The 115343-nt window shown below is 46.0% G+C and carries 115 protein-coding genes (2 of these 115 running past the window's edge); 45 read left to right on the top strand and 70 right to left on the bottom strand.

Features of this window, described 5'->3' with window-relative positions; genetic code table 11:
• Nucleotides 1–39, bottom strand: partial view of an oxygen-insensitive NADPH nitroreductase gene (gene nfsA / locus MKX80_RS20590; RefSeq protein ID WP_154998703.1) — the 5' portion only. 711 nt of this gene lie to the left of the window's left edge; only the first 39 of its 750 coding nucleotides appear in the window; its start codon is at nt 37–39; its stop codon lies beyond the left edge, outside the window.
• A 144-nt stretch (nt 40–183) separates the two neighbouring features.
• On the opposite strand from nfsA, the gene MKX80_RS20595 reads away from it, so the two are divergent.
• Entirely contained in the window at nt 184–1359 is a 1176-nt protein-coding gene (locus MKX80_RS20595) for a M20 family metallopeptidase (protein WP_326086165.1), read from the top strand.
• Nucleotides 1360–1385: 26 nt separating this feature from the next.
• Here MKX80_RS20595 and MKX80_RS20600 read toward each other — a convergent pair whose 3' ends face one another.
• Both MKX80_RS20600 and MKX80_RS20605 read right to left on the bottom strand, forming a co-directional pair.
• Complete coding sequence (locus tag MKX80_RS20600) at nt 1386–2555, bottom strand: FtsW/RodA/SpoVE family cell cycle protein (RefSeq protein WP_234112384.1); 1170 nt, start codon at nt 2553–2555, stop codon at nt 1386–1388.
• A 111-nt stretch (nt 2556–2666) separates the two neighbouring features.
• The gene (locus MKX80_RS20605; protein WP_182069889.1) at nt 2667–3851 is read right to left on the bottom strand and encodes an FtsW/RodA/SpoVE family cell cycle protein; all 1185 of its coding nucleotides are present in this window, start codon (nt 3849–3851) and stop codon (nt 2667–2669) included.
• A gap of 278 nt (nt 3852–4129) precedes the next feature.
• Between MKX80_RS20605 and MKX80_RS20610 the strand changes: the two genes are divergently transcribed.
• On the top strand, nt 4130–5485 hold the full coding sequence (locus MKX80_RS20610; protein ID WP_268293743.1) for a YjiH family protein: 1356 nt from the start codon (nt 4130–4132) through the stop codon (nt 5483–5485).
• A 420-nt stretch (nt 5486–5905) separates the two neighbouring features.
• Nucleotides 5906–6166: a spore morphogenesis/germination protein YwcE gene (gene ywcE / locus MKX80_RS20615; RefSeq protein WP_020453353.1), complete on the top strand. Its 261-nt coding sequence runs from the start codon at nt 5906–5908 to the stop codon at nt 6164–6166.
• 50 nt (nt 6167–6216) lie between these two features.
• On the opposite strand, the gene MKX80_RS20620 is transcribed toward ywcE, so the two are convergent.
• From MKX80_RS20620 to galE, 13 genes are all read right to left on the bottom strand, one after another.
• Nucleotides 6217–7416 carry a clostripain-related cysteine peptidase gene (locus MKX80_RS20620; protein WP_182069887.1) on the bottom strand — a complete coding sequence of 400 codons (1200 nt, stop codon included), beginning with the start codon at nt 7414–7416 and terminating at the stop codon, nt 6217–6219.
• 17 nt (nt 7417–7433) lie between these two features.
• The gene (locus MKX80_RS20625) at nt 7434–7889 is read right to left on the bottom strand and encodes a GNAT family N-acetyltransferase (RefSeq protein WP_154998691.1); all 456 of its coding nucleotides are present in this window, start codon (nt 7887–7889) and stop codon (nt 7434–7436) included.
• 11 nt (nt 7890–7900) lie between these two features.
• Nucleotides 7901–9709: an ABC transporter ATP-binding protein gene (locus MKX80_RS20630; RefSeq protein WP_268342610.1), complete on the bottom strand. Its 1809-nt coding sequence runs from the start codon at nt 9707–9709 to the stop codon at nt 7901–7903.
• Nucleotides 9703–11628 (bottom strand): ABC transporter ATP-binding protein, encoded by a 1926-nt coding sequence (locus tag MKX80_RS20635; protein WP_268298745.1) that lies wholly within the window; start codon nt 11626–11628, stop codon nt 9703–9705. The genes MKX80_RS20630 and MKX80_RS20635 overlap by 7 nt, the downstream gene beginning before the upstream one ends.
• A gap of 42 nt (nt 11629–11670) precedes the next feature.
• A complete protein-coding gene (locus MKX80_RS20640) occupies nt 11671–13671 on the bottom strand; it encodes an asparagine synthetase B family protein (RefSeq protein WP_268342609.1) in 2001 nt (666 codons plus the stop codon).
• Entirely contained in the window at nt 13668–14132 is a 465-nt protein-coding gene (locus tag MKX80_RS20645) for a lasso peptide biosynthesis B2 protein (RefSeq protein WP_154998684.1), read from the bottom strand. Before MKX80_RS20645 ends, MKX80_RS20640 begins: the two co-directional genes overlap by 4 nt.
• Nucleotides 14132–14404, bottom strand: a complete 273-nt coding sequence (locus MKX80_RS20650; protein ID WP_003186189.1) for a hypothetical protein — start codon at nt 14402–14404, stop codon at nt 14132–14134. Before MKX80_RS20650 ends, MKX80_RS20645 begins: the two co-directional genes overlap by 1 nt.
• 359 nt (nt 14405–14763) lie before the next feature.
• A complete protein-coding gene (locus MKX80_RS20655) occupies nt 14764–15396 on the bottom strand; it encodes a response regulator transcription factor (protein WP_020453360.1) in 633 nt (210 codons plus the stop codon).
• Between the two features lie 386 nt (nt 15397–15782).
• Nucleotides 15783–16148, bottom strand: a complete 366-nt coding sequence (gene qoxD / locus MKX80_RS20660; protein ID WP_059230872.1) for a cytochrome aa3 quinol oxidase subunit IV — start codon at nt 16146–16148, stop codon at nt 15783–15785.
• A complete protein-coding gene (qoxC, locus tag MKX80_RS20665) occupies nt 16148–16762 on the bottom strand; it encodes a cytochrome aa3 quinol oxidase subunit III (protein WP_216929955.1) in 615 nt (204 codons plus the stop codon). The genes qoxD and qoxC overlap by 1 nt, the downstream gene beginning before the upstream one ends.
• 14 nt (nt 16763–16776) lie before the next feature.
• Complete coding sequence (qoxB, locus tag MKX80_RS20670) at nt 16777–18726, bottom strand: cytochrome aa3 quinol oxidase subunit I (protein ID WP_154998677.1); 1950 nt, start codon at nt 18724–18726, stop codon at nt 16777–16779.
• 17 nt (nt 18727–18743) lie between these two features.
• Nucleotides 18744–19712 (bottom strand): cytochrome aa3 quinol oxidase subunit II, encoded by a 969-nt coding sequence (gene qoxA / locus MKX80_RS20675; protein ID WP_154998719.1) that lies wholly within the window; start codon nt 19710–19712, stop codon nt 18744–18746.
• Nucleotides 19713–20183: 471 nt separating this feature from the next.
• Entirely contained in the window at nt 20184–21173 is a 990-nt protein-coding gene (gene galE / locus MKX80_RS20680; protein WP_154998675.1) for a UDP-glucose 4-epimerase GalE, read from the bottom strand.
• A 799-nt stretch (nt 21174–21972) separates the two neighbouring features.
• On the opposite strand from galE, the gene MKX80_RS20685 reads away from it, so the two are divergent.
• From MKX80_RS20685 to MKX80_RS20700, 4 genes are all read left to right on the top strand, one after another.
• A complete protein-coding gene (locus MKX80_RS20685) occupies nt 21973–22122 on the top strand; it encodes an anti-repressor SinI family protein (protein ID WP_003186207.1) in 150 nt (49 codons plus the stop codon).
• A 541-nt stretch (nt 22123–22663) separates the two neighbouring features.
• The gene (locus MKX80_RS20690; protein ID WP_154998674.1) at nt 22664–23227 is read left to right on the top strand and encodes a flavodoxin family protein; all 564 of its coding nucleotides are present in this window, start codon (nt 22664–22666) and stop codon (nt 23225–23227) included.
• A 175-nt stretch (nt 23228–23402) separates the two neighbouring features.
• Complete coding sequence (locus MKX80_RS20695) at nt 23403–23717, top strand: DUF485 domain-containing protein (RefSeq protein WP_154998672.1); 315 nt, start codon at nt 23403–23405, stop codon at nt 23715–23717.
• Nucleotides 23714–25252, top strand: a complete 1539-nt coding sequence (locus MKX80_RS20700; protein WP_154998670.1) for a cation acetate symporter — start codon at nt 23714–23716, stop codon at nt 25250–25252. The genes MKX80_RS20695 and MKX80_RS20700 overlap by 4 nt, the downstream gene beginning before the upstream one ends.
• Before the next feature lie 53 nt (nt 25253–25305).
• On the opposite strand, the gene xylB is transcribed toward MKX80_RS20700, so the two are convergent.
• Together xylB and xylA are read right to left on the bottom strand one after the other, a co-directional pair.
• Nucleotides 25306–26805 carry a xylulokinase gene (xylB, locus tag MKX80_RS20705; protein WP_182069875.1) on the bottom strand — a complete coding sequence of 500 codons (1500 nt, stop codon included), beginning with the start codon at nt 26803–26805 and terminating at the stop codon, nt 25306–25308.
• Nucleotides 26805–28151, bottom strand: a complete 1347-nt coding sequence (xylA, locus tag MKX80_RS20710) for a xylose isomerase (RefSeq protein WP_182069873.1) — start codon at nt 28149–28151, stop codon at nt 26805–26807. Before xylA ends, xylB begins: the two co-directional genes overlap by 1 nt.
• 197 nt (nt 28152–28348) lie before the next feature.
• Between xylA and MKX80_RS20715 the strand changes: the two genes are divergently transcribed.
• Nucleotides 28349–29512, top strand: a complete 1164-nt coding sequence (locus MKX80_RS20715) for an ROK family transcriptional regulator (RefSeq protein WP_154998664.1) — start codon at nt 28349–28351, stop codon at nt 29510–29512.
• Nucleotides 29513–29540: 28 nt separating this feature from the next.
• On the opposite strand, the gene thiE is transcribed toward MKX80_RS20715, so the two are convergent.
• The 5 genes from thiE to MKX80_RS20740 all read right to left on the bottom strand — a co-directional run bounded on the left by thiE (nt 29541) and on the right by MKX80_RS20740 (nt 32764).
• Entirely contained in the window at nt 29541–30215 is a 675-nt protein-coding gene (gene thiE / locus MKX80_RS20720; RefSeq protein ID WP_182069871.1) for a thiamine phosphate synthase, read from the bottom strand.
• Between the two features lies 1 nt (nt 30216).
• A complete protein-coding gene (gene thiM, locus MKX80_RS20725; RefSeq protein ID WP_154998660.1) occupies nt 30217–31026 on the bottom strand; it encodes a hydroxyethylthiazole kinase in 810 nt (269 codons plus the stop codon).
• Nucleotides 31023–31940, bottom strand: coding sequence for a LysR family transcriptional regulator (locus MKX80_RS20730; protein ID WP_154998658.1), 918 nt, complete (start codon nt 31938–31940; stop codon nt 31023–31025). Before MKX80_RS20730 ends, thiM begins: the two co-directional genes overlap by 4 nt.
• A gap of 129 nt (nt 31941–32069) precedes the next feature.
• Nucleotides 32070–32339, bottom strand: coding sequence for a YwqI/YxiC family protein (locus tag MKX80_RS20735; protein ID WP_065644440.1), 270 nt, complete (start codon nt 32337–32339; stop codon nt 32070–32072).
• A complete protein-coding gene (locus tag MKX80_RS20740; RefSeq protein WP_154998656.1) occupies nt 32336–32764 on the bottom strand; it encodes a DUF5082 family protein in 429 nt (142 codons plus the stop codon). Before MKX80_RS20740 ends, MKX80_RS20735 begins: the two co-directional genes overlap by 4 nt.
• Before the next feature lie 472 nt (nt 32765–33236).
• On the opposite strand from MKX80_RS20740, the gene MKX80_RS20745 reads away from it, so the two are divergent.
• Both MKX80_RS20745 and MKX80_RS20750 read left to right on the top strand, forming a co-directional pair.
• Nucleotides 33237–33623, top strand: coding sequence for a CidA/LrgA family holin-like protein (locus MKX80_RS20745; RefSeq protein WP_003186233.1), 387 nt, complete (start codon nt 33237–33239; stop codon nt 33621–33623).
• The gene (locus MKX80_RS20750; RefSeq protein ID WP_154998654.1) at nt 33605–34288 is read left to right on the top strand and encodes a CidB/LrgB family autolysis modulator; all 684 of its coding nucleotides are present in this window, start codon (nt 33605–33607) and stop codon (nt 34286–34288) included. The genes MKX80_RS20745 and MKX80_RS20750 overlap by 19 nt, the downstream gene beginning before the upstream one ends.
• A gap of 353 nt (nt 34289–34641) precedes the next feature.
• Here the strand turns inward: MKX80_RS20750 and putP are convergent, their stop codons facing one another.
• Nucleotides 34642–36108, bottom strand: coding sequence for a sodium/proline symporter PutP (gene putP / locus MKX80_RS20755; RefSeq protein ID WP_268293747.1), 1467 nt, complete (start codon nt 36106–36108; stop codon nt 34642–34644).
• Nucleotides 36109–36220: 112 nt separating this feature from the next.
• Nucleotides 36221–37411 carry a class I SAM-dependent rRNA methyltransferase gene (locus MKX80_RS20760; protein WP_268293749.1) on the bottom strand — a complete coding sequence of 397 codons (1191 nt, stop codon included), beginning with the start codon at nt 37409–37411 and terminating at the stop codon, nt 36221–36223.
• Between the two features lie 141 nt (nt 37412–37552).
• Here MKX80_RS20760 and MKX80_RS20765 point away from each other — a divergent pair, with 141 nt between their 5' ends.
• Nucleotides 37553–37933, top strand: a complete 381-nt coding sequence (locus MKX80_RS20765) for a VOC family protein (protein WP_339227543.1) — start codon at nt 37553–37555, stop codon at nt 37931–37933.
• Between the two features lie 30 nt (nt 37934–37963).
• Here MKX80_RS20765 and MKX80_RS20770 read toward each other — a convergent pair whose 3' ends face one another.
• The 4 genes from MKX80_RS20770 to MKX80_RS20785 all read right to left on the bottom strand — a co-directional run bounded on the left by MKX80_RS20770 (nt 37964) and on the right by MKX80_RS20785 (nt 40381).
• Nucleotides 37964–38911: a phosphoglycerate dehydrogenase gene (locus tag MKX80_RS20770; RefSeq protein ID WP_326090016.1), complete on the bottom strand. Its 948-nt coding sequence runs from the start codon at nt 38909–38911 to the stop codon at nt 37964–37966.
• A 144-nt stretch (nt 38912–39055) separates the two neighbouring features.
• The gene (locus tag MKX80_RS20775; protein WP_154994794.1) at nt 39056–39919 is read right to left on the bottom strand and encodes a glycosyltransferase family 8 protein; all 864 of its coding nucleotides are present in this window, start codon (nt 39917–39919) and stop codon (nt 39056–39058) included.
• A gap of 121 nt (nt 39920–40040) precedes the next feature.
• On the bottom strand, nt 40041–40217 hold the full coding sequence (locus MKX80_RS20780; protein ID WP_085959885.1) for a hypothetical protein: 177 nt from the start codon (nt 40215–40217) through the stop codon (nt 40041–40043).
• A complete protein-coding gene (locus tag MKX80_RS20785; protein WP_234112392.1) occupies nt 40214–40381 on the bottom strand; it encodes a hypothetical protein in 168 nt (55 codons plus the stop codon). Before MKX80_RS20785 ends, MKX80_RS20780 begins: the two co-directional genes overlap by 4 nt.
• A 270-nt stretch (nt 40382–40651) precedes the next feature.
• Between MKX80_RS20785 and MKX80_RS20790 the strand changes: the two genes are divergently transcribed.
• From MKX80_RS20790 to MKX80_RS20800, 3 genes are all read left to right on the top strand, one after another.
• Nucleotides 40652–41875, top strand: coding sequence for a sensor histidine kinase (locus MKX80_RS20790; RefSeq protein WP_182069866.1), 1224 nt, complete (start codon nt 40652–40654; stop codon nt 41873–41875).
• A complete protein-coding gene (gene ydfI / locus MKX80_RS20795; protein ID WP_006639539.1) occupies nt 41868–42506 on the top strand; it encodes a two-component system response regulator YdfI in 639 nt (212 codons plus the stop codon). The genes MKX80_RS20790 and ydfI overlap by 8 nt, the downstream gene beginning before the upstream one ends.
• 117 nt (nt 42507–42623) lie before the next feature.
• Nucleotides 42624–44798, top strand: a complete 2175-nt coding sequence (locus MKX80_RS20800; protein WP_268315650.1) for an MMPL family transporter — start codon at nt 42624–42626, stop codon at nt 44796–44798.
• Nucleotides 44799–44894: 96 nt separating this feature from the next.
• On the opposite strand, the gene MKX80_RS20805 is transcribed toward MKX80_RS20800, so the two are convergent.
• The 6 genes from MKX80_RS20805 to MKX80_RS20830 form a co-directional block, all read right to left on the bottom strand.
• Nucleotides 44895–45635, bottom strand: a complete 741-nt coding sequence (locus MKX80_RS20805; RefSeq protein ID WP_154997571.1) for a TIGR02206 family membrane protein — start codon at nt 45633–45635, stop codon at nt 44895–44897.
• A gap of 107 nt (nt 45636–45742) precedes the next feature.
• Entirely contained in the window at nt 45743–47074 is a 1332-nt protein-coding gene (locus MKX80_RS20810) for an MFS transporter (protein WP_216929980.1), read from the bottom strand.
• A 61-nt stretch (nt 47075–47135) separates the two neighbouring features.
• A complete protein-coding gene (dgoD, locus tag MKX80_RS20815; RefSeq protein WP_154997567.1) occupies nt 47136–48284 on the bottom strand; it encodes a galactonate dehydratase in 1149 nt (382 codons plus the stop codon).
• A 17-nt stretch (nt 48285–48301) separates the two neighbouring features.
• Nucleotides 48302–48928, bottom strand: coding sequence for a bifunctional 4-hydroxy-2-oxoglutarate aldolase/2-dehydro-3-deoxy-phosphogluconate aldolase (locus MKX80_RS20820; protein WP_154997565.1), 627 nt, complete (start codon nt 48926–48928; stop codon nt 48302–48304).
• A 27-nt stretch (nt 48929–48955) separates the two neighbouring features.
• Nucleotides 48956–49909 carry a sugar kinase gene (locus MKX80_RS20825; RefSeq protein WP_154997563.1) on the bottom strand — a complete coding sequence of 318 codons (954 nt, stop codon included), beginning with the start codon at nt 49907–49909 and terminating at the stop codon, nt 48956–48958.
• Nucleotides 49910–49927: 18 nt separating this feature from the next.
• On the bottom strand, nt 49928–50686 hold the full coding sequence (locus MKX80_RS20830; protein WP_154997561.1) for an IclR family transcriptional regulator: 759 nt from the start codon (nt 50684–50686) through the stop codon (nt 49928–49930).
• A gap of 230 nt (nt 50687–50916) precedes the next feature.
• Between MKX80_RS20830 and MKX80_RS20835 the strand changes: the two genes are divergently transcribed.
• Nucleotides 50917–52266 carry a M28 family peptidase gene (locus MKX80_RS20835; protein WP_182069855.1) on the top strand — a complete coding sequence of 450 codons (1350 nt, stop codon included), beginning with the start codon at nt 50917–50919 and terminating at the stop codon, nt 52264–52266.
• 865 nt (nt 52267–53131) lie between these two features.
• On the opposite strand, the gene MKX80_RS20840 is transcribed toward MKX80_RS20835, so the two are convergent.
• Both MKX80_RS20840 and MKX80_RS20845 read right to left on the bottom strand, forming a co-directional pair.
• A complete protein-coding gene (locus MKX80_RS20840; protein WP_268315649.1) occupies nt 53132–54493 on the bottom strand; it encodes an MFS transporter in 1362 nt (453 codons plus the stop codon).
• Between the two features lie 4 nt (nt 54494–54497).
• Nucleotides 54498–54674 (bottom strand): hypothetical protein, encoded by a 177-nt coding sequence (locus MKX80_RS20845; RefSeq protein ID WP_182069851.1) that lies wholly within the window; start codon nt 54672–54674, stop codon nt 54498–54500.
• 328 nt (nt 54675–55002) lie between these two features.
• On the opposite strand from MKX80_RS20845, the gene MKX80_RS20850 reads away from it, so the two are divergent.
• Complete coding sequence (locus MKX80_RS20850; RefSeq protein WP_326171549.1) at nt 55003–55257, top strand: Ger(x)C family spore germination C-terminal domain-containing protein; 255 nt, start codon at nt 55003–55005, stop codon at nt 55255–55257.
• Here the strand turns inward: MKX80_RS20850 and MKX80_RS20855 are convergent.
• Nucleotides 55172–55810 carry a GTP pyrophosphokinase family protein gene (locus MKX80_RS20855; RefSeq protein WP_031314764.1) on the bottom strand — a complete coding sequence of 213 codons (639 nt, stop codon included), beginning with the start codon at nt 55808–55810 and terminating at the stop codon, nt 55172–55174. The two genes, MKX80_RS20850 and MKX80_RS20855, sit on opposite strands and share 86 nt — an antisense overlap.
• 212 nt (nt 55811–56022) lie before the next feature.
• Between MKX80_RS20855 and MKX80_RS20860 the strand changes: the two genes are divergently transcribed.
• The 8 genes from MKX80_RS20860 to MKX80_RS20895 all read left to right on the top strand — a co-directional run bounded on the left by MKX80_RS20860 (nt 56023) and on the right by MKX80_RS20895 (nt 63373).
• Nucleotides 56023–56106 (top strand): YjcZ family sporulation protein, encoded by an 84-nt coding sequence (locus tag MKX80_RS20860; RefSeq protein WP_016885663.1) that lies wholly within the window; start codon nt 56023–56025, stop codon nt 56104–56106.
• Between the two features lie 261 nt (nt 56107–56367).
• Nucleotides 56368–56517 (top strand): teichoic acid D-Ala incorporation-associated protein DltX, encoded by a 150-nt coding sequence (locus MKX80_RS20865; RefSeq protein ID WP_023856959.1) that lies wholly within the window; start codon nt 56368–56370, stop codon nt 56515–56517.
• Nucleotides 56518–56531: 14 nt separating this feature from the next.
• Nucleotides 56532–58040, top strand: a complete 1509-nt coding sequence (gene dltA, locus MKX80_RS20870; protein ID WP_154997553.1) for a D-alanine--poly(phosphoribitol) ligase subunit DltA — start codon at nt 56532–56534, stop codon at nt 58038–58040.
• Nucleotides 58037–59194: a D-alanyl-lipoteichoic acid biosynthesis protein DltB gene (gene dltB / locus MKX80_RS20875; protein ID WP_154997550.1), complete on the top strand. Its 1158-nt coding sequence runs from the start codon at nt 58037–58039 to the stop codon at nt 59192–59194. The genes dltA and dltB overlap by 4 nt, the downstream gene beginning before the upstream one ends.
• Nucleotides 59195–59209: 15 nt before the next feature.
• Nucleotides 59210–59446, top strand: coding sequence for a D-alanine--poly(phosphoribitol) ligase subunit 2 (dltC, locus tag MKX80_RS20880; RefSeq protein ID WP_003186284.1), 237 nt, complete (start codon nt 59210–59212; stop codon nt 59444–59446).
• Nucleotides 59446–60615: a D-alanyl-lipoteichoic acid biosynthesis protein DltD gene (dltD, locus tag MKX80_RS20885; RefSeq protein WP_154997547.1), complete on the top strand. Its 1170-nt coding sequence runs from the start codon at nt 59446–59448 to the stop codon at nt 60613–60615. The genes dltC and dltD overlap by 1 nt, the downstream gene beginning before the upstream one ends.
• Nucleotides 60616–60785: 170 nt before the next feature.
• Complete coding sequence (locus MKX80_RS20890; RefSeq protein WP_176276833.1) at nt 60786–61877, top strand: branched-chain amino acid aminotransferase; 1092 nt, start codon at nt 60786–60788, stop codon at nt 61875–61877.
• Between the two features lie 233 nt (nt 61878–62110).
• A complete protein-coding gene (locus MKX80_RS20895; protein WP_182069850.1) occupies nt 62111–63373 on the top strand; it encodes an MFS transporter in 1263 nt (420 codons plus the stop codon).
• Nucleotides 63374–63475: 102 nt separating this feature from the next.
• Here MKX80_RS20895 and licH read toward each other — a convergent pair whose 3' ends face one another.
• The 7 genes from licH to MKX80_RS20930 all read right to left on the bottom strand — a co-directional run bounded on the left by licH (nt 63476) and on the right by MKX80_RS20930 (nt 69811).
• Nucleotides 63476–64804: a 6-phospho-beta-glucosidase LicH gene (gene licH / locus MKX80_RS20900; RefSeq protein ID WP_154996666.1), complete on the bottom strand. Its 1329-nt coding sequence runs from the start codon at nt 64802–64804 to the stop codon at nt 63476–63478.
• Nucleotides 64804–65133, bottom strand: coding sequence for a PTS lactose/cellobiose transporter subunit IIA (locus MKX80_RS20905; RefSeq protein ID WP_020453402.1), 330 nt, complete (start codon nt 65131–65133; stop codon nt 64804–64806). The genes licH and MKX80_RS20905 overlap by 1 nt, the downstream gene beginning before the upstream one ends.
• A 15-nt stretch (nt 65134–65148) precedes the next feature.
• On the bottom strand, nt 65149–66501 hold the full coding sequence (gene celB, locus MKX80_RS20910) for a PTS cellobiose transporter subunit IIC (protein ID WP_268310556.1): 1353 nt from the start codon (nt 66499–66501) through the stop codon (nt 65149–65151).
• A 14-nt stretch (nt 66502–66515) separates the two neighbouring features.
• On the bottom strand, nt 66516–66821 hold the full coding sequence (gene licB / locus MKX80_RS20915) for a PTS lichenan transporter subunit IIB (protein WP_003186297.1): 306 nt from the start codon (nt 66819–66821) through the stop codon (nt 66516–66518).
• Between the two features lie 126 nt (nt 66822–66947).
• Nucleotides 66948–68894: a BglG family transcription antiterminator gene (locus MKX80_RS20920; RefSeq protein ID WP_234112403.1), complete on the bottom strand. Its 1947-nt coding sequence runs from the start codon at nt 68892–68894 to the stop codon at nt 66948–66950.
• Between the two features lie 157 nt (nt 68895–69051).
• Nucleotides 69052–69159 carry a hypothetical protein gene (locus MKX80_RS20925; RefSeq protein WP_234112404.1) on the bottom strand — a complete coding sequence of 36 codons (108 nt, stop codon included), beginning with the start codon at nt 69157–69159 and terminating at the stop codon, nt 69052–69054.
• Nucleotides 69160–69220: 61 nt separating this feature from the next.
• Nucleotides 69221–69811: a DNA-3-methyladenine glycosylase gene (locus tag MKX80_RS20930; RefSeq protein WP_154996672.1), complete on the bottom strand. Its 591-nt coding sequence runs from the start codon at nt 69809–69811 to the stop codon at nt 69221–69223.
• A gap of 221 nt (nt 69812–70032) precedes the next feature.
• On the opposite strand from MKX80_RS20930, the gene MKX80_RS20935 reads away from it, so the two are divergent.
• From MKX80_RS20935 to prpB, 4 genes are all read left to right on the top strand, one after another.
• A complete protein-coding gene (locus MKX80_RS20935) occupies nt 70033–70704 on the top strand; it encodes a GntR family transcriptional regulator (protein WP_003186304.1) in 672 nt (223 codons plus the stop codon).
• 75 nt (nt 70705–70779) lie between these two features.
• Nucleotides 70780–71895 (top strand): citrate synthase, encoded by a 1116-nt coding sequence (gene mmgD / locus MKX80_RS20940; RefSeq protein WP_182069842.1) that lies wholly within the window; start codon nt 70780–70782, stop codon nt 71893–71895.
• A 35-nt stretch (nt 71896–71930) separates the two neighbouring features.
• Nucleotides 71931–73370: a bifunctional 2-methylcitrate dehydratase/aconitate hydratase gene (locus tag MKX80_RS20945; protein ID WP_182069840.1), complete on the top strand. Its 1440-nt coding sequence runs from the start codon at nt 71931–71933 to the stop codon at nt 73368–73370.
• A 12-nt stretch (nt 73371–73382) separates the two neighbouring features.
• The gene (gene prpB / locus MKX80_RS20950; protein WP_154996678.1) at nt 73383–74300 is read left to right on the top strand and encodes a methylisocitrate lyase; all 918 of its coding nucleotides are present in this window, start codon (nt 73383–73385) and stop codon (nt 74298–74300) included.
• Between the two features lie 43 nt (nt 74301–74343).
• Here prpB and MKX80_RS20955 read toward each other — a convergent pair whose 3' ends face one another.
• From MKX80_RS20955 to MKX80_RS20970, 4 genes are all read right to left on the bottom strand, one after another.
• Complete coding sequence (locus MKX80_RS20955) at nt 74344–75537, bottom strand: chromate transporter (RefSeq protein WP_186807199.1); 1194 nt, start codon at nt 75535–75537, stop codon at nt 74344–74346.
• 12 nt (nt 75538–75549) lie between these two features.
• Nucleotides 75550–75858 carry a PadR family transcriptional regulator gene (locus MKX80_RS20960; RefSeq protein ID WP_020453412.1) on the bottom strand — a complete coding sequence of 103 codons (309 nt, stop codon included), beginning with the start codon at nt 75856–75858 and terminating at the stop codon, nt 75550–75552.
• Between the two features lie 151 nt (nt 75859–76009).
• Nucleotides 76010–77722 carry an ABC transporter ATP-binding protein gene (locus MKX80_RS20965; RefSeq protein ID WP_182069838.1) on the bottom strand — a complete coding sequence of 571 codons (1713 nt, stop codon included), beginning with the start codon at nt 77720–77722 and terminating at the stop codon, nt 76010–76012.
• A gap of 114 nt (nt 77723–77836) precedes the next feature.
• The gene (locus tag MKX80_RS20970; RefSeq protein WP_182069836.1) at nt 77837–78499 is read right to left on the bottom strand and encodes a rhamnogalacturonan acetylesterase; all 663 of its coding nucleotides are present in this window, start codon (nt 78497–78499) and stop codon (nt 77837–77839) included.
• 311 nt (nt 78500–78810) lie between these two features.
• Here MKX80_RS20970 and bslB (MKX80_RS20975) point away from each other — a divergent pair, with 311 nt between their 5' ends.
• Together bslB (MKX80_RS20975) and bslB (MKX80_RS20980) are read left to right on the top strand one after the other, a co-directional pair.
• Nucleotides 78811–79395, top strand: a complete 585-nt coding sequence (bslB, locus tag MKX80_RS20975; protein WP_154998743.1) for a biofilm surface layer hydrophobin BslB — start codon at nt 78811–78813, stop codon at nt 79393–79395.
• A 228-nt stretch (nt 79396–79623) separates the two neighbouring features.
• Nucleotides 79624–80097, top strand: a complete 474-nt coding sequence (bslB, locus tag MKX80_RS20980) for a biofilm surface layer hydrophobin BslB (RefSeq protein ID WP_154998741.1) — start codon at nt 79624–79626, stop codon at nt 80095–80097.
• A gap of 42 nt (nt 80098–80139) precedes the next feature.
• Here the strand turns inward: bslB (MKX80_RS20980) and MKX80_RS20985 are convergent, their stop codons facing one another.
• From MKX80_RS20985 to sigY, 7 genes are all read right to left on the bottom strand, one after another.
• The gene (locus MKX80_RS20985; protein WP_182069834.1) at nt 80140–81369 is read right to left on the bottom strand and encodes a multidrug effflux MFS transporter; all 1230 of its coding nucleotides are present in this window, start codon (nt 81367–81369) and stop codon (nt 80140–80142) included.
• Nucleotides 81370–81478: 109 nt separating this feature from the next.
• Complete coding sequence (locus MKX80_RS20990) at nt 81479–82255, bottom strand: ABC transporter permease subunit (RefSeq protein ID WP_154998736.1); 777 nt, start codon at nt 82253–82255, stop codon at nt 81479–81481.
• A complete protein-coding gene (locus tag MKX80_RS20995) occupies nt 82252–83139 on the bottom strand; it encodes an ABC transporter ATP-binding protein (RefSeq protein ID WP_182069830.1) in 888 nt (295 codons plus the stop codon). The genes MKX80_RS20990 and MKX80_RS20995 overlap by 4 nt, the downstream gene beginning before the upstream one ends.
• On the bottom strand, nt 83139–83351 hold the full coding sequence (locus MKX80_RS21000) for a PLD nuclease N-terminal domain-containing protein (RefSeq protein WP_154998732.1): 213 nt from the start codon (nt 83349–83351) through the stop codon (nt 83139–83141). Before MKX80_RS21000 ends, MKX80_RS20995 begins: the two co-directional genes overlap by 1 nt.
• On the bottom strand, nt 83348–83566 hold the full coding sequence (locus MKX80_RS21005) for a hypothetical protein (protein ID WP_025810585.1): 219 nt from the start codon (nt 83564–83566) through the stop codon (nt 83348–83350). The genes MKX80_RS21000 and MKX80_RS21005 overlap by 4 nt, the downstream gene beginning before the upstream one ends.
• On the bottom strand, nt 83567–83890 hold the full coding sequence (locus MKX80_RS21010) for a YxlC family protein (protein WP_154998729.1): 324 nt from the start codon (nt 83888–83890) through the stop codon (nt 83567–83569).
• Nucleotides 83887–84420 carry an RNA polymerase sigma factor SigY gene (gene sigY / locus MKX80_RS21015; RefSeq protein ID WP_154998727.1) on the bottom strand — a complete coding sequence of 178 codons (534 nt, stop codon included), beginning with the start codon at nt 84418–84420 and terminating at the stop codon, nt 83887–83889. Before sigY ends, MKX80_RS21010 begins: the two co-directional genes overlap by 4 nt.
• A 153-nt stretch (nt 84421–84573) precedes the next feature.
• On the opposite strand from sigY, the gene MKX80_RS21020 reads away from it, so the two are divergent.
• On the top strand, nt 84574–85785 hold the full coding sequence (locus MKX80_RS21020) for an MFS transporter (RefSeq protein ID WP_234112407.1): 1212 nt from the start codon (nt 84574–84576) through the stop codon (nt 85783–85785).
• Between the two features lie 19 nt (nt 85786–85804).
• Here MKX80_RS21020 and MKX80_RS21025 read toward each other — a convergent pair whose 3' ends face one another.
• Both MKX80_RS21025 and MKX80_RS21030 read right to left on the bottom strand, forming a co-directional pair.
• Nucleotides 85805–86236 (bottom strand): enoyl-CoA hydratase, encoded by a 432-nt coding sequence (locus MKX80_RS21025; protein ID WP_154998723.1) that lies wholly within the window; start codon nt 86234–86236, stop codon nt 85805–85807.
• Between the two features lie 323 nt (nt 86237–86559).
• Nucleotides 86560–88158 carry a catalase gene (locus MKX80_RS21030; RefSeq protein ID WP_268342606.1) on the bottom strand — a complete coding sequence of 533 codons (1599 nt, stop codon included), beginning with the start codon at nt 88156–88158 and terminating at the stop codon, nt 86560–86562.
• A gap of 185 nt (nt 88159–88343) precedes the next feature.
• On the opposite strand from MKX80_RS21030, the gene katA reads away from it, so the two are divergent.
• The 4 genes from katA (at nt 88344) to MKX80_RS21050 (ending at nt 92657) form a co-directional block, all read left to right on the top strand.
• Complete coding sequence (gene katA, locus MKX80_RS21035; RefSeq protein ID WP_216929998.1) at nt 88344–89801, top strand: catalase KatA; 1458 nt, start codon at nt 88344–88346, stop codon at nt 89799–89801.
• Nucleotides 89802–89918: 117 nt separating this feature from the next.
• Entirely contained in the window at nt 89919–90335 is a 417-nt protein-coding gene (locus MKX80_RS21040; RefSeq protein WP_268342605.1) for a Fur family transcriptional regulator, read from the top strand.
• Nucleotides 90336–90341: 6 nt separating this feature from the next.
• Entirely contained in the window at nt 90342–91295 is a 954-nt protein-coding gene (gene hemH, locus MKX80_RS21045) for a ferrochelatase (protein WP_234112410.1), read from the top strand.
• A 336-nt stretch (nt 91296–91631) separates the two neighbouring features.
• Complete coding sequence (locus tag MKX80_RS21050) at nt 91632–92657, top strand: pectate lyase (RefSeq protein ID WP_182069822.1); 1026 nt, start codon at nt 91632–91634, stop codon at nt 92655–92657.
• A gap of 36 nt (nt 92658–92693) precedes the next feature.
• On the opposite strand, the gene MKX80_RS21055 is transcribed toward MKX80_RS21050, so the two are convergent.
• From MKX80_RS21055 to MKX80_RS21080, 6 genes are all read right to left on the bottom strand, one after another.
• A complete protein-coding gene (locus MKX80_RS21055) occupies nt 92694–93545 on the bottom strand; it encodes an NAD(P)H-hydrate dehydratase (protein ID WP_234112411.1) in 852 nt (283 codons plus the stop codon).
• Nucleotides 93546–93719: 174 nt separating this feature from the next.
• Nucleotides 93720–95471 carry a thiol reductant ABC exporter subunit CydC gene (gene cydC / locus MKX80_RS21060; RefSeq protein ID WP_268342604.1) on the bottom strand — a complete coding sequence of 584 codons (1752 nt, stop codon included), beginning with the start codon at nt 95469–95471 and terminating at the stop codon, nt 93720–93722.
• Entirely contained in the window at nt 95468–97192 is a 1725-nt protein-coding gene (cydD, locus tag MKX80_RS21065; RefSeq protein ID WP_154997219.1) for a thiol reductant ABC exporter subunit CydD, read from the bottom strand. Before cydD ends, cydC begins: the two co-directional genes overlap by 4 nt.
• Complete coding sequence (gene cydB / locus MKX80_RS21070; protein ID WP_043926870.1) at nt 97192–98208, bottom strand: cytochrome d ubiquinol oxidase subunit II; 1017 nt, start codon at nt 98206–98208, stop codon at nt 97192–97194. Before cydB ends, cydD begins: the two co-directional genes overlap by 1 nt.
• Entirely contained in the window at nt 98195–99601 is a 1407-nt protein-coding gene (locus MKX80_RS21075) for a cytochrome ubiquinol oxidase subunit I (RefSeq protein ID WP_154997221.1), read from the bottom strand. Before MKX80_RS21075 ends, cydB begins: the two co-directional genes overlap by 14 nt.
• A gap of 253 nt (nt 99602–99854) precedes the next feature.
• Nucleotides 99855–100229, bottom strand: coding sequence for a hypothetical protein (locus MKX80_RS21080; RefSeq protein WP_154997223.1), 375 nt, complete (start codon nt 100227–100229; stop codon nt 99855–99857).
• 210 nt (nt 100230–100439) lie between these two features.
• Between MKX80_RS21080 and MKX80_RS21085 the strand changes: the two genes are divergently transcribed.
• Together MKX80_RS21085 and MKX80_RS21090 are read left to right on the top strand one after the other, a co-directional pair.
• Nucleotides 100440–101228 carry a formate/nitrite transporter family protein gene (locus MKX80_RS21085; protein ID WP_154997225.1) on the top strand — a complete coding sequence of 263 codons (789 nt, stop codon included), beginning with the start codon at nt 100440–100442 and terminating at the stop codon, nt 101226–101228.
• Nucleotides 101229–101312: 84 nt separating this feature from the next.
• The gene (locus tag MKX80_RS21090) at nt 101313–101702 is read left to right on the top strand and encodes a DUF1259 domain-containing protein (protein ID WP_182069820.1); all 390 of its coding nucleotides are present in this window, start codon (nt 101313–101315) and stop codon (nt 101700–101702) included.
• Between the two features lie 25 nt (nt 101703–101727).
• Here MKX80_RS21090 and MKX80_RS21095 read toward each other — a convergent pair whose 3' ends face one another.
• The 4 genes from MKX80_RS21095 to MKX80_RS21110 all read right to left on the bottom strand — a co-directional run bounded on the left by MKX80_RS21095 (nt 101728) and on the right by MKX80_RS21110 (nt 107165).
• Complete coding sequence (locus MKX80_RS21095) at nt 101728–103050, bottom strand: NAD-dependent malic enzyme (protein WP_182069818.1); 1323 nt, start codon at nt 103048–103050, stop codon at nt 101728–101730.
• 34 nt (nt 103051–103084) lie between these two features.
• The gene (gene nhaC, locus MKX80_RS21100; protein WP_234112414.1) at nt 103085–104482 is read right to left on the bottom strand and encodes a Na+/H+ antiporter NhaC; all 1398 of its coding nucleotides are present in this window, start codon (nt 104480–104482) and stop codon (nt 103085–103087) included.
• Between the two features lie 243 nt (nt 104483–104725).
• Entirely contained in the window at nt 104726–106153 is a 1428-nt protein-coding gene (gene aspA / locus MKX80_RS21105) for an aspartate ammonia-lyase (protein ID WP_043926861.1), read from the bottom strand.
• 22 nt (nt 106154–106175) lie between these two features.
• Nucleotides 106176–107165 (bottom strand): asparaginase, encoded by a 990-nt coding sequence (locus MKX80_RS21110; protein WP_154997233.1) that lies wholly within the window; start codon nt 107163–107165, stop codon nt 106176–106178.
• A gap of 215 nt (nt 107166–107380) precedes the next feature.
• Between MKX80_RS21110 and MKX80_RS21115 the strand changes: the two genes are divergently transcribed.
• Nucleotides 107381–107728, top strand: a complete 348-nt coding sequence (locus tag MKX80_RS21115) for a helix-turn-helix transcriptional regulator (RefSeq protein WP_043926859.1) — start codon at nt 107381–107383, stop codon at nt 107726–107728.
• Nucleotides 107729–107814: 86 nt separating this feature from the next.
• Here MKX80_RS21115 and MKX80_RS21120 read toward each other — a convergent pair whose 3' ends face one another.
• On the bottom strand, nt 107815–108861 hold the full coding sequence (locus MKX80_RS21120; RefSeq protein ID WP_268310571.1) for a lactonase family protein: 1047 nt from the start codon (nt 108859–108861) through the stop codon (nt 107815–107817).
• Between the two features lie 205 nt (nt 108862–109066).
• Here MKX80_RS21120 and MKX80_RS21125 point away from each other — a divergent pair, with 205 nt between their 5' ends.
• The 7 genes from MKX80_RS21125 to MKX80_RS21155 all read left to right on the top strand — a co-directional run bounded on the left by MKX80_RS21125 (nt 109067) and on the right by MKX80_RS21155 (nt 115021).
• The gene (locus MKX80_RS21125; RefSeq protein WP_182069814.1) at nt 109067–109756 is read left to right on the top strand and encodes a response regulator transcription factor; all 690 of its coding nucleotides are present in this window, start codon (nt 109067–109069) and stop codon (nt 109754–109756) included.
• Complete coding sequence (locus MKX80_RS21130) at nt 109753–110733, top strand: ATP-binding protein (protein WP_154996129.1); 981 nt, start codon at nt 109753–109755, stop codon at nt 110731–110733. Before MKX80_RS21125 ends, MKX80_RS21130 begins: the two co-directional genes overlap by 4 nt.
• A gap of 450 nt (nt 110734–111183) precedes the next feature.
• Entirely contained in the window at nt 111184–111957 is a 774-nt protein-coding gene (locus MKX80_RS21135; RefSeq protein WP_154996131.1) for an ABC transporter ATP-binding protein, read from the top strand.
• Entirely contained in the window at nt 111932–113809 is a 1878-nt protein-coding gene (locus MKX80_RS21140) for an ABC transporter permease (protein ID WP_234112416.1), read from the top strand. The genes MKX80_RS21135 and MKX80_RS21140 overlap by 26 nt, the downstream gene beginning before the upstream one ends.
• Nucleotides 113810–113815: 6 nt before the next feature.
• Nucleotides 113816–114166 carry a YxeA family protein gene (locus tag MKX80_RS21145; protein ID WP_268342923.1) on the top strand — a complete coding sequence of 117 codons (351 nt, stop codon included), beginning with the start codon at nt 113816–113818 and terminating at the stop codon, nt 114164–114166.
• A gap of 114 nt (nt 114167–114280) precedes the next feature.
• Nucleotides 114281–114460 (top strand): hypothetical protein, encoded by a 180-nt coding sequence (locus tag MKX80_RS21150; RefSeq protein ID WP_182069808.1) that lies wholly within the window; start codon nt 114281–114283, stop codon nt 114458–114460.
• Between the two features lie 309 nt (nt 114461–114769).
• A complete protein-coding gene (locus MKX80_RS21155) occupies nt 114770–115021 on the top strand; it encodes a hypothetical protein (protein WP_154996138.1) in 252 nt (83 codons plus the stop codon).
• 32 nt (nt 115022–115053) lie between these two features.
• On the opposite strand, the gene MKX80_RS21160 is transcribed toward MKX80_RS21155, so the two are convergent.
• Nucleotides 115054–115343: the final stretch of a polysaccharide deacetylase family protein gene (locus tag MKX80_RS21160; RefSeq protein ID WP_186807190.1), read on the bottom strand. The gene runs 529 nt beyond the window's last position; only the last 290 of its 819 coding nucleotides appear in the window; its start codon lies beyond the right edge, outside the window; the stop codon is at nt 115054–115056.

Raw genomic sequence — 115343 nt, forward strand, 5'->3', positions numbered from 1 at the left:
CGAACGGTGATTTAAAATAGTTTCAATCGTTTTATTCATCCTTTTACCTCCTCAACCTTTATCATATCCAATATATGCTTTTCTCTAAAGCAAAACGGTTTGGCGGACTGCAAAAGGATTCAATTTCATATGGTAAAATGAAAGAATCGTCTTACTATTTTTGAAGCGGAAAGGGAGATGACGGTGAAGTCCGTAATTGAAGAATTAGATGCATTATATCCGGAAATGATCGAACTCAGGAGACATTTTCACCAATATCCGGAGCTTTCCCATCGCGAGGTCAATACACCGCGCACCATTGCAAATTACTTGGAAAACCTCGGGATTGGCGTGAGAACGAATGTCGGCGGCCAAGGGGTCGTCGGTCACATTAAAGGCGGCCGCCCCGGCAAGACGGTCGCCTTGAGAGCCGATTTCGACGCTTTGCCATTACAGGATCAAAAAAATGTTCCGTACCGGTCGACTGTCCCCGGCGTCATGCACGCTTGCGGACACGATGCCCACACGTCGGCTCTCCTCACAGCCGCAAAAGCCCTGGTAAAGCATCAAAAAGACTTGAAAGGAAATGTCGTGCTGATCCATCAATTCGGTGAAGAGGTCACACCAGGAGGCGCCAAGCCGATGATTGAAGCGGGCTGTCTCGAAGGCGTGGATGCCATTTTCGGGACCCACATCTGGGCTCCGATGCCCGTCGGTCAAGTCGGTGTTACATCAGGCCCGATGATGGCAGCCGCTGATAAATTTAAAGTCACGATATCCGGGCGGGGCGGACACGGAGGCGCGCCTCACCTAACGACAGACGCTTTAATAACAGGAGCCTCAGTCGTCAACCATCTCCAGCAAATCGTCAGCCGCAGAATCGATCCGACAGAAGCAGCCGTCTTGTCGATCGGAACGTTTCATTCAGGTCAGGCATTTAACGTCATCGCTGAAGAAGCGGTCATCGAAGGAACGGTCCGCACCTTTTCAAAGCATGTCCAGGAAACGATCATCGCCGAGATGGAACGCGTCATCAAGGGCGTCTGCGACAGCAATGGCGCTTCGTTTTCACTCGACTATGAAAAAGGCTACCCGCCTGTCGTCAACCATGAAAAAGAAACGGACATCGTCCGCCAATGTGCCAAACGAATCGTCGGCCCTGAAGCCGTCATCGAACTCGAACCGAATATGATCGGCGAAGATTTCTCTTATTATCTTGAACATGTCCCTGGATCATTCTTTTTTACCGGCGCGGGCAATCCGCAGACTGGAGCCGTTTACCCGCACCATCACCCGATGTTTGACATCGATGAAAAAGGCATGCTGAACGCGGCGAAAATTCTTGTGTCGGCGGCTCTAACATTTTTAAACCAAGACTAAAGACAGCCTGATTTGGCTGTCTTTTTTTATTTAAACATATAGCCTTTATATTTTGTCAGCTGGCAGCTGGCGTTATAAACGATCGCATAGCCGATCAAAGCGGACAACACAGAGCTCCCTCCGTAGCTGATGAACAGAAGGGGAACGCCCGTAACCGGCATCAGTCCGACGTTCATTCCGATATTTTGGAATGTGTGGATGACAATCAACGCCGTATATCCAACACAGAAAAACGAAGCAAACTTGTTGTACGGGTGTATTTTATCGATCAGCACAACAAGCCGGTAAATGAAAAGGAAAAACATGATGACGACAATTGTACAGCCAATAAAGCCGAAACTTTCCCCGATGACGGCAAAGATGAAATCGGTTTGGCCTTCAGGAACGTATACTTTCAAATTGTTCATGCCCATCCCGAAGATTTCTCCAGAGCCGATCGCCGTAACGGCCTTTTCGGTCTGATACGTATCGTTCGCGTCCTGCTGGCTCGAATCGACCCATGTCATCACCCGGTTGATCTGATATTGCTGGATATGCAGCGTATCCTTTGAAAACTCCGGAAAATTGATCACCAAAAACAGAACGAGCAGTACGAGGGTGATTCCTGAGCCAGCCACTATGGAAATCAGCTTCCAGTTTACACCTGATAAAAATACCATAACGGCGACAAAGAACATGCAAATACCGGCCGTACCGGCGTCCTGCATTAAAATCAAACCGACCGGAACCACCGATACCCCTGCGATTTTCAGCAACAGGCGAACATCCTCCTGCATCGAGCGCGAGCCTTTCGGACTTGCTTTAGAAATCACCGAAGCCAGCATCATAATCAGGCCGATTTTCATAAATTCCGACGGCTGCAGCGTGATCGTACCAAATTGAAACCAGCTTTTCGCTCCTTTGATAACCGGGGCGATTGACGGTGGACTGAACTTTAAGACGATCAATGACAAGATACCGAATAAATATATGTAAATGCTTAACTTTTCAAGCTGCTCCAGATCAAAATAGAGAAAGCCGACGATCACCGACATGCCGAGCAGATAAAAGAACAATTGCTTTGCCGGATAACCCTTCGGTGAAAAAGACGGCTCTGCAGCGTAAACAGCGATCACACTGATCAAAAAGAACATGGCTAATATAAAAATCAAATCTCCCTGATAATAGGGACTTGTCGTATTTTTCTTCTGGCTCATTATACCCCGCCTTATTTCTTCATCAAAAGCACTAACTTTCATTATAGCATGAACAATCGTTCACATTGTGAAAAAGGGTGAATAAAATAACAGCCTGTATTCATCAGGCTGTTATTTGAACATATAGCTTTGATACTTTGTTAACTGGCAGCTTGAATTGTAGACAACCGCGAAGCCGATCAAGGTTGCTACGACTGAACTGCCTCCGTAGCTGACCAAAAGAAGAGGAACGCCGGTCACGGGCATAATGCCGATATTCATACCGATATTTTGAAAGGTATGAATGACAATTAAAGCGGTAAAGCCTGCACAGAAAAATGAGGCAAACCTGCTGAACGGATGTATTCGGTCGATGAGCACGACAAGCCGGTAGATTAAGAAGAAAAACATAATGACAACAAAAGTGCATCCGACAAACCCGAAACTCTCGCCGATGACGGCAAAAATAAAATCTGTTTGCGCTTCAGGAACATAGACTTGAAGATCGCTTACACCATTTCCGAATACTTTTCCCGAACCGATCGCCAGCTGCGCCCTTTCGACCTGCATTTTATCGTCGGCATTCTGTTCGCTCGGATTGACCCAGGTCATGACGCGGTTGATTTGGTATTGTTCAACCCCGAGTGCTCCAGCAACATCGGGAAATTTGATGATGACATATAAAATCAAAACAACGGCTGCAAGACCCGTTCCGAAGATAAGTGAAATCAATTTCCAGTTCACGCCCGACAGGAATACCATTACAAGAATCACAAACGCGACGATTCCGGCTGTACCCGTATCCTGTTCTAAAATCAAGCCGAACGGAACAATGATAATACCGGCGATTTTCAGCAGAAAGATACAGTCTTCTTTCAACGTACGCTTGCCGACAGGCCCGTTTTTCGACATGAAGGAAGCCAGGTACATAATCAGCCCGATTTTCATAAATTCCGAGGGCTGCAGCGTAAACCCGGGAAGCATAAACCAGCTTTTGGCACCGTTGATGACCGGCGCAAACCTGTATGATCCGATATATGCCGGACTGAACTTTAACACGATCAGCATCAAAATGCCGAGCAGATAGAAATAAAAGCTGAGCTTTTCAAGCTGCTCCAAATCAAAATAAAGAAACACGATGATGATAAAGGCCCCCAGTAAATAGTAAAGGGACTGTTTCATCGCAAAAGGTTCATTATATTGATTAAACTGCTGAGCGGCATACACAGCCACAACGCTTATGATAAAAAAGACAATATAGACAAAAATCAAATCCCCCTGATAAAAGGGATTTGTAATATTCTTTTTCTGACTCATTCGAAATCCCGCCCTTATAATATGACACGATGAAATAATCCAGGAAGACGCATCCGCTTCCTCACAAATGATATGACGTACAAAAGAACAAAATGTTTCGATTTTATTGCGAACAAATTCCTATTCTATTTTAAAGGATTTTTCCAACTATTGTCGAATGTGATAAATTCATTGATTTTTGATTAATTTGTATTAAAATGAGTAATGTTGCATAAAATTAAACTTTTGCCTCCGGCAGAAGTGGTACAGAATCACCAATTCATAAGGAGTTTTTCATTTTGGATAAAGCACTTCAAAAGCGTAAACGGCTTGATCTCATAAAATTTTTGGTCCCTTCGCTTATCGGAATTATTCTGTTTATGATTCCTGTTAAAATTGAAGGAAATTTAACGATTCCGATTGCTGTTTTTTCGAATGCATTGCAGAAGCTGCTTCAGCAGCAATTGCCGTTAATCATGACGGTCATCGTAACCGCAACATTTATCTTAACCTTTATCACCAAAACCTTTCATCCGGCTTTCATTAAAAAAAGCGAGTTCTTCTATAACCTGCTGAATGTATCTTTATTTTGGTATATCGTCCGCCTGTTCGGCATGATTTTCGCAGTGATGGCGTACTTAAAGATCGGACCTGAAGCGGTTTATGCCAAGAGTACCGGCGGAACATTATTATTCAGCCTGCTTCCCGTTCTTTTCTCCGTCTTTTTGTTTGCAGGCCTGTTTCTGCCGTTTCTGTTGAACTTCGGCTTGCTCGAACTGTGCGGCGCTTTGATGAAAAAGCTGATGAGGCCAGTCTTTAAGCTGCCGGGAAGGTCATCGATCGATTGTATGGCTTCATGGCTCGGCGACGGCACGATCGGCGTGCTCCTGACAAGCAAACAGTATGAAGAAGGGTTCTACACGAAGCGTGAGGCTGCCGTCATCGGCACGACTTTCTCAGTCGTCTCCATCACGTTTTGCCTCGTGATTATTTCACAGGTTAACCTTGCTCATATGTTCGTTCCATTTTATTTGACGATATTGCTGGCTGGTGCCGCAGCTGCGGTGATCAGCCCGCGGATTCCTCCTTTATCAAGAAAGGCTGATACTTATATTACAGATCAAGCGGATCATGATCAAGAGAAGATTCCCGAAGGATACACTCCGTTTCAATGGGGACTCAGCCAGGCTGTCGCAAAAGCAAAACAGAATACAAGCGTCAAAGATTTCTTGCAGGACGGAGCCAAAAACGTGCTCGATATGTGGATGGGCGTCGCTCCCGTCGTCATGGCCCTCGGCACAGCCGCACTGATTGTCGCTGAATATACACCGGTTTTCAAATGGCTCGGACTGCCGTTCATCCCACTTCTCGAACTGCTGCAGGTCCCTGAAGCCGCTGAGGCCTCACAAACGCTTGTCGTCGGGTTTGCCGACATGTTCCTGCCGTCTGTGCTCGGAAGCGGGATTGAAAGCGAAATGACCAGGTTCATCATCGCCTGTGTATCGGTTACACAATTAATCTACATGTCCGAAGTCGGCGGTCTTTTGCTCGGTTCCAAAATCCCGGTGACTTTCCTTGACCTCGTCTTGATTTTTCTCGTTCGGACGCTTATTACGCTGCCTGTCATCGTACTGTGTGCCCACTTTATTTTTTAGACAAATAAAAGGCTCCCGGCGCCAACGCCGAGGGCCTTTTTTGTTTAGAAAAAATCGTTGATCCAAGGGGTCTGCGGCCTTATCGTACGATCCGCCTGTCCGCTTCTTCGCTTCCCTAAGCCTGCCGGCCTCCGTATAGGAAACGCGCGGTTCTTGGCTAACTTTCGCATGATCAATCTCCTCCACACATGTTCCCTATTCACTTCTTCTCCCCTTCACCCTTTATGTCCTACTGAAACAACGTAAAAATTGAGCCGATAGTTGGAGCGGAAAATGCTTTCCAGTATGTATCATTTTTCGAAGAACGTGGTATAATAAATGTAACAGAATGTTCACAAAATATTCTCCAATTAGACACAATTGATGTTTCATTCCGCTTTTTTTGACAGCGCTATCATTATCGAAAGGGGCTGAAAACGCATGGATATGTTTTTCGCTTACTTGCTGATTGCAAGCGCCACTCCTTTATTTTTATGGCTGGACAACAAAAAGGTCGCAATTTCTTCTATTCCGCCGATCATTTTAATGTGGGTATTCTTCTTTTTCTATATGACCAGCAGCCTTTCTCCTACAGGACACTCTCTCATGATCGTACTCTTTATTCTCAACGTTGTCATCGCCCATGTCGCCGCTTTCATCATTTACGGACTTCCATTGATTCGAAAGCACATGAGCCGATAAAAAAAGTGCCGGTTTTTCCGCCGGCGCTTTTTTTGCTGTAAAAGATACAGTTATCGATCAAAGTTAAATGTTGAATGTGAGTAATCTTTGATGAATGTTTGATACCGGCCGCTGAAGTCAAGGAGGTGGTATATGTTTGATTTTTCCGCAAACCGCTTTTGGTTGTCTCTGGCCGGATAATAAACGGACATACCGCTTCCTCTCGGGTGCTCCGGAGACTTGATGTTCATGATGACCGCCTTCTTGACGGATTTTACGACCTCTTTTGCTTCTTTTTCAGCTCCGATCTGCTGACCGATCAAGCTTGACAAATCCGCCAAATCAACCATATCCGATTCATCTGCATAATCTTCAGCAGCGAGACGTGCATAGTGAAGCATGCGCTTTCCATCCGGCTCTTTCAATGCCCGATTCATGCTTATGCTCAATCTGTCGAGGGCATCAACAGCGGCTTTGACGCGGTTCAATTGAATGAAAGACTGCTGCAGGTCTTCTGTTTCACCGTTTTCTTTTGACTGCTGTATGTAGCCTGCGGCGATTTCCCTGCCAAGTTCTTTCGGATCGATGGAAGGGTCTTCTTGTACAGACTGCAGCGCCCTTTTGTAATCCCAGCCGTTTTGATTCGTATAGTCGACTGAAGCCAGCATGTACTTTCCATAATCCTTTAAGGCATATGCCGTTTCAATCCCGGCCATTTTGCAGTTGTCAAAACCTATTAAATCAAACTTTTGCTTCGTATGTTCATAGGCTTTTTTGATTCCCGACTGGAGCTCGCTTACTTTCATTTTCTTATTGCCGAAGTTTTCGTCTCCCCCGTAGCCGTCAACGGAGCCAAGCCCATGCCCCCAGAAGATCAATACATATTTTTTAGCCGGGTATGTTTTGACTCCCCACGTGATAAAATCTGTGACGGAGCTGGGACTGTCCATATTTTTCTTCCCGATATTTTCGAGGGACACCAGCTTCTGATGTTCGACTTTCCATCTCTGATTCACCTTGTGACTGATCGACGGGATTGCCCATTTTTTTGCTCCCCCTGTCTGAAGAACGACATTGACGTTTGAAGATGAACCGGCATCCATCATTTCCTGAATATCATCGCTTGCCATATGAAAATCGCTTTCCATGTCAGATCCAATCATATATACAAGAATGGTATAGTCATCCTTTTCTTTTAATAGAGCGGCTGAGGCCGGCTGAAAAAAGGCGACTGAAATAACGGAAAAAACAATCCATTTGATCAAGTTCATCGTCTTATGCTCCTTAATTAAGATTCCGGGAAATAAATAAGAGAATAGTAGCCGTCCTCATCCGGCTGATCGTGTTCCAATGAATATCCGACTGATCTGAAGCACGCTAAGCACCTCTTGTTATCCTCTTCAATTCCGGCAAACCACTTGTTGATCCTGTTCAATTCCGGCAATGCCATCGTCCTTTTGATGAGCGCTTTTCCGTATCCCCCTCCGCGCAAAAACGGATCGACTAAAAGTGCAATGTTCCCGGTCGAATCTTCCTCAACTTCAACCATGACAACGCCGACTGGCTTGCCTTCCTTTAAAGCCGCCCATACCCGGTAGTTTTCATTCCCACCTGCAAAATTGAACCACTCGTCAAGTGGCATCATCCCTTCCAGCCGCCTTTTCACTTCTGCATCCTCAAACCAGGTCTGCAGCCATTCAATATCTTCTTTTCGAAACAGACGAAGTTCTTCTATATTGCTCATTGCTTTCTCCTTTACTGCTCGTATTTTTCAGCTTGCAGGCGATACAGCTCTGCATACTGTGCCTGATTTTTCATCAACTGTTGATGGGTTCCGGCTTCCGCCACCCTTCCTTTTTCTAAAAATACGATGTGGTCGGCAAAACGGGCCGTGCTTAACCGGTGCGAGACAATAATGACTGTTTTTCCTTGCGTCAGCTTTTGCAGCTTATCAAATATCTCTTCCTCAATAAATACATCCAGCGCAGAGGAAGGTTCATCAAATATCAAAATGTCGGCAGACTCATCACGCATAAATGCGCGAGATATCGCGACCCGCTGCCATTCTCCTCCCGACAAATTCCTGCCGCCGAACAGTCTGCCAAGCTCTGTTTCATAGCCGTCTTCAAGCTTATGCAAAAACTGATCCACTCCGCCGAAGGCCGAAGCACTTTTTATTTTAGCCAAGTTGGAGCAAGAAGAAATGTCGCCCAGGCCAATATTGTATTTCAATGTCATTTCGTACCGCAAAAAATCCTGAAACACAGCCGCGGCATTTGACCGGTAATGTTCAATATCATACTTATAAAGCGGTAAACCATTATACGAGATCGTGCCTTGATTGGGATCAAAATAACGCAGGAGCAATTTAACGAGTGTGCTTTTGCCTGATCCGTTTTCTCCCACGAGAACGGTCGTCTTATTCAATGGAATATCGAGCTTACGAATATCAAGAACCGTTTTGGTTCCAGCATAAGAAAATTCCACTTGATCACATGTAAATCCTTTTTGCTTTTGAGCAGCTGGCGCGGTTTCCCCATTTTCCATGGAATTGTTGCTGTTTAAAAAAGAATGCACATTTCCCAGGTGCCTTGTTTCTCTTGCTCCGATCGCAAACGCAGCGAACATTTCATTGATTCCTTCATTGAACTGAACCGCGGCTCCGATAAACAGCATCACATCCCCGATGGATAACACTCCATGAAAAGCCTGGTGCACGATGTAAATCAGGACAGCACCTGCGGCCAAAGATTGTAATACCGACCAGAACAACTGATAAAGCGCCAGTTTTTTTTGATCGTTGGACAGCGTATGGAGGAGCTCCATCGAAGTGTTTTTATAAAAAGATTTAAAGAAAGGAACAAGATTGTATATCTTGACCTCGCCGGCTGTTTCAGACATGAGAGGGACACCTGCATAATATTCCGCGCGCCGCCTCAGTTCCTGAACCTCTTTCCGTCCTTCAAAGGTCGCGTTGTTTAACTTCGCCTCCCAGTACAGTTTGGGGACGGCCAATATGAGAAACAACAGCGGCACCCACGGTGCAGACATGCCAATCAATAAACTGCTGGCTGCAATCATCACCATTCCGCCGAAGGTTTGAGACACGATGGATACCCACATCGTGACAAAATATTCATTATAGCGGATGATTTGTGTATTGGTATGAAAAGATGCGTCTTCAAAAGCCGCGATATCAGGAATGGAAATTGCCTTTTTCATAAGCATTTCATCAAGATAAGCTTCGAGCTTGGCGGTAAGGAGCCTTTTCTGCATTTCAGCCACAGGCTGAAGGGCATCTACGATCAGCGTAAAAGCAATGTATGCAAAGGACGCCCAAACCAGTGTATTCCAAGAAGACAGCTCAAACGGCGCCCGTGCAATCTCATCGATAACCTCTGCGCTCAGCCAGACTAGGAGCGGTCCGAGCATAGCGCCAAGCAAGGTGATCAAAAACAGAACCGCCGATTTAAAAGGATCGCAGCGCCAAAACAACGTTAAACCGTAAAATATGATGGAAGCGGTTTGAGACAGCTTTTTGAAAAATGAATGAAACTTCAGCAATATACCTCATCCCTCCCCTGAAACGATTTGGCCTGCATGCGGAACATTCTGCTGTATTCCCCGTTTTTGTCCATGAGTTCCTGATGGCTTCCCTCTTCCGCGATTCTTCCGTTTTTCAAAACCAGTATGCGGTCAGCCATTTTTACCGTACTGAACCGATGGGAAATCATGATCACCGTTTTTCCCTCTGTGAAGCTGTGAAACTGCCGGAAAATATCATACTCAGCCCGAATATCCAAAGATGCGGCCGGCTCGTCCAATATGACAAGTCCGGCATCTTTCATAAACGATCTGGCTAAAGCGATCCTTTGCCATTGACCTCCCGAAAAATCGGTTCCGCCCCATTCAGGGCCGATCATCGTTTCCAGCCCTTCAGGCAACTCTTCGATGATCGGTTCCAGCTTGGCAGCCCGGGCGGCGGCGCGAAGTTTTTCCTCATCACCTAAAGCTTCCGTGCGGCCTATCGCGATATTGTGTCGGAGTGACAATTCGTACTTGCCAAACTCCTGAAACACGACCGCCATCCTGTTTCTCAACTCATGAAGATCGACCTGGCGGATGTCTTTCCCGTTCACTTTAATCTCACCCTCATCATATTCATAAAAGCGGCAGAGCAGTTTGATGAGCGTTGTTTTCCCAGATCCATTCGCCCCAACAATGGCAATTCTTTCTCCCGGTGATACAGAAAAGCTGATTCGATTCAGAACATCGCCTGTGTGCATGGCATCTGATTGAGGCTGCTCGTCGTGTTCCCTCATCTCTTCATCCTCAAGTTCATTGAGCATATCCAAATCTTCCTCATCCGCATCAGCTTCATTTACCCGGGAGCCGGCAGCCGCTTCTCTGAAAGGATAGCGGAAGGTTACATTTTTGAATTCGACTGCCAGCGGTCCTTCGCCCTCGAGAGATTCGCCATTGGAGGGAAGCCTGATATCCTTTTCTGCGTTCATAAAAAGAAAAAAGTCTCTTCCCATTCTCCATATATCCAACGTATCTGCACCTTCTTTGGCGATATCCCGAAGAGCCGTTGATAATTGAAACACAGCCCCTAAGTACAGCGATATATCCCCCACAGAGAAACTGCTTGAATGGGATTGGGACAGAATCCAAAAGTACCCCAAACCCGTTCCGGCCCCCGATAAGAAACCGGTTAAAACCGACCAGCGCGCGCTTCTGACTTGAATATTCCGCAGCACAGAATATAAGCCTTTAAAAGCAGATTGATATAAATCAAGAAAGAAAGACCCCAGGCCAAACAGGCGTACTTCTTTTGCCGATCGTCTCCCGAGCAGAATGTGGCGCGCATATGCAGCCCTCCTTCTGACAGGGGCGTAATCCTTGTGATATTCCCATTCCATTTCATTATAATGATTATGGACAAAAGCAAATGGAGCGGTCGACAAAATAAGGATGAAAGCAAGGACGGGCGACAGATAGGCGATGATCAAAACGACGCCCGCCAAAGACATAATGGCGGTCACCAAGTTCGAACTAATATTAATGAATTGGGAAGGTAGCCATGTCGAACGATCCCGCAGTGTTTCCAGCCGGTCCCTGTACTTTGGATCCTCAAAAAAGCGCATCCCCGGAATGCGGTCAAAAGCGTCGATTAACAAGCTGTTGACTGTGATCATCGACCTCTCAGAAAGCATTGCCTTTACCCATTTTTCCAATGATTTAACGACACTGATCATGACCAAGCTTCCCGCATAAATGACAGCCCATATTTCCGCATGGATGACGGCTTCCTGCTCGACAATGCCGTCGATCATTTCCTTTGAAGCGTACAATTGGATTAAAGGTGCCCCGGCTTCGATCAGCATGAAGAAAACCATGCAAATCATCAGCCACGGGCCGGATTTCCAGACCATTTTCCCAAGCAGGCCCGCCGTTTGCAGCGGCTCTTGGATATGCTTCATCTTCCACACATGCTTCACCTTCATTTTCTATACCTATTGTGGTCATTGATACGAGTATATTTTGGCTTTCTCCGGCGTATTGACGGTTTCGATATCAGCCATGATCCTTGGTTTTCCCGGACGGCTCCGTTCGAGAAGATGCTCCTTCCCCTTCGATGCTTCCCTGAGCCATATTTCCAAGTCAATGACAGATCTCATATACTGATAGCCCATGCCCAGATCATTATTTGGATCTTCAGAGCGGATAGCCATAGCCAGCAAGTGTTTCCACCATATATCGCGCTTAATGATGCCGAGTTCTTCAACAAAGACGCGCTCTCCCGGTTCAAATAGCTGAAGGATGTGTCTGCGGTCATTCATAAAGCTTTTCCTGGCCATATGGGCATATGTTGTTTTCGTTGATCTGTTATATACATAGGCAGGCAGGATATCGGTGAAAGATTTGCGAAGAAGCATTTTAGAGCCTGCATAATGTTCTTCAAGCCCTTTTAAAACATCAAAATGCTGTTCAGGCGGTACAGAAAATGAAAATTCGATCAGCCGCCGATCCAAAAACGGATGGTACGTAGGCAATGTCACACCAACGGCATCCATGTACCTCGCTCTCGGCCACAAAAAGTCAAAATGAAACCTCTTGCCCCACACTGAGAGCTCCCGGCTTTTTCGATAGCGAAGATGATCTTCCTTATTGATCTCCCGTTCTCTCTTTCGGTGTTCTTCAGTAAAATATTCAGGCAGCTCATATTCCGTATCTGACCACAGCAAGTCATAATAGAGCTTTTCGCCGATATAAGGCATGAAAGGGGCGATTCCGTATTGAAATCCGAGTTTCAGCATCTCTTTCACGCTGCCGCCTGACCATTCGCGAAGCAATTTGTAGATTTCAGAAAAACGTCTCTGCCGAAGCAGAGAATCGATCACTGACACTTCACCGCTAAAAATGAAATCCCCGCCCTCACCTGTAAGGACAGACGAAGCACCATACTCCTCAGCGATCACTGTAAAAGTCTCATTAACCAGTGAATTGGCTCTCGGATCAGGACCGTCTACAAACCAAAGCGGATCACGCCCGATTTCCGCGTTTGGAATTTTGGCTGTAGCGTCTCCAAGAATGATCAGGCCGGGGATGTCCATATCTCGCATCATATTTTTTACAAGGTCCTTATCATGGCTTAATATCATGTCAGGTTCGGCAAATGATATGTTGACGGCCAGCAGCTGTTCCTTGCATCCACCTGCCACTGCTGCGGCGGTTACAGCAGCTGAATCCAGTCCGCCGCTTAATTCGACAATATGCTTTTGATCTTTTAAACGATCTGCTGTCACTTCCTGAAAAAGCTCCCGGAACCGCGGAACAGCGTCTCCGGCAAGATCTTTCACGTTTAACAGCTGCGGAAGTCCCCAATAGCTGTGCACGTGAACCTCATGATCCCGGCCGAGAACAGCGTAGGACGCCGCAGGCACTTTGCGTATTCCTTTAAAAAACGTCCGATCTTCAAAGCCGTTTTCTCCTACAGCAAAGCCTGAAGTAGGAAACATTCTGCACACATCTTGATCGATGGCAAAAGGAATGTCATGAATAAGCAAAAGGATGCGCAAGTCATTCGCTGCAAACCATTCTCCTTTCGGACTGACCCAGTAGTAAACCGGACGGGTTGCGTATATATCAGTCGCCAAAACAAGGCTATGCAGACTGTCATCCCACCACATCATTGTAAACTCGCCATGCGAGTGAGAAAGCATGGCAGCTTTGTCCTGCTTCAATGACGCGTATAGCTTGTCATCATGTTCAATTTTTCGGGTGCCATCCGACTTTGCGTTAAGACCGCCGCTGATCCAGCCGTCTAAGATGACGGGGTGCAAAAGGTTTGTTTGGGTCGAAGGTCTAAAAGCTTCATCGTATCGGATATGCGCTTCAGCCATGTTTGCGATCCCGCTGCTGTAGCTGTGAATCTGTTCCGCCCGCCCCCATCTCTTGACGGCGGAAACCCACTCTTGCCATGCAACGGTGTTGTCTCCCTGCATTCCAAACCATATTTTCATACTAGAGATAACACCCACCTTTCAGCATAAGCGCTCATCTTATACATCTGTAAAACTTTTAAATTCTTATTTTTATGATTCGGATCGATCGATTGGCCGTTTTCCATTTGAACCCACGCATGAGAAAACAGCTTGTCATCAATTTTCTTGACTCCGATCACGAGATCAGCATCAGATCCATTGCTGAATAATATAGATTGAATCGTCAAGGCAATAGAAACGCATGAAGTGACCAAATGGTCGTCTTCATCAAGCGAATACAAATATTCGCCGTGCCGGTGCAGTTCGTCTATATCATGAAGCCCTGCGCCTCTTTGCTTTGCGCTCGCATACAGCGGAAACAGATGGATCGCAATGTTTTCATAAGCTTCTTCAAAGTCATGATTTAACAGCATCATACGTACAAAAGCATGAACGGTTGTAAAATACTCATGATTTTTGACAGGCGCTCTTTTTTTCATCAGCTTTTATCCTCTATTTTAATCAGCTTGTGATGTGTCAGTTCCTGTATCGCCTCATTTAATATCGCTGACAGTTCTTCCTCCGTCTGATCGAACGCCGATTGCCACTTGATCAGAATATCTTTTTTATCCTTTCGTTCATTTTCAATTTCGATCCATAGCTCTTTTAAAGCCCCTTCCAATCCGAAATACTGCCCATTGTCCAGGTTTAGGACGATGCATTCATTCTCCAACACGGTTGTCGCTGTCTCTTGATTTCGAATAATTTTCAAAGTTAGACCTCCCCGGTATGCATGATTTCAGAAAAATAAAGGAGAAGAGAGCCGGTAAGCTCTCTTTCAGCACTTTATGCATGATGTTCTTTCCACTCCCCAGGCGAATGCCGTTATCATATTAGCGCTGGAGCGTTTTAAAAAGAGCCTGCAATGCAACGATACTCCTGAATTTACCAACTGATCACATGAATCAGATTATCACAGGACAATATCAAAAAAACCGCAAAAAACTACCGAAAACCGACATGATTAGCCAACTGCATCAATGGGCCATTATTACGGGATTTATTCGGAGGAAAAAGAAAAAGAGAGCCTATCGACTCTCTTTTGCAGGGAAAAACGAATATATACCTTGTTTAAGCTTTCTGCTTGATCAAATTAAGCATCGTTCCTTTTTTTACTGCACAGTACCGCGACGTTACTTTTAGTTTTTTATAGATTTTGCTCAAGTGATACTCTACGTTGCGCGTCGACATTTGTAAGTCTGCTGCGATCTCTTTATTTGTTTTACCGCTGGCCACCTTCTGCAAAATATCCAGTTCTGTGTCTGTTAAATGCTCGTCCACCGCGAGATCGGAGTCGAGCCTCAGTTTTTGCAGCAAGCCGTCGGGAAATAACACAGCCCCTTTTAAACACAATAAAATACTCGAAGCAATCATGCTGTCTGTATACGATTTATCGATAAACCCTTTGACTCCGGCTTCGATCAGCTTATTAAAATATGAGTGAATTTCATCTCCCGAAAACATAATGATAATTTTGGATTGTGGTGCGATTTCCAGCGTTTTAAGAGACAGTTCCAACCCGTTCATCCCCGGCATTTTTAAATCATAAAGAAAAACGTCTATATGTACCTCTTGATTTTTTAAGAGGTCGAGAGCTTCATTTCCTTCGTGGCAAACGATGACATCCATATTATATTTTTTTAATATTTCCTTCATTCCGGATGTCAGAACCCTGTAGTCGTCTACTAACAACACGCGAATCATCAGTAACACTCTCCTTAAGTCAGTTTCCTCCGAACAAATACCGCAATAAAAACCCCATGAATAGAATTGAAGGATGATGTCGGGTTTTAGTGCCTTTTTGTGGTTTTTACCACTTTATTCTATGATAGCATGAATATGTAATCAACTGGAAGTAATAAGGAGGTGACACAGATGCGCAAATTGGAAAATGCTCAAGTTAAAAACTATGGTACATTCCTGACTGTTACTCTTTCTAAAAAGAGCAAGCCGGGCGACGGCAAATTCGGCCGCGGCGTAAAACGCGGTTAAGAGTGTATGAGAAAGAGAGAGCCTGCGGCTCTCTCTTTTTCTGTTCAGCAATCAAAAAAGAGTGCGGACAATTAAATCCGCACTCTTTTACCAATCAATTAATGTCCGCTGTGCTCAGAATGTTTTGCACCTGGAGAACCGCCCTCAGGGTTGTCTCCGTGATAGTTGTGAGCAGCGAAGATCCAGACAGAACCGGCAATAATCGCAACCGCAATAAATGCGGCAAACAACGTATTCCCGACTTGGATTTTGCCGCTGTCACTTTCAGTCATATGCATAAACATTAAGAGCTGAAGTCCAGCTTGGATGATCGCAAAACCGAAAATAATCCACAGCTTTGCAGCCATGCTTAAATCCGTATAGATCACCCACAAGGCCAATAAGGTCAGCACAATGGACAACACGAACCCGACAACATGCTTCCAAGGAAAGTGGCTGTGTTCAGCCGATTGTTTTGCTGCCATTATACATTCACCAACCCTATCAAATAGACACCGGTAAAGATGAAGATCCATACCACGTCTAAGAAGTGCCAATACAAACTTGAGATAAACAGCTTAGCAGACGTTTGCGGGGTTAGGCCGCGCTTTTTCGTCTGAAGCAAAATGCCGATAATCCAGAAGATACCGATCGATACGTGCAGTCCGTGCGTTCCCAATAGAACAAAGAAAGATGACCAGTAAGCACTTGTCGATAAAGTGGCACCTTCGTGTACATAATGATTGAACTCATAAAGCTCATAGCTGACAAAGCCAGCACCAAGCAACAGGGTAATGATCATCCAGATCATCACGCCTTTCAAACTGCCGCGGCGCATCTCATGCACTGCAATGCCGCATGTGAAACTGCTCGTTAACAGCAGGAACGTCATGATTAAAACGAGCTTTGCATCGAACAGTTCTGCCGGCAGTACGCCTCCCGCTGTTCTGTTATGAAGAACAGCGTAGGTCGCAAATAACGTAGAGAATAAAGCAATCTCCGCTCCAAGAAAAATCCAAAAGCCAAGGATATTCAACCTTCCTGTTTCAGAACGGTATTCCATAGGAGCGTTAGAATTGCTGTGCTCTGCATGTTCCATCAATCCCGCCTCCTTTACTTGGCATTCTTTCGTTCAGTCTCTTTTATTTCCTCAACACTTACATAGTAGCCGTCGTCATATTCAAATGAACGAAGAATCATACAAAGGAATACACCGATCAGACCTACGATTCCCATCCAGAACCATTCAAAGACAAGCCCGAATCCAGCAAATCCGAAGCATAATGACATGATAAACGGACGGCCTGAATTGCTCGGCATATGAATCTTTTTAAACTTGCTTTCAGGATGAATCTCGACATTGTCTTCCTTCATTTGCGCAAATGCGTCAGGTGATGTGACCTCAGGCAGAACCGCAAAGTTATAGTGCGGCGGGATCGCAGAAGATGTAGCCCATTCAAGCGTACGACCCATTCCCCAAGCATCTCCTGATTCCTCGCGTTTTGAATGACGGAAGCTGTAGAAAATGTTGTAGCAGAGAACGATGAACCCTGCGGCCATCAGCAATGCGCCGAATGTCGCAATCATGTTCAATGCAGTCCAGCCGTCTTCTGCTCCGTATGTGTAAATACGGCGAGGCATTCCCTGCAATCCAAGGAAATACATCGGGAAGAAACAGATGTTAAAGCCTGTCATGAACAGCCAGAAGAACCATTTTCCGATGCGTTCGTTCAGTTTGTGACCGAACATTTTCGGATACCAGAAGATAAATCCGGCGAAACATGCAAACACAGTACCCGCGATCAGCACGTAGTGGAAGTGCGATACGAGGAAGTATGTGTTGTGATATTGATAATCCGCAGCTGCCATCGCAAGCATAACGCCCGTAACACCGCCGATGACGAAGTTCGGAATAAATGCAAGCGACCACAGCATCGGCGTTGTGATTTTGATTCTGCCTCGATGCAGCGTCAACAGCCAGTTAAAGATTTTAACCCCGGTCGGCACCGATATCGCCATCGTCGTAATCGAGAAGAACGAGTTGACCGCCGCGCTGTTGCCCATTGTGAAAAAGTGATGCAGCCAAACGACAAAGCTGAGAACCGAAATCGCAACAATGGAATAAACCATCGCTTTATAGCCGAACAGCTGCTTTCTAGCAAATGTTGCAATGATTTCTGAAAAAATACCGAAAGCAGGCAAAATAACGATGTAAACCTCAGGATGTCCCCAAATCCAGAACAGGTTCGCCCACAGCATCGGCATACCGCCGTTCGCCAAGGTGAAAAAGGCTGTTCCGAACAAGCGGTCAAATGTCATCAGCGCCAAAGCCACTGTCAAGACAGGGAAGGCGAAAATGATAATCACACAAGTGATCAGCGTTGTCCAAGTGAACATCGGCATCCGCCATAGGGTCATGCCTTTTGTACGCATTTTCAGGATGGTAACCATAAAGTTGATCCCGGTGAGAAGCGTACCGATACCCGCGATCTGAAGTCCGAGCAAGTAATAGTTCTGCCCAGGTCCGGGACTCAGCTCATTGCCTGCAAGCGGCATGTAAGCCGTCCATCCTGCATTCGGCGATCCGCCGATGACGAATGAAATATTAAACAGCATCGCTCCGACCATGAAGGTCCAGAAGCTCAAGTTGTTCAAGTAAGGATATGCAACGTCCCGCGCACCGATTTGAAGCGGCACGACCACGTTCATTAATCCAATAAGAAACGGCATCGCCATGAAAATGATCATGATCGTACCGTGTGTCGTAAATACTTCATTATAGTGGTTGGAATCTAAAAAGCCGTTATTAGGAAGCGTGAGCTGGGCACGCATCATTAACCCGTCGACACCGCCGCGGAAAAACATAATCACTGCGGCAATAAGGTACATGATTCCTAAACGTTTATGATCGACGGTGGTAATCCACTCTCTCCAAAGCCATTTCCATTTTTTGAAGTATGTCAGCACAAATACGATTGCAATGGATGTAAGCAAAATGGAAATCTGTGCTCCAAGAATTAATGGGTCACCTGTAATTATGAATTCGTCCCATTTCAAATTCATGCAAGCTTCCTCCTTTCCTAGTGAGAATCTTGGTCTTCAGATTGTTTTTGATCTTTGTTTGTTTTCACGTCTTCAAACGGATCTGATTTTGAGTGCGGAGACACTGGTTTATAGCCCAATCTTTCGCGCGCTTTAATGGCGTATTCCGCATCATTTCCGTGATTAACGTACTTCAGGTGTGTTGATGAGAACGTCATTTCGTCCGCATGCTGAGGAAGCATCAGTTCATCGTACTGGTTTTTCGTCAGCTTAGGAGCTTCTTTCTGCGTTTTCTTCACCCAGTCATTAAACTTGCTTTCAGATACCGCATTGACATTAAACTGTTGTTCTGCAAAGCCTTCACCTGTGAAGTTTGCATTTCGGCCTTTATAAGTACCCTCATGGTCTGCCTGTAAATATTGCTCCATTTCCATTCCGGACATAGCATATTTTTGCCCGCCAAGCTGCGGGATCCACAGTGATGCCATAGAGTCGGCAGATGAGATTTTAAACAAGATCGGTCTGTCTGTCGGGATATTCAAATAGTTGACCGTTTCGATATCCTGTTCCGGATAGCTGAATACCCATTTCCAATCGACAGATGTAGCATATACGACCAAAGGTTCCTTGTCCTTTGATGCTTTTGGAGCCTCTTCTAGAGAATAAATTGTTTGAACTGTCGGCACTGACAGCGCAATAACAATTAAAATTGGAACCACTGTCCAGACGATTTCTAAAAATGTATTGCCTTCTACTTCCGGGCTGTAAGGAGACTTTCTGTCTTTACGCTCACGGTATTTTACAATCATCACAGTAAAAAGGACAAATACGACCGCTACGATAAACAGCATAAATCCAATCGATAATAGAATAAGATCTCTTTGCTGCGAAGCAACCGGTCCTTTAGGATCCAATACCGCGATTTGACTGCAGCCGCCCAATAAAAAAACGGAGGAAAGCAAAGTCAGCATAATCAGTGGTTTAAATGCTCTGAACAAGAGGATCACCATCCTTCCTTAATGATGTCTAAAATTTGGTCAGAATATCTAAGATAAAAGGATTCTGAAAAACTTTTTTCTTCTACCTTGCTATGCTATCAAAATCTTCACCAATTAGCCTTATTTTTTTCGATTGTTCACCTTTTTTTCACCCAAATGTCACAAAATCGTCAAATTTTGTTCATGATATTATGAATAACGAAGGAAATAGACTGGTAATTTTTTAGTTCTTTTTACACACATAGCAAGCGTTGACAAATCCCTCCGAAACAAAAAATCTGTCAAATTTAGGTTTACCACAATAAAAAACTTTGGTCAATCATTAATTTAACATTGTTAAATTTTTTCAAGGTGAATCATTATCTTCCTCCATTCCTTTTCCCTGCTGACAACCCGCTTTAAACTTCAGAACAACAAAAAAGAGCTTCCTTCTGTAACTGAAAGCTCTTTTTTATCCTATTTAATAGTTGTTATCGCATTCTAGCTTTGATAGCCGTTCGGATGTGCTTTAAACCACTTCCACGCGCTGTCAATGATCGTTTCCAGTTCGGCGTATTTCGGCTGCCATCCAAGTTCTTTCACGGCTTTTTCCGAAGAGGCGATCAGCTGTGCCGGATCTCCTGCGCGCCGCTCTGCAACCTCCGCCGGTATCGGACAGCCTGTCACTTTCCGGGCTGTTTCAACGACTTCTTTGACTGAGAAGCCCGTGCCGTTTCCGAGATTGTATACGGCGCTTTCTCCGCCGTTCCGAAGCCTTTCGACAGCGAGGATATGCGCGTCAACCAGGTCCATCACATGGATGTAGTCTCTGATGCACGTGCCATCCGGAGTCGGATAGTCGTCGCCGAAAATCATAATCTTGTCCCGTTTGCCAAGCGCGACTTGAAGAATGATCGGGATCAGGTGCGTTTCAGGCTGATGATCCTCACCGATCAAACCGTCTACATGCGCCCCGGCAACATTAAAGTAGCGAAGGACGACATGACGGATTCCGTATGCTTTTTCAGACCACTTCAGCATTTTTTCAATGGCAAGCTTTGTTTCCCCGTATGGGTTTGTCGGATCCGTCGGATCTGTTTCCATAATCGGCACCCGATCCGGTTCTCCGTATGTTGCAGCGGTTGATGAGAAAACAATTTGCTTCACATCGAACTCTTTCATGACCTTTAATAGGCAAACGGCTCCGTAAACATTGTTGTCATAATATTTGAGAGGGTCTGTTACGCTTTCTCCAACCAATGAATCGGCCGCGAAATGCATGACAGCCTCAATGTCGTTTTCCTGAAACACTTTTCTCAAGAATGCTTCATCACGCAGATCTCCATGATAGAAAGAAGCTCCCTTTAAAGCCGCCTCTTCATGTCCGGTTTGCAGGTTATCAATAATCACGACTTCTTCATTGCGGCTTAACAGTTCCGCTACAGCATGGCTTCCAATATAGCCCGCCCCTCCGCATACTAATATTGCCAATTGATTTCTCTCCTTTCAGCGGCGTTATCCTTCTATTTTAAATCTATAAAACGCCTGAGAATCTCTTTTTCAATCCCAAGATGATATATTTACTTTTTCATTTTACCACCTTCAGCATTTTCCAGCTTGTATTTTCATCATTTCCTCAAATAAAAACTTGGGGTAAAACAAATTGAGAGACCCCTGTTCCATTAAATACCTTACAAGGAATAGTTCGGGTTTTTATCCATAACAATGGTTATTCCTTGGTGAAATAACGCGATATTGAGGCAAAAGCTATACTTTTTTCACTGCATTCGAAACCAATGTTCTTTTTTTCCACTTAATGCTGGTCGATAATAGTATTTTCGTATTACCCTTCTTTAACCCATACAGCAACTAAGCCCAAAGAACCCTCTCTATCCACTATGTCTTTAATCTAAATAATCCCTACAAATCCTTGATTCTCCAATATTTCTACACAATAATCTCTTAAAAAACCCTTCCTTATTTTTAGAATATTCAAAGGATATTCGGCTGCAATTGAGAAATTATTAATAGGGAAAAATGATCATTTTTATTTGAATACTATCCAGTCAGTAATTGATTGTTTATTATTATAAGTAAGAATCTAAGATTTTTTGGTTTTTTTAGTCAGTTATTTAGGGAATAGGTAGGTTTATCAATGATGACTTTGTGAATTTTTTATGAAATTTGTCATTGTTTTCACATGGCTGTTGTTTTATAACTTTTATTGCATCTCAAAGAAAAACCTTTTTTTCTCTGAGGTGAACAACGTCTTATCATATTGGAGGAAGCTATGAATACTCAAACGAAACACAAGTTGGACAAAGATTGGGTGATTTTGATGAAGGAGGCGAAAAAACTTGGGCTGCAAATTGAAGATGTGAAAGAATTTCTTCGCAGTCAGCCCATCCAAAGCGATGCTGAAAAACAGATAAAGCAATAAGCGTTTAGAAGCATCAGTTATCCAAAAAAAAACAGGCGGTTCTGTTGAATCTTGGTCTATCAAGATGATCCAACCGGCTGTTTTAACGAGTGTTTTAATTGATAATGACGTATTTGAGCAGCAGGCTTGCTGCCTGTGTATACATTCTGACTGCTCCATATAAACGCGCATTTTAAGGAGCAGCCTTACCTTTTGCCCTGTACATAGGTCGTTTCATTTTTCCAGCTTCACTCTCTTAAGGGGTACCAGACCGGATTGATTAAGGCGTTTTAGAGGCATTGCTGACCAACGCTGATGTCAGCAGCCCCATACACTTTCTTCTGCATCGGTTTCGATTGCCTTTCTCCTGATAGGGGGCGGAGCTTTTGGCCTTGATCCTTCAGATAACATCCTCTGGCTTCCTTTCCATCCTCTCTTTTCTATTATGCATTTGTCTATATAATCGTTTTTTTCGATGATAAATATCTAAAATATCAATTTTACTGATGGTTGTTGTTATCTTAAACTGAATTCATGACCGATTCCAAGGAGGATGATGAATATGGGGATAGCAGCAATCTGCGGAAGCTCCCGCGAAAACGGAAATACGGAAGAACTGGTGAATCGATTAGTAGACGGACTTGATGCCGATAAGATATACCTGCGAAACTATCACATTGAGCCCGTATCAGACTACAGGCACAGCAATAAAGCCCCTTTTTATCCTGATGATGACTACAGAGGCCTGATCAGCCGGGTGTTGGAGAAGGATATCCTGATTTTCGCCACCCCGATCTATTGGTACGGAATGTCGGGTTTGATGAAAAACTTTATTGACCGCTGGTCACAGACATTGATTGAGAACGGGAGATCTGCATTTAAACATGAAATGGCGAAAAAAACAGTCTATGTCGCGGCTGTCGGGGACGATGATCCCCGCTTGAAAGGGCTGCCGCTCATTCAACAGTTTCAATACATCTTTGACTTTATGAACATGACATTCGACGGCTATCTGCTCGGCAAAGGGAACAAGCCCGGTGGCGTGATGACAGATCGGGCAGCGATGGTGGCTGCAAATGAATTGAGAAGGAAGCTGGCAGAGTCGGAAACGGGGCGGAAGGCATGACAAATGAAAAGGTGAATAAACGGTTCCATTTATGGAAAAAACATTTATTCGAGATGATCAGGTCTTTCATCTTATATAAATAAGAGGCTTTGTGAAAATTGAAGAATAAATCCGGAGCTTGTTACATACCTTTGTTGTATCTTTTCAGACAAATACAAGGAGGGGCAAAGAACAAATGAGAGAAGGCAAAATAGATTACAGCAAAGCTGCGGCATCTCCGGAGTTCCAGCGGTTGTTAAAGCGGAAACGGGCTTTTATTGTACCGATGACGATTTTCTTTTTGCTCTTTTATTTCCTGCTGCCGGTTATGACATCATACTTCACATTTTTGAATCAGCCGGCAGTCGGATCCATCACATGGGCATGGGTTTTCGCGATTGCTCAGTTTGTTATGACGTGGACGCTGTGCATTATGTATACGAAAAAAGCCGGTGAATTCGATCAAATTGCAAACGATTTCAAAAAGAAGATTGGAGGCGTTGATTCATGAGTGCCACAGCCTTTATTCTGTTTCTTGCCATTGTCGCTCTCACGCTTGTCATTACGTATTTCGCAGCCAAACAGACAAAAACGGCCAATGAGTTTTACACGGCGGGAGGGGGACTTACCGGCATTCAAAACGGACTGGCTATCGCGGGAGATTACATGTCAGCGGCTTCTTTCCTCGGAATTGCCGGGATGATCGCTTTGAACGGGTTTGACGGTTTTTTCTACAGCATCGGCTTCCTCGTCGCATATTTAGTCGTGCTTTATATTGTGGCAGAACCGCTCCGAAACCTCGGCAAATTTACAATGGCGGACATGATTGCCTCCCGTTTTAAACAAAAGAAAATTCGCGGTGTCGCCGCATTAAACACGATCACGATCTCCACCTTTTATATGATTGCACAGTTAGTCGGCGCCGGCGCGTTGATCAAGCTTCTGCTCGGCATCGATTATACGCTGGCAGTGTGCATTGTCGGGGTTTTGATGACCATCTACGTCGTATTCGGAGGAATGATTGCAACCAGCTGGGTCCAGATTATCAAGGCCGTTCTCTTGATGGCGGGAACGCTCATCATTTCAGTCATCGTTTTTTCAAAATTCGGCTTCAGCCTGACAAACATGTTTGAACAAATGAAAACAGCTACTCCGCTCGGGGCGGATTTTTTGAACCCCGGCAATAAGTATAAGGTTCCTCTTGAAACACTTTCTCTCAATTTGGCGCTCGTCCTCGGAACAGCCGGCCTGCCCCACATTCTCATCCGGTTTTATACAGTGAAAGATGCCAAAACGGCCAGGAAATCGGTTATCTCGGCTACATGGATTATCGGTATATTTTATATTATGACGGTCTTTCTCGGTTTTGGTGCTGCCGCGTTTGTCGGTTTTGAAAACATTTTAGCTGCCGATAAAGCGGGGAACATGGCTGCGCCGCTGCTTGCTCAGGCGCTCGGCGGAGATTTTCTGTTCGCCTTCGTCTCAGCCATCGCTTTCGCAACGATTTTGGCGGTGGTCACAGGACTTGTTCTGTCGGCGGCATCCGCCTTTGCGCATGATATATACAGCCAGATTATCAGAAAAGGCGCGGCTACGGAAAAAGAGCAAATGGTTGCTGCAAGGTGGGCTTCCATCGGCGTATCCGTCCTTTCGATTCTGCTTGCTGTCTTCGCCCAATCGCTGAATGTCGCGTTTCTTGTCTCGCTTGCATTTGCCGTGGCGGCAAGCGCCAATCTGCCGCTCATTATCTTCACCGTCTTCTGGAAAAGATTCAATGCGTCCGGCGCTTTGGCCGGCAGTCTGACCGGTCTTTTAAGCGCGCTGATCCTCGTCTCCATCAGCCCGAGCGTCTGGGACCCGGCCGGAAACGCCATCTTTGTCGGAGAACCGCTGATCCCGCTTTCCAACCCGGGAATCATCTCCATTCCGCTCGGCTTTTTAGGCGCTTATCTCGGAACGATTCTGTCTTCAAAAACCCCTGATCAAGAAGCATTTGCAGAAATTCAGGTCAAAGCGCATACAGGCATCCACATGGATCAATCTTAAACCGTATCGAGCCCGAAAAAAACTTATGAGCCGGCCGGCCCATAAGTTTTTATTTATTCCCGAAAGCTTGCCAGCCGCTCGTTCAGCGTTTTCGTGTGGCGGTAGACATCTCTGTAAATTTGAAATAGAGCTTTGTATTGTCTGCTGTATTCACGGCGGGGCGAAAAGGTTTCTTTGATGAGAACGAATCGGTCTGCACAAGCTTCAAGCGACGGAAACCAGCCGCACCCGACGGCCGCGATCATGGCTGCACCGTATGCCGGTCCCTGTTCGCTTGTCAGTCTGATGATGTCGGTGTTGAAGATATCCGCCTGGATTTGCAGCCATTGATCGCTTTTGGCGCCTCCTCCGATTGAAATCACGCGGCTGATGTCTTTTCCCACGGCACGGAATTGTTCAATACTCTCGTGAAGGGAGAATGTGATGCCTTCAATGACGGCTCTGACGAAGTCCGCCCGAGTATGTGCGCTGTCCATCCCGATAAAGCTGGCGCGAATATCTGCGTCGGCATGAGGGGTTCTCTCCCCTGACAAGTAAGGGGTAAACAGCAGTCCCCCGGCCCCTGGACGGGAATGGTCAATATCGCTGATTAATTCGTCAAATGACGCTTGCCCGGCAAATACATCTTTAAACCAGCTGAAGCTGCGTCCTGCCGAAAGCGTCACTCCCATCGAATAAAACGCATCGGGGGCGGCATGGTTCAGAAAATGAATATTGCCATTAAACTCTTGATCACGGTTTGATTCATATGTGAGAACAACCCCTGAGGTGCCTATGCTGCAAAGGGCGGTTCCTTCTCTTAAAATACCGGCGCCGACCGCGCCGCATGCATTATCAGCGCCGCCGGCAAACACCTTGACTTCAGGAGCCAGCCCGGTTTCGGCCGCGAATTCCGGACTGAGGCCGCCGACACAGGCACCCGGCTCAATCAAATCCGGACATAAGGACTCCGGGATGCTGAGCTTGCTGCAGATTTCCCCGCTCCATGTTTGATGTTTCACATCAAGCAGGAGCGTTCCGGCTGCATCTGAATATTCGCTGTGAAGACGCCCCGTCATCGTATACCTGACGTAGTCTTTCGGCAGCAAAAAAACGGCCGCCTTTTCAAACAGCTCTTTTTCATGTTCTTTCACCCATAAAAGCTTCGGAAGGGTAAAGCCTTCGAGCGCCGGGTTTTTCGCGATCTCGAGCAGGCGCTCCTTTCCGATTTTGTCGTTAATCAGCCGGCATTGTTCGGTTGTCCGTGTATCGTTCCATAGGATCGCGTTTCGCAAAACCTCTCCTTTGCCGTTTAAAAGTACCAATCCATGCATCTGTCCGGAAAAGCTGATCCCTTTAATCTGAGATGCTTTTCCCGGGAAATGCATGACTAATTCCTTAATGGCTTCCTTCGTTTTTTCCGCCCATTCTGCTGGATCCTGTTCAGAATAACCGGAATGAGGCTGAATGATGGAAAACGATTTGGAGGCTTCGCCGGACAGCTCTCCCCGCTGATTGACAAGGATGATTTTAACCGCGCTGGTGCCGAGATCGACCCCGATCACGTATTCCACTAGCGTGTCTCCTTTCCTGCTGGCGCTTCGCGCAAAGCATTCAATAAGTAACGGTTAACGATCGCTTTCAGTCGTTCCTGGCGGCCTGACTGATTTTCAATATGGTCGTGTTCAAGAGCGTAAGCGGCGAGCTTTTTCAGATCGGTACGGCCTTCTTTGATCTCAAGCCCGATGCCTTTCGTGAAGCTCTCATAACGTTCTTCAATGACCTGATCGAGCGCTTTGTCTTCGATCAGGCGGGAGGCAACTTTCAAGCCGATTGCATACGTATCCATTCCTGCGATATGAGCGTGAAATAAGTCTTCATCGGCAAATGACGGGCGCCTTACTTTAGCATCGAAGTTGATGCCGCCGGTTTTAAACCCGCCTGCTTTCAAAATTTCATACATCGCCAGAACCGCAGAATACAGATCAGTCGGGAACTCATCGGTATCCCAGCCCAGGAGCAAATCGCCCTGATTGGCATCAATGGAACCCAGCATATCGTGCAGGGCAGCCACCCTTAATTCATGCTCAAATGTATGCCCGGCCAATGTCGCATGGTTCGCCTCAAGATTGAGTTTAAAATGGTCTTTTAAACCGTAAGTTTCTAAAAAAGCGATCGTTGTGGCCGCATCAAAATCGTATTGGTGCTTCGTCGGCTCCTTCGGCTTCGGCTCGATCAAAAATTGGCCGTCAAAACCGATTTCGCGCGCATACTCAACTGCCATTCTGTAAAATGAAGCCAAGTTTTCGAGTTCAAGCTTCATATCTGTATTCAGCAATGTTTCATAACCTTCTCTTCCGCCCCAGAACACATAGTTTTTCGCACCAAGCTCCTTTGCGATGTCCAGCCCTTTTTTCACTTTTGCGGCTGCGTAGGCATAGACGTCTGCATTGCAAGAAGTTGCGGCTCCGTGGACATATCTCGGATGCGTAAACATATTGGCTGTATTCCAAAGCAACTGAACACGGCTTGTCTCCATCATTTCTTTGAGAAAAGACGACATTTGATCCAAATACGTGAAGGTCTCACGCAACGTTGCTCCTTCATCAACGATATCAACGTCATGAAAGCAAAAATAAGGCACGCCGAGCTTTTCAAAAAATTCAAAAGCCGCTTCCGCACGGGCTTTTGCTTTATCCAAAGGATGTGTCAGCCGATTCCACGCCCGGAACATCGTCCCGTCGCCGAAAGGGTCTTTCCCGTCCGCATCAAAGGTATGCCAATACGCAACAGCGAAGCGAAGATGTTCCTTCATCGTTTTGCCGCCGACATATTCATCAGGGTTGTAATATTTAAATGCGTAAGGATTTTCCGAATCGGCTCCTTCATACTCAATCATTCCGACATTTTTAAAAAGCATTCCGATCTCTCCCTTCACTTTTCCTTACAAGGCAAACGTTAAAAAATCAAGTTTGTTTAACCATTAAACTAACTTCCTTGTATTTATTTTACAAGATGAATCAACCGCTTTCAATGGAAATGAAGGAAAAAATTGAGTTTTCCAAATTTGTTATACTATAATAAATTCACAGCTTCAAAACAATGGAGTGATTGACATTGAATACAGCGGATCAAGCCCTTGTAAAAAAAATGAACAAAGCCCTGATTCTTGAGCAGATTATTGAAAACGCACCTGTTTCAAGAGCAAAACTTTCGGAAATAACGGGATTAAATAAAGCGACCGTTTCCTCTCAAGTGTCTTCCCTGCTTCAAAAGGACATCATTTATGAAACCGGCCACGGCGAGTCAAGCGGCGGCCGGAGGCCCGTTATGCTGAAATTCAATCGAAAAGCCGGCTATGCGGTTGGTGTAGATATCGGAACCAATTATGTGATTGTTGTGTTAACCGATCTTGAAGGGCATTTGATTGAACAATTCGAACGGACGTTGGATGAAGAAGACATTCAGGCGACAGAAGAGGCATTAATCGAATTGACGGGGCTTGCTGTTGACAAAATACCGCCTTCCCCATACGGATTGACCGGAATCGGTGTGTGCGTGCCCGGCTTGGTGGACAACGAACGGCATGTAGTCTTTACGCCAAATAAACCGATCCATTTGATTCCGTTAAAAGAAAAACTCGAAGAAAAGTTCGGCGTTCCCATTTTAATTGAAAACGAAGCAAACGCCGGCGCCGTTGGCGAGAAGGAATACGGAGAGGCCGGCCAGCTGGAGCATGCCGTGTTTGTCAGCATTAATACCGGAATCGGTTTAGGGATTTTAATGAACGGAAAACTGTTTAGAGGTGTGCAAGGTTTTTCCGGAGAAGCCGGGCACATGTCCATTCACTTCGACGGTCCATTATGCCGGTGCGGGAATAGAGGCTGCTGGGAGCTTTACGCTTCTGAAAAAGCCGTCTTCTCTCACTATGCAGAAAATTCCGGGGCGCCGCTTTACGAAACCGTTAAAGAACTTGCAGACCGCGGTGATCCGGACATGATGGAGACGTTTGAACGATTTGGCTTTCATATCGGCATCGGACTTCTCAACATCTTGAAGACGTTGAATCCCGATACCGTTATCTTGCGGAATACCATTGTGGAATCCTATCCGATCATCGTCGATGCGATCAAAAAAACGATTGCCTCAAGAAGCGCAGCAGAAGCCTTGTCTAATTATCATTTGAAAATCTCCTCGCTGGGCCGCACCGCCTCGGCACTTGGCATGTCCTCCCTTGTGACCGGAAGTTTTCTGGAACGGTTTATGAACGAGAGATTTTAATTTTTATATAAAAAAGCGCATATTCCATTTAGGAATGTGCGCTTTGTTTAGCAGCTTGCACTTTCTCGCTAAACGCCTTGGCGGCCTGCTTTGGATCGGCGGCTTTGCTGATGGCGCTGATGACACTGATGCCGTCGGCGCCGGCCTCGATGACGGGGACGCAATTTTCGATCGTGATCCCGCCAATTCCGACCACAGGAATGCCAATCCCCTGCCTGCGGATCACTTCAATGAGCGAGACGCCCTGCACAGCTTTTGTATCCAGCTTTGTTTCAGTCGGATAAACCGGTCCTGCACCGATGTAGTCCGCTCCATCCTTTTCCGCCTTTAAGACTTCTTCAAGTGTATGCGCGGACACACCGAGGATTTTGTCCCCGATTCTCGCTCTGACGTCTGCGGCCTTATCATCATCCTGTCCGATATGCACGCCATCGGCGTCAAGTTCAAGCGCGAGTTCAACATCATCATTGATGATAAACGGAACATTGAACTGTTTGCAGAGCGCCTGCACTTGTCGAGCAAAGGCCTTTTGCTCTCCCGCTTTTAACGCATCCTCGCCTTTTTCGCGGAATTGAAAAAGGGTCGCACCGCCTTTTAAAGCTTGTTCAATAACAGTTAAAGGCTCCCCTGTGGTATTGTTTGAACCCATAATAAAATAGACGGACAACAGATCTTTCATTGCTTCTCCTGAGACTCGCGTCATCTTATTCCACCTCTCTGATCCTGCCGCGTTCTATTATATCCATCGCTTCAACGGCAGCAAGCTGATTCACAAACTCGATTTGAAAACTTCCGGGCCCCCGGCTTTCCGTTTTCTCCGCGGCCAACTCGGCCGCCGTTCCATAAAAAGCGGCTGCAGATACAGCGGCATGGCAAACGTCTTTTTCAACGGCGCGAAACGCACCGATGACAGAGGTAAACAGGCAGCCTGTCCCCGTCACTTTCGTTAGCAGTTGATGTCCGTTGCCTACGGTATACGTTCTTGTTCCATCCGTTATCACATCTTCAGCTCCGGTTATGATGACGGCTGTATCCCATAATTTCGCGGCTTTTTTTGCGAGCTCCGTTCTGTCGCTGCTCCCTTCACCCGCGTCCACGCCTTTGATCAGCCAGTCTTCTCCAAGCGTGTTGGCAATTTCTGCGGCATTGCCTCTGACGGCGGAAACCTTCACTTCGCGCATGATCGCTTGAGCCGATTCCGTTCGAAACGGCGTTGCCCCGGCACCGACTGGATCAAAAATAACCGGCACTCCATGTTCATTGGCGGATTTTCCTGCAATGATCATCGATTCAACAGATTCACGGCTGAGCGTGCCGATGTTCAGCACAAGGGCTCCGGCGATCTTTGCCATGTCGGCGGCCTCTTCCCTCGCATACGCCATCACCGGCGATGCGCCGAGAGCCAGCAAACCGTTTGCCGTAAAGTTGGTGACGACATTGTTTGTCATATTGTGTACGAGCGGTTTTTGCTTTCTGACTTTCTCAATTCCCCTTGCGGCATCTTCCAGATTCATTCGGCTGCATCCCTTTCTGTTTTTGAATTCTCGCTCCATATATACGATTTTGTATGATCAATCCACGCCCTCGCAGCAAACGACAGATAGCGGTCTTTTCTCCAAATGACGGCAACATGCCAAGGAATGGCCGGCCTCACCAGCGGAATGCTCCTCACCCTTTCAGGGTCAAGATCCCGGCAAATTCTTTCGGGCAAAAGACCGATCCCGAGGTTCGCGGAAACCATTTCACTGATGAAATCCCATTGCGAGGTTTCATAAATGACATTCGGCTGAAATCCCGCCTTCAAGCAGGCTGTAATAATCCGTTCGTGAAGAACAAAGTCTTCCCGGAAGAAAATAAACGGTTCTTCGCTTAACTGCCGAAGCTCGATCTCTTCCGCATCGGCAAAGCGATGGGACGGGTGGACGATCAGCATTAAGTCTTCTTTTACAATCGTAAAGGAGTGAAAAGTCTCCTCTTTTGCAGGCAGGACGACAACGCCGATATCAAGCGACCCGTCTTCCACTCCCTCCTGCACTTTCACAGATCCGTGCTCAACAAGCTGAAAGGTGACGTTCGGATATTTATCTCTGAAATCCCCTATCACTTTCGGAAAAAAACCGGAACCGATCATCGGCGGCAAACCGATCCGAACGTGCCCTTTTTTGACGTCCATCAAGTCGTTCAACTCTGAAGTTAAATTTTGAAACGACTTGGTGATTTCCTGGGCCTGCACATACATGCTTTGCCCCGCGTCAGTCAGCTCGATCTGCCGCCCCCGCCGGTAAAACAGCTCGATCCCCAGCTCTTCTTCAAGATTTTTAATCATTTTGGAAATTGTCGGCTGGGATATGTATAATGACTGAGCAGCTTTTGTGAAGCTTTTCAGACGGGCTACCTCCAAGAAATAGGTTAAGTGGCGTATGTCCATTTGTTTGACATCCTTTCAGAGTTCCTGCTTGTATTCATATTCTAAACCAATTTCATTGTTTTCTGCACCCCCGCGGAATTCCTTCTTCATCAACATAAAAAAACGCTGCCGGCATACAGCCGGCAGCGCCTATCTTCGGGCGATCGCCTCATCCTGTTCCTTCAGCGTGTCCACATTCGAACGGGTATCCTCAATGTTTTTACGAACAGCCTCTTTATACTGTTTGACCATATTGCAAATTTCGGCTTCGCGTTCAAGCCACTTTTTTGTAAAATCAAGGTTGTTCCGCCCGAGCGCTCCGGCTGACGGGCTTTTTAAAGACACGGCTTGAAGCGTGCTGCTTACTTGTTCCAGCTGCTTCATAACCGCCGCATGGTTAAGTTTAATCGTTTTGCTCATTTCAACCATCCTTTTAAACCGTTGATTGTGCTGTGCAGAGCGTCGACGGCCTCCTCTCCTTTTTCCATCAGAAAGTCCGCCCGGTCGGCTGACCAGCTTGCAGCCTGAACAGCCCCTTTTTCAGAATCTAAAGCAAATATCTTTAAATCGATTTTATGAATATACCGATCATACTCATCGGTGAAAATTCTGTACATAGCCGTGTGCGCTTCATCACGTGCTTCGTCAAAATCGGCTGCTCTGCTTCCGGTCCACGACTCATTAAGGTTCGGTCGCAAAATCTGCCTGATTTCTTCGATTCCGAGGTTTTGTTCCCGCTCTACATCGCGCTTTGCCCGCTCCAGCCTTGCAATTTGTTCTTCCAGCTCTGCCGCCTTATGGGAGAGGACACCGTGTATTTTTTGCAGCGTGTCTGAGTAGTCCATTATTGTCACCTCTGAAATTGCAGTATGATTCGCATTGATTGTTTCCTTGTCAAATTATGATTCGGTTTAGATTCACATCTTTGACTAGACTTGCTCATTTCCAATATTTATAGTTTAAGTCGAAAATCACGGATGTTGAATAGGCTTTAAATACTGTTTTTAGGGATATATACACAGTTAAGCATCTTCCTCACACCGCATTTTAAGTACATATAACCCGTCTTTTTGAATCATCTGTACACCGCTTTCATCGCGGACAAGTCTAAAGGCACGGGAACACGCCGGTTTAATGGTCACAAAAAATCGCCAAATGATTCCGGGCGGCAATTTCTAATTTTAGCCAGTAAACTGTTTCTTTTGACCCGATTTCCGCTTTTAACTATAGACAAAATGAATAATATATATTCTGTATATGTATTTTACCTATACTTAAAACTCATGTACACTCTTGTTTAGAAAGGGGGATAATGACATGAAAACATTCATTAAAGGATTAGGTCAGGTCGCTCTTTTATTTTTATTCGCGCGTTTCATGAATCTGATTGTCGAGGTTCTTCATATAAACATTCCCGGCAGCATTCTCGGGATTATCGTCATTTTTGCGCTTCTCCATTTCAAAATCATTAAGCTGGAATGGATTGAAATCGGCGCGCTGTGGCTTCTCGCGGAGCTGCTTTTGTTCTTTGTCCCTTCAGCCGTCGGGATTATGAACTACGGGGATATTTTAGCTGAATTCGGCACAAGCATTATACTCGTTGTCCTCATCAGTACATTCGTTGTTATGGTGTCGACCGGAATGCTGACTCAATTGATTGCCAAAAGAAAGGAAAGGAAAAAAACATGCTCATCGGATGCATAAGCCTGATCGCAACAGTTTTAATCTATTTGGGCGCAAAAGCGGTTTATACACGCCATCCAAAGGTGTATGCATCACCTTTATTGGTCACGCCGGTGATACTGGTCGGCCTGCTGCTTTTCATCAACGTGCCTTTTGAAGCATACAATGCGGGCGGACGCTTGTTGACAGACATGCTCCAGCCGGCAACCGTGGCTTTTGCGATTCCGCTGTACAAATACTTTCCAATCTTGAAAAAATACGCGGTTGAAATCATTATCAACGTGGCTGTAGGCTGCTGTATCGCGATCCTGTCAACAGCGTTTATCGCAAAACTCTTCAAGCTGAATGAAGACCTGATCGAGAGCCTTGTTCCCAGATCGGTCACAACACCAATCGCAATGAGCGTTTCTGAAATGATCGGCGGAATGCCTGCGGTGACCGCTGTTTTTGTCATATTGACCGCACTGTTCGGGTCAGTGATCGGACCGATGGTCATTCGCTACTTCCGGATTGATAATGAAATCGCAAGGGGCGTGCTGCTTGGCACAAGCGCCCACGGCGCAGGTACGTCAAAAGCATTTGAGCTGAGCTCCGTGTCCGGAACGATTTCAAGTGTATCGATGATCCTGGCTGCGATCATCACGCTTTGTGCAGCGCCGTTTCTGATTTCCCTTATTGCAGTGTAATAACCAAAAAATAAAAAACCAAATTGGTGAAGGTTTCCGCCAATTTGGTTTTTTCATTTAGAAATCGATCAGCCATATGATTACGGACATCATGAATAATATAACGACCGGAATAATAGAAATACACCTGAGAGCCCGGTCATGCGGTAATTTTGGGGAAATTGCTTTTAACAGCTTGACGTTCAGTAAACCAATCAAACCGAAAATTGTGAAGATTCCCGATTCATCCGCCGTCCTTTCCGAGAAAAATTCATCGGCTTTTTCTTTGGAAAATGTCCACAGGAATCCTGCGAAAGCCCCTGTGAGGAAAAGCGATCGTCAATATTACTTGGATAAAGACCATCACCATATTCTCACCCTTTCAGCTGTTCAACCGCCGTCTCAAATTCCTTTTCAATCTCTGCCGGCGGCTTCTTTGTCATCAGGCTGACGGCGATGATCACGACTGTACAAACAATAAATCCGGGAATGATTTCATAAACCGGGTCAAAAGCTTTCACTTGCTCCCACACAATAACGGTCAGCGCCCCGGACAGCATCCCTGAAAGCGCGCCCCACTTCGTCATGCGTTTCCAATACAGGCTCAGCAGAACGACAGGGCCAAATGCCGCCCCGAAGCCTGCCCATGCATAGCCGACAAGATTCAGTATCGTTTCATTCGGATGAAGCGCCATCATGAGTGCGATCATTGAAATGGCGAGGACAGACAGCCTTCCAACAAGAACAAGTTCTTTGTCAGAAGCCCCTTTCCGGATAAACGCTTTATAAAAATCCTCTGTCAGCGCGCTTGAGGTTACAAGAAGCTGCGAAGAAATCGTGCTCATGACAGCCGCTAAAATGGAGGCCAGTAAGAACCCCGTAATCACCGAAGGGAACAAAAGGTCGGCAAGCTTAATGAATATCGTCTCGGCATTCTTTAACGAAAGATGATTCGCGCTGAAATAGGCGATGCCGACGAGACCTGTCAGCATCGCTCCGCAAATCGAAAAGATCATCCAGCCCATGCCGATTCTTCTGGCACTCTTCAGCTCTTTCACGCTTGAAATCGCCATAAACCTGACAATAATATGAGGCTGTCCAAAGTAGCCGAGCCCCCATGCCAGTAATGAAATGATACCGATTACGGTTGTTCCTTGAAACGGGCGGAGAAGGTCCGGGTTAACCGCGTTCACTTCCGAAAACGCCGGTGCAATTCCCCCCAATTGGACAAAAACGACTACCGGCATTAAGATAAGCGCGATAAACATGATCGTCCCTTGAACAAAATCGGTCCAGCTGACAGCCAAAAAGCCCCCGAAGAGCGTATAAAGAATGACAACCCCGGCCGTCAGCCAGATGCCGATCCGATAATCAAGGTGGAATGCGGTTCTGAACAGCTCTCCGCCCGCCACCATTCCGGATGATGTATAAAAAGTGAAAAATACTAAAATAACAAAAGCCGACGTCATCCGTAACAACCTTGAACTGTCTTTAAAACGGTTTTCGAAATAATCGGGTATGGTAATGCTGTTGCCGGCCGTTTCCGTATACGTCCTTAGCCTCGGCGCAACATACACCCAGTTCAAATAAGCGCCGATTGTCAGACCGACAACGATCCAGCCGCTGCTCAATCCGTTCAGGAACATCGCACCGGGCAGCCCCATTAATAGCCATCCGCTCATATCGGAAGCTCCTGCGCTTAACGCGGTGACGGCGGGGCCCAAATTTCTTCCGCCAAGCATGTAGTCGGTCAAATTTGATGTCCTGCGATATGCAAAATATCCGATGAAAAGCATTCCTGCCATATAAATACCTATCGATATTAAAATTCCGTAATCCATAACTTCCCCCTGCCTGAGTTTTTTGCGTAATATCAATATACATGAATAATTGATCGACAGGTATTGTTTTTATCGCAAAATTTTTCCCCATCCTGCAGTCAGCCGGCTTACATTAACGATGGCGGATTCGCAAAAAGACAACTTTTAAATAATCGCCCTCAGGATAGCTTTTCACCGTTTTAAAATCTTCGGGAAGCGAATGCTCTTCAAGCACTGTAAAGCGCGTCCCCGTTTCTTTGCATGCCGCTTCGATAAAGCCTTTGAATTTTTTCATCCCAAAAGCGCTGCTGTTCGTCGAAGCGACGATCACACCTTGATCTTTAGTGATTCGAATCGCGTCTTTCAACAAATTTTTATAATCCTTTGCCGCGCTGAATGTATGCTTTTTCGTTCTCGCAAATGAAGGCGGATCAAGGATGACGAGGTCAAAGGCGAGTTCTTTTTTTGCCGCGTATTGAAAATATTTAAAAACGTCCATGACTTTAATATCATGGGCTTCATAGTCGAGCCCGTTCACGCTGAATTGTTCGATCGTCCTGCTTAAACTGCGGTTTGCAACATCAACGCTCGTCGTTTTTTCGGCGCCCCCGAGCGCCGCCGCCACAGAAAATGCGCCGGTATATGAGAAGGTGTTGAGCACGGTTTTTCCTTCCGCATAACGGTCCCTAACCGCCTTGCGGACATGGCGCTGATCGAGAAAAACGCCGGTCATCGCTCCGTCATTAAGGTAAACGGCAAAATGAATGCCGTTCTCTTTCACAATGATCGGGAATTCCCCTCTTTCCCCTTTGACAAAGTCGTCATCTTCTACATACTGCCCGGCCGTATTAAACCGTTTTTTCTCATATACGGCTTTATAGTCCGTCAATTCATCAAGGGCTTCCATAATCGTTTCTTTAAACGCATAAATCCCTTTGCTGTACCATTGGAACAAATAGTAGCCGTCATAATAATCAATCGTAAAGCCGCCGATTCCGTCGCCTTCCCCGTTAAACAAACGAAAAGCGGTCGTATCCGGATCTTGAAAAAGCGTTTTTCTGGCCTGAAAGGCTTTCGCCAGCCTGCTTAAAAAGAATGACTGGTCAATCGATTCCTCTTCGTTTTGGGTCAGAATCCAGCCGATCCCTTTGTTTTGCTCGCCATAATAGCCCTTTCCTAAAAACCTGCCGTTTTCATCGGTAATCCTGATCAGCGATCCTTCTTTTATGCCGTTTTCTTGCGAAGAAACGGCTTCTTTTTCGATTAGAGGATAGCCCTTTTTCATTTTTGCAGTGAATGGATGTTTTATTTTTAATGTATGCATTTGATTCAGTCCTTATCTTAAAGTCTTCTCTATCCTACCATAACGCCTGATAGTTATTCTTATTCATCATGTAATCGATATAATTGACAGACGATTCCGATTTTTCTAAGATGATGGAGAAACGAAAGGAGGAATGGCGAAATGGCGCGAATTGACCACGTAGGACTGATGGTGAAAGACATTGATGCTTCGATCACATTCTACCAGGATGTGATCGGAATGACGCTGAAAGGCAGAATGACCCATACAAATGGCGTTATGAAACTCGCTTTTTTAGGATTTGAGAACAAAGACGAGACAGAGCTTGAATTGATCGAGGGATATAACGACAGTCTTCCTCAGGAAGGAAAAGTTCATCATTTTGCCGTCTCAACCGATGATATCGAGGCTGAATTCGCCCGCGTAAAAGGCGCCGGCATCAAGCTGATGGAAGATGAGATCACCATATTGCCAAACGGCTTCCGCTATTTTTTTCTTTTTGGGCCCGAAGGAGAAATGGTTGAGTTTTTTCAAAGAACATAACCGGACGCGGCTTATCGCCGTTTCCGGTCTTTATAGAACGCGGAAAGCCGGCGGCTGTTTTTCGATAAACCTTTTGATGTTTTGATATGTCACCTCTTCGATACGCCTGATGCTCTCATACGTAGCGCCGCCGATATGCGCCGTGCAAATGACATTGTCGAGACCGGTGATTCGGGCAGCCGGCGGTTCGGTTTCAAAGACGTCCAATGCTGCGCCCCTGATCTGTTTTTGTTCAAGCGCTTGAATAAGCGCGCTTTCGTCCACCACTTCTCCGCGGGCAATGTTGATCAGGTACGCGGTTTTCTTCATTTTTGCCAGCTTTTCTTGATTGATCAAATGATAGGTGGCAGGTCTTAAAGACGTGCTGATACATACAAAGTCCGATTTTGTCAGGAGATCGTCAAGCTCTGCGAACCGTACATTGAGCCGTTTGGCTGCATTGTAGTCTTTGTAGGTGCCGTACGCCAAAACGTTCATATTAAACCCGGAAGCCCGTCTTGCAACCTTTTTGCCGATTTCCCCAAAACCGATAAGCCCCAGTGTTTTTCCATCGAGCTCATAGCCCATCGCCGACTGCCATAAGCCGGCTTTGACAGCGGCGTTTGACTGCGGGATCGAACGGGCGCCAGAGAGCAGAAGACCGAATGCCAAATCGGCGACTGCCGAGGCATTTTGGCCGGGTGCATTCGTGACAAGGATTCCTTTTTCATTTGCATATTCCACATCAATATTATCGATTCCCGCGCCGAATTTCATGATATATCGAAGTTCCGGAGCGGCGTCGATCAGCTCCCGGTCCGCTTTTTCAACGCCGGCGATATAAATATGGACATCTTTGATATGAGTCAGTAAATCCTGTCTCGTCAACCGATTTGAATCCATAAACGTAAATTCGAAGCCGAGCCGTTCGACCCTTTCTCTCAACCGCGGCGCTGCGCGGTAAAACAGTCGGTTAAGCGTCAACAGCACTTTAACCAAAAGCGCTCCTCCATTCGTCAGGAATTTTTGCACGCCAAGAAAAATGCTTGTTTCCGATGAAAGGAAACAAGCGAATATGGGGATACGTCAGGGTTTGTTTTCATTATATCGATTCATCCTGCGATTTAAAATGTGTTTGGCATGTTAGCTGACATGGTTTTTAGACAATTTGGCCGGCTGGTTAAAGGCCGTGGACTGCAAATACTTAAAATATTGACGGGCGTACGGGTGTGAGGTTTGTGAATTCCAAGGCTTGTTTCCGCCGCAGAAATGAACGATTGCGGGATTTGTCCTTGTTTCCATATAGCGCTTTTGATCGATGAGGGAAGCCGGCGTTTTTTCTTTTAAAATAATGTGTGTTTGGGCGTTCCATCTTGGATGAAGTTCGAGCCACTGATCATAAAGAATCGCATTCAACGCGTCCTGGTCATGAAACACAAACATGTCTTCATCGTTATTATTGATAAAGTCGATGACTTTTTTCGAAATGTCGTTTTTTCTCCAGGCTTCCATATCGATGACCATAATGCCCGAGTTAAAATACTTTGCTTCGTCGCTGATGTTCATCTTTTTCAGCCGTTCATGCTGGCCTGCATCTTCTACTGCCGCTGCGAAATAAGGTGATATGTCCATGTCCCACAACTTCGATATATCCTCTAACACTAATGCGTCGCAATCGACATAGATCATTCGTTTGACAGATTCGTCATCAATCAGATCGGGGATGGAAATCCGATAGTATGCCGCTTTTGTAATATGACTGCTTTCGACCGCCCGGTCATACTGGCTTTTTTCTACATTAAGAAATGTAATGGGAGCCCCGAATTGAAGGGTTGTCTCTTCCAGACGCTTTTTATTTTCCGGTTCAATTCCTCCGTCGATGACATACAGTTTCACATCGCGTGTCTGATCCATATTCGTCAGCAATGATGCGAACATCACGCTTAAATGCTGTGCGTAGTTATTGTCTGTACAAGAAATAATATGCATGGTTCGGTCGCTTTTCATATGTCGTCCATCTCCTTTTCTTTTTTTGTTCTATTCCCTTTTTTCAAAAGATAAACACCGGCGATAGGCCGAAAAAAAAAAGGATCATGCAAGATCCTCGGATTGTATAGCGTCTATTTTGCTATCTTTTAGCAAGATGCTGCTTTAAATAAAAGTAAGGATAGCCAACAATGATGAGCGGGGCTGCTAATGCAAGGAGTATCCATGAGCCTGAGTGACTGCCTCTAATGACTCCAATGAAAATACAAGTACCGACGAGAAAATATAATAAAGCACCTAAGAACCAATACATCTTCATTCCTCTTTTTCTTTACGCTTGTTCTTGGATTGACGATTTTTGTTTCTCTGCTTGTCTGTTTCGTTCGCATTGCTTAATCGATCAGGGCACTGATTTTTTGACACTTTCTCAGTTCGGATTCCTTTTCTTTTTAATGATAAAATTGTGAGATCAATCGATTTCAATGTTGATCATTCCTTTAATGAATAGTGAGTTCCTCATTATTTTAAATGTAAATTTGGAAAGATAAAACGTACATAAAGGCAGAATGCATATGTACGTTTGGGCAATGTTCATATGTTGGGAAGATCTAATGGTTCACTGCACATTGGTATTGTTGTGTTCCTTCTCTTCCTATAAAATGATTGGATAAATGTATGTTGCACGTTCAATGAAATGGGATCGATTTTCATAAGTCTCTTTTTGGTTAAACTGTTAAAGGAAGTGGATGAGGTTTGCTGATAAGGAATCCTTTCAAAGAAAAATACTACTCACATGATAGGCGGGCATTAAATATGCTTGCACTCAGAGTGCCGGGCCTGGCTTTTATTCTCATGATCTATGTCGCCTCTATCGTGCTGCAATTTCTTAATGGGAGCTGGTCCATTTTATTGCTTAATGTGTTTACGGTATTGACCGCCATCTTTGCTTTGATGCATTGGCACTCATATCGCTGGGTTAAGAAAAGGGTGATTCTGTACTTCATATTACAAGGTTTGATCACTTTTACACTTGCTAATGTCATGTCAGGCTTTTTAGTGCTGATCATCATTGGCCTTTATGCATTTTTGATCGGACAGATTATAGGAATGGCAGACAGAAGAAAGACGTTCCTCATCCTTTATTTATTGCTTCTGCTGTCAATCACTGTACTATATCATATTCACAAAGGTGAATATTTGCATTTTCTTGTCATAGCAGTACCTATTATGATCGTGATTATCACATATGCCGCTACATTTTTTGCCCAAGTCGATGAAAGGATAAAAGCGCAGCTGACTCTTGAAAGGCTGGAGCTGGCTCATCAGCAGGTAGAACAGCTGACGCTGCAAAACGAGAGACAGCGTATGGCCCGGGACTTGCACGATACGCTTGCTCAAGGGCTGGTCAGTTTAAATATGCAGCTGGACGCTATTCATATTCATCTCGCCAAAGACAACACAGAGAGAGCAAAAGAAATCGTTCAACAATCTATGAATAGAGTGAAAAGCACACTAGCTGATGCACGTTCAGCGATTGACGATCTGCGCAGCAAATCAGAAGAAATCGGTTTTTTAAAAGAAAGAATTACCTCATTAATGGATCATTTTCAAGAGTCGACAGGCATGGCTTGTTTTTTAGACTACAGATTAGACCAAGTGCCGGACATTAGAACAGCTGAAAACTGTTATTACATCATTGGAGAATGCATAGCGAATGCCGTAAAGCATGCTGAAGCAGAAACGATCTCAGTGTCCATTTGGGATGATGATAAGAGGAGGCTCCATTTAACCGTCAAGGATAACGGCAAAGGATTTGATGTTGAAAAGGGCAAGAAAAAGAGAGGACATTATGGGCTTCTCGGCATAGAAGAACGCGTCAGAGCAATGAAAGGCCAATTCAATATAAAGAGTACAACATCTAAAGGAACACAAATTGATATCACTGTACCAATTCAGGGAGAGATGCAAGATGAATAAGGTTTTAATCGTTGATGACCATCTTGTCGTGAGGGAAGGTCTGAAGCTTTTAATTGAAACGAATGATCACTACATCATCATAGGAGAGGCGGAAAATGGCAAAGCAGCAGTTCGCCTTGCAGATGAATTAAAACCGGATATTATTCTCATGGATTTGTATATGCCAGAGATGAGCGGGTTAGAAGCCATTAAACTAATAAAAGAAAAACACGACATCCCCATCATTATTTTGACTACGTATAATGAAGATCACTTAATGATCGAAGGAATTGAATTAGGGGCGAAAGGATATCTATTGAAGGATACAAGTTCAGAAACCCTTTTTCATACGATGGATGCAGCAATAAGAGGAAACGTGCTATTGCAGCCTGATATCTTAAAACGTCTGCAAGAAATCCAATTGGAGCGGATGAAGAAGCAGAGCAGTGATACGCAGCTGACAGAAAAGGAAGTCATTGTTCTAAAAGCAATTGCTAAAGGTCTTAAAAGCAAAGCGATTGCCTTTGATTTGGGCGTCTCTGAGAGAACAGTAAAGTCTAGACTAACGTCCATTTACAATAAATTAGGCGCGAATTCAAGAACTGAAGCAGTGACGATTGCCATGCAAAGAGGCATTCTGACATTAGATTAATAATATCAAATTTAAAATTTGCCCAAACGTACATGCCCGAATGTACGTTTTTTTTATTTCATTGTCCACTACAATGAGAAAGAATGTGATCAAGCAATGTGTTGAAAGGAGATTATCATGTCAAAAATGTTATATAAATTAGGAGGATGGGTTGCTCGCAATCGCATAAAAGTAATATGCGCATGGATCGTTGTGCTAGTTGCTTCGATAGGCCTTGCAATCACGTTAAAACCAAGTTTTTCTGAGGATATGTCCATACCTGACACACCTTCGGAAAAAGCGATGGATGTCATTCAAAAAGAATTTCCCCACGGTCCTGATAAAGGGAGCATACGGGTTATTTTCGGTGCTGAAGATGGGGAGAAACTGACTTCGAAGTCAGCGGAAAAAGCAATAGAAAATACGTTAAAGGAAATCGATAAAGATGGTTCCGTTGACTCGATTGCAAGTCCTTTTGTGACAGGAACAATCGCGAAAGATGGCACAGTTGCCTATGCTGATATCAAGTATAAATCATCAGCAGATGATATTAAAGATTACTCTATCAAACACTTAAAAGACAGTTTGAAAATGGCTGATTATGAGGGATTGCAAACTGAGCTAAGCGGAGATGTACCAGGAGCTGAGATGGAGATAGGCGGTATCTCTGAAATTATCGGCATTATTTTGGCCTTTATCGTTTTGGCCATTACGTTTGGCTCTTTATTAATAGCAGGTTTGCCGATTTTAACAGCACTGATTGGATTAGGTGTAAGTATTGGGCTTGTTTTGATTGGGACACAAGTATTCGATATCGCTTCCGTCAGTCTATCATTAGCCGGAATGATTGGCCTTGCAGTTGGAATTGATTATGCTTTATTTATTTTTACGAAGCACCGCCAGTTTTTAGGCGAAGGTATACAAAAAAATGAATCAATTGCGAGAGCTACAGGAACAGCCGGGAGTGCAGTCGTTTTTGCCGGACTTACTGTTATCGTCGCACTTTGCGGATTGACTGTCGTTAACATTCCTTTTATGTCTGCAATGGGGCTGACAGCAGGACTTAGTGTACTGATGGCTGTTCTCGCTTCAATCACGCTTGTGCCTGCCGTCTTGTCGATAGCGGGGAAACGGATGGTTCCGAAAGCAAACAAGAAACAAGAAAAACAAAGCGCGGAAACAAATGTCTGGGGACGCTTTGTCACAAAGAATCCTATCATGCTAAGTGTATGCAGCATTCTGATTTTGCTCGTTATTAGTATCCCATCTATGCATTTGGAGCTGGGCTTGCCTGATGCAGGGATGAAAGCGAAGGATAACCCGGATCGCCGGGCTTATGACTTGCTTGCCGACGGTTTTGGAGAAGGATTTAATGGTCAATTAACAATTGTAGCGGATGCCGCAAGTGTAACAGAAAATAAGGCGGAAGCCTTCGCAGATGCAGTGACAGAAATAAAGGAACTGGACCATGTAGCGAGTGTCACTCCTGCAATGCCTAATAAAGAAGGGAACTTTGCCATCATTACAGTAGTTCCTGAAACAGGTCCAAATGATGCAGCAACGAAGGATTTGGTAAAGGATGTACGCAGCTTATCAGATAAAAACGGGGTAGATTTGCTCGTTACTGGATCGACCGCAGTGAATATTGATATTTCAGATCGCCTTAATGATGCGATACCGGTGTTTGCTGTACTCATTGTTGGTTTTGCGTTTCTATTGCTGACAATCGTATTCCGTTCGTTGCTTGTGCCTCTTGTTGCTGTCGCAGGTTTCATATTGACGATGACAGCCACTCTTGGAATCTGTGTATTTGTTTTACAAGACGGGAATCTCATCGACTTTTTCAAAATACCTGAAAAAGGGCCGATACTCGCGTTCCTGCCGATTTTATCCATTGGAATTCTGTTCGGATTAGCGATGGATTATCAAGTATTCCTTGTAAGCAGAATGCGTGAAGAATATGTAAAAACAAAGAATCCAGTACAAGCCATTCAGGCTGGATTAAAACACAGCGGTCCTGTTGTCACCGCAGCCGGCCTGATCATGATATTCGTTTTTGCAGGGTTTATCTTTGCTGGTGAAGCTTCTATTAAAGCCAACGGATTGGCTCTTTCCTTTGGTGTGCTCTTTGATGCATTTATTGTACGAATGACACTGATTCCAAGTCTGATGAAGCTGATGGGGAATGCAGCCTGGTATTTGCCAAAATGGCTGGACAAGATTATTCCGAATGTAGACATAGAAGGGCATCAACTCACGAAGGAAATACAGCCAGAAACAGCTCATGAACAAAAGAAACAAATCAGTATGTAATAGAAAGCAGATCTTTTACGAGATCTGCTTTTTTGCTTCATATGGACGTTTATTTTTTAGAAAAGGTTAATTGCTAATATAAGCCATGGAAAAGGATCATGCATGATCCTTTTTTTCTTTCACCTTCCCGGCGATCCAAAACGGCATATAAAGAAGATAGAAGAAGACGATCGTGACCGCTTCGGCTGATAAAAGATACCATGGCCATGGCCCGAGCACATCTAACAGTGAAGCTCCGCCGCCCGGCTTTTTCATCATGTACATATAGTTCGAATTCAGCAAACGGTTGATCAAAAAGATGAATGCGCCATAAACATTGACGAGAAGAAACGTGACCCAGAGAGAGCGCACAGTCGGCTTATACTTTTCGGCTGCAATCATCAGAAGGCAGGCCAGTACGACGATTCCGTGGGAGATGAAAAATTCAAAAAAGCGGAAATGAGGAAAGCCGTACCTTCCCAAGTCAGGCGTCAGAATCGCTTGCAAAGCGCTTCCCAAACCGGCAAAATAAAGAAATTTAAACAAGTTGAGGTTTTTCGTCAATAACAGGATGATGACAAGGTAAACCGAAAGGTCGCTGAGGTGAAGCGGCAAACAATAGCGCGGCGTCCATGAATTTACATAGATAAACCAGGAGTGGTAGCTGATTTCAGAAATCAATAAAACCGCCACAAAGGCATAGCGAATCACCCGGTTCCACCGCGGTTTTTGCAGCGTCTTGCGAAAGACGAACAAACAAACGCCGAGCGCTGCAAGCACCAGCAAAGTCAGTATATGAGATGTTGAAAAAAATTGAAACGAGCCGAGCTGATAATCTTTTTGAAAATATGTCTTCATCCTGAACACCCTGTCGTCAAAATATTTTAGAGTTATTTTGCGACAAATCACGGCGGTTATTCCTTTCAAACATAAAAAGGCCGCCGGGAATCCGGCCGCCGAGAAACTCACATGGATATAAAATCGTTTTTCTTTTCATCATCATTGACCTGAATCCGTTCAACCTTCCCGACAAGAAAGATGTAGGACAGGGCTCCCAGAAGGGCGAGGGTGCCGATAAAGACGAGGGCGGGCGCAAAGCTTCCCCCGTTAGCGAGAAAGCCGATGACAATCGGAACGATAACGGAGGCGAGGCTGCCGACAAAATTAAATACTCCGCCGGTCAGCCCGATCAAATGCTTAGGCGCTAAAGACGATACAAGCACCCATGTAATGGAGGCCAGACCGTTTCCAAAAAAGGCGAGCGTCATAAACAAAATGATCAGAGATGTTTGATCGACATAATTGGCTCCGATAATTGAAATAGACAGGAACAATCCGGTAATAATCGGTGTTTTGCGTGCAACCCCGGCCGATACACCTCTTTTGATCAAAAAGTCGGACAGGAAGCCGGACAACAGAACACCGATAAATGCCGCAAGAAACGGAAGCGAGGCGAGAAAACCGGATTGAAGAAAATCAAGGCCTCTATATTTTACAAGGTATGTCGGAAACCACGTCAGAAAAAACCATAAAGTCGAATTAACGGCGAACTGTCCGATATATATGCCCCACAGCTTCCGATGAGCGGTCACTTGTTTGAAATGCTTCCAATTAAATGCCGATTTCTCATTCTCGGAAGTCCGGGCGCGGCGGACGATACCCCCGCCTTTTTCAATGTGGTCAAGTTCAGCCTTGTTTACTTTTGGATGACGGTCAGGATCACGATAAAAGATATACCAGATAAGGCCCCAGATGATGCCGATTACCCCCGTTACGATGAACAGGCCGCGCCAGCCGACGACATGCTGGATGGCGCTGAGCGCCGGCGTCAAAAACGCAAGGCCGGCAAATTGCCCCGACGTATAAAATGCAATGGCTGAAGCTCTTTCCTGTTCAGGGAACCATGAAGTCACCACCCGGTTATTGGTCGGAAAAGCCGGCGCTTCAAACGCTCCGGTCGCAAGACGCAAGCCGAATAGCGAACCGAAGCCGCGGACAAACCCCTGAAGCAATGTTGCGAGCGACCATGTAACCAATGTAAAACCGTAGACAAGCCTCGGGCCAAACCGGTCGACAAGCCCGCCTCCCGGTATTTGCAGTGCGCAGTAAGCCCAGCCGAAAGCTGAAAAAATCAAGCCCAATTGAACGGCAGACAAGTTTAAATCGTCCCCGATTGCAGAAGCTGCAACAGAGATATTGCTTCGATCCATATAATTGATCACGACACATACAAAAATAAACAGCAGTACCCGCACTCTAACCTTTGTCGGCTTCTCTTTTAAAGTTGTTTGTTTCATGACAGGCCCTCTCCTTTTATTTGATTGTAATGACGGACACCTTTTGAAAACGGTATCATTTTTACCATTCAGCTATGCTTCCGTCCTTGTGCCGCCATACCGGATTGCGCCAGTTGTGCCCGATATCAGCCATTTTCCGGACGTGATCTTCATTGATGTCAATCCCAAGGCCAGGTCCATCCGGAATCCGGACATAGCCGTCTTCATAGAAAAACACCTTTTGATCCACTATATAATCAAGCAAATCCGTCCCTTTGTTGTAATGGATTCCTAAGCTTTGTTCCTGAATAAATGCATTGTGGCACGTTGCATCAACCTGAAGGCATGCCGCCAGAGCGATCGGGCCCAGCGGACAGTGAGGGGCGGCGGCGACATCAAATGCTTCCGCCATCGACAGGATCTTTTTGCACTCGGTAATTCCGCCGGCGTGTGACAAGTCAGGCTGAATGATATCGACATAGCCGTCAGTCAGCAGGTTTTTAAACTGCCACTTTGAAAACATCCGTTCTCCGGTCGCAATCGGAATTGAGACGAGGCTGGCGATATCGCGGAGCGCCTCGTTGTTTTCCGGCAGAACAGGCTCTTCTATAAACATCGGACGAAACGGCTCAAGCTCCTTTGCCAAAATCTTCGCCATCGGCTTGTGCACCCTGCCGTGAAAGTCAATGCCGATTCCAATGTACGGGCCGACAGCTTCTCTGACAGCTGATATTCTTTCAATCACCTGATCGATTTTTTCATGTGAATCGATGTATTGCAGCTCTTCCGTGCCGTTCATTTTGACGGCTGTAAAGCCTTTGTCAACCACCTGTTTGGCAGCGAGGCCGACGTCTAGAGGCCTGTCTCCGCCAATCCATGAATAGACCTTGATCGATTCCCTGTTCTTCCCTCCGAGCAGCTGATGCACGGGAGCATTGTAAAACTTGCCCTTAATGTCCCAAAGCGCTTGATCGATGCCTGCAATCGCGCTCATCAAAATGGGTCCGCCCCGATAAAACCCGCCTCTGTACATGACATTCCAGTGGTCTTCGATGTTCATCGGGTCTTTGCCGATTAAATATTCCATTAACTCGCCCACAGCCGCCTTAACTGTCGCGGCCTTTCCCTCGATTACCGGCTCTCCCCATCCTGTAATGCCTTCATCCGTTTCTATTTTTAAGAAAAGCCAGCGCGGCGGAATTTGGAAACACTCGTATCCCGTTATTTTCATCTTTGATCTCCCCTTTTTTACTGTTTTGCTGCTTCAACAAATTGCTTTGCTTTTTTGGACAGCTCTTCTAAAAACGCGTCATTAACCTCTTTATTAGCCCTGACAAGTGAACCGCCGATTCCCGCTCCGACCGCACCGGCCTGTAAAAACTCGTGAATGTTTTCCAAACCGACTCCTCCGGTCGGCAGCAGCGGAATATGCGAAAGCGGTCCGTGGATATCCTTGATATAGCCAGGCCCCATCGTCCCGGGAAATACCTTGATGATGTCTCCCCCGCTTTCATACGCCGTCAATATTTCAGTCGGGGTAAAGGCGCCCGGAATGCTGACCGCTCCATATCGCTTTGTCAGCTTGATCGTCTCTTCATTGACGGTCGGGGACAGGATAAACCGCGCTCCGGCTAAAAGCGCTGCTCTCGCAGATTCGGGGTCAAGAACGGTTCCCGCCCCGACAAGCATTTTGTCTCCAAATTTTTCTGAAACCGCTTCAATCGCTTTGATCGCTTGAGGGGAATTGAGCGTAATTTCCACGAGCCTGATGCCACCCGCTTTTAAGGCGCCGGCAATGCTCACTGCCTCCTCTGGATTGTATCCGCGGATGATCGCAATCACTTTTTGTTCTTCGATTTGTGACAATACATGCATTTCTGCCACCCTTTCTTTACGGTTTTTTTATCGGCTGACATCTTCTTCATCAGATTGTTCCATAAACGCAAACAGTGATTCGCGGTCAGGCAGCCCTTCAATATCACCGTTTACTGCAGCTACCATAGCGCCGACGGCACAGCCTCGTTTGACAGCTTCTGAAAGCGGAATATGATCAATCAAACCCGATAATACGCCGGCTGCAAAGCCGTCTCCGGCACCCACGGGGTCCGCTGCAGTCTGAATCTGATAGCCATCCGTATAGCCGCTTTCATTCCCGCCGGAATAATAAGCGCCTTTTGCACCAAGCTTGACGATGGCAGTTTCAGCCCCCAGCCCGCGGATGGCTTCCGCTATTTTTTTCTCATCAGCAGTGCCAAACAAAAAACGCCCTTCACTCAGGCCAGGAAGCACGATATCAGACTGTTTGATCAGATCAAACATGGTCTGCCGCGCCCGCTCTCCGTCCCAGAGCTTTTTTCGAAAATTCGGATCAAATACAACGCATTTATTGTGCTTTTTGGCGAGCTCCACTGCATAAAACACTGAATCTGAAGCGCTTTCACTTAAAGCCGGGGTAATTCCCGTAATGTATAAAAGCCCCGCTTTCTCAATGTACTGCTCATCAATATCGCTTTTCTTCAAAAAACTCGCCGCTGAAAGCTTCCTGTAATAGAAGACATTGACTTTGGCCGCGCTTTTCCTTTCTTTAAAAAACAAACCGGTCGGCGCCGCTTCATCGAGCTTCACCTGGCTGACATCGACTCCCTCTCCTCTGACAGAAGAAAGAATCATCGCCCCGAACTCGTCTTTTCCAAGCCGTGTAATCCAGCCGGCTTTTTTTCCGAGCTTCGAAAGCCCGATCAGCGTGTTTGTTTCTGCGCCCGCTATTCTCACCTGATAGTTTCTTGCGTATCTGAGAGGGCCGTCTTCATTCGGGGTGAACAGCGCCATTGTCTCTCCTATGCTAATAACATCCATCAGAACTCTCCCCCTTTGCTAAAGCGGCTTTTTAAATCCGCCAATGCTTTCTGTAATTTTTCCGGCTGTGTGAAGAAGCTGCTCAACGATAACGGCCTTTCTTGCGAGCATGCGCTCCTTTGGCCCGGCGGTGCTGATCGCCGCCTTCATCACGCCATCCGGACCATAGACAGGCGCCGCCAGACAAAACAAACCTTCTTCATTTTCTTCATTGTCAACGGCATATCCCTGTTCCAAAAATGTCTGCAGCTGCTTTTCCAGCTCTTTTCTGGCGGTGATGGTATGCCCGGTAAAGCGGATAAATTCCATGCGGTCGAGCAGCCCTTTCCTTTTGTCCTCCGGCATGAATGCCAAAAATGCCTTGCCAAGCCCGGTGCAATAAAGCGGTTTGCGCGAACCGGGCTGTGCGGTTGTTCTGATTGACCTGTTGTTATCGATTTTTGCGATATAGACGAGCTGATCATCGGATAGAACGGCCATAAACACCGTTTCCTGAACGCCGTCCATCAGCTGTTTTAAAAATGGAACACCCTGCGATGAAATGTCGATCGACTCCATGGCAGCGGTTCCAACTTGAATCAGTTTTGCCCCCAGCCTGTAACGCTTGATAGCATCCTGCTGAAGGTAGCCTTCATCCAAAAGTGTAGCGGCCAAATTGAATGTACTGCTCTGGGGCAGCGACAATTCTTTGCTGATTTCCTTTACGGTTAATCCATCCGGATGATTTGACAGCAATTCAAATATACGTACAACACGTACCGCGGATTTTACTGACATGACAACCTCCAACATTCACATATGTGATTCAAAATCAGGATCCTGATAATTCGGACGTATTCTAAACAGAAAGAAGGCTCACGTCAACCATCCTATTAAACAAAAAAACTCTTTTTATTAAACTTAAAATTACCGGTCTATCGAATCATTTATTTGATGCATGCAGGATTCACCCGTTCAGCTGCGAATATCTCTTCTCAGGAAAACAAGACCATCAAGGAGGTTTATGTATGAAGAGAAAAATGATGATGTTCGGATTGGCGCTATCCATCATTGCAGGCGGCGTGTTCGCTGATGGAACGGGGAATGCAGTTCAAGCAGCGCCTCAGGAAACAGTTATCGCAAAAGATATCGAAAAATTCAGCAAAAAATTCAACGAGAACCGCGCCTATCAAACGATTTACCATTTAAGCGAAACAATCGGACCGCGTGTGACAGGCACTCTGGAAGAAAAAAAGAGCGCCGCTTTTATCGCCTCACAAATGAAAAAGTCAAATCTGAAAGTGACCACACAAACCTTCAGCATACCTGACCGGCTGGAAGGAACGCTTACCGTTCAGGGAAATAACGTGCCTACGCGGCCTGCCGCCGGTTCCGCTCCGACTGCAGCAGAAGGCTTGGCCGCTCCTCTCTATGATGCCGGCCTCGGCCTGCCCGGCGACTTCACCGAAGAAGCGAGAGGCAAAATCGCCGTCATTTTAAGAGGTGAGCTGACATTCTATGAAAAAGCGAAAAATGCTGCTGACGCAGGCGCAAGCGGAGTGATCATTTATAATAATGTCGACAGCCTCGTCCCTCTGACTCCGAATCTCAGCGGGAATAAAGTCGATATTCCGGTTGTCGGCGTCAAAAAGGAAGACGGGGAAAAGCTGCTTTCTGAACAAGAAGCGATCTTGAAGCTGAAAGCTCATAAAAATCAAACCTCGCAAAACGTAATCGGCGTCCGCAAAGCAAAAGGTGTCAAAAATCCGGACATCGTATATGTGACTTCGCATTATGACAGCGTCCCTTATGCTCCAGGAGCCAATGACAATGCCTCAGGCACTTCAGTCGTCCTTGAACTGGCCCGGATCATGAAGACGGTTCCAGCCGACAAAGAAATTCGCTTTATTACATTCGGCGCCGAAGAAATCGGTCTCCTCGGATCGCGCCATTATGTCAGCAAGTTGTCAGAGCAGGAAGTCAAACGGAGTGTTGCCAACTTTAACTTAGATATGGTGGCGACAAGCTGGGAAAATGCTTCACAGCTGTACATCAATACGCCCGACGGTTCGGCAAACCTTGTCTGGCAGCTAAGTAAATCCGCTTCTTTAAGCCTTGGGAAAGACGTATTATTTTTACATCAAGGCGGATCATCCGACCATGTCCCATTCCATGAAGCCGGCATCGACTCGGCCAACTTTATTTGGAGAGAGCCGGGAACAGGTGCATTGGAGCCTTGGTACCACACCCCTTACGACACGATTGAACACATCAGCAAAGACAGGCTGAAAACAGCCGGTCAAATCGCGGGAACAGCCGTGTATAACTTGACCAAGAAAGAAAACAGAAAACCGTCTTACACCTCAGTTGCCCAGTAATATTAAAAAGGAGCAGATTGAATTGATCTGCTCCTTTTTTATACCGCTTCTTTTCATAGACCCGAAGCACCTATCCTCCCCACCGCTGCAGTGTCATCAGCTTTCCCACACATAAAAGTAAGCGATTCAAGAAAAACCGATGATTCTCCGAATATGTCCAGTTTGTGCTGCTGACAAATTCACATGTCCCGGCCTATTGATGTATGTAAGCATAGCCTTTTCCTATCATCGGCGGTTGCAAGTTTGAGCCTAAGGGCCTCACTTTGTAAAGCTTCCTTGACGTGAAGTTTATTTTATTTCAAGATGAGAACGCAGGGGAAGCAGCCTTTTTGAAACTACAGTAGAAGCGAAGATGATTAGGAAGTTGAATCATGGGATTCGCGTTTAGGTAACTACACGCGATTACCTTTTTCTTATTGACTTTAAGTCTCTATCTGTTTTTTTAGCTTGGCTAATAGAAAACTGGACTTAAAATGGATTTTATTCATTTATTATGTAAGCCATGTTTTATAATTATTTTATTTTGATGGGAGGATATTGATTTTTCTTATCTTGCCAGCATTGAGTGCGTAGACCTTGGCGCTCTTATTATTGCAGCAGTCAACATTTTTTATATTTTCGAAAATTTATTAGGAGATGAGAAATTGTGTTTCCCTTCCTTATTCAGCTATTCACTATCTTTATAGTCATTATGATCATCACAGCTGTGACCAAAAAGAAGAAGCGTTAAGAACATTCAATAAGCAATTAATACCAGTTTTTGTTTTTTCTCTCCGCTTTTGCCATCGCCAAAGTGCAATCTCCAAATCAAGCATTCGAAACTGAGGGAAGCAAAAAAATGGAGCCGCATCCCGTGCTCCATTTTTCAATCCTTCATCAGCTTGATAAATCTGAAGCTCATCAAAACGCTTCCGATGGCAACCACGATCATGACCACTCCCAGATCCCGAAAATGACCCGCGGTTATTTCTTCTCCAAACAACAGACCCAGAATGACGGACGAAAAGATCGAGCCAAGATAGCGGCATGTTTGGAAAAGCCCCGAAGTGGTTCCGACGATGTCCGGCGGACTTGCCGTAAACATGGCAGCCTGCAGGGCGACATTGCCGAGTCCGTAGCTGATCCCCAGCAAAGATAGGATGATGCCTTTCCACAACATCGGTGCATCGACAAAAAACAATGTTAGCAGGATAGCGCCGGCTGCCATTAAGCAAGAACCAATTAAAACGGGCTGCGTTTCACCTGAACGGTCAATCCATGTCCCGACAAAAGGCGAAATCAATACGCTCGTACCGGACATGAACAGCATCAAAAGACCGCTTGTTTGAACGGAAAGGTGCATTTCATCCTGAAAATAACTCGGAAGTCCAAAAAACAAACAGTAGTTAAAGATGTTCAGCATAATAAATTGAGCATAGACCGAAGTTAGCGTCCTGCGTGCGATCAACAGTCTGATATCAATAAACGGGCTGTTCACTCTCAGCTCCCACCACACAAATATCAAAAGCAAGACGAGTCCGAACATCCCCTCGGCAAAACGTGGCTCGCCCGTGCTCAATGAGAGCAGAAATGCCAGCAGGAGAACGATTCCGCCCGCAAACAGAAGAATCCCGGTCAGATCAAGCCGCTTGATCACGGCGCGGACATTTAAGCCGGCTTTTTTCTCATCTTTCGGAAACATGTACATCCCCAGCAAAAAGCTGAACAAAATAAATGGAAAGTTCACGAGGAAAATGGCGGGCCATCCCCCGAAAACGATTAAAAATCCCCCCACGGTCGGTCCAAAGGCGGTCATAGCCGAAGAAAAAATGGACAGCACACTGAGTGCAGACGCCTGCTTCTCATGAATGTGGCTTCTGATCAGGCCTACTCCCGAAGGGTAAATGGCGCCGCTCCCAATCGATTGAAACAAACGCATGATCAACAAGACGGAAAAAGCTGGTGCGAGAGGAGCGCCGATTGCCGATACGGCAACGAGAACAAGCCCTGACAAAAACATCTTTTTCCGGCCGATTAAATCGCCGATTTTTCCTGTGACAGGCTGTGCGACCGCACTGGCTAAATAAAAAGATGAAATCAGCCACGATACGGTTGCAAATGAAAGGTGAAACTCATGCTGGATGCTGTGCAACGCCAAAGAAATCATTGAAGAGTTGAGCGGATTCAGCATCGTCCCTGATGCAACGGCTGTTAAAAACAGGGCGCGGTTCTTTTTCAGTCGGGCCATTTACTCAAGAAAGCAGCCTTTCGCCAGCTCCGTCCGCTTTACCGCCCGCACCCGCATCACGGCCAAAAGCATTGACGACGGCCCCGTATAAAGCAGCATCAAGCCGTTGCGACTCCCGGTTCATCATCGCTGCTCCGTTTTGCAAACCGCATTCCGCAAGTTTTTCAATATCCGATTTCATATTTAGACCTCCTCGTGCCCTTATCATTTTCTTGTTTTCTTTTTTCGATTCATGACAGTCATAATCTTTGATACAGAGGAGCACGCTTCCTCTTTTCTCTTCATGAAAAATTTACATGTTTTGCATTTTAATGGGCAGATATCAATTAATGCATTGCTTTCTTTGAAGTCATAACTTGTGCTTTCATTGTTATTGTCCCTTATTTTTTTATGAAAGCCTGGGCGTTTTTGAAGGAAGTCCAACGGATAACGAAATGGCCCGGCGTAAAAAAATCATCGGGACGCTGACAAAAGAAGAACCCGAAGGTATCTGCTGATCACCGGGCAAATTGAAGTACAGAATTCAGTACCCGCGGGAATGGGAAAAAGTGAAAGGGAAATGGGATGAGCTTTTCGCTGAAGCTGATATTACATATGATGTTGATATCAACGTTGACAACTTCGGGTCAAGCGGCAGAAAAAAAAGGCAGCCGGGCATTTTTTTAGCCCGGCTGCTTTTTATTGATCCGCTTTTGTTCGAATATGAAGCATCTTTTCATCCAGGTAGTTCGCGATGTCAGCCGCTTCTTTCAGCTCATCAGTGAGCTGGTTCGGCACTTCATTGTTCAATTTGTAGTAGATTTTATGCTCGAGGCTCGCCCAGAAATCCATTGCGATTGTCCTGATTTGAATCTCCACCTTGGCGTGCTCGACGCGGTTGGTCAAGTAAACAGGTACTTCTACAATCAGGTGGAGACTCCTGTATCCGTTCGGCTTCGGATTCTTAATGTAGTCTTTCATTTTTAAAATCTTGATGTCTTCGTGTTCCTTCAGCACTTCAACCATATTGTAAATGTCGGATAAAAACGAGCAGACGATTCTGAGACCGGCGATATCATTGATGTGCTCCTTAGCGGCCTTTGTCGTAATATCGCAGCCCTTCCGCACAAGCTTGTTAATCAGGCTTTCAAAGCTTTTTACCCTTGATTTCGTATGCTCAATCGGGTTATGACCGTGAATTAAATTATATTCCTGGCTGATAATCGAAAACTTCGTATCCATTTGATCCAAGGCAAATTTATATACGAGGAGTTCGTTCTTCCAGTCCTCCATCAGGTTTCTCAAATCTTCTATTTGGGCTTCAGGCAGTCCTATCATCTTATCTATCGCCATATCCATTTTATTTTTCTCCTTATAACATCATTTCGTTTTTTCAGTTAGTAGACGGGCACGTCCACGGTAAAGTTTCGATTTAAAGCGGAGATCAAAAAGTGGCCTCGTTTACCATTTTCCACTTTTTTAAATTAATTCCCCTTTCAAAAGTCATAAAACCTTCATATTCTGTAATACCACTTTTCGGAGGTGAGGATATGTCATACTCTAATAGCTTCGCTTTGATCGTTGTATTATTTATTTTGCTGATCATTGTAGGCTCCGCTTTTGTAAAGTATTAATTCCTTCACGCACGAAGCCTTCTTCCGACAAACTGCAGGTTCATATCGAAAGGCGCTCCGCTTTTCATATGAGCCTGTTTTTTTGTTATTTAAAAAGAATTTATTTCCACAATAACAAAAAATGTTTATAATAGGATAGGCTCTGGAGCTGACGGCTTACGGCGCTCGGAAATAAAAACTCTCGCACAAATGAAACTTTTATACAACATTTTCGTCTTATACTGTTGTTAAGGCAATTCAATAACGGAAAGGAAAAGATCAATGTTAAATAAGCTAAAAATGTTGTATGAAAAAACAACAATGAAGTGGCTGCTCAACACTTCCTATTACTTTCTCATTCTGGTGCTGCTGTTTTTAATTTACGGATTCCATACAGCAAATACAGGTTCATATATTTATAATGACTTTTAATGGAGAAAAAAACAATGAAACTGATAGAAACAATTAAAGAATACGCGCAAACACAACCCGATACCCTTGCTTTTGTGAATGAAGAAGAAAAGCTGACATACGGAGAGCTTTGGTCACAATCTGAGCGCCTTGCCGCAAGGATTCAAAGCGAAGCTTTAACAGATGCTTCTCCGATCATTGTCTACGGACATATGAAACCGGTCATGGCGGTTTCTTTCCTGGCTTGCGTGAAAGCCGGCCATCCGTACATTCCAGTTGACGTATCGATTCCGGCAGACCGGATTCTGAAAATCATCAACAGTTCAAAAGCCGAGCTTTTGCTCAATAATTCAGGCACTTCAGTTGACACAGGAGATGCCCTCATTTCTGTAGTGGAACCGGGCGTTCTTGAAGGAGACGGGGTGCCGGAGACAGATCCCGGACGCTGGGTTGATGGTGAAGATACCTTTTACATTATCTACACATCCGGAAGCACGGGAAATCCAAAAGGCGTGCAAATCTCAGCCGACAACCTTCAGAGCTTCACAGATTGGATCACGAATGACTTTCCGGTGGAAAGCGGCCAAGTGTTCTTAAATCAAGCCCCGTTTTCCTTTGATTTATCGGTGATGGACCTTTATCCGTGCCTGCAGTCCGGAGGCACATTGTGGACGGTTACGAAAGACATGATTAACCGGCCGAAACTGTTGTTTGAAGCGCTGAAACAGTCAAACGTCAACGTTTGGACATCAACGCCTTCATTCGCACAAATGTGCTTGATGGATCCGTCTTATTCTGAAGAGCTGCTTCCTGAGCTGAGCTTGTTTATGTTCTGCGGAGAAACGCTTCCGGCGTCAGTCGCCAGACAGCTTAAAGAAAGATTTCCAAAGGCTCGTGTTTTTAACACATACGGCCCGACCGAAGCGACCGTTGCCGTCACTTCCATTGAAGTAACAGACGACGTATTAAACAAGTATTCTTCTCTTCCTGTCGGTTCTGAAAAGCCTGAAACCGAGATCGTGATCATCAATGAAGACGGAAAAGCCGTCCAAGACGGGGAAAAAGGCGAGATCATTATTACCGGAGCCAGCGTCAGCAAAGGCTATTTAGGCGAAAAAGCGCTGACGGAAAAAGCGTTTTTCTCTTACAATGGCGCCCCTGCTTATCGCACCGGTGACGCAGGCTACAAAGAAAACGGACAGCTGTTCTTCCTCGGAAGACTCGATTTCCAAATTAAACTGCATGGCTACCGGATTGAGCTTGAAGAGATCGAATATCAAATCAATCAGTCCCGATATGTGCAGTCGGCGGTCGTTATTCCATTCTACCGCGAGGAGAAAATCGAGTATCTGATCGCTATGATCGTGCCTGCCGAACACGATTTCGAAAAGGAATACCAGTTAACCAGTGCGATTAAGAAAGATTTGGGCAGCAAGCTGCCGGCCTATATGATTCCGAGAAAATTCATGTATCAAAAAGAGATTCCGATGACAGCAAACGGTAAAATCGACCGCAAGAGATTAAAAGAAGAGGTAACCGTATGACGCCCTATGGTTCATTTCTTTTCTTCATTATATTAGGAATTTTACTGGCGCCGACCATTATTCTCGGACTGAACGGAAAAAGCTTCCGCTTATATAATATGGCGGTTTCCGTCCTGGTTCTGGCGCTTATTTTTTCGAACAGCCTGCACGGGCTGATCATGCTGTGCCTGTTTACGCTTTGGCAGATGGTTTTGATCAAAGGCTATATCGCTTACCGTCTCAAAGCGAACAGCGGCATCGTATTTTGTCTGGCTGCAGCAGCTTCTATCCTGCCTCTGGCACTGTCAAAGCTGCTGCCGTTTTTCGCCGTTGACAACTGGGCAACATTTCTCGGAATCTCGTATTTAACTTTTAAAGGGGTTCAGCTGATCATTGAAACCCGCGACGGTCTCATTAAAAAGCAGCTCCCAATCAGCAGACTGCTTTACTTTATTCTCTTTTTTCCAACCATCTCGTCAGGTCCGATCGACAGGTACCGCCGTTTTGAAAAAGACGATCAGACGGTATGGACGAAGGAGCAATACGAAGAACTGCTTTACAAAGGAATCAATAAAATCTTTCTCGGCTTTTTATATAAATTCATTATCGGCTATTGCATTAATACGTATGTCATTATGAAACTGCCGTTTTTGACTTCCGGCAGCTTCTCGCATGGATTGGCATACATGTATGCGTACAGCCTTTATCTGTTTTTTGATTTTGCCGGCTACACCGCTTTTGCGGTCGGCGTCAGCTATATCATGGGAATCAAATCGCCTGAAAACTTTAATAAGCCGTTCATCAGCCGCAATATTAAAGATTTCTGGAACCGCTGGCATATGTCGCTTTCCTTCTGGTTCAGAGACTACGTCTTCATGCGTTTTGTCCTTTGGATGACGAAGAAAAAATGGATCAAAAACCGGATGGCTGTTTCCAATATCGGATATGTGCTGCTGTTCCTACTGATGGGCGTCTGGCACGGCCTTGCCCCACAGTACATCGTTTACGGGCTGTATCACGCGCTGCTTATGGTCGGCTTTAACTTCTTTGAAAAATGGAATAAGAAATATAAGTGGTGGCCGAACAATAAGTGGACGACAGCCGTCTCAGTCGTGGTGACCTTCCACTTCGTATGTTTTGGATTTTTAATTTTCTCAGGGAAACTAATACACTAAAAGGAGATTTTCATAATGGATTTTAATCAAGAAGTACTTTCAGTTTTAGCAGAGGTATGTCAGGACGATATCGTAAAGGAAAATCCGGATATTGATATATTCGAAGAGGGAATCCTCGATTCCTTCGGCACGGTGGAATTGCTGCTCGCATTCGAAAGCCACTTTAACATCACAGTGCCGATTACAGAGTTTGACCGGGATGCATGGAACACGCCAAATCAAATCATAAAGCAGCTGAATGAGTTGAGATAATGAAAAAGCGCTTTTTATTCGGGCCAATCATCTTGGCGTTTTTACTTTTTTTCACCGCGATCTTGATCCCAAATGCATGGCTGGCAAAGCTGGTTCCTAAAGATCGCGTCGAAACTTCAGCAACAGAAATAAACCCGATGATGTTCCAGGGTATGTATCTTCAAGGCAAAGCGCTTGAAGATCCGAAATATCTTCCGATTTACGGATCATCGGAATTGTCCCGGTTAGATGCATTTCATCCGTCTAACTATTTTAAAGTAAACAATCAAGGGTTCACGCCTTACCTGGTCGGGAAAGGCGGTTCACAGTCCTTGATTCACGCGATCAACTTTGCGGCGCAGTCTGATCAATTAAAGGGCAAGAAAATCATTTTCATTATTTCTCCGCAGTGGTTTCAAAAACACGGCTCGGACGAAGCCCACTTTGCGCCGAACTTCTCAGCTTTGCAGGCATACGATCTTGTGTTCAATCAAAATGTCGATTCCGAGCTGAAGAAAAAAATCATCAAACGCATGCTTAAATTTCATGCAGTTAAAAATGACGCTCTGCTTTCAGCCCTTTTTAAAGCCGAGCTCGATCAGGACAAAGTGGCGCTATCTCTTCTGACGCCGCCGGCAAAAGCTTACCGAAGCATTCTGGAGAAAAAGGATATCTACTATTCCATGGTTGAAGGAAACGGACCGAAGCGTACCATTTCCCAAGATGTAAAAAACAAATCGTGGGATGAATTAAAGCAGATGGCCGAAAAGGTCGGCGCCAAAGAATCCCGCAACAATGAGTTTAAAATCTCAAACGGCGTTTATAAGAAGTTGAAGCCGAAGCTGAAAAAGCTTAAAGGCCATAATAAAAAGATGAACTATGCCGAGTCCGTTGAGTTCCATGATTTCCATCTCATGATGGATGTTCTGAAAGAATCCGGCGCAGAACCGCTGTTCATCTCGGTTCCGGTCCACGGCAAATTTTACGACTATACCGGCTTCCCTAAAAAAGGCCGGACAGATTTCTATAAAAAGATCAAAAAAGAAATCGAACAAGAAGGCTTTCAAGTTGCTGATTTAACGAATCATGAATATGATCCATACTTCTTGAAAGATACGCTCCACCTTGGCTGGAAAGGCTGGGTTTACGTCGATCAGGAGATCGAAGCGTTTTATAAAAAGTCTTCATAAAAAAGGATCCCCCATGGGGGATTCTTTTTTTGTCCGATTTAAATTTTAAAAGTTTCCAAAAATTCTATTTTACAAATTTCTCTGAAATCTATTGCGATTATCAAGAGAAGGTTTAAAATAGAAGATAAATATTTTTTGGAAAAAGACTAGAAACGGCAGGGAGAATGAATATGACAAAACAAACGATCAGCGTACAGCTCAGTACAGCAAAAAAGCAAAAGCCAGAGGCTGACAAGCTCGAATTCGGCCGGACCTTTACCGACCACATGTTTATCATGGACTATACGGCTGAAAACGGCTGGCACGATCCGAGAATCGTTCCTTACCAGCCGATTGAAATGGACCCGGCTGCAATGGTTTACCACTACGGACAATCCGTTTTTGAAGGGTTAAAAGCTTATTTATCAAGCGAAGGCAGAGTTCTTCTGTTCAGGCCTGAAAAAAACTTCGAGAGACTCAATAAATCCAACGACCGCCTCTGCATTCCGCGGGTTGATCCAGACACCGTTCTGGAAGGGCTGAAGCAGCTGGTACAGATCGACAAAGAATGGATTCCTCAAGCTGAGGGGACGTCCCTTTATATCCGTCCGTTCATTATTTCAACGGAACCTTACCTCGGCGTCGCTCCGTCCAATATGTATAAAATGCTGATCATTTTATCGCCGGTCGGATCTTATTACAAAGAAGGCATCCGCCCTGTAAAAATTGCCGTTGAAAGCGAATTTGTCCGTGCTGTGGCAGGCGGTACAGGCAATGCGAAAACGGCCGGAAACTACGCGGCGAGCCTGAAGGCTCAGGAAGTGGCGGAAAGCAAAGGCTTCTCACAAGTGCTGTGGCTCGACGGAGTTGAAAAGAAATACATTGAAGAAGTAGGCAGCATGAACATCTTCTTCAAAATCAGCGGTGAAATTGTCACTCCGGCTCTAAACGGAAGCATTTTGGAAGGCATTACGAGAAACTCCGTCATCCATCTGCTAAAACAATGGGGGCTCTCCGTAACAGAAAGAAAAATTTCAGTTGATGAACTGGTTCAGGCTCACAAAGACGGCCTGCTTGAAGAAGCATTCGGCACCGGAACCGCCGCTGTCATTTCCCCGGTCGGCGAGCTGATCTGGAAAGACGAAAGCCTTGTGATCAACAACGGGCAAACAGGAGAAATCGCCAAAAGGCTCTACCAAACGATTACCGGTATTCAAAAAGGCGCTTTGCCTGACACATTCGGCTGGACAGTTGAAGTTGATAAAGTCAGCCAGTCCTGCTAAGCGGTTTAAGCTCTCTTTTGCAAAAAAGAGGGCTTGCACCCTTATCGCGAAATGTGCCGGCGGCGGGCTCTATTTCCACACCACTCCCCCTCTTTTTCATTACGCCTTGTCAATCCTCCCGCACAAAACGATTCCATTTTATATATTTTATGTTAAAATTATCAATAATCATACCGGAAAGGAGAGATTATCCGTTCTCATGTAATACGCAAATCAAGAAAGGACGCTGAACGATGGATCAAACAAAATTGAGCGTCTGGGAAAAGAATTACACGTTCCTTTTCATCTCCAGGCTAATCAAAATCTCGGCTGACTGTTTTGCCTTCAACTCTATTTTATGGTTTTTAATCTTTGACGGAAAAGGTGCAATCGGCACCTCCTTGCTTCTTGCCGTCACTTTCCTCCCCGAAGCCTTTTTGGCGCCGATTACAGGGCCATTAGTCAAAAGAAGCGCCCTGAAATTCTGGATGTATTTTTCGGATTTAACAAGAGCAGCCGTCGTCATTACAATACCGATTTGCTACTTAAACGGCTTTTCACCGATGTGGTTTGTATTAGGGCTCATGATCATCCATTCGGCAACAGGGGCGACATATAACCCGGCATCGATTACGCTGATTCCGCAGATCGTGAACGAAAATCTCATCCAAAAAGCCAATGCGATTCTCCAGTCTTCTTCAGAAATCATCAGGCTGGGAGCCGTTACATTATGCGGAGTGCTGCTGACTTTTATCGGTCCTGCAACGACTTTGGTCTTTTCATTTATCTTTTATATCATATCGGGCCTATTCGTGCTTTGCATCAAATACAGCATCACCCGGAATCAATCACAATCTGAGTCCCTTGCTCAAAGAGGTACATATTTTGCGAGATTAAAAAGAGGATTTACATTGGTGAAAAACCACAAAATATTATATCCGCTGGCGATTTATTGCATCTTCATGAACCTGGCGGCTTCACCCTGGGAAGCCCTTTCTGCTGTATATGTTGCAGAGGATTTAAACGGAACGCCGTTCATCCACTCGCTGCTGAAGGCAACGACGGCAGGAGGAGCATTTTTACTTGGATTTATCCTTGCAAAAGTAAAAATCAACAGGTACGGACTCCTTTTTATTACGGCAGGCATTCTTGAAGGGGCAGCTTATTTTATCGCAGGACTGAATACTTTCCTGCCGCTCGTCTTTCTCGCCGCCTTTGCATTCGGGGCAGCCATCAGCTCGATCAATGTCCCCGAATTTACGATTATCCAGACATCTGTCGAAGGGGATGACCAGCCTCAAGTGTTTGCAGTCATCCATATGATCACAAATCTATCGCTTCCTTTAGGGGCTATTGCCTGCGGGTATGCCGCAAAAACGCTTGGTGCAGGAGGCGTGATCGCAATCGGCGGCTTCATCGAAATCATTGCGGGCATCGGCATTCTCATATTTACTCAGCTTGCCAAAGCCCGGCGGTCAGATCTGATAAAAGAAAAAGAAGCGAGCGCAAATATGTAGTATGAATGGGACGGCCGCTGTTTCGCCGAGCCAGGCGGGAACGGCGGCGCCTATAACAATGAAAAGGTTCCGGCTGACACACCGGAACCTCAAATCTATTCCCTATGCTTCTACAGATCTAAAAAACTGCGGAAGATGCTCTTTATGCGCTTCAAGCATTTCGTCCAGTATTTGTTTCGCAATTTTGTCGGACGGAACGAGCGGGTTGATTGTCATGGCCACAAGTGCGGTGTTGTAATCGCCTGTAACAGCCGCTTCAGCCGCAACGCGTTCGAACGATTTGATTTGCTGGACAAGACCTCTCACGGTGACAGGCAAATCTCCGACCGCGATCGGTTTCGGCCCGTTTTTCGTCATGACACAGTTGACTTCCACTGCGGAGTCATCCGGAATGCTCGCGATCGCTCCATTATTCATCGTATTGACAGGTTGAATGTCGTGCTTGTCATTGTAAATCGAGCTGATCAAGTTGCAGGCGGCATCACTGTAATATGCGCCGCCGCGCTTTTCAAGCTGGGGCGGTTTGATCGCCAGCTCCGGATCTTTATACAGCTCAAACAATTCCTTTTCAACTTGCTGAACGACCTCTGCACGCGTTCCTTCCGTTTTTGAAGCCTCCAGTTCATGTTCAAGCATTTCCTGTGTTTTATAGTAGTAGCGGTGGTAGCCGCACGGAATCAGGCCAAGGCCGCGGATAAAGTCCGGTTCCCACGATTCTCCGGAGATATTTTTCATCGTCATCGCATTTTCAGGATCTGCCATCGCTTCGATCACTTTGTCTTTGACACTGACGCCGTCAAGGAAAACGTCGAGTCCGAACACCATATGATTTAATCCTGCAAACTGAATGTCTATGCGGCTTTCATCAACATCGAGTGCTTTTGCAACCCCCATCTTCATGCCGATCGGCACATTGCAGAGCCCGACGACTTTTTTCAAATTTGAATAGCGGAGCAGCGCTTCGGTCACCATGCCTGCCGGGTTGGTAAAGTTGACAAGCCACGCGTCAGGACACAGTTCTTCGATGTCTTTTGCAATCTCAAGGATGACCGGAATGGTGCGAAGCCCTTTGAAAAGACCGCCCGGGCCATTTGTTTCCTGACCGATCACCCCGTATTTTAATGGAATTCGTTCATCTTTTGCTCTCGCTTCGAGCAAGCCGACGCGGAATTGCGTCGTGACAAAATCAGCGTCTTTTAAAGCCTCCCTGCGGTCGAGCGTCAGATGGACTTCGATCGGGACGCCTGCTTTTTCGACCATTCGCTTCGCCAGCGTGCCGACGATATTGAGTTTTTCCTCCCCTTCCGGTATATCGACGAGCCAGAGCTCGCTGACCGGAAGCTCGTCATGCCGTTTGATTAATCCCTCGACAAGCTCGGGCGTATAACTCGAACCTCCGCCAATTGTTACGATTTTCAATCCTTTTTTCATCAATTGACACCTCCGTGGACATTCATTTTTTCATAGAGCTCGACAATCTCCGCGGCCAAATCTTTCATGGTCATCGCATTCATTAAATGATCTTGGGCATGAATCATGAGCAGTGAAGGTTCGGTTTTCGCCCCCTTCGCTTCATTTTGGATCAAAGCTGTCTGAAAGTGATGCGCCTTGATCAGTTCTTCGTCAGCTGCCCGGATCTTTTCTTTTGCAGCTGCGAAATCTCCCTTTTTAGCTTCGGCTATCGCTTCCATGCAAAAGCTCCTGCCGTTTCCTCCGTGAAGGATAATTTGAAATATCGTTCGTTCCAATTCCTCGGACATCTTGGCACCCCTTTTCTATACACTGACCTGTTGACCGTCGCTTGCGGCCGTTCCGGCCTCCAGTTCGCTCTCTTCTTTCAGCTTTTGTTTATCCCACATTCTAAAGAACGGATAGTATATGACAAACGAGATCAACAGGTTAATCAGCTGCATGACCGCTCCGGAAATTTTTCCTCCTGTTGCCAAATAGCCGGAGAAACCGGGCGGCATCGTCCACGGCACGGCAATCCCAGCCGGCTTCGCGACAAGACCTGTGCTCATTCCAATATAGGTTGCCGTTATCATTAGCAGCGGCGACACGATGAACGGAATCAACAGCATCGGATTCATGACGATCGGCATGCCGAAAATAATCGGTTCGTTGATGTTAAAGACAGCGGGACCGATGGCGAGTCTGCCGAGCTGTTTCATTTGCTTGCTTCGCGCCCTAAGAAACATCGTAATGACCAAAGCCAAAGTAGCACCGCTGCCGCCGATGTTAATCCAAATCTCAAAAAACTGCGTCGTAAATATGTTCGGGAGCGCTTCACCGGCTTGGAAAGCGAGACGGTTTTCGTCCATCGCACCGTACCAGATCGGCGACATCACTCCGCCGACAATGTTTGCTCCATGGAGGCCGCAGGACCACAGCAGCATTTTCACGGTTTCGGCAATAAGGCTTCCGCCGAGACTGCCTCCAAGGATGGAAAGAGGTGTGCCTAAAAGTACGTTGACAATATTATGAAGGCTTTCAAACGGCGTCATTTCAATTAAAAGGCGCGCCACCCAGATCGAGCCGATAACGGCGAATCCCGGAATCAGAGCGATAAATGATTTGCTGACAGCCGGCGGTACGCCGTCCGGCATTTTGACGACAATATCCTTTTGAACGACCCAGCGGTAAACCTCAGTGGAGAACATCGCGATCAGCATGCCGACAAACAGACCTTTGCTTCCCATTAATGAAATCGGGATGCCGCCTGACACTAAAATTTCCTCTGTTGCGCCTTCAGGTGTGAACGGAATCTGGTATGGGGTCGCAAGCAGAAAAGCTGCTACGGCAATGGCGCCCGATGACAGAGCATCAATATCGTATTTCTCCGCCAGGCGGTACGCGATACCGAACGTGGCGATCAGCGCCATAATGTCAAAGCTGACATTAACCGGGTAGCTTAATTTCTCAGCCCATTGATCGCCGAAAATCCCCGCCATGAATTCCGGATATCCCGGAATCGGCAAATTGGCTAAAATGAGAAACAGCGATCCGATAATGATTAATGGCATGGTCAGAATAATACCGTCTCTGAGAGCCTGCAAATGGCGCTGAGCGGCAATTCTGCCGGCAACCGGCATGACCTTCTCCTCTAAAAACGCATTAAACTTATTCACTTGTGCCGCCTCCTTTAAGAGCCGGCAAGCTGTTCGGCGGATTTTAACACTTCTGCTCCATTACAAGTTCCGTAATGGACCGTATTGATGACATCGACGGGTACACCTTTCGATTCTCCTAATTTTTTTAATTGCGGGAGCATGTAACGGACTTGCGGGCCAAGAAGCAATACGTCGGCTTTATCGATATGATTCTGAACCTCTCCTCCGGAAACGGCCCAGATTTTATAGTCTTTGCCTTGTTCCTCTGCACTTTTTTCCATTTTCGTCACAAGCAGACTCGTTGACATTCCTGCAGCGCAAGCTAATAAGATATTCATGTTCATATGTCCCCCTTTTACGTATCGTGTCTGATCTCTTTTACAGTTCCATCATATAATGAAACCGTTTTCATATACACTTAATGATTTTCCTCAGCGAAGAGGAAAAAAGACAAGGGGACATCTTCATTTAGCATATCGATGAGCCGGCCCGCTTTTTTTGAAGACGGACATAAACTCCCCGTACGTTTTGCATTTCAGAAGCTCCCGGACAATCGCCCTGTCATCTAAAACACGGCCCAAAAATTTGTACATCTCTTGCAAATTTGCTGTATTGTCCTTTTCCACGCAAAGAAGGCAAACGAATTGAACCCTCTTATTCTCCCAGACTATCGGTTTTTGCAGCGTGCAAACCGCCCAAAAAGTCGAATCGGTTTTTGGTGTCATCGGATGCGGAATCGCTACCAGATTGCCGAAGCAAGTGGGCGCAACGGCTTCACGTTCAAAGACGGAGGCTTCAAGCTCCGTGTCTGCAAGCCCCGATTGCGTCACTTTTCCGCACAGAAAGCGGAGGACATCCTCTCTTGAAGACAGACTTTCCTGCAAAAAGACGAGCTCTTTTTTCGTATATGTCGAAGCGATTCCGTCATCTTCGGCAAGCATTTGTTCTATTTTCGTTAAATCTCCCCCTCCCAGTATTGTGTTCACTTGAATCACCGGAATGGGAAGCTCATCGGACAGCGGTATGGTGCTGATGACAAAGTCGAGTGCATGGAGCGACATTTGATTCAGCTTGTAGTAATCAACCGTTCCAAGAATTTCAAGCTTTGAACCGAATGTTGCCCGCAGTCTGTCCTGAAGCAGCATGGCGCTTCCGGCTCCTGACGCACAGACAATCATACAGCGTTTTGAGGGCCTGTTCATGTTTCGTCTTTCCATGGCTGCGCCGATATGCAGGGCGAGATAGCCCACTTCGCTTTCCTGAATGTCAAACCCCGTCTCTTTTTTGATGACTTCACCGGCTTGAATCCCTGCTTCAAATGCGAGCGGATAATTGGCTTTAATTGCGTCCAGCATCGGATTTCTGATATTCATGCCGTATCTGCAGCGATTCAAAGCCGGTTTCAGGTGAAGGCCGAGACCGATTTTTAATTCTTTGTCATTTCCAATGCCGAGGGTAAATTTTTGATCGATGGCTTTCATGATCAATTGCGTCAGCCGGTCTGTCTCTTCATCCATCATGTTTTCGATTGTATCGCTGCGAATGGAGGCCATAACCGTCCTTTTCGCGCCAAGCAGATGAATGGCGATGTATGCTGTTTCTTTTTCCGGAAATGCCACTTGCAGCTTTTGTTCAAGAGTGCGGACAATCGCCCTCGCCACTTCATATTCTTTATGATTCATAATCTCCTTTACATCTTTGGAATAAAGAGAAACATGTTTGCCGCTGCGGATACGTTTGCATGCAATGGCGACGTGAATGAGAAGATTGTTTAGTCCGATATCTGAAAGAGAAATTTGTTCTTCGCTTATTTTTTCTAAAATCGTCTGACGGATCATAGCAAGCTCTTCTTTTGGGAGAATGGATATCCGGGTATTCATAATATCAATATCCGTTTCCCGCTTTGGAAAAAGGTGCTCTGCGATGCAGGATCGCAGCTTCATCTCATCTCCCTTCAGCTTAAAGCCATAATTCGGTTTGATCTTCAGTTCAATGTTGTAAGGTTTAAGCCTTTTCTTCACATCTCTCATATCGTTTTGGACCGTCGATTTGCTGATAAACATCTCATCGGCTAAATCTTCAAGTTTGACATACTCCTCAGTTAAGAGAAGCCTTTTTAATAAATAGAGAATACGCTCATTCGGAAAAACGGGAGTAGAAAGCTCTTCATGAAAGGTGTGCTGCAGAAGCTGGCGAAAGAGGCGGTCATTCTGGATGGAGAGCCGATAGCCTGCACCTCTGATCGATTGGACGGCAGCGCCGTTTTTGGAGAGAAGCTGGTCTAATTCTTTCACATCTGACCTGATCGTCCGAGAGGTCACATTTAGCTCATTGGCCAAATATGTGCTTGTTAACGGTAATTCTGCTCCTATCAATTCGCCGAGGATAAGCTTAAGCCGAGCATTGAGCATAGAAAAAGACCCTCCCACTAAGATACTTGAACCGAGAACAAACCCATACACTGAGGTATATTCATTCTTTTTGTGAAATTTGTCTCATAGTTAAGTAAATTCTATTATGGTTGCGCTTTCAAGTCAATTTGGCCTTTCTCCAAGAAAAAAAGCCGGTTTAACCGGCTTTCAGATTCTTTTTCTCTCTTCGGTTTTTGATGATTTTCCATGCGATCGGATAGATGACAGGCGCCCATTTGACGGCGCTTTTAAACATTTTTTTCATGGCTTGGCTCCCTCCTGTTTTTTTACTGTTTTCCCTGATGAACGGGAGCCAAACCTTTTAACTATCTTGAGACATAGCGGTTCCCTTTTATCCAGAATCGCCAAGGGTATTCCCTCGCTTCACCTGAGTTGTCAATGCCAATTCGCGGACCGCTCAAAATGTCCTGGGGTTCATACCCTTTTGCAATATAAAGCGGCGGCGCCGTCAGCGGTCTGCCGTAATCGTTCATCGTGATGGAAAGCGCCTTTGTCAGCTTTCCCGGTCCGTTCGTCCAATCGCGCGGTTTCTTTCCGCTCCTTCGCTTCTCCATCAGCGCGAGGCCTTCATGGGGTTCAAGCGCTCTGATCAGCACGGCCTCAGGTTCATCGGCTCCTCCGCTTACAACATTGATGAGTGTGTGGGTGTGCATGGTATACGTATAGACCACGCCGGCTTCATGATACATGATTTCCGTACGTTTCGTCCGGCGGTTGCCGTAGCTGTGCGCCGCTCTGTCCCCGGGTCCTTTATAAGCCTCTGTCTCCACAATATATCCTGAAGCAGGCCCTTCTTCTGTTTCTTTGACGAGAAGACAGCCTAACAGGGATTGGGCGAGTTCAATTGTTGGTTTGTTGTAAAATTCGAGCGGGAGGGGTTCGTGAGCTTGATTCATTTTTGGGTGACCTCCTTTTTGCACAAAGGCGAATCGCCTCTTTGTCGATTGTGATATATTTTACCATTTTAAAAAGACGAAATGCCAGAAAATGAATGCGCCTTGATTGAGATGCTGATCTTCAATTATATTTTTGGTCTTCCGTGGATGACATTGACATATCTGTATTATTGTATACAATAATAATTATATTCTGAAAAAAGGAGGCGAAAGCTTTTTTCATGCACTCTTCAAATCCAGTCAAAAGACAGTCTGCAAGTGATTACGCTTACAACGAATTAAGAACGAAAATCATCGAACTTGAATACCCTCCCTCTGAACAGCTTGCTGAAGACAGTCTTGCAAAGGGTTTAAACATCAGCCGAACTCCTCTTCGCCAGGCTCTTTACCGGCTGGAGCTTGAAGGATTGGTCAGTAAACAGCCGAACGGCCGGCTTCGCGTATGCCCGATTTCGCTCGCTGAAGCTAAAGAGGTTTTTAAAGTGCGCGAAGCGCTTGAAGGACTACTCACTGCCGAAGCCGCACAGCTGGTGACACCGGAGAGCCTTCATCAGCTTGAAGACCGCATCGAACTAATGAAGCTGGCTGCCGTAAAGGGCCGCAAAACAGATACTGTCAAATACGGATCAGAATTTCATTCCATCTTGCACGCCATCAGCACAAATGCAACCGCAAAACGTTTTCTGGATCAGCTTGAAAGCAGGATTGAACGGTATCGCAGAATCAGCGGATACAAAAATCCTGACTACAAACCGTCTGTATCTTTCAATGAACATTTGGACATTTTTAATGCCGTCAAAGAAAAAAACAGCGTTTTGGCAGAAGCCGCCATGCGTTCCCACATTAAACGAAGCTTACGTTCCATTGAAGAAACCCTGGAACGTTCATACTAATCCGCTGAACAGCCAATGCCATTCTCACAGCACGTTTTTGACACAAAAGTTAAAAAACGAATAAGAGGTGGAAAAATGGGCAAACAAGGTGTATTTAAACCGGGATTAGAAGGCGTTATCGCTGGGGAAACGAATATTTCTTTCTTAGATACGGAAGCGGAACAAATCGTCATTAAAGGCTATGATTTAATCGAACTTGCAGAACAAAAAACATATCTTGACCTCGTCTATCTTCTCCTTCAAGATAAGCTGCCAGATCCAATGGAATTAAAAGGGATTGAAAGCGCTTTAAAAAATTCGTATGAACTGCCCGGCGGAATCTATACCATTCTGAAGTCGCTTCCGAATAATACCCATCCGATGGATGCGCTCCGAACCGGGATTTCCGCTTTGGCAGGATATGATCCTGAATTGAATGACAGGTCTCAAGCGGCAAACAGAAGCAAAGCGCTACGCTTGATCGCACAGGTTCCGAATATTACCGCCAACAGCTACCGCATCCTTCACCAGAAAAACATCATTACACCTGATAAACAGCTTTCATTCAGCCAGAACTTTTTATATATGCTGACGGAAAAAGAACCGACTCCCCAAGAAACAGCCGTCTTTGATCAGACATTAATGCTGTACAGTGAGCACGAAATGCCGAACTCCACATTTGCCGCAAGAGTCATCGCATCGACAAACACAGACATATACGGTGCTTTCACAGGCGCTGCAGCATCGCTTAAAGGACATTTGCACGGCGGTGCGAATGAAGCGGTGATGTACATGCTGCTCGAAGGAGAAACAAAATCCGGCTTCTGCAAGCTGATTGAGCATAAGTTAAGCAAAAAAGAAAAAATCATGGGCTTTGGGCACCGTGTCTATATGAGAAAGATGGACCCGCGTGCAGCCTTGCTGAAAAAAGCGCTCTATTCGCTTTCTCATAAAACCGGCAGACAGGATTTATATGAGATGTGCGATGCCGGCGAAAAGCTGATGCGCGAAGAAAAAGGCCTTTATCCGAACCTCGACTACTATGCGGCTCCGGTCTATTACCTGCTCGGCATACCGATCGATCTCTATACTCCGATATTCTTCGCGGCACGGTCGGTCGGTCTAAGCGCGCATGTCATTGAACAGCACGAAGATAACAGGCTGTTCCGCCCGAGAGTTCACTATACCGGACCGCGTCATCTTCATCCATAGTTCGCTTTGATTCAGAAAGAAGGGAGATAGATATTATGAAAACAGAAAGTCAAACGCTCCAAAATTGTGATCAATTGCTGGAAGAGATCGCCGACTATACGGTAAATGCCAAGATTTCAAGCGAAGAAGCAATTGAAACCGCCCGTTACGTCTTAATGGATACACTGGGCTGCGGCATTTTGGCGCTCAAATATCCGGAATGCGCCAAACATCTCGGTCCGATTGCCCCGGGTACGGTCGTCCCGAACGGCACCCGCGTCCCGGGAACGCAATTTGAGCTCGATCCTGTTCACGGCGCCTTCAATATCGGCTGCATGATCCGCTGGCTCGATTATAATGACACATGGCTGGCAGCCGAATGGGGCCACCCGTCAGATAACCTTGGAGCGATTTTAGCCTGCGCCGACTATGTCAGCAGGCAGCGGCTCGCGGCGGGCAAGGAACCGCTCACGATTAACGATGTCTTAACGGCCATTGTTAAGGCTCATGAAATTCAAGGCGTCCTTGCTCTCGAAAACAGCTTAAACAGAAACGGACTTGACCATGTGCTATTCGTAAAAGTCGCCTCCACTGCTGTGGCATGCTCACTATTGGGGGGCACAAAACAGGATGTTGTCAACGCCGTCTCCCAAGCCTGGGTCGATAATTCAAGCCTGCGAACGTACCGCCACGCTCCGAATACCGGCTCGCGAAAGTCCTGGGCAGCAGGTGATGCGACCAGCCGCGGCGTAAGGCTCGCGATGATGACCTTGAAAGGCGAAATGGGATATAAAACCGCTTTGTCCGCTCCAATGTGGGGTTTTCAGGATGTCTTATTCGGCGGAAAAGAATTGACGCTCGCGAGACCACTCGACTCTTATGTCATCGAAAATGTCCTTTTTAAAATTTCATATCCGGCTGAATTCCACGCCCAAACGGCTGCTGAGGCCGCGATCAGGCTTCACCCTGAAGTGAAGGACAGACTAGATGACATCGACCAAATCGTGATCACGACGCACGAATCGGCCATCCGGATTATCGACAAAACGGGCGAATTACACAATCCGGCTGACCGTGATCACTGCCTTCAGTATATAACAGCGATCGGACTGATCTACGGCGATATTACCGCTGACCATTATGAAGACGAAACCGCGCAAAATCCGGAGATCGACAGGCTGCGCGAAAAAATGACGACAGTCGAAAACAAACAGTATTCTACCGATTATCTCGATCCGGAAAAACGCTCGATCGCCAACGCTGTTCAAGTGTTTTATAAAGACGGCACACATTCGGAAAAAATCGCGGTCGAATACCCGATTGGTCATCGGCGCCGCCGCCATGAGGGCATCCCGCTCTTAAAAGACAAATTTATCAATAATTTAAAAACGCGCTTTCCGGCGGGGCAAGCGGAAAGAATCAACGCCCTGCTGAATGATCCTCACCAATTAAGCGGTACACCTGTGCCGGACTTTATGGAATTGTTTGTGATTTAGGAGGTTTTGAATATGTGGATTGTCTCGAAACAATCAACTCAGGAAGAACTGGCCAATGCATTCAGAAAGCTGATGAAAGCGCCTGATATTTTGAAAATACCCGGTGTTCATGACGGGATGGCAGCTATTACCGCAAAAAACATCGGCTTCAAAGCGCTCTATCTCTCCGGGGCGGCCTACACGGCAAGCCGCGGCCTCCCCGACCTCGGAATGATACACTCCCAGGAAATCGCTGAAAAAGCCAGCGAACTTGTGAGAGCCGCAAATCTTCCGCTTTTGGTCGATATCGACACCGGCTACGGCGGTGTCCTAAATGCGGCGCGCACGGCGGCCGAAATGGCTGAGAGCAGGGTCGCAGCCGTTCAAATCGAAGATCAGCAGATGCCTAAAAAATGCGGACATTTAAACGGAAAAACGCTTGTACCGGCAGAAGACATGATCGCAAAAATTAGAGCGATAAAAGAAACCGCCCCTTCGCTCGTCGTCGTAGCACGCACGGATGCAAAAGCAGCGGAAGGGATGGAAGCCGCCGTCAGACGCGCCAATTTATATGCCGACGCGGGAGCCGATGCCATCTTTCCGGAGGCATTAACGAGCGCAGCTGAGTTCCAGGAAATGGCTTCTTCCATTAAAGCGCCGCTCCTGGCCAATATGACCGAATTCGGAAAAACGCCTTATTACACGGCTGACGAATTCCAAATGCTCGGCTGCAGCATGGTTATTTACCCGGTAACTTCCCTGCGCGCTGCCGCGAAAGCTTATGAGCGGGTCTTCGCGGAGATTTTCGAAAAAGGCACGCAAAAGGGTGTGCTTGATGACATGCAGACGCGCGAAGAATTATATGATGCGATTCATTACTACGACTATGAAAAACTGGACGAAAATATCGCCAAAACGGTGCTTCCCGAAATCGGAAAAGAACACCGTTGATACGAGAAAAAAGGCTGCCGAAATTGTCGGCAGCCTTTTCCCCTTACATCAGCTGCATCAACGCACCGCCGGCTGCACCGGCTGCAACGATGATCCACGGCGGGAGCTTCCAGTAGACAAGCAGGCTGAACAAAACTGCAGCGAATGCAAAATCGATCGGCGCCAATATGGAGCTGGTCCAGATCGGATGATAAAATGCGGAAATCAATATTCCCACAACGGCTGCATTCACTCCCATTAAAGCGCCTTTTACTTTAGGATTGCGGCGCAGCGTATCCCAGAAGGGCAGCGTCCCCAGAATCAGCAGGAACGCCGGCAGAAAAATCGCCGCTGTGGCGAGCAATCCGCCTTGCCAGCCGCTGATCACCGCACCAAGATATGCAGCAAATGTAAACAAAGGCCCCGGAACAGCTTGGGCGGCTCCATACCCGGCCAAAAATGCTTCTTCGCTTAACCATCCCGTCGGTACAAATTCCCGTTCTAATAACGGCAAGACCACATGCCCTCCTCCGAAAACCAAAGAGCCCGACCTGTAAAAGCTGTCAAACATAGCAATCCAGCCGGAAGATGTCATTTCCCTGAGCACCGGCAGCAGAATGAGAAGTCCGAAAAACAAGCTGAGACAAACCGCCGCAAACCGGTGCGACACAGGAAACTGCATGACGGCATCATCCGTTTCAACTTGCTCTTTATAGATAAGATATCCGGCAAAAGCGGCGAGCAGGATGACTCCGACCTGTGTAAAAGCTGTCTGCCAGAGAAGGGTGGCGACTAGAGCAAACAGCGCGATCACCTTGCGCCTTTTATCAGGTGTCAGCTTTTGCGCCATACCCATAATGGCATGGGCGACTACGGCTACAGCTACGATTTTCAACCCATGAATCCAGCCGGCTGTCCCAATATCGAAGCCTTGCAGAATCATGGCAAATAATACGAGTGCTATGACAGATGGGAGAGTAAACCCGATGAACGCTAAGATTCCGCCGATGATACCGGCGCGCATCACGCCGATTCCGATCCCCACCTGGCTGCTGGCAGGGCCGGGCAGAAACTGGCATAAAGCGACCAGATCGGCATAGTTTTTTTCGTCCATCCATTTTCTTTTCCGGACATATTCGGCATGAAAATATCCTAAATGGGCGATTGGACCTCCAAATGATGTCAATCCAAGCCTGGTTGAAACGAATAGAACTTCAAGCAGCGACTTCAAGCTTCTGTCCGCTTTATGCTTTGTCATCATTCCACTCCTCTATTCTTTAATTTCTTTAAACAGTTCATATGCTTTCAATCTTGCTTCCTTCAGTACGCTTGCTCCTTTTTCCGTGGTTGAGTAGTATTTTCTGATTTTCCCGTCCACATTCTGTTCTTCTTTTCGAAGAAGTCCGTCAGATTCCATTGAATGAAGGATCGGATACAGCGTTCCCGCACTGATGTTATATCCATGCTCTTTCAATTCCTCAAGCATCCACAATCCGAAAATCGGGTGTTCGCTGGCGTGGTGCAGGATATGAATTTGAATAAATCCTAGAAATAGCTTTCGCAATACCTTATCTTCCAATACCGCACCCCCTTTGTCGAAACTCAATATCGAAATCCGATATCGATAGTATATAACGAAAGTGTAGCATCGGTTCTCTCTCTTTTCAAGGTCTTTTGCCCTTAAAAAAGCAAGCCCAAACATGGGCTTGCCTGTTTCATATCATTTACGACTACTGGTACTGTACACGATGAAGATTCGCGAAAATACCGCCGCGCTCAACAAGTTCATCATGTGTTCCTTCTTCTGCGATTCCGTTTTCTGTGACGACCACAATCCGGTCGGCATTGCGGATCGTGGCAAGTCTGTGGGCAATGACAAGCGTCGTCCTGTCTTTTGCGAGTTCTGTCAAAGCGTTTTGAATCACTTGTTCCGTCTCTGTGTCAAGTGCTGATGTGGCTTCGTCCAATATGAGAATCGGCGGGTTTTTTAGAAACATCCTGGCGATTGCGATCCTCTGCTTTTGGCCCCCTGACAGCTTCAGTCCCCTTTCGCCGACCTGGGTTTCATAACCGTCGGGAAGGGACTCGATCAGCTGTTCCAAATGCGCCATTTTGGCGGCCCGCTGAATTTCTTCATCTGTCGCATCCAGTTTTCCGTAGGCAATATTTTCACGGAGCGTCCCCGTAAAAAGAAACACATCCTGCTGGACGATGCCGATTTGCGAACGGAGAGAGCGTTTTGTCATATCGCGAATATCGATGCCGTCAATTGTGATGGCTCCGCCGTCTATATCGTAAAAACGCGGAATCAGCGAGCTGATCGTCGTTTTGCCAGCTCCCGACGGCCCGACAAAAGCAACCGTTTCTCCGGCTGTTATTGACAGATCGATGCCTTGCAGGACAGGTTTATGTTTCTCATAGCCGAACGTCACATTCTTGAAGACGATGTTTCCTTCCAACGCCGTGACATCAATCGCATCTTTGCGGTCGACAATCTGCGGCTTTGTATCGATCAACTCCGTAAACCGCTTAAATCCTGCCATTCCTTTAGGATAAAGCTCCAAAATGGCGCTGATTTTATCAATCGGCTTAAACAACACGTTGACATAAAGAACAAATCCGACGAATTCCCCGTATGACATATTCCCGGAAAAACTGAGCCAAGCTCCGAACACAAGCACTGCCAGAATCATCAGCCGCGTCATCAAAAAGGTTCCGGCAGTCGTGAGAGCCATCGTTTTGTAGCCTTTCAGCTTCGCCTTGCGGAACTTTTGATTGTTTTTTAAAAACCGGGAAATCTCAAATCGCTCATTCGTAAAAGATTGAACGACGCGAACACCTGAAACGCTGTCCTCAACCCTGGCGTTCACATCGGCGATTTCGCTGTACATCTGGCGCCAAGCGCGGTTCATTCTAATATTTGAATAAGTGATTAATATAATCAATAACGGCACAAACAAAACAGCAACCAATGCAAGCTTCACATTAATCGTCAGCATAATCCAAAATGCACCTAAAAAGGTCATCACGGCGATGAACAAATCTTCCGGTCCGTGATGGGCCAGCTCTCCGATATCAAACAGATCATTTGTGATGCGGCTGATGATATGTCCCGTTTTTGTATTGTCAAAGTAGCGGAAAGATTGGCGCTGTACATGTTGGAAAAGCTCCTGGCGCATATCTGTTTCGATGTTGATGCCTAGCTTATGCCCGAGATAATTGACAATGTACTGCAGGCCTGTGCTGAGCAAGTAAATCAGTAAGAGGCCGATGCTTACCCAGACGATTTCAAGCCAGTCTCCCCCAGGAATCAGCGTATCGATGAACCACTGAACGACTAGGGGAAAAGCCAGCTCCAGCAGTGCGACGATGATCGCGCTGCTAAAATCGATGAAAAATAGACGTTTATGAGGTTTATAGTATGAAAAAAAGCGGCGTATCATAGGATGATGTGCACTCCTTTTGAAAATCTTTACGAGATTGATCGTATCACAGTTTGACATCGGAAGTGCAAAAATTTCGAAAAATAATTGAAAATTATTCTCAAGTAGACTTTTTTATAAAGGAATTCCCGCTTCTTTTATTCCCTGTGCAACAAGCTTAGCGATTTCATTTGCCCCAAAGTCACAAAAGTGCGTGTCATCCCTGGCTCCGTCCGGATAGTTGGGGTGTTCCCCCGGTTCAAGCCATAAAAACAGCTTTTTGGAAGCTTCCGGTCCCATCGATTCGAGCAATTGACGGCTTTTGAAGGCGAGATCGATGAGCGGCACCCGAAGCTCTTCCGCAAGCTGTATCATCGCATCAGGATAGTCGCCATGGGTATTTTTGAACCGGCCATCGCTTTCAAATGATCTTCTCTGGACCGGTGTAATCAGGACCGGATTGGCTTTCTTTAACCGGGCGTCATCAATGTAACGGCGCAAATGCTGCTTGTAAGTTGTGTATGGCTCTGTATAGCGATCATCCAATTTTTGATCGTTATGACCGAACTGGACAAACAAATAATCACCGCTTCGGATCTGTGTCATGATTCGCTCCAGCCTGCCTTCTTCAATAAAGCTTCTAGAGCTTCTTCCTGATGCCGCTTCATTTCGGATCAAAACACCGTCGCTTAAAAACGCGTCAATTTTCTGTCCCCAGCCTGCACGCGGCGCCCTGCCCCCATCATAGTCGCAAACCGTTGAATCCCCGGCCAAAAACAACTGAATGTCTTGCATCATCCATCCCCCTAATCCCTTTTTATTTTATATTAAAACGCCCCTCAAGGAACTGCAACATAATATACATAATTACCCATTTTGTTCTTTATACGACTCCTTTTTATAAAAAAAGGCCAACAATTGACAGAAAACTATCAATTTACACTAATTTTTTTTAGAAATTTATCTAAAAATATTTACTTGGATGGTAAATGATGATAGATTAATTAAACAAGAAAAGGAATATAGTTGATCGCGATCTCGTTTCTACCTTTTCTTGAACATAATAGGACGTCCTCTACTTTAACATTGCATTTAGGAGGAACTTATCGATGCTTAAACGAAAATTCATTCGCAAAATCAGTGTTGGTCTATTAGCTTCTGCAGCATTGTTTTCATTTATCATTCCTACCCAAGGGGCAAATGCTCAAGAGGTGAAAACAAATCATTTTAGAGGACCGATCTTTTGTCCGCCGCCATTCAAGCCGTCACCTAAGCCGCAGCCGCCTCAAAAACCGCAGCCGGATAATCCGCAACCGGATAACCCGACTCAGAAGCCTGTGCTTGAAGCAAAAACCATTAACAGCAATAAAGAGTGGTCAACTTCAGACATTGAAATTACTTATAGACCAAACGCGTTTGTCGGTTCAAGCTATGTTGAATTTCATTTCCCGTACCGCTTTCATGCAAGCACAAGAGATACACTAAATGGAAAAACGCTTGACTATACACAAATTTTAAATGACGGACAAACGGTCCGTGTCCCTGTCTATGCTTTAAGCTCTTCTGAGTTCAAACTGGTCATGGTTCGGAAAACGCTTCCAAACGCAGGTACTCACAGAATTACTGCTGAACTGCAGCAAAATGGAAAAAACATCAACCATGCTGAAACAACTTTGGAGATTGTTCCTCGTTAAACCAATGTTCGGCCTGCCGGCATGAAATTGTCGGCAGCCGTTCTGCTGTATTTTTCTTTACATATCATGCATTTTTTAAAAGTTTTTAGAATTTTCCTCGAAAAATATTTACTTGATTGGTAAACGGTGATAGATTGATGGGACAGAAAAAGGAATATAGTGGATTATGAACTTATTTATTTCCTTTTTCATTTTTTTTTAAAAACGTTCATTAGGAGGGGTAAGTACATGTTAAAACGTAAATTTATCGGAAAAATGGGAGTCGGCCTATTAACTTCGGCAGCATTGTTTTCTTTCCTTCTTCCGACAGAGGAAGCGAGCGCCACTTTTTACAGAAATGCTCCGACGCTGCATGTCGAAACGGTTGACAGCAACAAAGAGTGGACAACTTCAGACATTGAAGTCACTTACAAACCGAACTCTTTTGTCGGTTCAAGCTATGTTGAATTTAACTTCCCATACCGATTCCATGCGAATACGAGAGATTCGCTGAACGGCAGAACACTGAGCTATACACAGATTTTAAATGACGGGCAAACGGTCAGAGTGCCGGTTTACGCTTTCAGCTCTTCTGAGTTCAAACTGGTCATGGTTCGGAAAACGCTTCCAAACGCAGGCACTCACAGAATCACCGCAGAGCTGCAAAAGTTCGGACGAAACTACAACCACGCTGAAACTACAGTTGATATCCTGCCACGCTAAAAACATTACAGCCTGCCGGCAAAAGAGCCGGCAGGCTTTTTTTCATTTAAGCGCTGCCCGCCGAACCAGCATGTTAAAACAAGCGAGCGCGCTGATATTGCAAAACAGAATGACGACTGCCATCGGCAAAGCTGTATGGCTTCCGCCAATACCGACGAGCGGCGCCGCGGCAGCGCCTAAAATAAACGGAAGCAGTCCTAAAAGCGCAGATGCGCTCCCGGCCGATTTTCCCTGGCTCTGCATGGCCAAGGATCCGCTGGTCGTCGTCACGATTCCGATGCAGGAAACCACGACAAACAGCGGGATTAAAATAAGAATCAGCGGTGCTTTAAAAAAGACAGAAACAAATAAAACAACGCTTGCGGTAAAAGACAGCAGCAAACCGCTTCGCAAAAGGGACGCTTCGCCGAACCGGCCGGCAAGCCTGCCCGTAATCTGAGCTGCGATAATAATGCCCAGGCCGTTTAATGCGAAACAAAAACTAAAGGCTTGAGCCGACAATTTGTAAATGTCCTGCAAAACAAACGGAGAGGCCGATATATAGCCGAACATCCCCGCTACGATCAGCCCTTGCGCCAAGGCATATCCCATAAATGTGCGCTGGCCGAAGAGCCTTCCAAATGATACAAACGTCTCTTTGAACCCGCCTGCCGTACGGTTTTCCGGAGACAGCGACTCTTTAACCCCGAATATAACGGACAAAATCATCAGCAAGCCAAAAAGGCCGATAATGAAAAATACGCCGTTCCAAGTCGTCCATTTCATCAGCTGGCCGCCCGCTACCGGGGATATGATAGGCGCAATCCCGTTAACCAGCATCAAGAGCGAAAAGAACTTTGTCAATTCTGTACCAGAATATAGATCACGGGCAATTGCGCGTGATATGACAATGCCGCCTGCACCCGCTGCACCTTGAATAAACCGCATCGCAATCAAGACCCATACAGAGGATGTCATAGCACATAAAAAAGAGGCCGCGGCAAAAACGGACAGCGAAACGATCAGCGGGAGCCTTCTTCCGAGGACATCGCTGAAAGGGCCGATGACAATTTGCCCGATTGCCAGCCCCAGTAAACACGATGTTAAACTGAGCTGAACGACTGAAGCATTCGTATGTAAATCAGATGCCATCTGCGGAAGGCCGGGCAAATATAAATCGATCACAACCGGACCGATTCCTGATAAAATACCCAATATGACAGCGATCCATAACCTGTTCGGCTTAGCTTTTGACTGAGCCGCAAGATCTGCCTGGCTGTTAAGCGTACCCATTGGATCACTCCTTTTTTATATTTTGAAATCCGCCCTCGAAACCTTCCAATGTATTGTATACCTTAAGCTATGAAGATGACAATCAGAAAAACCGGGCGAACCCGGCTGATTAGTAAGATTCATATCTTTTAAAAACAAAAACGGTGCACATGAACAAAAGAAGCACAATTCCCGAAGACGAAAACACCATCCAGCCGAAAGCATGGTCCCATGAACCGTGCATGATAAAATAGCCAGCCTGGCTTTTCGCCTTATCAGGCATCCATTCGGTAAAGCGGGGAAATAAGGAACCCGCCAGTGAAACGAAGGCGATGAAACTGATGCTCATGCCGGCAATCCCCCCGATATGGCGAAACAGAGCACTGAAAAACATCGTGACCGACATGACAAATATAATCCATATACTGTACACGGATAAACTAAATAAAAACCGGTCAAATTCAACCTTGCCAAATAGAAGATTTGTATAATAGAAAGCCAAACCGTAGCTCACAGCAAACGAAACCAATACGAGCAGCACCTGCTGAAGCCACTTGCTGCCGATATACTGAAGCGGGCTGACAGGTCTCGCCATCACCAATGAAAGGGACCCTTGGTTTCGTTCGTGGACAATGCTGCCCATCACGCTGAAAACGAAAATTGCCGTACCAACCGTGCCGAACTGGGACAAGGTGCTCGCCATTACCTCTTCACCTCTCGGCCTTGGTATGTCGATCACGGCTCCCTCAGGCAAATTCCCGGCCATATCGATTATTTGAGGCATATAATACATGCTGAGCGGCTGAATCAAGCCTAGAAGGATCAAAATGACAGGCAGCCAAAGCAGCTTTCCGTCCCTCCAGCTTTCCGTCCATTCTTTTTGAAATAACATAAAAAATGAATTCATAGCCCTATCACCTTCAAATACATATCTTCCAAGGACATCGTTTTTTGTTCAAAACGAACAATCGATACTTGTCTGTTCAAGCATTCAGCCAACAGTCGGCGGCTGTCAGACCGGTCTGTTAAATAAAATTCAGCTTGTGAAGGCTTATGGTACATGACTTTGCTGACATAAGGCAGGTGTTCCAGCCATCCTTCAAGGCTTTCTTCAGCTGTCAAGATATAAGATGGCTTTAAATGCCGGTTCTTTAATCTATGAAGCGGACCAGACCATTTGACAGTCCCTTCTTTCAGCATGATCACCTGATCGCACACCTCTTCGGCATCATGCAGCACATGAGTCGAAAATAGGATGGTCATCTTCTTTTTTAAATCCTTCATCATATCAAGCACTTCGCGCCGCCCCGCCGGATCCAGCGCGGAAACAGGTTCATCCAAAATCAACAGCCTCGGCTCATGAACCAAAGCCTGCGCCAGCCCGAGCCTTTGCTTCATCCCTCCTGAAAAACCGCCGATTTTCCGGTCTTCTTCCTTTTCCAGACCGACATAGCGCAAAGCGGTTCGACTCTTTTCCAGGGCTTCACGACGTTTCATTTTGGAGAGCCTTGCGGCGAATACCATATATTCTAAAGCTGTCATCCATGAAAAAAACGCAGGATGCTGAGGCAAATATCCGATTTCCAGCCTGTTTATCGATTCTCTCCCCAAAAAGCGGATGCGTCCTGATGTAGGGGCCAATAAACCGGAAAGCATTTGCAATGTCGTCGTTTTTCCCGCTCCGTTCGGCCCGAGAAGGGCAACGCATTGCTGATATTCAAGGTCAAAACTGACATTTTGGACAGCTTGGTGCTGCTGATACATTTTTGTTAAACCATTGACGGACAGCATCACACCCGCCTCCTCTCATATGTTTTTTTACCGATGATAAAGTAAGAGACGGGACCGACAAAACTGATCCCGAAAATGATCAAAATCCACATCCACTTTGGGCCATTCGTTTTCTCCTGTTTGATGCAACTGACCAATGCGGACACTGCTAAAATGAAATACAGCACAATGAAAGGAGCGAGCAGCGCCCAAGGTATATCTGTTTCAGTCATGATGACGGCCTCCTTTTCTTATGAAACGGCCTTACAACAAATAAATAATAGAATAATAAAGGCATCGGTGTTTGGATCAAGCCCCATATTCCCCAAAACCACGCATTGGCTCCCTTTTTCTTCGCATTAAGAAATAGAAAGATACTCTGCGCAAATAAAAGCGGCGAAATGTAAAGCAGCAGCAGCAGTTTTTCCTGAGTCATGTCAAGATTCATTTAATCAGCCTCCCCGTCAGCCGTACGCCGCCTTTTTTCTATCAGGGCGAGCGCTGGCAGCAATATAAGCGCCGCTCCCTGCACCATGATAAAAACAGCCGGTACTTGAATGGAAATCGTCAAGTAAGCCGATAAAATCACCAGCGCCATGACGATAAAACAAAGCAATTCCTTTTTGAGCGCCCGCTTGCGCTCTTGCTTAAACCGTGCTAAACGCTGATTCAGTTCAAATACTTGAGGAACCGGCGGCACAAAGTTATCATCAATTCTTTCGAGTTCGCGTTTCAACTGTGTAACCGTTTCTTTTTCATCTCGGTCAGTCACTGTTCCCACTCCTTTCGAATCTTCTTTAATCCATGATGCACGCGCGATTTGACGGTACCTTCTTTTATTTTCAGCATGTTTGCCACTTCAGGGTAAGTAAACCCGTAATAGTGTCTTAACAAAATTGGCATTCTGAACTCAGGCTCAAGAGCAGCAAAAAGCTCCAAGTATTCGCTCCATTCGTGGCCGTGAAGGGCTGACATCCATTTCATTTTTCGCAATGCTTCCTCCCCTGCTGCTTGCGTTTTCCGGTTTTCGCGTTTTTTCCGGCGCTGATGGTCGATAAACAGCCGGGAAGCAATAGAAATCAGCCATGTTGAAAATTTCGCGTTGCCTTGAAACTGATGAAGGCTGACATACGCTTTCAGCATCGTTTCCTGGACCAAGTCCTCTGTGAGATCTGGGTTCAGCGTTAATTTCAGAACATATTGATATACAAAGGGATAGTGGAGCTGAAACAGTATCGTAAAAGCCTCATCTTCCCCGTCTTTTGCCCGTATGATCAGTTCTTTTTCATCTGCTTGATCCACAAAACGCCAACCCCCTTTCTTTTTGTCTCTGTATCTAGGACGACGGCTGCAAGCAAACCGTTCAATTCTATTTCAATAAGATAAAAAATCATCTTGTTTTCCGACCGGGATTTATGATGTACTTGAATTTAAAAGGGGCGTGAGTAAAAAGGGATGGAGCTGCAAAAACAAATCGTCTATGAAGAAAAACAAATTTTAATGAAAGATCATATGATCTTTTGGGGTGCCGTCTTTTGTTTCTGGTTTGCTACATACATTTATGTCCCTGTTTTCGGATTATATTTAGACAACATCGGATTTTCATATTCAGCAATAGGAATTGTATTGGGAAGCTACGGCGTTACGCAGATATTACTGCGGTTTCCGTTCGGCATCCTGTCAGATGTTCTTTCGCCGCTTAGAAAACAGCTGTTGATCAGCGGCTTTGCAATGTCTCTGTTGAGCTGCTGCATATTTCTGCTGTTCGATTCGTTCATCATGGTGATCACGGCCAGGCTGCTCGCCGGTATGACTGCGGCAATGTGGGTGATGGCAACCGTTTTATACTCGCAGTATTTCACAAAAGATCAATCGTCAAAAGCAATGGGCATCCTGCAGTTTTTAACGGTTCTCCCCCAATTTATCAGCATGGCTGTCAGCGGGTACCTCGTCCATTTGTTCGGCTGGATGTTTCCGTTTTGGATCGGTGTTGCCGTTTCGTGCATCGGACTGATTCTGTCATTTTACATTAAAGATAACGGGCCCGGCCATACGGCCAAGGGGATGGCTTTGTCAGACTATGTTAGACAGACGTTGCGTCTTCCTGATTTAAAAGCGATTACAACATTATCGTTTTTAGCCCACGCTGTGCTATTTATGACCGTGTTCGGTTTCACGCCGATTTACGCGGAATCGGTCGGCATCGATGAGAAACAGCTGATTTGGGTCATGTGCGCTTTTTTTGTTCCGCAAACGCTGGCTTCCGTGTGGTGTATCTTTTACAAAGTAAAGGCCGCCGATGCACTGATATGGATATCTTATGTGATAACGACTGTTTTCTTTTGCTTGCTGCCGTTTGCCGAGACTCTTTTCGCGGTGTGTGTGATCCACGCCGTGACAGGACTGACATTGGGATTTATTTTTCCGCTTTTGGTCAGCAAAGTCGTTCAGCTTGGTACGCCTCAGCTCAAAATGTCTGTGATGGGTTTCTATCAATCTTTTTATGCGCTCGGTTTCTTTCTCGGACCGGTTGTGGCGGGAAAAGTGGCTGAACTGTTCGGGCTGCGGGAGGTGTTTTGGTTTGCCGGAGCTTTGTCATTGGCGGGAGCAGGAGTGATGCTCGTTTCAAAGCAGTTTTCGATACGTACAAAAAGCAGGCGGGGATGATGCCTGCTTTTTGCTTTGCTCAATAAGATATTTTAGCAGAACCGGCAGGATACCAATAGCCATTCTGCGCTTTTGCCCATCCGTAAACCATATCGCCTGAATTGACCTTTTCTCTGATCAGCTCAAGCCTTTCGCTCGAGTTTGCCTCATACCTGCTTCCCGTTTTCGCTGGTATTTTCACAGATAAAATGTTGTCCTTCAATGTATCAGGCTCCTCATCAGTGCTTGTCCATGCGACTCTTTCATAATAAGTCTGATTAAACGGACTCTCCAATCCTTTAATATAAAAGCGGACTGTTTTGCCAACCACCTTGACATCTGTATATGCCGTGCTGTAGGGATGAATCGATTCCTGAGAAATTGACTTTCCGTATGCCAAAACAGACGTTCCGCCGGCACCGCAAAGCATGATTCCCAACATTAAAACGACAGCTGCCAACTTTTTCAACATGAAAACTCCTCCCTTTTGTTTTTGTTTTCTATACATGTTTAATTTTACCATATAGATCGTTTGCTTTTTTGCTGTGAGTTTGTACATTTATTGAATATAGGAAAATATTAGTTTAATAATGTGAAGCGGGCTTTTATAATGATGAGTTGCTTTTGCTCGTTATTTTTCTCGCAAATTGGAGCGGACATCCCAAGCCTCTTTTTGTATTCTTCTTTTTTCCTCCTCAGCTGAACCGATTGTCTCCATTTTTCCAAAATAAAAAGGATACGCTGAAGAAGCGTATCCGTATTTTATCATCAATTTGAATAGACAAGGATGATCTTTTAATAAGGATCTTCACTATGCCCTTTTTCTTCCGCCTGTCTCGGCGCATCTTCGGCGCCTTCTGCTCCGATCGGCTCCCGGCTGGATGTATTTTTGCTGGAAGCGTCTCTTAATCCTTCCTCGACCCTGCTTCCATATTCCTTGTCGCATTGCTTCAGCATATCGATCATTTTCGTTTGAATTCTTTGATCGCATGGGGCAAGTGTATTGACCAGATTCGTGATCAGCTCGTCCTTTTCCCAATCTTCGAAATGCCTGTACGTGTCCCCGGCCTGCTTGAAATTATTCTGCCTGTCGATACTTTCGCGCACCAGATTTCCTTCGACATGCGGGGTGTATTCTTTGCCATCCTGCTTTGCTTCTTTCAGCCCGTTGATTGTTGAAGGTTCATAGTTGATGTGCGGGCTTTGATTTTTACCTAAATCGACCTTGTACTGCATCTGGCCGCCCCGCTGATTGGTTGCCACTCTTTTTTTCGGCGCATTGATCGGCAGCTGCAGATAGTTGGCTCCCACTCTGTAACGCTGTGTATCCGAGTAGGAAAACGTACGTCCCTGAAGCATTTTGTCATCGGAAAAATCAAGCCCGTCGACAAGAACCCCTGTTCCGAATGCCGCTTGTTCGACTTCTGTAAAGTAGTCTTCCGGATTTTTGTTTAATACCATTTTGCCGACAGGCAGCCAAGGAAATTGATCTTCAGGCCACAGCTTCGTGTCGTCAAGCGGGTCAAAATCGAGCTCAGGATGCTCATCATCGCTCATGATTTGAACTAACAGCTCCCACTCGGGATAATCTCCCCGCTCAATCGCTTCATATAAATCCTGTGTGGCGTGATTGAAGTTCTTCGCCTGAATTTCTTCCGCCTCTTTTTGCGTCAAGTTTTTTATGCCCTGCTTCGGTTCCCAGTGATATTTCACAAGGACTGCCTCTCCTTCTTGATTCACCCATTTGTACGTGTTGACCCCGGACCCCTGCATCTGCCGGTAGTTTGCCGGAATGCCCCAAGGCGAAAACAAAAATGTGATCATGTGCATCGCTTCAGGCGTGTTGGAAATGAAGTCAAAGATTCTTTCGCCATCCTGCAAATTCGTAACCGGGTCCGGTTTAAATGCATGGATTAAATCAGGAAACTTCACCGCATCGCGGATAAAGAAGATCTTCAAGTTGTTTCCGACCAGATCCCAGTTCCCGTCTTCAGTGTAGAACTTAACGGCAAATCCGCGAGGATCCCGCAGTGTTTCCGGTGAAGATATCCCGTGAGTCACCGTCGAAAAACGGACAAACACCGGGGTTCTCTTGCCTTTTTCCTGAAACAGCTTTGCTCTCGTATACTTTGAGACCGGCTCATCGCCTGCTGTCCCATAAGCTTCAAAATAGCCGTGCGCTCCGGCTCCCCTGGCATGAACGACCCGCTCGGGAACCCTCTCCCTGTCAAAGTGGCTGATTTTCTCCAAGAAATCATAGTTCTCCAATGTAGAAGGCCCCCGGTTGCCCACGGTTCTGATATTCTGATTGTTTGTGATCGGGTGGCCCTGCCGATTTGTTAACGTATCATCCGTCTCCATGTCAGATTTCCGCTCGTTTGAATGCTGATCCATCCCTTTTCCTCCTTTATTTGGAATTAACAATAATTTATCCCAAGTTCAGGAAGTTATTCAAGTTTCAATACATTAAATCAACGATAATGAATTTTTCTTTATAATAATTATAAATAAATATTGTTTTTTTCTTGAGAAATGTTATCATTGTTTTGTAATTAAAATTTACGCGAGGTGATCCTTTGATGACGACAAATAAAAACAACCTAACAACCAGCTGGGGCGCTCCAGTTGGAGACAACCAAAACTCAATGACAGCTGGTTCACGCGGACCGACGCTGATTCAGGACGTCCACTTGCTCGAAAAGCTTGCCCACTTCAACAGAGAGCGTGTGCCTGAACGAGTTGTGCATGCAAAAGGCGCCGGTGCGCACGGTTATTTTGAAGTCACAAATGACGTTTCCAAATATACAAAAGCTAAATTTTTATCAGAAGTTGGAAAACGCACGCCGTTATTTGTCCGTTTTTCAACTGTTGCCGGCGAAAACGGTTCAGCCGATTCCGTCCGCGACCCGCGCGGTTTCGCTGTTAAATTTTATACAGAGGAAGGGAACTATGATCTCGTCGGAAACAACACACCTGTTTTCTTTATCCGCGATGCGATTAAATTCCCTGACTTCATTCATACACAAAAGCGCCATCCGGTCACACATTTGAAAAACCCGGATGCCGTATGGGATTTTTGGTCATTGTCTCCTGAATCCCTGCACCAGGTCACCATCCTGATGTCTGACAGGGGCATCCCTGCGACTTACCGGCACATGCACGGCTTCGGCTCCCACACATTCAAATGGGTGAATGCCGAAGGAGAAGGCGTCTGGATCAAATACCACTTCAAAACAGAACAAGGCATTAAAAACCTGACCGAAGAAGTGGGGACAAAGATTGCAGGTGAAAACCCCGATTATCACACACAGGACTTGTATGAGGCGATTGAAAAAGGCGACTTCCCGGCATGGAAGCTGTATGTTCAAATCATGCCGCTGGAGGATGCGGATACGTACCGTTTTGATCCGTTCGATGTGACAAAAGTATGGTCGCAAAAAGATTATCCGCTGATTGAAGTCGGCCGCATGGTTCTAAACCGGAATCCGGAAAACTATTTCGCAGAGGTTGAACAAGCTACATTCTCCCCTGGAACATTGGTGCCCGGCATTGAACCGTCTCCCGACAAAATGCTTCAGGGACGCCTGTTCGCATATGCGGATGCACACCGCTACCGCGTCGGCGCAAACCATAACAGCCTGCCGATCAACCGTCCGAAAGCGGAAGTTCATCATTATCAAAGAGACGGACAAATGCGCTTTGATTCAAACGGCGGCGGCTCTGTCTACTATGAGCCGAACAGCTTCGGAGGGCCTCAGGAATCTCCGGAAAACAAAACAACGGCTTATCCGGTGTCAGGTTCGGCGGACAGCACGGCCTACGACCATAACGACCACTATACACAGGCCGGCGATCTTTACCGCCTCTTGAGCGAAGAAGAGCGGACCCGCCTTGTCAGCAATATCGTAGGTTCGATGAAGCAGGTGACAAAAGACGAAATTAAGCTTCGTCAAATTCAGCATTTCTATAAAGCAGATCCGGAGTACGGCACACGAGTTGCCGAAGGATTGGGCTTGTCCGTTCCGCAGGAAGTTTAAGGCTAAAATCAGTTCAATCATTCTCAATGAAATTCTCATTTTCTCAGGTACAGGCACCCGTCCTCTTAAGCATGCGGGTGCCTGCCCTTAATCAAAGAACGACAGGGGATGTTACGTGTGGAAGACGAGCAGCTCGTCCCTTTATTAAAAAAGCGGGGTTTACGAATTACAGCTCAGCGCGTCCTGATTTTAAAAACGATTGCTTCTTTGGGCAGCCATCCATCGGCAGAAGACATTCACCGGGAATTGCCGTACATGAGTCTCCCAACAATCTACAGCAACTTGAAACTATTCGTGAAGCTCGGCATTTTAAAAGAGCTGTCTCACGGAGACGCAAAAAGCAAATATGAACTGTTTACATCACAGCATTATCATGTCATTTGTAAATCATGCGGGAAGATCGCTGATCTAGACTATCCTCACCTCAAAGAGGTAGAGCATGCGGCAGCACAATTGACGAACTTTAAAGTGAACTCGCATTTTCTGGGAATATATGGAATGTGTACAACATGCCAAGAACAGCAGCAGAGGTGAAGACATATGGAACGAAAAAAAGTCGGCCTGTTAGTCATGGCATACGGAACCCCTTATCAGGAAGAAGATATCATTCCGTATTACACGCATATCCGTCATGGAAAACGACCGTCCGATGATATGATTGAAGACTTGAAAAAACGCTACAAGCATATCGGCGGAATCTCTCCGCTCGCGAAAATTACGCTCGCTCAGGCAAAAGAGCTGGAAAAAACGTTGAACGAGCGCCAAGATAAAGTCGAATACGTGATGTATCTCGGCTTAAAACACATCTCTCCGTTTATCGAGGATGCGGTTGAACAAATGAAAAAAGACCAAATTGAAGAGGCCGTTTCCGTCGTCTTAGCTCCCCACTATTCCACCTTCAGCACCGAAGTATACAATCGGCGCGCCAAACAGGCCGCAGCAGCAATCGGCGGACCACGGATCGCATCGATTGACGAGTGGTATCAGGAAGAAGGCTTTATTCGCTATTGGTCTGAAAAAATCGGCAGCATTTTAAACGACATGTCTGAAAAAGAGCGGGAAAAAGCGGTCGTCGTATTCTCAGCACACAGCCTGCCGGAAAAAATCAGGGAGCATGGCGATCCTTACCCGGATCAGCTCGAGAAAACAGCACAACTAATCGGAGAACGGCTGTCATTTGACCAGATCGCCGTAGGCTGGCAAAGCGAGGGCAACACGCCCGATCCTTGGCTTGGCCCGGACGTCCAAGACTTAACAAAGGAACTGTATCAGGAAGGCTTCCGGTCATTCATTTACGCACCAGTCGGTTTTGTATCTGACCATTTGGAAGTGCTGTATGACAACGACTATGAATGCAAAGTGGTTACGGACGAGCTTGGCGCAAGCTATCACCGTCCGCCTATGCCGAACACGGATCCGCGGTTTATCGATACGCTTGCTTCAGTCGTGGAGCGATCCTACAACAGCACAGAGCAGGAAAAAGCGGAGCTGTAAATCGATCCGAAAAATGAAAAACTGGAGAAAACAAGTATTAGAATCAGAATCTATGGATTTTCATTTCATAGATTCTTTTTTTTGCACCATTACGATGAAAGACCTTTATCTAAATGCGCTTATTCTCAGATTCGTGTCATTTGGCATAATCACCAGCTTATGCGCAAATCCAACTCACATCATGATTATTCAGACAATTCAGAAACATGTGCTATGCTCTCTCTGATTCCAATAAAAGGGAGGGATAACCAGTGTCCATCGCTTGGCATCCGCCATAATTGTAAGCGCTTCCTACACAGCGACGGTATGAAAAAAGAAACAATAGGAGGAATATTGATGAAGAAATTAATCAGCATCATCTTTATCTTTGTATTAGGAGTTATCGGGTCATTGACAGCGGCGGTTTCGGCAGAAGCAGCTTCTTCGTTAAGCTCGGGCAAAGTAAATCCGCTTGCCGACTTCAGCTTAAAAGGCTTCGCGACACTAAACGGCGGAACAACGGGCGGAGAAGGCGGTCAGACGGTAACTGTAACAACGGGAGATCAGCTGATTGCGGCATTAAAAAATAAGAATGCAAACACGCCTTTAAAAATTTATGTCAACGGCACCATTACAACTTCAAATACATCCGCATCAAAGATTGACGTCAAAGACGTGTCAAACGTATCGATTGTCGGGTCAGGGACCAAAGGCGAACTCAAAGGCATCGGCATCAAAATATGGCGTGCCAACAACATCATCATCCGCAACTTGAAAATTCACGAGGTCGCCTCAGGCGATAAAGACGCGATCGGCATTGAAGGCCCTTCTAAAAACATTTGGGTTGATCATAATGAGCTTTACCACAGCCTGAACGTTGACAAAGATTACTATGACGGATTATTTGACGTCAAAAGAGATGCGGAATATATTACATTCTCTTGGAACTATGTGCACGATGGGTGGAAATCCATGCTGATGGGCTCATCGGACAGCGACAATTACAACAGGACGATTACATTCCATCATAACTGGTTTGAGAATCTAAATTCGCGTGTGCCGTCATTCCGTTTCGGAGAGGGCCATATTTACAACAACTATTTCAATAAGATCATCGACAGCGGAATTAATTCGAGGATGGGCGCGCGCATCAAAATTGAGAACAACCTTTTTGAAAACGCCAAAGATCCGATTGTCTCTTGGTACAGCAGTTCACCGGGCTATTGGCATGTATCCAACAACAAATTTGTAAACTCTAGGGGCAGCATGCCGACTACCTCTACTACAACCTATAATCCGCCATACAGCTACTCACTCGACAATGTCGACAATGTAAAATCAATCGTCAAGCAAAATGCCGGAGTCGGCAAAATCAATCCATAAGCTTTGAGGTGAAACGTTCGGAGCATTCCGGGCGTTTCACTCATTTCCATCCTCATACCCTTTCCATACTGTTGGCAGGAGATCGGAAAGTTCATGCGCAAGGAGCGTATGGGCCGATCTGGTCTTTGTCCATGCGTCCGCACATGCGCCGTGCAAGTGGACAGCATTCAGCACCGCTTCTCTCGGATTCTCATGACAGCACAGCATCCCGAGAAGCATCCCGGTTAACGTATCTCCCGTACCCCCCTTTGCCAGCGCCCCATTTCCCGTTACATTCCTCCAGCACTCGCCGTCTGGGAAAGCAATGATCGTTTCATTGCCTTTCAAGACAAGAGTAACACCGTGTTCCTCCGCATAATCTCGAGCATAGCCGGCCCGGTTTGCCTCAATTTCTCGAATAGACAAGCCTGTCATTCTCGAAAATTCGCCCGGATGCGGCGTTAATACCACTGGCGCTTCCCGTTCTTGATATGATCGTTTTGATAGAGCACCCGCATCAAGGACAACCGGGCAGTCTTTCGCCAATACGTTCCGGACCGCTTGCTCAGTCATTTGCGAAGACGGCAGCCCCGGTCCGATCGCAATCGCCCGGTAAGGTTCGGCAATCTTGCCGGACGCCGCCTTTTCTGCGCCGTCCCGCCAATACGTCGCTTCAGGAAGAACAGGGACGATCAGCGGAATCGCACTCCCGCACGTTCCGATGACAAGCTTTCCAATACCGCTCCGCATCGCCCCGATTCCTGCAAGGAGAGCCGCTCCCGGCATATCTTCACTTCCCGCGAGCAACAGTCCGGTTCCATAAGTTCCTTTATGACTTCCATTCCCCCTTTTCGGCAATGAGCCCTTCACGCAGTCTTTCGTCCATATCGGCAATTGTTCTGCAGACATCCCGGATCACACCTTTCAATACAAAGTTTAAACAAACGTTTAATTAAATTCTAACTGAATCATACCCTTCACTGCTCTTTAAAATGCAAAATCGTGCAGTTGATGAACGGACCATTTTAAATTCATATAAAAAAGACAGCTTCACAACTAGAAGCTGTCTTTGGCGGTTTTCAACTAAGAAAGCCGGCCGACAGGCGCATCCAGACGATAAAGTCTTGAATAGCGCGGATTGTTTTCCAAAAGCTGCTGATGGCTCCCTGCCATTACAAGCTTCCCTTGGTCTAAAAACAGAATTCGGTCGGCTGCTTCGGCTCCTGCCAAATGGTGTGTGATCCATAGAACAGTCTTTCCATCAAGCACTTGAAACATCGTTGATAGAAGCTCCTTCTCTGTTTTAGGATCAAGGCCTACGGTCGGTTCATCCAATACAACGATTGGCGCATCCTGCAGCAGAATCCTCGCCAATGCAATCCGCTGGCGTTCTCCGCCTGAAAAACGGATGCCCGTTTCCTGAACAGATGTATGATATCCTTCGGGAAGAGACTGAATATAATCGTGAAGCTTCACCTGGCGCGTCGCCCAATACACATCCTCATCACTCGCGTCAGGGTTCCCGAGCCGGATATTATTCAAAACCGTCGTATCAAACAGATGCGGCTGCTGATTAAAAACGGAGACTACGCGTGAGATTTCTCCCTGAAGAGACTGCGCAGAAATGCCGTTCAATGTAATGTTTCCTTTAGAAGGAGCGAGCGCCCCTTGTATCAACGACAAGATCGTCGATTTACCCGCACCGCTCGGGCCAAGCAAAGCGGTCTTTTCACCCTGTTTTAATATAAATGAAACACCGTCCAACACTGGATGGCCTTGCTTATAAGAAAAAGAAACATCTTCAAAGCGAAGCGTGACATCGTCCAAACCTAAGGCCTCCGCCCGTTCCTGCTGAACAGCGGCTCCAATTTCTTCCCTTTTCGACGGCTCAAGCCCGTCCATTCTTTCTAAAGAATCCTGATACTCAGGGATTGACGCCGCTGCGTCTGAAAGCGGAAAGAACGCTTCCGTCAAAGGAAACACAACAAGAACAAACGCCGCAATAAACACAGGAGCCAGAGCGCCTTCCGCGCTTTGTCCGCCCGCCCATATCAACATTATAAGAACAAGTCCTGCTGCCAGGCATTGTATGGCAAAGTCCCTCCACCGACTGAAGCGCATCCGTTTCCTTTCGATTGCCAGCCATTCCTGTTCTGCCGCTTCATACGCATGGACGAAGTCGTTTTGCCGGCCGCTGAAAACCCAGTCGCTCACGCCCATGACCGCGTCTGTCAGCTGACGGTACAAGAGGCTTCGCCCTCTTTTCAGCGCAACATTTTTAGCCCTTGTCACAAGCAGAGAAACAAGCGGAACAAGAAACACGAAAACCGCGGCATAGATCGCGATCAGTCCTGCAAAAGGCCATGAAAAAAAGCCGATAGCAGTGATGAATACGCCATATAAAAGAAGCGCCGACAGCCCGGGAAATACCGTTCTCAAATACATGTCCTGCAAATGTTCAACATCGTCGGCCAACATGCCGAGCATATCCCCCGTTCGGAAGCGTTCACGCCATTTTAAAGCTTGGGGTTCGAGCATTCTGTAAAGCCTGACGCGCATATCGGATAAAATTTTCAAGATGATATGGTGTCCGGTCAACCGCTCAACATAACGCGACACCGAGCGCAGAATCCCGAAGGTGCGTACCGCTACGATCGGGACATAGATCATCAAAACATTTTCCGGACGCGTAGCCGCTTTAGATATTAAATAACCGGAGGTAAACATGAGAGCAGCCGCCGAGGATGCAGTCACCCCGCCAAGCAACACGACAATGATCAAAAGCCTTATATTTTTCTTGATATAGGGCAGAATCCACCCATCTTCATTGTTCATGATGCACCTCCAAACGACTGCGCCTGCACAAGCTCGTAATAAACACCCTGCTTTTCAATCAGTTCTTGATGTGTACCGGTTTCAGCCACCTGCCCATCTTTCAGCACGATAATTTCATCCATATCAAGCATCCAGTGAAGGCGATGGGTTGCCAAAAAAACCAGCTTGTCTTCAAACAGTTTCAGCATCGTTTTTTTCAACTCGTATTCTGTCTCGATATCCAAGTGAGCGGTCGGCTCATCTAAAAGGAGAATCGGGCGGTTGCCCAAAAAAGCCCGGGCAACGGCTGTACGCTGTGCCTGTCCACCGCTTAATGCCCTCCCGGCTTCACCGATCCGTTCTTTCAAGCCGCACGGAAGCTGATCAATCAGCTCCGACAGCCCGGCGGCTCTTGCTGCCTGTTCAACGTCTTCGTCAGAAGCGCCGGGATGATAAAAACGGATATTAGCTTCGAGCGTATCAGGAAAGATATAGGGATGCTGCGGAATATACAGGAGCTGGTTTTGCCAGCTGTCTGTCTGCAAATGCGTCCTCTCTTTTCCCCCGACTTTGATAACGCCGTTTTTCGTTTCTAGGAAGCCGCCGAGCACATCGATAAGCGTAGATTTTCCGGCACCGCTTTCCCCGATGATGCCGATTTTTTTCTTTCCTTTAAACGATAGAGAAATGCCGGATAAAGAGCAGTTTTTCTCATCTTCATGCCGCACATCTACACCCTTGAACTCGATTTGATCATCGTCGGACCATCGCTGCAGATCCAAAGGCTCCTCATCCTTGAAACCGGGCGAATCCAATATCGCCTTGATCGCTTTACCGGCTTCCCGACCGTTCAATGTAGCATGATAGTCATTGCCGACTTCCCGGACAGGAAGAAAAAATTCAGGTGCAAGAATCAGAATTGCAAGAGCCGGCTCCAGCATGATGGTGCCGTCAACAAGACCGAGACCGAGAAAAACGGCAACGGTTGCCACGGACAGCATGGTGAAAAAATCAAGTGCAAACGATGACAGAAAGGCGATCTTAAGCGTGCTCATCGTCGCCTTCCTGTACCGTTCACTCACATGAAAAATATTCTTAGTATGTGAACGGCTGATACCCAGCACTTTCAAAGTTTCCAGGCCGCGCAGGGAATCTGTAAAATGATTTGAAAGCATCTCATACGTCTTCCATTGGCTGTCCGCTTTTCTTTTTGCCGCATACCCGAGAAGGATCATAAAAGCGATTAAAATCGGCATCGTAATGATTAAGACAGCAGCGGAAGATGTGTCTTTAAAAAAGACATAACAGACAACCGCCGGAGGTATAACGGCCATGCTGACCATTTTAGGCAAAAACAGCTCCAAATAGCGGCGGAACTGTGCAATTCCTTCCATCGCGAGTGTGACGACATGACCGGTTCCTTCTTTTCGCGCCAGCCTGGGGCCGGATCGGAAAAGCTTCTCCAAAAACTTTTTCCGCATGGCGGCTCCTGTCTCGGCGGCATAATCAAAAATCAGCCTTTGCCTGACAAGGGTCACGGCATGGCGGAATAAAAAAGCGGCGGTAAATAAGATGATCAGCGGAAAGAGCGAACCGACCCGCTCACCGTTAAAAAGGCGGGTCACCGCTTCAGCAAGCCATTCGGCCTGCATGATAATGGCGGCGCCCTGCATGCATGTCAGTACAGTGAGTACTGCAAGAATTCGTTTCATCCCTTTATATTGCAAAAGATCTTTTCCCATTAATAAATCATTGGCTCCTTACTGCTGACCCGTTTTCTAAAAACATAGTAGCTCCAGATCTGATAGCCCAGCACGAACGGAAGCAGTGACAGCGCGACGATCGTCATAACCTTTAAAGAATAGTCGCCTGATGAAGCATTATAAACGGTTAAATCATATGCGCTTTTAACCGAGCTGATCATGACGCGCGGGAACAGTGCAGTGAAAATCGTCGCCACTGTAAGAGCGATCCCCGCACCCGTCATGGCAAATGTCCAGCCGTCGCGTTTTTGTTTCATAAACACGATCGACAGCACATAACAAACGACAATCAGAGCCGCAAGCGGTATCGTCACATGTCCCCTGCCAGTGAACAAGTCCGTTTCAAAAATGGATAAAGCAACAAAGGCAACAAGCGCCGCCAAAACGGCAAATACGACTTTTCTGGCCAGCTGTCTTGCCCGGTCACGCAAATCGGCTTCCGTTCTCAATGTTATAAAGATCAGTCCATGCAGCAGGCAGAGAAGCGTAACGGTGACTCCCCCTGTCACGGAATAGACGTTCACATAATCAGTAAAACCGGCGTGCAGATTCATATCGGCATCGATCGGCATGCCGCGCAAGATGCTGGTAAACAAAACACCGAACAAAAACGGGGGCAGGATGCTGCCGAAAAATACGACCCAATCCCATGTTTTCTTCCATTTTGCGGTTTCGACTTTTCCTCTAAATTCAAATGCGACCCCGCGGCCGATCAATGCAAGAAGAACAAAGACAAACGGAATGTAATATCCGCTGAACATCGTGGCATACCAGTTCGGAAAAGCGGCGAAAATCGCGCCTCCCCCGGTCAGCAGCCAGACTTCATTGGCATCCCAGAAAGGGCCGATCGTATTGATCATCACCCTTCGTTCAAGCTCGTTGCGTCCGAGAAACCGGGTCGCCATTCCGACGCCGAAATCAAAGCCTTCAAGAAAGAAAAAACCGATGAACAGCACAGCGACTAATATAAACCAAAGTTCATTAAGAGATACCATGGTAAACCTCCTGATCAAACGGGTCTGTCGATACGGAATCATCATGATGGTGGTCATGGTGTGCAGCCCCTTTTTTAATCTCCCGTACAAACAAGTAGACAAGAACGAGCGCCAGTACAAGATAAATCGCTGTAAACGCGATGACAGAGAACAGCAGCATTCCCGCTGATACGTTCGGAGACACGGACTGCGCCGTTGTCAAAATACCGAACACCGTCCATGGCTGGCGTCCGATTTCAGTCATGATCCACCCCGCCGTATTTGCAATGAATGGAAAGGCGATCAAAGCCACCATTGTCCGCAAGAACCATTTGCTTGTTTCGAGTCTTTTGCGGAAGCTGAGATAAAGACCCGTCAAAGCGGCAACGATCATTAAAAGCCCTGAACCAGCCATGATTCTGAAACTCCAGAACGTCGTTTTCACCGGTGGAATATAATTTCCTTCTCCGTATTTTTCTTCATATTGCTTTTGCAGTGTCTTCATTCCAGGCACATCGCCGCTGAACTGTTTATAAGCCAAATAGCTGAGCGCATAGGGGATGCTGAGCTCGGATTTGTTTTCCTGCTTGTCCGTGTCAATGTTCGCAAGCACCGTCCAAGCTGCCGGATCGCCGCTGTCATCCCAAAGCGCTTCGCTGGCAGCCATTTTCATCGGCTGGCTCTTCATCAGATGCTGTGCCTGCTCATGTCCGCTGAACGCTACGCCGATGCCAGAAACAAGCGCCACAATCATCGCGATTTGAAAGGATTTTTTAAAAAAGAGCAATTCTTGTTTTTTCAGCATTTTATACGCGCTGACGCCGGCAATGAAAAATGCCCCAGTGGCAAGCGCACCGAAAATGACGTGCGGAAATTCAACCCATAGCTGCGGGTTTTTAATAATCGCAAAGAAATCGGTCATTTCCGCGCGGCCGTTTTTGATCGCGAATCCGACAGGCTCCTGCATAAACGAGTTGGCCGCCAAAATCCAAAACGCCGACATGATCGTTCCAAGAGAAACAAGCCAGATGGACAGCAAATGAATCTTCTGCGGAAGCCGATCCCAGCCGAATATCCACAAACCGATAAACGTCGATTCCATAAAGAAAGCGAGCAGCGCTTCCACCGCGAGCGGAGCGCCGAATACATCACCGACAAAGCGGGAGTACTCCGACCAGTTCATTCCGAACTGAAATTCCTGTAAAATCCCGGTGACCACACCGACTGCAAAATTAATTAAAAATAAGTGCCCCCAAAATTTAGCCATCGTTCTGTAAATGTCTTTTTTCTTTACGACATAAAGGGTTTCCATTAAAGCAACCATAAAGACAAGCCCGATTGACATCGGTACAAAAATAAAGTGAAAGATCGTTGTTGAAGCAAATTGAAATCTTGCCAAAATGAGTTCGTCCACTGTTCCAGTCTCCTCCTCTTTGTTCTAGCCGGACTCGTTGCCAAAAGGGCATCCCCCTTGCTCAAAGTTTCACATACATCTTATGAATATGATCATTGTCACAGACAAAAGGGTGACCTCAGCCCACATTGTTGTTCTGTTATTATCCGGATGGTTATTTATACCTGTACTTTACCGCGAAATCCTTCTTAAATAAAGTATATTTTTCCTAATTAATGGATGTCATTGTGACAATTATACGAAGGAATTATAGCTATTTTGTGACATGGTGGTTATCAAGAACTAAATCGGTATAAGAAAAATGCCCCGAATCCATGTGGAGCATTTCCTCATTCAACGACTGTGATTCTTTGTGCAAAGCCTGTCGCATCAAAAGAATACCGTTATATGCAATACAGCAAATTCGGTGTTTTCCTTCAGTGCGCGCCCGCCTTACAGAACGTCCTGCTATTTTGTCCAATCTGTGAAACCTTCCTTCCGCCTTCTGTGCAGTCCCTTCATTCATTTGCTGATTTATCCCCACTAAGCCTTCACGCGGCACCGGCTGACTGCACTGTATGTTTGAGATTCCTCTCTGCACAGCCATCTTGCATATCAATTTGAAACCGGTCCCGCTGGTCATATACAAAACGCCGCCCCCTCTGACTTTTAACGAAGGGAATATTTATTACGTAGGAATAAACAATAACGATACCTTGTTTATTCTATGAAAATCGAACCATACATTTGTTCAAACAAAATACACAAAATTTGTGAAACGTTTCACAATATCCTGCTATACTTAGGTTGTATTTATGATAGAAACTTCTTAAGTAAACACTTGATGGTGGTGGAAAACATGGAATCAAAATCACTTGTTCTTGTCGAAGAGCTTGCTTTAAAAAAGCAAAGCATTTTTATGCAAAGCCCGCTTCGCTATCTTTTACGGGCTATGCTGGCCAGTATGTTTATCGGGTTCGGAGTCATTGTAGCGTTTAAAACGGGGAATCTCTTTTATGTTGAACATTCTCCGTTCACATATCCAATTGCAGCCATCACATTTGGGGGCGCCATTATTCTGATCGTCTATGGCGGGGGAGATTTATTTACGGGAAATACATTTTATTATACATTGGCTGCGCTTCGTAAAAAAATGCGATGGCCCACTGTTATCAAGCTGTGGATGTTCAGCTATGCAGGAAATTTAATAGGCGCCGTTTTTTTCGCAGGCCTCATCTTTGCGACCGGCTTATTTAAGGATCCTTCTTCCACCGGCTTTATTCTCAGCGTGGCGGAGCATAAAATGAATACGCCGGTGACCGAATTGTTCTTCAAAGCGATTCTTTGTAACTGGCTTGTCTGCCTTGCGTTTTTTGTTCCGATGGCGCAAAAAGGAGACGGAGCAAAAATGTTCTCTATGATGCTGTTTGTTTTTACTTTCTTTATTTCCGGTTATGAACACAGCATCGCGAACATGGCCACTTTTGCCGTCTCCCTGGTGACCGAGCATCCGGATACGATTTCGATTGCAGGTGCAATCCATAACTTAATTCCGGTAACACTCGGGAACCTGATCGGAGGCGCGTTTATGATGGGCTTCATGTACCACTATGCTAACAAGCCGGGCGGTGAAGAAATCATCAAATAAAAGGATCGTCCATTTTTAAAGGATTCTAAATATGCGGGTTCCCTTCATAAAATCGTGGTAACTTTAAAAATGGAGGTTCACCGGATGCAAAGTTTTCATTCGCTTTGCCGGCAATTTGGACATATTTTAAATGGAGAGGCGCACATTGAACACGGTGTTTGTTCTGTCAGCATCAAACGGAATTTGCGTGTCACGATTCAAGGAAGACCAAGCCGGGGAGTCGGCATGGAAGAAATCATGTTCGAATCGCTCGATCAAAACGGAATCGCCTTGAATATGGCCGAAGTCGCCATTTTGCCTGAAGAAGTTCCGCTGTTTACAAAAAAGCTTGTCGATCAGGGCATCATCATCAGCGCTCTCCACAATCATTGGATGTTTACAGAACCGAATATTTTATATATTCATTTTCAATCTGTAGAACCGCCGTTACCATTCGCAAGAAAAACAGCTGCCGCTTTATCCGTATTGCGATAAAACAGCAGCTGTTTTCTTTATCCGTTTATTTTCCCATTTCTGAAAGTGCGACCCTTTCGACTGCTTTGGCCACAATCTCGTGAACTTCAGGGTTCAGCGGATGAGGCACAAGATCGCCTTGTTTTGTGCAGGATGCGATCGCTTCGGCGGCCGCAACCAGCATCGGGTGGCTGATCGAATCCGCTCCGGCATTTAACACGCCCCTGAAAATACCGGGGAATCCCAGCACATTGTTGACAGACCGTCCGTCCGCAGCGTAGGCTGCCCCGGCCTCGAGCGCATCCTCAGGCTCAATCTCCGGCTTCGGATTGGACAGAGCCAAAATCACCTGGCCTTCCCGAACCCATTTCTTATTGATCAATCCCGGAACACCGGTTGTCGCGACGATGATATCACAGCTTTCCATCAATTCTTCAATGCTTTCAGCCGCATGGCCGCCATAGTTCTCTAAACGCGCCATCGCCTCAAGCGATTTATCCGTTCCGACAACACGTTTTACTCCATATGCCATAAACATCCTGCAGATCGCGACCCCCGCCGCGCCCAGGCCGATTTGGCCGACATGGGCTTGCTTCAGATCGACCCCGGCACTCTTGGCTGCTGAAATGGCGGCCGCCAGTGTCACAACCGCAGTACCGTGCTGGTCGTCATGCATGACCGGAATATTCAGGTCGTTTTTCAGGCGCTCTTCGATTTCAAAACAATGCGGGGAACCGATGTCTTCAAGCAAAATGCCGCTAAATCCGGGCGCGATGTTTTTAACCGTCCTCACGATTTCGTCAGGATCATTCGTGTCGAGCAGAATCGGTACCCCGCTGATGTCCGCAAGCTGGTCGAAAAGTGCGGCCTTCCCTTCCATAACAGGCATTCCCGCCACAGGCCCTATGTCTCCTAAGCCAAGGATCGCCGTGCCGTCCGTTACAATTGCAACTGAATTGCCGATTCCGGTATAGATATTCGCTTTTTGCGGCTCTTCTTTAATAAGCTCGCACACATTCGCGACACCTGGCGTATACACCCGCCGCAGATCAGCGAGCGAGCGAATCGGCATCTTGCTTTTCATGCGGATTTTGCCGCCTTCATGTGCAGCCAATACATCATCTGAAACGGTATGAAGGTGGATGCCTTCTTTTAAGTTGCGGATCACTTCAAGAATCTCGGTAAGCTGTTCTTCATGCTCAACTTGAACCGTAATGTTCCGCATCGTATAATTCGGCCCTACCTTGATCGTTTCAACCTCTCCGATATCACCGCCGGCAAGGCCGATCGCCGTTGTCACCTTTCCAAGGTTTCCGGGTGCTGAAGGGATTTCCAGCATCAAATTCCGAATAATATTGTTGCCATTCATAACAGAATACCTCCATCAATTGTTTTAAAATCGGCTACTGAACCGGCGAGTCTTTTTTATCGGTATACCAAATAAATTTACCTGTGTATCCGTACAAAATCGCAAGTCCGATTGAAACAAAGCTCAGCCACATGAAGGGCAGGTAAGAGAAGGTGGACACGCCGAGAATCCCCGCCATATATATGCCGTTGTCTGACCACGGCACCATGCCCGACGTCATCGTTCCGCCGACTTCCGCGTTTCTGGACAGCACCCTCCGGTCAATTCCGAGCTTGTCATAGCTTTTCTCCATAATCTTCGGCGTTAAAATGAGCGAGACATACATCGCGCAGCCGAACACATTTGCCAAGAAGGCGACGATAATCGTCGAGAATGTGACGTTGCCGGCAGAAGTCAGTTTTTGCTGGAACTTGGAAACGATCACTTTTAGAACGCCTAAGTGCTCCAAGAGGCCGCCAAAGCCCAGACCGAGAATGATGACGACGACTGAACCGAGCATGCCCTGAATTCCTCCGCGGTTTAAGAGCTCGTCCATAAATTTGATCCCGGTGTCGATGGAAAAGCCGTTGTATGCTGTGCCGATCGCATCCGCAAAGTTCATGCCTTGGAAGACCGCAGCCCAGATCGCGCCCAAAAGTGCGCCGATCGCGATCGTCGGCACAGAAGGCTTTCTCATCGCTAAAAGAACAATGACGACAATAGCCGGAACAAGCATCCAAATATGAATATCAAACGTGTTCTGCAAAGAAGCTTTCAAAAATTCAACTTTTTCCAAATCAACATTTCGGCCTCCGTATATAAAGCCGGTGACGGTAAACAGGACCGCCGTGATCAAATAAGCGGGAACCGACAAGTACAGCATCGCTCTGACATGGGTAATCACTTCGACCTTTGAAAGGGATGACGCAAGCACCGTACTATCAGAAAGCGGCGATAATTTATCTCCAAAGTAGGCTCCGGACAGCACGGCTCCGGCTACAAGCGGAAGCGGAAGCCCCAGCCCTTCCCCGATTGCCATCATGGCGATCCCGGCCGTTCCTACTGTGCCCCAAGACGTACCTGTGGCAACAGATGTGATCGAACAAATAATGAGCGTGGCGAGCAGGAATATGCTCGGATGGATAAACTCAAGCCCGTAATAAATCAAAGTCGGCACAACACCGCCGGCTATCCATGTGCCGATCAGAGCACCGACGGCAATCAGGATCAATATCGCTTCAAGTCCATTTGAAATTCCGTTTGTAATCGATTTTTGCAAATCTTCATACCGGTGCCCCAGGCGCAGACCGAGCAAAATCACTAAGAACCATGAAATAAACAATGCCAGCTGAATCGGCAGATCGAATTTGACTGTAAATGAACAAACTATCGCTAAAAATGCACCTAATACACAAATGATTTCCAACATTGATGGCAACCGTGTTGTTTTCAACCTAAATCCCCCTTAATTATTGAAACGCTTTCAAAATAAACTACATAAAAATAGCAATCTGCTTCAATTTTTTCTTAAAAATTTAACTAACAACGAACAGTATACCATGAAAAAGGCTGACACGGTACCACTTCACCGCTGTCTTCCTTTCACATCATAAAGTTATTGAAGGAAAGCGAAAACACTCTGTGTTTCTATCCCGGTAAAATGCTTCAGAGTGTTTTCGCATACTGTTTTTCCAGCTTAATCCCGATTTAAAAGTTCAGCCCCGGCAATCCCCGGTTTTGTCATTTCATAAGGATTCAAAATCAGATCAAGTTCTTCTTCTGTCAACACATCGTTTTGAAGACAGAGGTCACGGACGGATTGCCCTGTTAAAATGGCTTCTCTCGCAATTCTTGCAGCTGCTTCGTAGCCAAGATGCGGGTTGACCGCAGTAATGACGCCGGCGCTTTTTTCCACGTACGCTTTTAAGCGTTTTTCATTCGCTTCAATACCTTCTACACAATGATCGGTAAACGAACGGAATCCGTTGTTCATGATGCTGATGGATTGCAGGAGATTAAAGACAAGCACAGGCTCCATCACGTTCAGTTCGAGCTGTCCGGCTTCAGAAGCAAGGCAGATCGTATGGTCGTTTCCGATGACTTGGAATGCGATTTGGTTGATCAGCTCGGCCATAACCGGATTGACTTTCCCCGGCATGATAGATGACCCCGGCTGTCTTGCCGGAAGAGAAATCTCGGCAAGTCCTGCGCGCGGACCTGATGCCATCAACCGAAGGTCGTTTGCGATTTTCGACATGTTCATCATGCACACTTTTAATGCTGCTGAAACTTCTGTATAAGCGTCCGTATTTTGCGTCGCATCCACCAGATGGTCAGCGCCGACAAGCGGAAGACCGCTGATTTCAGCCAAGTGCTTGACGACATTTTCGATATAGCGCGGATCCGCGTTCAATCCCGTTCCAACCGCGGTAGCGCCCATATTGACTTCATACAGATGCTGGCGCGATTGTTTAATCCGTTTGATGTCGCGTTCGATCACGCGGCTGTAGGCTTCAAATTCCTGCCCAAGCCGGATCGGCACGGCGTCTTGAAGGTGGGTGCGGCCCATTTTAATGACGTGGTCAAAGTCGCGTGCTTTTTTCTTAAACGCATCAAGCATATATTCCATTGTGTCCAGCAGCTTTTCCAGCAGCTTAAGCGTTGAAATATGAATCGCCGTCGGGAATACGTCGTTTGTCGATTGGGACATATTGACGTGCGTATTCGGACTCAGATGAATATATTCGCCTTTCTTGTGGCCGAGCAGTTCAAGTGCACGGTTTCCAATGACTTCATTCGCGTTCATATTCATTGAAGTGCCTGCCCCGCCTTGAATCGGATCGACGATGAATTGATCATGCAGCTTTCCTTCAAGGATCTCATCAGCGGCTTGGACGATGGCATCTCCAAGGCCTTTATAAAGACGTTTTGTCTCCATGTTGGCAAGCGCCGCCGCTTTTTTCACCACTGCCAGCGCCTTGATCATTTCTTCGTGGATTTTATATCCTGTAATCGGAAAGTTCTCCGCTGCCCGCAATGTCTGAATACCGTAGTAGACATCGGCCGGAATCTTCTTTTCTCCGAGAAAATCCTTTTCCGTCCGGTATGTCATTTCAGCTTTCATTTTTTAACCCTGCTTTCTTTTTTTAAATGATGATATCGTCCGCAATTGGCGTTTCCATAATCTTTTTGACTTCTGCTTGTTGTCCGGTTTTCCCTAAAGCCCACATCAGCTTCGGAACGATCGCTTCAGTGTTCATATTTCTCGAGCGGATAATGGCATCCTGGTTTACCTTGCGGCCGACCTCGTAAATGCTCATATCCTCTCCTTCTTCAAGGCATTGCGTCGTAATCGCTACGACCATTCCGGAATCGATCAGCTCGTTCACTTTTTCTAAAATGTTTCTTTTCTCAAAAGGAATGCCGCCGCTTCCATAGCTCTCAATCACAATACCTTTATATGAACCTTTCAGGCAATCAAAAAACTCAGGCTTTAATCCGGGATGAAGCTTCACCAGACAAACATCGGTATTTAAGGAGGTATCGAGTTTCAAAGCGCCGGGCTTTACTTCGGGAACCCGTTTGTTATACTCGATTTCCTTGTCATGGATAAAAGCGATGTAAGGATAATTAATGCTTTCAAATGCATCGTAACTTTTCGTTCTTAATTTGATCGCTCTCGTGCCTAAAATAACGCGGCCGTCAAAGACGACGTATACTCCGCCGATGCCGTCGCACGCAAAGCGGACCGCATCTTTAATATTTTTTTTCGCATCCGTTTTCTTAAATGTAATCGGAACTTGGGAACCCGTAATCGCAACAGGCTTATCAATATTCTGCAGCATGTATGAAAGCGCCGCCGAGGTGTAGGCCATCGTATCGGTTCCGTGCGTGATCACAAATCCGTCGTAGCGGCTGTAATTCTCATGCACAGCCTCTGCCATCATCACCCAGTGTTCAGGCTGCATGTTGGTGCTGTCTATATCCATTAAAGATTGGCAATCTATCGTATAATTTGAATGATCATCAGATAAATAGTTGAGAAGCTCTTCCGCTTTAACCCCCGGAGCCAGTCCGTTTTCGCCTTCTACTGAAGCGATGGTCCCGCCGGTGGTCAACAGCAGTAACTTTTTCATGTGCTACACCTCTTTAAGAAGTAGTTTGATACAGTATAAAGCATGATTGATTTTAGCAAAGAAGGCTTGATACATTAGGAATGTATACGCTTTATGCGTACCTTCAATGCAATTATAGTCCTCAAATGTGAAATAATCAAGAAACTTTATTCATTTCGCGTACACTTTTGCTGATAATGTGCTATAATCACTGTGTATCAAAAGGAGCGTAAGATATGAATTTAGATCGATTAACAACACTGAGAAAAAATAAAAAATGGTCATTGCAATATACTGCCGACCGCCTCGGTATTGCGAAAAGCACTTACGCGGGCTATGAATCGGGCTACCGCCGCCCTTCTTTAGAGGCGCTTATCGAAATCGCTGATTTATTCAATACCTCCACCGACTTTTTGCTCGGCAGAGTTGACGATCCCCGGGATGAAAAGGCTAAAAACGAAGCTATTGAACTGACGGATTGGGATAAGCTCAAGCTGGCAGTCGACGGGACGCTTCTTTCCGAAGAAGAAATCAAGCAGATGGTTGCGTTTATCAAAGTCAAAAAAGAGCTGGATGCGGGGTAAAATGACAGCGGTTAACCGCATGCTGCAAGTGTTATAAAAAAGAAAAAACTTGACTGGCTAAAAAGGCCAATCAAGTTTTTTTGCTTTTATTGATGTAAAAATTTCACACAAACTGCTTCAGGAGCAGGAACTCCGGACTGCAAAAGCGTCAGCCGGCCCGTTGTCAGGTCTCTTTCAAACAATGTCAAAGTCCCTGTTTCCTGGTTGGAAGCGATTAAAAATTGCTCTGAAGGATCAATCTCAAAGTCGCGCGGCCACTCCCCTTCAGTTGATACGTGTTCAATCAGGGAAAGTTCGCCCGAATACTCGTTGATGCTGAAAACGGCGATGCTGTCGTGTCCGCGGTTTGAAGCGTATACAAATTTGCCGTCTTTTGTGATGTGGATGGCGCCGCCTTGGCTCGCGCCGTCAAAGCCTTCCGGCAATGCCGAAATGACTTGAATCTCCCTGAACTCACCCAAATCAGGGTTGTATTCCAACACGATGACTTCATTGCTCAGCTCCGTTAATACATACGCATACTTTTCCTGCGGATGGAACTCGATATGTCTCGGCCCTGATCCCGGTGCAGCAGCGTGTTTTTTCACTTCTTCAAGCCGGTTCTCTTTCAATTGATACGTGATGATATGATCCGTTCCGAGATCGACGGCTACTGCATATTTCTCATCAGGTGAGAATCCTGAATAATGAGTATGCGCTTTTTCCTGTCTCTCATGCGGTCCTGATCCCTCATGCTGCACTTTTGCTGAAGGCTCAAGCAGACCGCGGCTTTCATTTAAAGGGTATGCCATGATCGTCCCGCTGTGGTAATTGGCGGACAGAACATAACGGTTATTCTGATCGACGCTGACGTGGCAAGGTGACGGTCCTTCCCCGGTCTGCTGGTTGACGAAAGTCAGCTCTCCTGTGGAACCGTCAACACGGTATGCCGCAACCCCGCCCTTATCGCCGTCTTTGACCACTGCATAAAGCATTTCATTGTCTTTGGCGATATTCAAATATGTCGGACTGCCCAGCTTTGCTGCCGGCTTCGGCGTGCTTAACGCCTTTTTTTCCGTATCAAGCTCAAATGTATAAATCCCTTCGCTGTCTGCTTTTGTATATGTTCCGATATAACCTCTGTATTTTGCCATTTGATCCTCTCCTTTTTTGACAGTCGTCCATTCCTATTTTAACTCACAGAAACTGAATTATCATGATCTGGTGTGCAAAAACCTTAAGCGCTCACATGAAAAAAAACTTTTTATGATATTCTTAACATAAGAGACCTTCACTGCCGCTTTTATAATGGAATCGCTCATTTTCGGCAGTGGAGACGTGTTCATAGGAGTGTTCAAAATGACGAAAATCATGATTGTCGAGGACAGCGAAGACATTCGGAAGCTTTTACGCGATCATTTAGAAAAATACGGATACGAAACTGTTGTAGCGACTGATTTCACCTCTGTCCTTGAAATGTTTCTCCAAGAGAAGCCTGACCTGGTATTGCTTGACATCAATCTGCCGTCATACGACGGGTACTACTGGTGCCGGCAAATCCGTCAGCATTCGACTTGTCCGATCATTTTCATTTCGGCGAGAAGCGGAGAAATGGATCAGGTCATGGCGATCGAAAACGGCGGCGATGATTATATAGAGAAGCCTTTTTCCTATGAGGTGGTGCTCGCTAAAATTAAAGGCCAAATTCGCAGAGCATTTGGAGAATACGCCGTAAAACAAGGAGAAAAAGTGATTGAATTTGAAAGCGTCCAGCTGTTTGTCGAACGTTTTGAGCTGCGCTACCGGGATGAGAAGCTCGAGCTTTCAAAAAAGGAAAGCAAACTCTTGGAAGTGCTGCTTGAAAGAGGAGAAAAGGTGACAAGCAGAGACCGGTTAATGGAGAAGACATGGGAAACCGATACATTTGTAGATGAAAACACGTTAAATGTCTATATCACAAGGATTCGCAAAAAATTGCGAAGCATGGGCGTGCCCTTCTCAATTGAATCAGTGCGGGGCGAAGGGTATCAACTGAGGGCGAAATCATGAAGCTGTTTCTAAAAGAACATGCCGTCCTCATCCTTCTGTTTCTGTTTCAGGGCGGATTCGTGTTTTTTTACTATTGGTTTGCCGGCATGCAGACTTTCACCCACCTTTTTTACATTCTCGGCGTTCAGCTTCTGGCGCTGGCGCTTTATCTTTTCTACAAATGGTATGAAGAACACAGAGTCTACCAATGGCTCGGCTCAGAACAAAAAGATACAGACATTCCTTTTCTGGGGACGTCTGAATTTTGCTCAGAGCTCTATGAAAAACATATGGAGCTGAGCCGGCTCCACCACCGCAAAATACATGAGATGGAGTCCAAGCTGGAAGACAGGGTAACCTACATGAATCAATGGGTGCATCAGGTGAAAACACCGCTTTCCGTCATCAATCTGATCATCCAGGAAGAGGACGAACCCGTTTTTAAACAAATCAAAAAAGAAGTCCAGCAGATTGAATACGGACTGGAAACGCTCCTCTATTCATCAAGGCTTGACCTGTTTGAAAAGGATTTTAAAATAGAAGCCGTGTCACTTGGCGAGCTGCTTAATTCGCAGATTCAGCGCTATAAACGTTATTTTATACAGCACCGTGTCTATCCAAATAAACAGGTACTCGCTGAAGACGCCGTTATTTACTCCGATCGCAAATGGCTTAGATTTGCCGTTGGCCAGGTCATCACAAACGCTGTTAAGTATTCGTCAGGAAGAAGCGAACGCATTGATATGACGATATTCCGTAAAGGTGAAGGCATCGTCCTGGAAATCAAAGATTACGGAGTCGGAATTCCTTCACAAGATTTGAAACGGGTATTTGAGCCTTATTACACCGGGGAAAACGGACGGCGCTTTCAGGAATCGACGGGCATCGGCCTCTACCTTGTAAAAGAGATTGCAGAAAAGCTCAATCATGATGTGAGCATCGCTTCAGAAGAAGGGAAAGGAACGACTGTGCAATTTTCGTTCCTTACAAAAATGTAAGTCTTCTTTAATAAAACCGCATAGCTCATCCCCACCCTCCTTGATATGATTTGTTTACACAAAACGTGGAAAGGAGGATTTTTTATATACAATCCAAGTCTATGAAAAGAGTCGACACACTCGATGATATAAGAGATTCGCTTTATGCGGAATCATTTTTATGATCGACTTCAGGGCAGGCGGCCCTCAGCCATCTGATCGCCCAAAACAAACTTTACTAGCGCTTCTACATTACCTTTTCCTTTTTGTTCGTCGTGGACTTTTACTAGTTTTTATCGCGCGCTGAACAAAAAACGAGGCTGTCATTCTTTGCACCTGCCACTGGCCATTTAAGCTTTCATAAGCGCGTTTCGGCTTCAGGATGGGGCCCGCTGGAGTGGATATAGAGAATTGCGACATATCGGAAGCGAGCACCGCTTGTAAAGGAAAGCATCGCAAAAGGAGGATATCATGACAGACATGCTGATCGTTAAAAACATCAATAAAACATATAAAGGACAAGTCTCTCATCAGGCTTTAAAAGATATTTCATTCAATGTAGAGGACAGTGAGTTCACGGCGATTATGGGGCCGTCCGGATCAGGAAAAACGACGCTTCTCAATATCATTTCAACGATTGACCGCCCCGATTCCGGCGACATTTTGATTCGCGGAGAAGATCCGCATCATCTGAAGAGGGCAAAACTTGCCCACTTTCGCCGCAGGCAGCTCGGATTCGTATTCCAGGATTTTAATTTGCTGGATACGCTAACGATCGGCGAAAATATCATGCTGCCGTTAACGCTTGAAAATAAACCGCTTTCCGTTATGGAAGATAAACTTCAGGCGATTGCTGAAAAACTCGGCATCGAACAACTCCTGAATAAACGGACGTTTGAAGTATCCGGCGGACAAAAGCAGCGCGCAGCCATCGCAAGAGCTGTCATTCATCAGCCCGCTCTCATCCTCGCCGACGAACCGACGGGGAACCTCGATTCCAAGGCGTCAAAAGACGTGATGGAAACGATGCAGCATCTTAATGAAAACGACAATGCCACGATATTGATGGTCACGCATGACCCAGTTGCCGCAAGCTATTGCCGTCGCGTCATTTTTATTAAAGACGGAACATTATTCAACGAAATTTACCGCGGCGCCAACCGCCAAGTATTTTATGAAGAGATTCTGACTGTGCTGTCCATGCTGGGAGGAAACGCCAATGACCTTTCTTCAGTTCGCTTATAAAAACGTCGTCCGGAATAAAAGAGCCTATCTCGCCTTCTTTTTAAGCAGCTCGTTTTCAGTGATGATTTTTTTCACATTTGCGATGTTTTTGTTCCACCCTGCTTTAGAGAAAGGCTACTTAAACAACATTGCAAAACGGGGGTTATCGGTGGCTGAATGGATGATTTTCGCTTTTTCTATTCTGTTTGTGCTTTATTCCGTCAACGCCTTTCTCAAGTCGAGAAGCAAGGAATTCGGGATACTCACCATTCAAGGAATCACTCCCGTTCAATTAAGAAAACTGATTACCGCAGAAAACATCATCATCGGCATGCTTTCGATCGTTACAGGCATCATCGGCGGTCTGGTTTTTGCAAAAACATTCTTTACGATCGGCGCTTATATTCTGGAAATGGACGCTTTGCCATTGTATCTGCCTTGGAAAGCGATGACTCTTACATCCGCCTGCTTTCTCGCGCTGTTTATTCTGCTGTCGCAATTTACGGTCTTGTTTATTAAATCAAAAACGGTTACCAAGCTGATCAAAGGTACCGGGAAAATAAAACCTGAGCCAAAACCGTCAGTTATCTTTTCGGTCATCGGCATCGGCTGCCTCGGCTCCGGATACTGGCTTGTATTGTTCGCCGAGATCCATTTTCCCCAAGCCGTCACGATCTTAATTTTGACAATCATCGGGACTTATTTCTTCTTCAGCCAAAGCAGCATTTGGCTGCTGCGGCTGTTAAAAAAGCGGAGGTCATTTTATTTGCGCGGAAAAAACGTGCTTTGGGTATCCGATCTTGTCTATCGGCTGAAAGATAATGCCCGCCTGTTCTTTCTTGTTTGCATCATTTCAGCGGTTGCCTTTACCGCCACGGGCACATTGGTGATTTCAAAGACTTCTATCGGAAAATTGGATTCCCGATATGAGATAGAGTACTTATTATACAGCGGGAACCAAAAGGAACAACCACACGTTAAGCTGATCGAACAAAAGTTGAAGGACGGACATTTTTCGTATGCAAAGGAAGTGACAAAAGGAATTTATATGAGCTATAGCCAGGGAGATCTCCTTCCTCCGGTGCTCCTGATCTCTGAAGGCGAATTCCAAAAGCACTTCAAGTTAGATTCTGGTGAACTGAAAGACGGCGAGGCGCTGTATTATCCGAACGCCTTTGAAGCAAAAGAAAAGCGGGAAATTCCCGAGACCTTGAACATGTTGAACAAAGATTTGAAGCCGGCAAATGAACGGCTAAAAGTAAAAGGTATTAAAAAACCGCTCATTTCGTTAGACAGCATCGTTGTCGTAAACGGCAAAACCTTTGAAAAGCTGAAAAAACAAGGCGAATCCGTCACATTGTACGGCTATAAGTACAACCGCTGGAAAGAGAGCCTTGATATGAGCCAATCATTGGAAAAAGATCTTAGAGAAAAAGCGCACAATATCCAATTTCAATTTGACGCAAAGGCCATTAATTATTTTGAAACTGTTCAGCTTCCAAGCTTGAGTCTGTTTATCGGACTTTTTATTGCAGTTCTCTTTTTTACGGCATCCGGGAGTTTTCTCTACTTCCGCCTGTTTACCGATCTTGAAGAAGATCAGCAGCGCTACCGGTCGCTCTCAAAAATCGGCCTGAGCGAACAGGAAATGACGCAGAGCGTAACGATTCAATTGGCCATCCTGTTCTTCTTTCCGTTCTTTCTCGCCTCAGTTCATGCGTATTTTGCGATGAAGACGCTCGAGGCCCAGAGTCTTGGTCATTTCGCAGCTCCGGTGTTCATGACGATAGGCGGATTTCTGATCTTCCAACTATTATTCTTTATGATGATTCGGAAAAGCTATTTGAAAAAATTAAAAGGATGTTTAAGGTGATAAAATATGAAAAAAACAATTTCCCTCATTACAGCCGCTTTGGCTGTATGTATCGGCGCATTTCTGTTGATTCATAATGAGGTGACAGACAGGTTCAATCCACTTGTGAAGAAAGAAAGCGTGTATGTCCAGATCAACAAAGACGGTAAGCACCTGAGTCCGGGCCGCTATGAGTACACGCTGGAAGGATATAATGACACCGGTAAAGAAAAAGAAATTACATTCTCCGCCAGCGATTCCCTTCGAAAAAACGCCTATCTAAAGGTACACGCGAAGGGAAAATATGTTGAGATATGGGAAGAAGTACAGCCCGGCGACATGCCGAGTGCAGTTCGGACCAAATTGATCAAGCACTAAAAAACGGCGCCTAAGCCGTTTTTCTATGAATCACTATATTTTTACAAAATTCCGAAACTTCTTGGCCCGTTGTTCGTATAAAAACAGAAGTCATATTGGTTAGGAGGTTTTCATATGATTGTTGGAATGATTGGTTTTATACTGGTGGTTTTCCTTCTCTACGCCTCTATGTTGCCGTCCGACGAAAAAAACAGCGGCAGTAGCTCTTCAACTTTTTTTATTGGAGGTCCTGACTCATCCGGAGACAGCGGGGGTGATTGCGGTGGCGGCGGCGATGGCGGCGGTGGCTGTTAAGACCTGCGGGCTGCCTTTACCTATCTTCTGCTCCTACTCGGATCCCTAGGCTGGATGCAGTTCTTGCTGCAGTCAGCCGGGTATATTCATCTCCCTTCATCACATTCACCATTAACTCCAAATACGTCATCATCAATTCAGTTGTTTAACCAGACTTCCGATTGGGAATGATGTAAAGACAGCAGATTCCCGCTCTTCAAACGATTTAAAAGTCACAATAAATCGATTCTGATACAAAATATATAAAACTTTGCACCTACTTGTTCGATATTAAAAGAAGACATTCATGATAAGGAGGGTTTTTTCCAGATGATTTTTTTACTGGTTTTATTGGCTCTGTTTATTTTGTATTCATTCTTTTTTGACAAGAGCAACAAAAGATCTTATAAAAAAGCGGCACCGAAAAGCAGAATATTGATCCGCCAGGCAGCTGCGCCGACTGGATTTTTGAGGGTAATCGAAACCGCACCCGGGCAGACGGCAAACCGCCGAACCTCTGAAGGTATGCGCCCGAATCTGCGGCTTGTCATGAGCCCGACGCACCAAAACGAAAAAAAATAAGGAAAGCGGCATCATGATAAATGCCGTCTTTCCTATTGTCTGCTGTGTTCCACCATTCTTCCAAAGGCGTCCGGCGACATACCCGGCGAGATGCGGACCCTGTGCAGCGCATACATCCCCTGATCCCTTGCAGCTGCCCCAGGTTCTGTCGTCACCGCCATTTGATACCCCGCCTTCTCAGCCTGTTTGAGCGTTTCGGCATTATAGCGTCCAACTGGATAACTCAGCATAATTGTGTTTTGCTTGAGCATGCCGTCAAACAATGTTTTGGAACGAGTCATTTCGCTCAGCTGTTGCTCTGGAGCAAGTCCGTTCAGTTCGA

Source organism: Bacillus sp. FSL K6-0972 (assembly GCF_037976035.1).
Taxonomy (GTDB): domain Bacteria; phylum Bacillota; class Bacilli; order Bacillales; family Bacillaceae; genus Bacillus; species Bacillus haynesii.

Excerpts from the sequence above, each read along its gene's own strand:
- MKX80_RS20600 (WP_234112384.1), bottom strand. The coding sequence starts at position 2,555 with ATGAGCCAGAAGAAAAATACGACAAGTCCCTATTATCAGGGAGATTTG.
- MKX80_RS20605 (WP_182069889.1), bottom strand. The coding sequence starts at position 3,851 with ATGAGTCAGAAAAAGAATATTACAAATCCCTTTTATCAGGGGGATTTG.
- ywcE (WP_020453353.1), top strand. The coding sequence starts at position 5,906 with ATGGATATGTTTTTCGCTTACTTGCTGATTGCAAGCGCCACTCCTTTA.
- MKX80_RS20620 (WP_182069887.1), bottom strand. The coding sequence starts at position 7,416 with ATGAACTTGATCAAATGGATTGTTTTTTCCGTTATTTCAGTCGCCTTT.
- MKX80_RS20625 (WP_154998691.1), bottom strand. The coding sequence starts at position 7,889 with ATGAGCAATATAGAAGAACTTCGTCTGTTTCGAAAAGAAGATATTGAA.
- MKX80_RS20635 (WP_268298745.1), bottom strand. The coding sequence starts at position 11,628 with ATGAAGCATATCCAAGAGCCGCTGCAAACGGCGGGCCTGCTTGGGAAA.
- MKX80_RS20640 (WP_268342609.1), bottom strand. The coding sequence starts at position 13,671 with ATGAAAATATGGTTTGGAATGCAGGGAGACAACACCGTTGCATGGCAA.
- MKX80_RS20645 (WP_154998684.1), bottom strand. The coding sequence starts at position 14,132 with ATGAAAAAAAGAGCGCCTGTCAAAAATCATGAGTATTTTACAACCGTT.
- MKX80_RS20655 (WP_020453360.1), bottom strand. The coding sequence starts at position 15,396 with ATGATTCGCGTGTTGTTAGTAGACGACTACAGGGTTCTGACATCCGGA.
- qoxD (WP_059230872.1), bottom strand. The coding sequence starts at position 16,148 with ATGGCAGCAAAACAATCGGCTGAACACAGCCACTTTCCTTGGAAGCAT.
- qoxC (WP_216929955.1), bottom strand. The coding sequence starts at position 16,762 with ATGGAACATGCAGAGCACAGCAATTCTAACGCTCCTATGGAATACCGT.
- qoxB (WP_154998677.1), bottom strand. The coding sequence starts at position 18,726 with ATGAATTTGAAATGGGACGAATTCATAATTACAGGTGACCCATTAATT.
- MKX80_RS20685 (WP_003186207.1), top strand. The coding sequence starts at position 21,973 with ATGAATACTCAAACGAAACACAAGTTGGACAAAGATTGGGTGATTTTG.
- MKX80_RS20690 (WP_154998674.1), top strand. The coding sequence starts at position 22,664 with ATGGGGATAGCAGCAATCTGCGGAAGCTCCCGCGAAAACGGAAATACG.
- MKX80_RS20695 (WP_154998672.1), top strand. The coding sequence starts at position 23,403 with ATGAGAGAAGGCAAAATAGATTACAGCAAAGCTGCGGCATCTCCGGAG.
- MKX80_RS20700 (WP_154998670.1), top strand. The coding sequence starts at position 23,714 with ATGAGTGCCACAGCCTTTATTCTGTTTCTTGCCATTGTCGCTCTCACG.
- xylA (WP_182069873.1), bottom strand. The coding sequence starts at position 28,151 with ATGCTTTTTAAAAATGTCGGAATGATTGAGTATGAAGGAGCCGATTCG.
- thiE (WP_182069871.1), bottom strand. The coding sequence starts at position 30,215 with ATGACGCGAGTCTCAGGAGAAGCAATGAAAGATCTGTTGTCCGTCTAT.
- thiM (WP_154998660.1), bottom strand. The coding sequence starts at position 31,026 with ATGAATCTGGAAGATGCCGCAAGGGGAATTGAGAAAGTCAGAAAGCAA.
- MKX80_RS20730 (WP_154998658.1), bottom strand. The coding sequence starts at position 31,940 with ATGGACATACGCCACTTAACCTATTTCTTGGAGGTAGCCCGTCTGAAA.
- MKX80_RS20735 (WP_065644440.1), bottom strand. The coding sequence starts at position 32,339 with ATGAGCAAAACGATTAAACTTAACCATGCGGCGGTTATGAAGCAGCTG.
- MKX80_RS20740 (WP_154998656.1), bottom strand. The coding sequence starts at position 32,764 with ATGGACTACTCAGACACGCTGCAAAAAATACACGGTGTCCTCTCCCAT.
- MKX80_RS20745 (WP_003186233.1), top strand. The coding sequence starts at position 33,237 with ATGAAAACATTCATTAAAGGATTAGGTCAGGTCGCTCTTTTATTTTTA.
- MKX80_RS20750 (WP_154998654.1), top strand. The coding sequence starts at position 33,605 with ATGCTCATCGGATGCATAAGCCTGATCGCAACAGTTTTAATCTATTTG.
- putP (WP_268293747.1), bottom strand. The coding sequence starts at position 36,108 with ATGGATTACGGAATTTTAATATCGATAGGTATTTATATGGCAGGAATG.
- MKX80_RS20760 (WP_268293749.1), bottom strand. The coding sequence starts at position 37,411 with ATGCATACATTAAAAATAAAACATCCATTCACTGCAAAAATGAAAAAG.
- MKX80_RS20765 (WP_339227543.1), top strand. The coding sequence starts at position 37,553 with ATGGCGCGAATTGACCACGTAGGACTGATGGTGAAAGACATTGATGCT.
- MKX80_RS20775 (WP_154994794.1), bottom strand. The coding sequence starts at position 39,919 with ATGAAAAGCGACCGAACCATGCATATTATTTCTTGTACAGACAATAAC.
- MKX80_RS20780 (WP_085959885.1), bottom strand. The coding sequence starts at position 40,217 with ATGAAGATGTATTGGTTCTTAGGTGCTTTATTATATTTTCTCGTCGGT.
- ydfI (WP_006639539.1), top strand. The coding sequence starts at position 41,868 with ATGAATAAGGTTTTAATCGTTGATGACCATCTTGTCGTGAGGGAAGGT.
- MKX80_RS20800 (WP_268315650.1), top strand. The coding sequence starts at position 42,624 with ATGTCAAAAATGTTATATAAATTAGGAGGATGGGTTGCTCGCAATCGC.
- MKX80_RS20805 (WP_154997571.1), bottom strand. The coding sequence starts at position 45,635 with ATGAAGACATATTTTCAAAAAGATTATCAGCTCGGCTCGTTTCAATTT.
- MKX80_RS20810 (WP_216929980.1), bottom strand. The coding sequence starts at position 47,074 with ATGAAACAAACAACTTTAAAAGAGAAGCCGACAAAGGTTAGAGTGCGG.
- dgoD (WP_154997567.1), bottom strand. The coding sequence starts at position 48,284 with ATGAAAATAACGGGATACGAGTGTTTCCAAATTCCGCCGCGCTGGCTT.
- MKX80_RS20820 (WP_154997565.1), bottom strand. The coding sequence starts at position 48,928 with ATGCATGTATTGTCACAAATCGAAGAACAAAAAGTGATTGCGATCATC.
- MKX80_RS20825 (WP_154997563.1), bottom strand. The coding sequence starts at position 49,909 with ATGGATGTTATTAGCATAGGAGAGACAATGGCGCTGTTCACCCCGAAT.
- MKX80_RS20830 (WP_154997561.1), bottom strand. The coding sequence starts at position 50,686 with ATGTCAGTAAAATCCGCGGTACGTGTTGTACGTATATTTGAATTGCTG.
- MKX80_RS20835 (WP_182069855.1), top strand. The coding sequence starts at position 50,917 with ATGAAGAGAAAAATGATGATGTTCGGATTGGCGCTATCCATCATTGCA.
- MKX80_RS20840 (WP_268315649.1), bottom strand. The coding sequence starts at position 54,493 with ATGGCCCGACTGAAAAAGAACCGCGCCCTGTTTTTAACAGCCGTTGCA.
- MKX80_RS20845 (WP_182069851.1), bottom strand. The coding sequence starts at position 54,674 with ATGAAATCGGATATTGAAAAACTTGCGGAATGCGGTTTGCAAAACGGA.
- MKX80_RS20855 (WP_031314764.1), bottom strand. The coding sequence starts at position 55,810 with ATGATAGGACTGCCTGAAGCCCAAATAGAAGATTTGAGAAACCTGATG.
- MKX80_RS20860 (WP_016885663.1), top strand. The coding sequence starts at position 56,023 with ATGTCATACTCTAATAGCTTCGCTTTGATCGTTGTATTATTTATTTTG.
- MKX80_RS20865 (WP_023856959.1), top strand. The coding sequence starts at position 56,368 with ATGTTAAATAAGCTAAAAATGTTGTATGAAAAAACAACAATGAAGTGG.
- dltA (WP_154997553.1), top strand. The coding sequence starts at position 56,532 with ATGAAACTGATAGAAACAATTAAAGAATACGCGCAAACACAACCCGAT.
- dltB (WP_154997550.1), top strand. The coding sequence starts at position 58,037 with ATGACGCCCTATGGTTCATTTCTTTTCTTCATTATATTAGGAATTTTA.
- dltC (WP_003186284.1), top strand. The coding sequence starts at position 59,210 with ATGGATTTTAATCAAGAAGTACTTTCAGTTTTAGCAGAGGTATGTCAG.
- dltD (WP_154997547.1), top strand. The coding sequence starts at position 59,446 with ATGAAAAAGCGCTTTTTATTCGGGCCAATCATCTTGGCGTTTTTACTT.
- MKX80_RS20890 (WP_176276833.1), top strand. The coding sequence starts at position 60,786 with ATGACAAAACAAACGATCAGCGTACAGCTCAGTACAGCAAAAAAGCAA.
- MKX80_RS20895 (WP_182069850.1), top strand. The coding sequence starts at position 62,111 with ATGGATCAAACAAAATTGAGCGTCTGGGAAAAGAATTACACGTTCCTT.
- licH (WP_154996666.1), bottom strand. The coding sequence starts at position 64,804 with ATGAAAAAAGGATTGAAAATCGTAACAATTGGCGGAGGTTCGAGTTAT.
- MKX80_RS20905 (WP_020453402.1), bottom strand. The coding sequence starts at position 65,133 with ATGTCCGAGGAATTGGAACGAACGATATTTCAAATTATCCTTCACGGA.
- licB (WP_003186297.1), bottom strand. The coding sequence starts at position 66,821 with ATGAATATCTTATTAGCTTGCGCTGCAGGAATGTCAACGAGTCTGCTT.
- MKX80_RS20920 (WP_234112403.1), bottom strand. The coding sequence starts at position 68,894 with ATGCTCAATGCTCGGCTTAAGCTTATCCTCGGCGAATTGATAGGAGCA.
- MKX80_RS20925 (WP_234112404.1), bottom strand. The coding sequence starts at position 69,159 with ATGAAAAAAATGTTTAAAAGCGCCGTCAAATGGGCGCCTGTCATCTAT.
- MKX80_RS20930 (WP_154996672.1), bottom strand. The coding sequence starts at position 69,811 with ATGAATCAAGCTCACGAACCCCTCCCGCTCGAATTTTACAACAAACCA.
- MKX80_RS20935 (WP_003186304.1), top strand. The coding sequence starts at position 70,033 with ATGCACTCTTCAAATCCAGTCAAAAGACAGTCTGCAAGTGATTACGCT.
- mmgD (WP_182069842.1), top strand. The coding sequence starts at position 70,780 with ATGGGCAAACAAGGTGTATTTAAACCGGGATTAGAAGGCGTTATCGCT.
- MKX80_RS20945 (WP_182069840.1), top strand. The coding sequence starts at position 71,931 with ATGAAAACAGAAAGTCAAACGCTCCAAAATTGTGATCAATTGCTGGAA.
- prpB (WP_154996678.1), top strand. The coding sequence starts at position 73,383 with ATGTGGATTGTCTCGAAACAATCAACTCAGGAAGAACTGGCCAATGCA.
- MKX80_RS20955 (WP_186807199.1), bottom strand. The coding sequence starts at position 75,537 with ATGACAAAGCATAAAGCGGACAGAAGCTTGAAGTCGCTGCTTGAAGTT.
- MKX80_RS20965 (WP_182069838.1), bottom strand. The coding sequence starts at position 77,722 with ATGATACGCCGCTTTTTTTCATACTATAAACCTCATAAACGTCTATTT.
- MKX80_RS20970 (WP_182069836.1), bottom strand. The coding sequence starts at position 78,499 with ATGATGCAAGACATTCAGTTGTTTTTGGCCGGGGATTCAACGGTTTGC.
- bslB (WP_154998743.1), top strand. The coding sequence starts at position 78,811 with ATGCTTAAACGAAAATTCATTCGCAAAATCAGTGTTGGTCTATTAGCT.
- bslB (WP_154998741.1), top strand. The coding sequence starts at position 79,624 with ATGTTAAAACGTAAATTTATCGGAAAAATGGGAGTCGGCCTATTAACT.
- MKX80_RS20985 (WP_182069834.1), bottom strand. The coding sequence starts at position 81,369 with ATGGGTACGCTTAACAGCCAGGCAGATCTTGCGGCTCAGTCAAAAGCT.
- MKX80_RS20990 (WP_154998736.1), bottom strand. The coding sequence starts at position 82,255 with ATGAATTCATTTTTTATGTTATTTCAAAAAGAATGGACGGAAAGCTGG.
- MKX80_RS20995 (WP_182069830.1), bottom strand. The coding sequence starts at position 83,139 with ATGCTGTCCGTCAATGGTTTAACAAAAATGTATCAGCAGCACCAAGCT.
- MKX80_RS21000 (WP_154998732.1), bottom strand. The coding sequence starts at position 83,351 with ATGACTGAAACAGATATACCTTGGGCGCTGCTCGCTCCTTTCATTGTG.
- MKX80_RS21005 (WP_025810585.1), bottom strand. The coding sequence starts at position 83,566 with ATGAATCTTGACATGACTCAGGAAAAACTGCTGCTGCTGCTTTACATT.
- MKX80_RS21020 (WP_234112407.1), top strand. The coding sequence starts at position 84,574 with ATGGAGCTGCAAAAACAAATCGTCTATGAAGAAAAACAAATTTTAATG.
- MKX80_RS21025 (WP_154998723.1), bottom strand. The coding sequence starts at position 86,236 with ATGTTGAAAAAGTTGGCAGCTGTCGTTTTAATGTTGGGAATCATGCTT.
- MKX80_RS21030 (WP_268342606.1), bottom strand. The coding sequence starts at position 88,158 with ATGGATCAGCATTCAAACGAGCGGAAATCTGACATGGAGACGGATGAT.
- katA (WP_216929998.1), top strand. The coding sequence starts at position 88,344 with ATGACGACAAATAAAAACAACCTAACAACCAGCTGGGGCGCTCCAGTT.
- hemH (WP_234112410.1), top strand. The coding sequence starts at position 90,342 with ATGGAACGAAAAAAAGTCGGCCTGTTAGTCATGGCATACGGAACCCCT.
- MKX80_RS21050 (WP_182069822.1), top strand. The coding sequence starts at position 91,632 with ATGAAGAAATTAATCAGCATCATCTTTATCTTTGTATTAGGAGTTATC.
- MKX80_RS21055 (WP_234112411.1), bottom strand. The coding sequence starts at position 93,545 with ATGTCTGCAGAACAATTGCCGATATGGACGAAAGACTGCGTGAAGGGC.
- cydC (WP_268342604.1), bottom strand. The coding sequence starts at position 95,471 with ATGAACAATGAAGATGGGTGGATTCTGCCCTATATCAAGAAAAATATA.
- cydD (WP_154997219.1), bottom strand. The coding sequence starts at position 97,192 with ATGGGAAAAGATCTTTTGCAATATAAAGGGATGAAACGAATTCTTGCA.
- cydB (WP_043926870.1), bottom strand. The coding sequence starts at position 98,208 with ATGGTATCTCTTAATGAACTTTGGTTTATATTAGTCGCTGTGCTGTTC.
- MKX80_RS21085 (WP_154997225.1), top strand. The coding sequence starts at position 100,440 with ATGGAATCAAAATCACTTGTTCTTGTCGAAGAGCTTGCTTTAAAAAAG.
- MKX80_RS21090 (WP_182069820.1), top strand. The coding sequence starts at position 101,313 with ATGCAAAGTTTTCATTCGCTTTGCCGGCAATTTGGACATATTTTAAAT.
- MKX80_RS21095 (WP_182069818.1), bottom strand. The coding sequence starts at position 103,050 with ATGAATGGCAACAATATTATTCGGAATTTGATGCTGGAAATCCCTTCA.
- aspA (WP_043926861.1), bottom strand. The coding sequence starts at position 106,153 with ATGAAAGCTGAAATGACATACCGGACGGAAAAGGATTTTCTCGGAGAA.
- MKX80_RS21110 (WP_154997233.1), bottom strand. The coding sequence starts at position 107,165 with ATGAAAAAGTTACTGCTGTTGACCACCGGCGGGACCATCGCTTCAGTA.
- MKX80_RS21115 (WP_043926859.1), top strand. The coding sequence starts at position 107,381 with ATGAATTTAGATCGATTAACAACACTGAGAAAAAATAAAAAATGGTCA.
- MKX80_RS21120 (WP_268310571.1), bottom strand. The coding sequence starts at position 108,861 with ATGGCAAAATACAGAGGTTATATCGGAACATATACAAAAGCAGACAGC.
- MKX80_RS21125 (WP_182069814.1), top strand. The coding sequence starts at position 109,067 with ATGACGAAAATCATGATTGTCGAGGACAGCGAAGACATTCGGAAGCTT.
- MKX80_RS21130 (WP_154996129.1), top strand. The coding sequence starts at position 109,753 with ATGAAGCTGTTTCTAAAAGAACATGCCGTCCTCATCCTTCTGTTTCTG.
- MKX80_RS21135 (WP_154996131.1), top strand. The coding sequence starts at position 111,184 with ATGACAGACATGCTGATCGTTAAAAACATCAATAAAACATATAAAGGA.
- MKX80_RS21140 (WP_234112416.1), top strand. The coding sequence starts at position 111,932 with ATGACCTTTCTTCAGTTCGCTTATAAAAACGTCGTCCGGAATAAAAGA.
- MKX80_RS21145 (WP_268342923.1), top strand. The coding sequence starts at position 113,816 with ATGAAAAAAACAATTTCCCTCATTACAGCCGCTTTGGCTGTATGTATC.
- MKX80_RS21150 (WP_182069808.1), top strand. The coding sequence starts at position 114,281 with ATGATTGTTGGAATGATTGGTTTTATACTGGTGGTTTTCCTTCTCTAC.
- MKX80_RS21155 (WP_154996138.1), top strand. The coding sequence starts at position 114,770 with ATGATTTTTTTACTGGTTTTATTGGCTCTGTTTATTTTGTATTCATTC.